This is a genomic window from Sphingobium sp. 15-1, from assembly GCF_013375535.1.
In the GTDB taxonomy this organism is placed as follows: Bacteria; Pseudomonadota; Alphaproteobacteria; order Sphingomonadales; family Sphingomonadaceae; genus Sphingobium; species Sphingobium aromaticivastans.
Window position 1 is genome coordinate 1 of sequence record NZ_JABXJG010000003.1, and the last position, 115343, is coordinate 115343.

Consider the following 115343-nt stretch of genomic DNA (forward strand, 5'->3'; position numbering starts at 1 on the left):
TTGAAATTGGGGTGGATACCGTCGGCCATGTCGATCTGGCGGCTGCCATACTCGCCCAGCATCGTGAAATATCGGTTATAGGGCGAATTTACGGTCCCGTTGCCGAAGTCGATCCCGATCGGTTCGATCGTATTGGAATCGATTTTCGTCGGGTTGTCGGCCGTGCCCGGGGTGCTCAGACGCGGAACCTGGAAGGGGACGTTCTGATTAAATTGCGTACGATCGTTGATGTAGTGCGCCTGCGCAAAGATTTTGAGGCTATCGTCGTCGCTTTTATAGAGGAGGTTGGCGCGGATCTGGCCTCCATCGTCAGCGGTATAGCCGACATCCCGGATACCCTTTGAGAAGCGATAGAATCCGCCGACAGCGAAGGTCAGATTCTGATTGATCGGCCCGGACAGGAAGGCTTCGTTGCGGACCAGGCCATATTCGGTCAGTTCAAGACGATAGCCGCCTTCAAATTCCTGCTTGCCGGTTCGCGTGATGTGATTGACCGTCGCGCCAAGGCCATTGGAATAGAGAATGCCGCCGGTGCCGCCCTTGATGACTTCGACGCGTTCGGTCATGAGGTCATCGCGCACGGCGACGTCGTTGTTCATGAACTGGACTTCAGGCTCTTCATACCAGGGCAGGCCATCGATCAACTGCGGCGCGTAGCGATAGCCACCTGTCACCGGCAAGCCGCGCACGGTGATATTGTTGCTGGCTTCGCCTGCAGTGCTGCCTTCGGCATAGATGCCCGGCACATTCTGGAGGAGGTCCGCAGTGCTCATGGGCGCGAGCCGCTTTATGTCCTCCTGGGTGATGGTGTTGATCGTGTTGGTCGAGTCAATCTTGCGGGTGGCCCGCGTTACACCCGTGACGATGATCTCGGCATTCCCGTTTTCGCCACCATTTTGTTGAGGCTGCGACGAACCGTCCTGGGCATGGGCGGCCTCTGCCATCGCAAGCATGACCGCGCCTGATCCGATCGCCGTAGCTAAGGCTACAGCAGATACGACCGTCGTACGAATTGAACCTTTCATGATCTTCTCCTCCCGATGGCGTGCATTTTGTTACGCGCTCATAATTTATCGGCAGGCACCCCACCCCGCTCGACGCGACTAAATCTAATAAAGTGATTTAATAGCGTCAAGTGCAATTCCGCTATTGGCAAAGCTTTGCCACTCTTAAAAAAATAGCATATATTACAATGTCTTATTATAGATTGTGTGGCGAGGAGAGTAGCAGCTCGCGCTTGTTGATAGCTCGCCACAGCGACGGCGAACGGCCTGATTCGACAATGTGCGCTCAGGCGTCGGTATTTTTCAGCAGCGTTGCCAGATTGGGAGAGAAAGTCGCATACATCGGCAGCAATCCAGCGCCGATGGCAGGGGCCATGGCCTGCATCGTGCCAGCCACCATGTCGGGGGCGAAGAAGTCCAGCGGGGTTGACCGTCCGATATGTTGGTTAACTTCGGATATGATTTTCGCGATCAGCGCTTGGGGTAGATCTCCATCGACGATGATTGCCTGAAGATCGAGCAGGCTGTTAGCGCCGATAATGACAAAAGCCAACGCCCTGGCGCATTCCTCGATCCAGTCGGCAACATGCAGTGGCAGGGCCGACACTTTGTCGTCGAAGGACGCTTCGTCATTTGTGGAAGCGCTGAGCGTCCTTTCGAGCATGTAACGCGAGGCCTTGTGAAGCAGAAATTCAGTCTCTCCCCCGTGGGCGGAAGGCACAGGCATCGACGCGATGGCGCCTGCATTGCCGTGGCGGCCTTCTTCCAACTGTCCCCGCAATACCAGGCCACCGCCGATGAAGGTCCCGATATGCAGATATAGATAGCTTTCAAGCTGAAGGCCGACGCCTGTCAGCAATTCCGCAAGAGCACCCGCATTGCCGTCATTCTCGAAAAACACGGGACAGGCAAATCTGGACCGAAACATCTGTTCGACATCGGCTCTTTGCCACTCGCTTGCCTGTGACTGCGAAATGCCGATTTCCTGCCGCCATTCGCCGATAAACCAGGGCATGGCTATGCCGACCCCCAGGAACGACGCGCGCTTTTCCGCTGAAAGACATGCAAGCTGACGATCGAGGAACGCCGCCGTTTGATCGAGAACAAAAGCCGGAACCGGGAAATCGACGGGCTGGACATGGCGGTCCAGCACTTCCCCGCGATAGTTGAGCAGGACGAACGTCAGCCGTTCGCGACCGATTTCGACGCCGACCGTAAAACCGCCATCGCCGTTCACCTCATATATTATGGAAGGCTGACCGATGCCGCCCGTCCGTTTGCCGGTGCGCACGACAAGCCGCGATGCTTCCAGCGCATCGACAATTCTGACGGCAGCTTGCGCAGAAAGGCCAGTCGCGTTGGCTATGTCCGTCTTTGATGCGCCGTTGCGCCGTCGGATTGTGGCGAGCGCCAAGCGCTCATTATAACGTCGAACACCATTCAGATTGCTGCTTCTTTGCATGGACCTCGCTTATGCCGCCAATCATGCGATCCGCAACCATACAAATGCGCTTGATCAGTTCAGAAGGAAACATTGTGGCTCGACCTCCGGCAGGCGGGTGTGGATCGGCCTGGAGACGGGACCCGCTTAGATTTCGGCCAAGCCGCTGGAAGTGAACTAAAAATACTACGGCGCTGGGGTCCCGATCGGCGCCGGTTCGAACCCCAGCACCATCTCAATTTCGCACGTTATTTCAGATAGTTGCGCTGCGCAAGGACAGGGTTACGCATCGGCGCCGATCCACACCTCACCGGAGCGATACGTAGTATCGGATGCGCAGGTGGCTCAGGTGATCGAGCGCACGCCGAACACCACGCCGAAGGATGCCACCCACTGGTCGATCCGCTCCATAGCAGCCGAGTCTGGGCTGTCGCACACTACCATCCGCCGAATCTGGGGTGCATTCGGTCTGCAGCCACACCGGTCAGAGACATTCAAGCTGTCAATCGATCCGCAGTTCATCGACAAGGTTCAGGACATAGTTGGCCTGTACATGTCGCCACCGAACCGGGCGGTGCTGCTGTGTGTGGATGAAAAGTCGCAGATCCAGGCGCTGGATCGTGAGCAGCCGGTCTTGCGCATTGCGCCCGGCATACTCGAGCGGCGCACCCATACTTACATCCGCAAAGGTACGACATCACTATTCGCGGCGCTCGACATCGCCACTGGCGCGGTGATCGGCAAGTGCTACAAACGACACCGGGCAACCGAGTTCCTCGATTTCCTCAAGCGGATCGACGCCTAGATGCCCAAGGGGCCAGACGTGCACCTCGTGATGGACAACTATGCCACTCACAAGACACCGAAGGTCAAGGCCTGGTTGGCGCGCCGTCCGCATTGGCATGTTCATTTCACACCGACATCAGACAATCTGCTGCTAGACTAACGCCATCAGGCTGGCGTTGCCGCCGGCAGCTGGGCGGGGTCACCGCCGGCGAAGACCCGGCCGAGGGGACACGCCGCGCCCGCAAGGAGATGACCGTTGCCGAACTGTGCGATTGGCATCTGAGCGAGGCGCGTGCCGACCGCATCCTGGGGCGGCGGAACCGGCCGATCAAGGATGCCTCGCTGGCGATGGACCAGAGCGGTATCAAGACGCATATCAAGCCGCTGCTCGGCAACATCTCCAACCGGACCACCCGGTAGGGGCCGATCACAGCGAGCGGTGGCCAAGCGAGCGGCTAGACCGATTTGATGATTTGGGCCGGAACGGCGGTGAGGAATGGCCTATCGCGCTTCGTTGATGACATGAATCTGGGTGAACTCGTGGAATCCTTCTTCCGCGAATTCGACGCCGATACCGGACTGCTTGGCGCCCCCAAACGGAATCGTCGGGCCGAAATCCAGATGCCTGTTGATCCAGACGGTGCCCGCTTCCATACGGCTGGCGAGATCATAGGCGGCGGAGCGATCGTCCGACCAGATCGAACCGCCGAGCCCCATCGCGGATGCATTGGCGCGAGCAAGCGCATCTTCCGGATCATCGAAACGGATAATCGGAAGAACGGGCCCGAACTGCTCTTCGTCGACCAACCGCGTACCATCCTCGATGTCGCGGACGATCGTTGGACGGATGAATAATCCGGGCCGATCCGGCATTACGCCGCCGGTCACAATGGTGCCGGCGTTTTCGGCATCGTCCAGGAAAGTTTTCACTTTCTCGTATTGTGCCCGGTTCTGAAGGGGGCCGATCTGGGTACCCTGCTTCAGTCCGTCATCAACGACAGTCTCCTCGGCGAGACGGGCAAGTTCGGCGCACAACGCATCGTATACATCCGAATGGGCATAGACCCGCTTGATGGCCAGGCAGACCTGGCCCGCGTTGAGAAATGCGCCCTGGAAGATGCCCGACGCTACCTTCACAGGGTCCGCATCCGGGAGCACGATCGCGGCGTCGTTGCCGCCAAGCTCAAGGGTTACGCGCTTAATCGAGGCGGCGGCGCCGGCCATGACCTTGCGGCCCGTTTCGGTTGACCCGGTGAAGCTGATCTTCGCGACGTCGGGATGGCTGGTCAGGCGCGCGCCGAGATCGTTTTGGTCCGTCACGACGTTGACCACGCCCGCGGGGAAAATGTCCGCCATCAATTCGCCAATGCGCAATGTCGCCAGCGGCGTCGTCGGCGCCGGCTTTACCACGAGTGTGTTGCCCGCGAGCAGCGCGAAGGGCAGCTTGAAGGCGAGGATCAGCACCGGGAAGTTCCACGGAATGATCGCACCGACCACGCCCAGCGGGCGGCGCTGCACTTCCACGCGCCGATTGTTGTTGTCCTCCAGCACCCGCACCGGGAGTTCATGCGTCGCCATCTGGCGGATGAAGGCCTCGCTGTAGGCGATTTCAGCCTCGGCTTCTGGCAGCGGCTTGCCCTGTTCCTCTGTCAGCAGGCGGGCCAGCGGGCCGGCATCGGCATGGATCGCGTCGGCAAGGCGCAGGATCGCCTGGCGGCGTTGCTCGATCGGCGTCCGCGCCCACGCGGGAAAGGCGGCCTTGGCGGCGGCGACCGCTTGGTCGAGCTGCGCTTCGGATGCGTGCGGGCAGGACGCCAGCACCTCCTCGGTGGCGGGGTTGATGACGTCCATAGCCCCGGCACCATCGACCAGGCGACCATTGATGAGTAGCTTGTATTCAGGCATGAAATCCTCCTGTGCGCTGGGGCCGAATTCTCGAGGCGGCCCTCTTTCATGTTAATCGCGAAACCCCGCAGAGGGCCACGCGGCGAAGCTTCACGGGGATACGGTCAGGTCGCGCCTGCCTCCATATCACGCCAGAATGGCCACGATCCGAACGTGCCGACAAGGGGGCATCAGTCTGACTCAGGTCGTCGTATACCCGCCGTCCACCGAGATCGCGGCACCGGTCACATAAGAGGCCTGGTTTGAAAGCATCCAGATGACGCTGCCCGCCATTTCCTCGGGCTGTGCCAGCCGACCCATCGGAATTCGCGACTCAAGGAAGGCCTTGGTTTCCGGTGCCGATTCGAAAAGCCCTTCGAGCATCGGGGTCAACACTGTCCCCGGCATGACGCAGTTCACCCGAATGTTGTGCTGTGCGTAGTCGAGCGCAGCGGCGCGCGTCAGCCCCAATACCGCGTGCTTGCTGCTGACGTAATCGGCGGCGCGCGGGAAGGCGACGACGCTGCTCCCCGAGGCGGTGTTTACGATCGACCCGCCACCTGTGCGTAGAAGCTCCCTGATCTCATATTTCATACACAGGAACACGCCCTTCACGTTGACGGCGTAGACCTGCTCAATTTCATCCCAGGTGAGGTCATGGAGATCTTTGCCTACACTGAGGCGGCCGGCGTTGTTGAGCGCGCCGTCCAGCTGTCCGTACCGGGACACCGCAGCGGCAAACGAGCGCCTCGACATCGTCTTCCTGCGCCACATCGCACCGCACGAATTGCGCCGTTCCCCCGGCAGCTTCGATCTCATCGACGACGCTGGCCCCGGCTTCTTCGGTGCGGTCCCCCAACGTCAAATTCGCGCCAAGGCTGGCGGCGAGTATCGCGGTCGCACGCCCTATGCCGCTGGCTGCGCCGGTTATAATTACGGACTTGCCGGTGAGATCGATCATCTTTGTCTTCCTTGATTGCCGAAGTCGCTAAGATCGTCGCGGGACACTACAGCTTTCATTTTCATCGCGGACACTCCGAAAAAGCGCCGCGCGGATCTAGCTAGAGCACGTCTGCCCCCGCGACCTAGGGCCATTTCGGGCATTTTTTGACGGAGCCAGATCAGCCTACCAAGCTTGCCCGAAGATTTCCGCTAAGCGACCTGTCGCCGCTCTGCGCTCGCCTTTCGACAGTCCCCTTGGGACGGTCACCTGGACGATCAACCGCACATCAACGGCAATGCAGATCTCGAACGCTAATACCATTCGCGATTGTTGCGCGCAAATCGCGATACGTCCGTTACCGCGCCTGTCCGACCTCGCCGTGAAAGACCTCGCCAGCATCCGGCCGAAGACGGCGCGGGTAGTCCAAGCAGGGCACCAGAGCGAAGCATGCCCCCGGATTCCTCGGGGTCCCATCTACTGGGAGACTAACGGGGCTAAGGTGCAACGCGCGCCGCGGCAGGCGAAATGGCACCATCGAAAACATAAATCATGGTTCTAGGGCATGGCCCGCTTTTGCATCAATATTGCAACATGGGCTGGCGCCTCTCGTAGCCGCACGGCACTTAAAATCAGTGAAGGCGCAATTCCCAGTGAAGGCGCAATCCAAGGAGGCGAGAATATGGCCACCGGTTCATTGCACGACGTTCAGTCCGGCCCGCGTTATACGGTACACCGCGGTGTCCAGAATCCACCGGCGGACCAATGGGCGCCATTCGACTGGATTGAACCGAGCCTCGGTCGGCAGATCCACGGTGAAGTGACGATAGCCCGACCGGAAGGCACGTCGGGATCGCTGCAGGCCGGCTTCTGGCGGACCGGGCCGACCGCTCCCGGCGCGAATGCGGACGGATCGCACAAGTTTCTCTGTTCCGCGCCGCTTGGCGACGAGCTTGCCTGCGTGATCGACGGCAGCGCGACGCTGACCGTGACCTCCACCGGCCAGAGCTATCGGGTCGGGCCCGGCTCCGTCATCAACCTGCCCAAGGGCCTCGAAGTGCAATGGGAGATCGAGGCGCCGGCCTTCAAGAAATACTGGTGTATCTGGAATGGCACCGAGCCGACCGCAAATCCGCCGCGGGATCTCATGATCAGGCATGTCAGCGACAATCCAGCCGACTGGGACGTGTTTCATTTCGTCGAGCCCAAGGAGGGCGCGCTGGTCGCAGGCGAGTACTACGTCATCAGAGGCGGAGGCTCGACGGGCTCCTTCATGAGCTGCGTATGGCGGTCGGGCAAGGGGATCGCCGGCAGCGTTGTCGATGAAAACGGCACGCTCGTCACGCCCTATACCTGCACGAACGGCGACGAGACCATCCTGCTCCTCGAGGGCGAGGTAGACGTGGTCGAGACCGACAGCGGAAGGACGCAGTCGTTCAAGGCGGGCGACGTGATCGGCCTTTCGTCCGGCCAGCATATCACGTGGACGTCCAAGGGGCCGTTCTGCAAGAAATTGTCGGTCGTCTCCCGCGACGCGCTTCCGGAATAATCATGGCCTTCTGCCGACCGCGGCAATTCGCACGCCGCCGTCAGCACGCAAGGACCTTGGGAAGCGACAAGTACAATGAGGGTGATGGCGACCATATCCTATCAAGAGGTCTTCAGCCGTCTCGAAAATTTATAACAGGGAGTGAGTGGAATGAACATCATTACAAGGTCCGGCCTGCTTGCTTCTGCGGCTGTCGTCTTCACGGTCAGCGCCCCACCAGCCTGGGCACAAGCCGCCGACGCATCGTCCGCCGAGGCAAGCGCGGAATCGACCAGCGACATCATCGTCACGGCCAACAAGCGCAACGAAAACATCAACAAGGTCGGCGCCAGCATCGCAGCGTTCGACACCTCGCTCCTTGAAAAGCGCAACATCGGCAAGGCCGAAGATCTGGTCAAATACGTCCCGGGCATGGCGCTGGCGCCGTCAACCCACGGCACCCCGGTCTACACCCTGCGAGGCATCGGCTACAATGCCGACGCGCTGGGCGTCTATCCGGCGGTCAGCATCTCGATGGATCAAGCGCCGCTGACCTTCCCGGTCCTCGCCGGCCACTCGCTCTACGACCTTGAGCGCGTCGAAGTCCTGAAGGGTCCGCAGGGCACCCTGTTCGGCCAGAATTCGACCGGAGGTGCGATCAACTACGTCGCCGCCAAGCCAACCAAGGATCTCCAGGCCGGCTTTAACCTCGATTATGGCCGCTTTAACGAAATACACGGCAGCGGCTATATCAGCGGGCCGATCAGCGACACCGTGCAGATGCGCCTAGCGTTCGATGCCAAGCATCGCGACGCCTGGCAGTATAATTTTCTCGATCCCTCGCAGAAGAATGGGACAGAGAATTACTTTGCCGGCCGCCTGATTACCGCCTGGCAGGCCAGCGACCGGCTGAAGTTCGCGCTGAATATCAACGGATCGGTCGATCGCTCGCAGCCGCAGGCGCTGCAGCTAATCGCCTCTCTCCCGTCCACTACTTCGGCGCCGACCTTTGCGGAGCTGAATGCGGCGCTCGCGCCGCAAAACCTCCGCGCCGCGAGCTGGTCGACGGTTGCCCGCACCCCCGGTCCGCTGACCGGCGGGCTGCCTTTTCCGCTCAATCCCGCCCCGGGCTACACGCCGGGCTTCCAGTCTATTACGAAGCCCGCCGTGCCGACGGGTGACCGCAACCTGTTCCAGGCCACGCTGCGCGCTGACCTGGACTTGAGTGACAGCATCGCCATCACTTCGATCACCGGCTTCAGCCGGCTGACCCAGAATATGTCGTTCGACCTGGACGGCTCTCCCTATCAATTTGTCGACAATCCCCGCGACGAGGGCAAGATCAGCGACTTTTCGCAAGAACTACGGATCTCCAATGCCGCGGCTCCCGGCCAGCAGTTTCGTTGGACCGTCGGAGGCAATTACAACCACAGCAAGGTGGTTGAATCCCAGGACATTCCCTTCGGTGACAACGGGGTGTCCAATGCGGCAGTCGCCTGGGCTCATATCTCTACCATCGACAGTCGGGGCAAGATGGACAATGTCGCCGCGTTCGCCAACGGTGAATTTGATTTGACCGATCAGATCACGCTGAAAGGGGGCATCCGCTACACCCACTCGGTCAACCACGAGCGGTTGTGCAACAGCGACACTACGCCCGATCAGCGCGCTTCGGTAGCGTTCGGTCTCGGCATAAACAATCCGGGTGCCTGCTTCACGCTCTTCCCGGATTTCTCGAATGGCAAGCCTTACCTGGACCGCCTTTCCGAGGATAACGTCTCGTGGAAGGTGGGTATTGACTTCAAGCCGACGCGTGACCTGCTGTTCTACGCCAACGTTTCGCGGGGCTTCAAGGCGGGCAGCTTCCCGGTACTCACCGCCACCACGACCGACACTTTCAGGCCTGCCAAACAGGAACAGGTCACCTCGTACGAAGGCGGCTTCAAGGCCAAGTTCCTGGGCAACGTGGTACAATGGACCGGAGCGATCTTCTATCAAGACTACCGGGACAAGCAGATCCAGGGCACGTTCGTGGACGTGAACTTCGGCCTGCTCCAGCGCCTCGACAACGTGCCGAAGTCGCATATCTTCGGCGTTGAAACCGACCTTGTGGTCCGGCCCGTGTCTGGCCTCACCCTGACGGGCTCGGCCAGCTACTTAAAGACCAAGGTGGACGAATACACAGCCACCACGGTGTTCGGGAACATCGGCGGTCCGAACCACAATCAGCCGTTCAACTTCGCCGGCAACCGTCTGCCCTTCGCCCCGAGCTGGAGCTTGACCGGAGACGTCGATTACCGGATCGCGACGGGCAATGGTGGATCAGTCTTCGTCGGCGGTTCGGTGAACTATCGCTCTGATGTTGATGCCTATATTGGCGGCAGCATCCTGCGCATTCCCGGCGCGCCCGCTCGGTCGATCAAGCCGTATCCGTTCCGGATCGATGGCTACACCCTGGTCGACGCCCGTATCGGCTACGATTTCCCCGGTGACCGGCTCACCATATCGGCCTGGGGCAAGAACATCTTCAACCAATTCAACGTCCAGAACGTCATCTCGTACAACGATATCATCACGCAGGCCACCGGCATGCCGACCACTTACGGTGTGTCGCTGAAGGTCCGCTTCAAGTAACCCCCGCCTCGGCGCTGGCGCGGACGGGCGAAAGCCTGCCGCGCCAGCGTCCTTTCTGGCCGTAAGTCTTACCTGAGCCGACCCTGGCTGGAATCCGCCCATCGTCCCGGCCAGCGAAGGGCATAGGCTTCGAACCATCGGGCAGACAGGCCCGGGCGTAAGCGGACAAAGTCCGTGGCCCTCTTAGTTGTAGCATATAAAAATGCCGGGTGACCACTCAGTGGGGGCCGGTCACGGAATGCATTCAAGCACTTGAGCTGTTGCGAGCGCTTCTCAAAGATTCGCTTTGAACGTCAACTATAATGTCCGCATTCCAGCACCTGAACAAGCTAGCACATCGCTTCGAGTTGATTCTATTGGACGGGTACGCCTATGACGTCGCAAGCAAAGATCGCAAGCCGCCCGCCTAATTTGGCCGACGGCTCACTCCTGCGCAGCGCCTGCTTTATCGCCGGCGCCTGGACGCTGGCTGACAGTGGTGCCACTTTAGCGGTCACAAACCCCGCAACCGGCGAACTGTTGGCGACCGTGCCCGACATGGGGGCGGCCGAAGCCAACCGTGCAATTGCCGCCGCCGACGCTGCTTGGCCAGCTTGGCGTGCGCTGACGGCAAAGGAGCGGGCCGCGCTGCTCCGCAAATGGTTCGATTTGATCGTCGCCAACCAAGAAGACCTTGCAACGATCATGACGGCCGAGCAAGGCAAGCCGCTGGCGGAAAGTCGCGGCGAAATCATGTATGCAGCTTCTTACGTCGAGTGGTTCGCCGAGGAAGGAAAGCGCATCTACGGCGATACCGTTCCCAGCTTCGCCTCCGACCGGCGTATCGTCGTCCTGAAGCAGCCGATTGGAGTCTGCGCTGCCATCACGCCGTGGAACTTCCCTGCGGCAATGATCACCCGGAAGGCTGGCCCGGCGCTGGCCGCCGGTTGCACGATGGTGGTCAAGCCGTCCGAAGAAACGCCGCTTTCGGCCTTGGCGCTTGCGGTGCTGGCCGAGCGGGCGGGCATTCCGGGCGGCGTCTTCTCGGTCTTGACCGGATCGGCGACAGAAATCGGCGGAGTAATAACCTCGAGCCCAATCGTACGAAAGGTGACTTTCACGGGATCGACGGCCGTGGGCAAGAAGATCATCGTGCAGGCGGCATCGACCGTGAAACGCACGTCGATGGAGTTGGGCGGCAACGCGCCTTTCATCGTATTCGACGACGCGGACATCGATGCGGCCGTGAAGGGAGCGCTCGCTTCCAAATACCGCAATGCCGGGCAGACCTGCGTTTGCGCCAATCGACTGTTTGCGCAAGACAAAATCTACGACGCCTTCGTCGCGAAATTGACCGAGGCTGTCAATGGCATGAAGGTGGGGAACGGATTTGAGGCTGGCGTGACCATCGGCCCGCTCATCAACGGCAAGGCGGTCGAGAAGGTCAGCGAGCACGTCTCCGACGCCGTGAGCAAAGGTGCGCGCGTTCTGACCGGCGGCGGACGCCATGCATTGGGACGGACATACTACCTGCCGACGGTTCTGGCCGATGCGACGCCGGACATGCTGATCTTCAGAGAAGAGACCTTCGGTCCCGTCGCGCCAGTTTTTCGCTTCAGCACCGAGAGGGAAGTCGTCAATCTCGCGAATGCCACCGAGTTCGGATTGGCTGCCTATTTCTACGGTCGCGATATCGGACGAATCTTCCGTGTGGCCGAGGCGCTCGAATACGGCATCATCGGCATCAACGAAGGCATCATTTCGAGCGAGGTCGCTCCCTTCGGAGGGATGAAGGAAAGCGGCAATGGGCGAGAGGGATCGAAGTACGGAATCGAGGACTACCTCGAGATCAAATATTTATGCCTGGGCGGAATAGAGTCGTAGTCAGACGAATTAAGGACAGACAGAAGATCTTATGTATTAACAGCATAATGCAATCCGCCCTCTATCGGGCGTATCTCGTTGTATCTGCAAGCATAGTTGCAGGACATATGGTATCGCAGCCATGGGAATTATTTGCGGCGACGATTTGAAGCACCGGAACCACTTTGGCTTGGGGGCTGGGTGGTGACTCATACTCACATGCTTCGCAGCCAGCAGGCTGGGTGAAAACACCGTCTGGCTCCAGAAAATTGTCGCCAATTGGACCTATTGGATCGGGATGCCGACGCATATGATGTTTGCCGAGGCCCACATTCGGGCTCGCATCACTTGCCGTGCTGCCTTGCCGTTCAGGTAAGCCAAGCCAGGACAAGGTACATTAGGTGTTCGACGCCCGCAGTGGCCGTTGATAGCTAACGAGGACGATAGCCATGAACAGACAGATGCATTGGCGCGGTCCAGAGGCCGGGGATTTCAGCGGTGTTCTCTCAGCCCTGCGATCATATTTCGATGGCTTCTACAATTCCGATGCCGACTTGCTGTCGAAGGCGTTTCACGCTTCCGCACACTTGTACTCGGTGGAAAAGGGTGGCCCACGACCTCTCGCGATTGCCTCATATCTCGATATGGTGCGGACCCGCAAGCCGATCGAGATATCCAATCGATTGGAAGAGGTAAGGTCGCTTTCTTTCATCGATCACAATCTGGCCATCGCTCGGGTCATCGTCGAGAACGCCGCCTCCTATTTTGAAGATACGCTTATCTTCGCCAAGGATGCGGCAACCTGGAAGATACTTTCGAAGACTTATGTCACACGGCTCAAGGATTAGCCGTCGCGCCTTCGCTGGCAGTCTTCAACCTGAGAGCCACGAAGGGCAAATCACCAGACTCGATTGGTCATGGGGTGACTGCAGCAGCTAGCTCACCTCCAAAGCGGATCGATGCGCGACCGAGGCGGCCGATGCGTTGTCGAAGCATTGTCGATCAACTGGGAGTGGAGGGCACCGATTTTGACGAAGTGGTTCTTACGTTCAACCGCAGGGCGGGATTAATCTAACGACAAACGCACACGACGTTATGCAGGTCGTGCCAACACTAGATAAACTTCATGGAAGGCGATCGCTATGCAAGACATCACAACTCCCCCGAAGACGGACCGTGTGCGGGCGCGTCGGATGCATGAGCGCGGGAAGTACGACAAGCAGTCGCTTTATGACGTCATCGACGCTGGCTTCCTTTGCCACGTTGGCTATGTGATCGACGGCGCCCCATTCGTTACGCCTACTCTGTATTGGCGCGAGGGGAATTACATCTATTGGCACGGCTCCGCAGCCAGTCGGATGCTGGAATCCGTGGAAGGCCGTCCGGTCTGCATAACGATTTCGCACTTTGATGGCTTCGTGATGGCCCGCTCGGCCTTCAATCACTCGGTAAATTACCGTTCGGTGATGTTGTTGGGCAATGCCGAACTGGTGGCCGAGCCCGATGAGAAGGCCGAAAGCTTGAAGCATTTCCTCGACAGCCTGTTCCCCGGGCGTTGGGATATGATGCGTCCGATGACCGCACAGGAGTTGAAGGCGACGTCCGTGCTGCGGATGGAGATCGACGAAGCGTCGGCCAAGTCGCGATCGGGGCCTCCTGGCGATCAGGAAGACGCCGGTGTTCCGGTCTGGGCCGGCGTCCTGCCGATGTCTTTGATGAGCGGAGTTCCACAACGCGACGTACTCGTTCCGGAAGGTGTGACGGCGCCTGAGCACGTCACGGGCTTTGACGCCAGCCGCCCCTACAAGGGCTCGGCTGACTGATTGGACACTCCCCGGGAAACCGGGGTCAATTTGCCAGCGACCGAGTGGCCCAATTCTGGCAAGCTGCGCGGTCGGCAAAGTCCCTAGAAGGGCTTGTCCGTTGGGTAGGGCGTCACCCATAAAGTGCCGTTGAAATCGTCCGGGGCCGTTGCTGAGCCTCATCGGATGGCCATATCCCTTTCGATCAGCCTGCGGCCGATGCCCTCTCTCAAAGTGTCTCGCGCGGAGATCTGAGAAATGCTCGATAGTCTCGAAGCCGTTATTGCAAAGGTCGAACCCATCTGGCTAGGAGTCGATCCGTTTGATCTTCCGGCTCCGTGCCGTGATAGACAAAGGCATAGCGACAGATCAAGCCGCTACGCAAGCATGTCAGGTCGCTTGTAAGAGCGGCACTCCATCGCGTTGGCCCTATAGGATTTCATCCCATTTGTTCTGTCATGGGTGTCAGAACTGAGTGGGAAGCTTGCGCTTCTCCCATGACTGTGCCAACCGGTTCCGGTCGTCCCTTCCCCTCTGCATGGCCGGAATGACGCGAAAACCGGCGCGGCCAGAGTAGCGGCGTCCGGCCTCAAAGCATTTCAGAGCGACGCGGGTCGCCAGTTCCGTTCGCCATCTTCCGACAAAGGTCAATCAGCGACGATCGTCGCTGATTGACCTTTAGCGTCGCACGACCAATAAGCGCATCCCACCAATCTCGGCAGCGGCGTCGCAGCCGCCGTCGGTGATATTGGGACAATGCCCCTTCAATATCCGGGTGGCACCGAAGCACCGTTGCGGCGCACAAGTGGTATGGAATTTTGTCCTTTGTAAGTCGCCGATTAGGGCCATTTTTGTTGACGACTATCCAAACGGCGTGCATTCTTCGTTGCTGTGGGAGGACCATGCTTCGTACCTAGGATCTTTGATGGGGCCATTTCGATGCTGCTGAAGACGGACGGAATCGGAGCGCGGTATCAGCAGATTTATCGAGCTCTTCGAGATCAAATTCTCACCGGCGTTCTTCCCGAAAAGGCTCGCCTCCCGTCTACGCGCGATCTGTCCCGAGAAGCTGGTGTCTCTCGCAATACGATTTTATTGGCATACGAGCAGTTGCTCGCCGAAGGATACATCGTAGGCGAGGTCGGAGCGGGAACATTCGTCAGCCCGCACTTGCCCGACACCCCCTTGGTCAGTTTGGTTGCCCCCGAAGAAAGCGAGAACAGTGGCCATTTCGGCTTGTCGGCCTATGCGATCCGAGCGCAAGTCATTCCGACCCCTTTGAACACGCAGCGAACCACTCGATTGGACTACAATTTCCGTTATGGATTGCCCAGCGTTGCTGATTTTCCTTTCGATCTGTGGCGGAAGTTGCTGACACGCCATGCGCGCAATTCGGCCATCGAGTCTCTGATATACGGCACGGCGGCGGGACAACCCCGGCTTCGTTCCGCTATTGCCGACTATCTCCGTCGATCGCGTGGCGTCAATTGCACCGATGAGCAAGTCGTGATCGTCAACGGGTCTCAACAGGCGCTCGACCTTATCGTTCGCGCACTGATAGACCCGAACGATATAGTCGTTGCCGAAGACCCGCACTACCCTGGTGCGAGAGAAGTCTTTCTTGCCGCCGGCGCGCGTCTCGTTCTCGGCCGTGTCGACGAGCACGGACTTTGCGTCCGCAATTTGCCGCACGCAGCGCGGCGCGCACGTCTCGCCTACGTTACGCCATCGCATCAGTTTCCAACGGGAGCGGTCATGCCACTGGCTCGGCGCCTCGAACTTCTCGCATGGGCGCGCGAGACAGGCGCCTATATCCTAGAGGACGATTACGACAGCGAGTACCGCTATGACAGTCGGCCGGTGGAAGCCGTTCAAGGCCTGGATCGACACGGGCACGTCATCTACGCAGGCACCATGTCGAAGACCTTCTTTCCCGGGCTTCGCGTGGGCTATCTCGTGCTTCCTCCCGCATTGATCGACGTCGTCAAGACTCTCAAGCATATCGCCGACAGGCACACCTCCAGCCTGCAACAAGATGCGCTTACCGACTTTATCGTCGAGGGGCATTTCGAACGGCACCTCCGGCGAGTCCGAAAGCGCAATGGGGAGCGCCGGAGTACGCTACTTCGATGCCTGACCGAGGAATTTGGCAAAGAAATCTCGGTTACGGGCGCCAACGCAGGACTTCACATGCTCGTCTGGTTCGCGAACCGGCGCAACGATGAAAGCCATATGATGGTCAAGCGTGCCGAAGACGTTGGCGTCGGCATCTATCCCGTTACGCCTTACTATTCGGCTCCGCCCATCCGGGCAGGATTCGTAATGGGATATTCGGCTTTGGAAGAGCCTCAAATTATCAAAGGCGTCAAGCTCTTGGCCGGCGCATTGAAATGATAGAGCAGGGCCGAATTCGGTCCATCCTTAAGATTTCCCGGCCGCCGTCTCGCAGCTTTGTAAAGCGGGCGGCGGATCGCGCAAGCCGCGACGCGCTTCATCGGGAATGCCGCCCCTCCGCGCTCACAGTTAACGATTGCAGGTCGGCTGGCCGTGGCGGGCGCGTGGTTTGCGCCCAACGATTGGCCAATGCAACCAAATTTATAGCAGTGGCCCTATCAACTGCGCGAAAACTGGACCTTTCTCTTTATCGGCACGAGGTCAGACTGCATCACAGGTTTTGGGCAGATCAACATTATCTGCGGAGAAGCGAGTGGTACGCGGCCAGACGAACGACGATATCCGGCTCGGTCGGGATAAAATGCCGTCAATGCATGGCCGGTGCATCGGGATGCTCCACCCATCCCGATCAGCGTCATGCTGGCGGCAACCTTGCAGAAAGTGTCCTTCGCGGGCAGCGCGTCCCGTACAAGTCGCCCGCGCTTATCGAACGGCGACATCATTGTGTTTCGACGCAACAGGGGTGATTCGAGCAGAAAGTCTCACGAACTGGAACGTAACATTTTCATCAATTCGATAGGCCCCAACGCAGTCGGCTCGTCTCTCTAGACTTCCATCGACGTTGGCTGGTTTCGCAAACACGGAGGCTTAATATGTGGCGAGTTGGCGTGGACGTTGGAGGTACTTTTACAGATTTGTTCGCTTGGAATGAAGCAACGCAGGAGTACCGGACGGGAAAGGTGCTAACGACCAAAGACGACAGGTCGCGCGGAGTGATCGAGGCTGTCGAGAAGGCAGGCGTGCCCTTTGGCGAGATCAATTTCTTCATGCACGGGACGACCACCGGCACCAATTCGCTGATTGAGCGAAACTATCCCGATGCGGCATTCATAACCACCGAAGGCTTCCGCGATACCATCGAGATCGCCAGGCAACATCGCAAGTCGCTCTACGATCCCTACCAGACCAAGCCCTTGCCCCTCATCAAGCGCCGCAATCGGTTCACCCTTGCCGAACGCGTTTCAGCGAAAGGCGAAATCCGCCGGCCGCTTGAGGCCGGGGACGTCAAGAAGATCGCGCGGATCATCGCCGAGCGTGAGATGCCGGCCGTCGGCGTCGCCCTCATCAATTCTTATGCGAATCCGGTCCACGAGGAGCGCGTGCGGGACATCCTTCTGAAGGAGAATCCAAACGTTCACGTCGCGATCTCCGCGGAAACCCGACCGGTTTTCCGAGAGCACGCCCGCTTCGTCACGACGGCCATCCGTGCCTGCCTCATGCCGGTCATGACGACCTACTTTGACCAGCTCGTAGAAGCGCTGCGCGCCAGGGGTTTTGCCGGATCTCTGCTGATCCTCAAGAGCAATGGCGGCGCCATGGGCATTGAAAACGCGAAGAAACGCCCGGAAGAACTGATCGAATCCGGTCCCGCCGGAGGCGTCGCCTACGCATCCTACCTCTCGCGTACGACCCAGATCGCGAACATCATTCATACCGACGTCGGTGGTACGAGCTTCGATGCTTCGATCGTCGAGCACGGGCAAGGGCTGATCACGCGGAACTACGAGATCGAATGGGAAACTCCGGTCAGCGTTCCCATGCTCGACATCCACAGTGTCGGCGCCGGCGGCGGTTCGATCGGTTGGGTCGACGAAGGCGGTTCGCTCCGCGTGGGGCCGGCGAGTGCGGGCTCCGAACCGGGGCCTGCCTGCTACGGACGCGGCGGAACGACGCCGACCATCACCGACGCCAATCTGATCCTGGGCCGTCTGCATCCTTCGCTGAGCGACAAGTTCACGCTGGATGTGGAGGCCGCGGAACGGGCGATCGATTCGGTTGCTGACCAGGTCGGCATGTCGCGGCTCGAGGTCGCCGAAGGCATGATCCGCATCAACTGCGAAAAGATGGGGCAGGCATTAAAAGGCGTCGTCGTTGCGCGAGCCCGGGACCCGAGAGACTTCACTCTCGCGAGCTTCGGCGGCGCAGGTCCGATGCACGCCTGTTTCGTCGCCCGCGCCATGAACATTCCCAAGGTCATCATCCCGGCGCAAGCCGGCGTGGCTTCGGCGCTGGGTGCAACCGCCATGAACCTGCGGCACGACCTGGAGGCGTTCATCTACGCGACGATCGAAGAGATCGATCTCGAACATCTCAACCAGATACTCAGCGATCTCGACACGAAAGCCCGCGAACGTCTCGCGGAAGATGGCATCAACGGCGAGGGGATAACGCTCAAGCGCACCGCACAAATGCGCTACGTCGGTCAGACCTACGAAGTCGACACCGATCTTCCGAACGGTGTCATCACAAAGTCGGATCTCCCGGCCATCGCGACTGCGTTTCATGCGGCCCACCAGCACGAATATGGCGTTAGCTCGACCGACTTCCAGATCGCCTTCGTGGCAGTCGGCGTCACGGCGGTGGGCGAGCTTAAGCAGCCGCCGGAGTTCAACTTCACCAAACCGAAGCCGGACGCCAATCCGGGCGCCCGTGCGGTCTACTTCGACGGCAAGTGGGTCGATACTGCGATCTATAGTTGGCGCGACCTTGCACCTTCATCTAAAGTCGAAGGTCCGGCGGTCGTCGAATACAGCGACTCGATCGCAATCGTACCCCCTCTTTGCGAGGGACTTGTTGACGCTTGTGGCAACCTGATCATTTCGATCAATTAAGATGTACCGGAGGTAATTATGACGGTTCAGTACGCAAGCGGCCAGATAGTCGCGAGCAAGGAAATCGACCTCGTGACATTCGAGGTGCTGCGCAACATGTTCGAATACGCCTGCTCGCGTATGACCACCGTGCTTCAGAGGACTTCCTTTTCGTCGATCCTCGCGGATATGATGGACTTCTCCAACGCAATCTATGATCCTGAGCTGCGGCTGCTGGCCCAGGCGGCCAACTGCCCGGTCCATCTTGCGGCGATGCAATACAGCGCCGATGCCTCGATGAAGCGCTTTCCGATTGAGACGCTCAAGCCGGGCGACATCATCGCGCTCAACGACCCGTATTGCGGCGGAACGCATATCAACGACGTCAATTTCACGATGCCCATCTTCTACGAGGATGAGCTGATCGGGTTCGCCGGCAGCCGCGGGCACTGGATGGACCTGGGCGGCGGCGCGGCGGGTGGACAATCGTTCAGCACGCACGTCGCGGCCGAAGGTCTGCGCCTCCCGCCGATCAAGATCTACGAGAACTACCAGGTCAACGAGGACTTCCTCGCGATCATCATGAACAACACCCGCACGCCGCACTTCATCAAGGGCGACCTGCAGGCCCATCTCGGCGCCTTGAAGGCGGCGGAAAGCGAGCTGCAACGGGCCGCCGCCCGCTACGGCACCAAGACCCTCAAGGCGGCGATGCGCGAACTGATCAGCTACACGGAGCGGATCACCCGCAAGGCGATCGAGGACATTCCGGACGGCGTCTACGAAGCCGAGGATTTCGCGGATACCGATGGCTTCTCCGACGATCCGGTCAAGGTCAAGGTCACGCTCACCGTCAAGGACTCCGACATCACGGTCGATTTCGCGGGGTCCGATCCAATCTGCAAAGGCGCGATCAACTCGCCCTTCGCCAACACCGCGTCTGCCGCATTCTACTCGGTGCAGTTCTTCCTCGCACCGCATGCCGCGTCGAATGCCGGCATGTTCGCGCCGATCAAAATCGTCCTGCCCGACGATTGCTGGCTCAACGCCAAATGGCCGGCACCGACGATCGGTTGTACGACCCTTACTTCGTCAAAGATCACGAGTGCCGTCTGGCAGGCTCTGGCCAAGGCGATTCCGGACCGCGTGACCGGATCAACTTGCTCCGAGTGCAACTGGTTCGTGGCTTCCGTGGTGGATCCGCAGGGGCGCTCGGACGTGTTCTCCGACCTGCCAGCCGGAGGTTGGGGTGGTACTCCGTTCAACGACGGCATGAACGTCACGATGGATCCACTCGGAAACTGCATGAACTTGCCGGCAGAGGCGGCCGAACTGCTATTTCCGATCGAATACGAGGCGTTCGAGTTGCGGCAGGATTCGGCTGGCGCGGGAAAAAACCGTGGAGGCCTGGGGGCGTTCTTCAAGGTGCGCTTCCTGTGCGACGCGGAACTCAGCATGGAAACGTCGCGTACGCGAGAGGGTAGCCCAGGCGTGAACGGAGGAGGTCGCAGCGCCGTTCAGCGATCGACACAGATCGACGCCGACGGGCGCGAGCTGGTCATCGGCGGCCTGTCCCCTAACGGCGCGTGGACCAGCCCGCTACTGGCCGGCCATCCGTTCGGCTATGACCAGGCCTTCAAGTTCGAGAGCACCGGCGGAGGCGGCTGGGGCAAGGCGACCGATCGTCCCGCGGCTCGCGTTCTCGACGACGTTCTCGACGAATACGTTTCGATTGAGGCGGCGAAGGAGCTCTATGGCGTCGTGATCGATCCCAAGCGCATGACGGTCGACGAGGCCGCAACAGCGCGCCTGCGGGAGATGAGGTAAGGACGATTGCCGCGCCGACCTGTGCCGGCGCGGCAATCACTGACGAAACGGGCTGCTTGGTGGCGTTGTCAGAGCAAATGCACCAGCTGGCACCCCGGACCGAGTAATAGTTGCCGCCGACGCTCACTATGCCTCGCAGCTGATGCGGCGATCGAGATTCAGAACCGCGTCGAACTGAATTAGAGACAACAGCAGCAGCATCGGCTTTCCTCGTCGAACGCGTCGTCGACGATCCGGGCCGTCGAGGCGTAACACGAGGGTTCATCGCGGGCATTACACAACAGCTTCAGGGTGAGCATTATGGGGACTTCGTCATCGCACGCAACTGGCCGATCTGTTTCTTACGCAGAGGCCGCCGCCACATTCGACACGTCGCGGGCTATGGCGATTCTGTCGATGGATTGTGGAGGGCATGGGAACGCGGCAGAAATCTGTAATGAACGGTTCGCCAGCGACCGGGAGCGCATTGCACTGCGGCACCGGGGCCTGTCCGGGGAGACGCGCGATTGGACTTTCGCCGATCTCAAACTCCGATCCTCACAATTTGCTCATGTTCTGGCGGACCTGGGGGTTGGTAAAGGTGACCGTGTTGCGGGCTTGCTGCCTCGCACGCCGGAACTGCTGATCACCATGCTTGCCGCCTGGAAATTGGGCGCCGTATACCAGCCGCTGTTTACCGCTTTCGGCCCCAAAGCCATTGAATACCGCTTGAAAACCGGCGAAACAAAGGCCCTCGTCACCGATACTGTTAATCGTCCCAAGCTGACCGGCCTCGCCGTCGATACGGCGATCGTAACCGTTGGTGCCGGCGAAGATGCGCAAGAACCAGATTTTTGGGACGCATTGAATGTAATGAGCGATGTATTCGCGCCGGTGCCCTGCGACTTCGAAGATCCATTTCTGCTGATGTTCACGTCAGGCACGACGGGTCTTCCGAAGCCCTTGTTCGTGCCGATTCGCGCGATTGCCGCTTTTGTCGGCTACATGCGCGATGCCGTGGGACTGCGCGAGGGCGACCGATTCTGGAACTTGGCGGACCCGGGATGGGCCTATGGTCTCTATTATGCAGTCGTCGGACCATTGGCCATGGGCATCACGACGGTGTTCCAGGAGGCCAGCTTCACTGTCGATTCCACATACGACGTGATCGCGGAATGCGGAATCACGAACCTGGCGGGATCGCCTACAGCCTATCGCCTGATGGTAGGCGACGGCCCCGAAAAGGCCAATCGCGTCAAGGGCCAGCTAAAGAGGGTCAGCAGCGCCGGCGAACCGCTGAATCCGGAAATTATTCGCTGGTTCGAGAAGCATCTCGAAGTAGCGATATATGATCATTACGGGCAAACCGAACTTGGCATGGTCCTTTGCAATCATCATGGCTTGAGACATTCCGTACATATGGGAGCAGCAGGCTATTCGGTGCCCGGGCACCGAGTCATTGTGCTGTCGCCAGAGGGATGCGAATTAGGGCGAAACGAACCCGGAGAGTTGGCTCTCGATGTGGCCAACTCTCCGCTTATGTGGTTCAAAGGCTATCACCAACTCGAGACTCCCGCCTTTCAGGGGAGTTACTTTCTGACCGGGGACACAGCGGAATTAAATGATGATGGCAGTATATCTTTCGTTGGTAGGGCTGATGACGTCATCACAACATCAGGCTATCGGGTCGGACCCTTCGATGTGGAAAGCGCACTGCTAGAGCATTCCGCCGTGCTGGAGTCGGCAGTAATTGGGAAACCCGACCCTGAGCGAACCGAAATCATTAAGGCCTTTGTGGTCCTGAAAGCGGGCTTGAAGGCTGATGAGGCACTGTCGGAAGAATTGCGGCAACATGTGAAGGGTCGACTGTCAGCTCATGCTTATCCGCGGGAAATCGAATTCGTCGATGCTTTACCCAAAACTCCGAGCGGCAAAGTACAGCGTTTTCTCCTGCGTAGTCAGGAACGGGCGAAAAGTAGCGGGCCTGCCTGATTACTCGCTGCAGACCATGCAATAAATGCAAACTCCAAAAAGGGACGAAACATGAATGTGAAGGACGTACCCGTGATCGTGACTGGAGCCACTTCAGGAATGGGTCACGCTTCAGCACGCGCACTTGCTGCGGCTTGAGCAGGTCGACCGACGGAGAAAGTACTCGGCAGCCATCTTGGTGCCGCGACAGGCTTGATCGCGCCCGTACCGCCCCTGTCGTCTGACCCAGGGCTCGCGACAGCATCAATGCGCGCAACTGACGACCCCAGGAGTCCAAGGTCTCGAGGGGACACTATTTGTCGTTTGCGTTTGCCGAAGCATCGCAAAAGCGGCGATGTAACGATCAGACTTTCAATTTCGAAATGCAGAGGAAATGACGATGTCCATCACCCCGCTCATGCCCGTCTATGGAAGGTGCGAGTTCCGGCCGGTGCGCGGCGATCACTGCCACCTGATCGGCGAGGACGGCCGGCGCTATCTCGATTTCGCCGCGGGCGTCGCGGTCAATGCGCTCGGCTACTCGCATGTCGGCTTGATCGGCGCGATCCAGCGCCAGGCGGGTGAGCTGATGCACGTCTCGAACCTCTATGGCAGTCCGCAGGGTGAGCGCCTGGCTCAGCGGCTGGTCGACCTGACTTTCGCCGACACCGTGTTCTTCACCAATTCGGGTGCCGAAGCTGTCGAATGCGCGATCAAGACAGCGCGCTCCTATCACCAGCACGGCGGCGACGACCGCAAGTTCGAGCTGATCACCTTCAACCAGGCCTTCCACGGAAGGACCCTGGCGACGATAAGCGCCTCGAGCCAGGAGAAGATGCACAAGGGCTTCCTGCCGCTAATGCCGGGCTTCAAATATGTCGAGTTCGACGATCTCGAAGCGGTGAAAGCGGCGATCGGGCCCAACACCGCCGGCTTCCTGATCGAGCCGATCCAGGGCGAAGGCGGCATCCGCGCGGCGTCCGATGCCTTCATGATGGGCCTACGCGCGCTGGCGGACGAGCACGACCTGATGCTCGTGCTCGACGAGGTCCAGTGCGGCTACGGCCGTAGCGGCACCTTCTTCGCCTATGAGCAGTATGGCATCACGCCTGACATCGTCGCCACGGCTAAGGGCATCGGCGGGGGCTTCCCGCTCGGCGCCTGCCTCGCCACCGAAGAGGCGGCGCGCGGCATGGTCGTGGGCGCGCATGGCTCCACCTATGGCGGCAATCCGCTGGCCATGGCCGCCGGCGAAGCGGTGCTCGACGCCTTCTGGTCCGAGGACATCCTTGCCAACGTCTGCGACAAAGGTGCCAAGATAGCGGGCCGGCTCGAGCAATTCATCGGTAATTATCCCGAACTTTTCGAGGAAGTCCGCGGCCGCGGGCTGCTGATCGGCATCAAGCTGAAGGTCGAACCACGCGGCTTCGTTGCTCATCTGCGCGACAACCACGGCCTGCTGACCGTCTCGGGCGGCAACAATACGATCCGAATCGTACCCCCGCTCGTCATCGACGACAGCCATGTTGACGAATTCATGGAAAAGCTTTCGGCCGGCGCCGCGAGCTATCGGGCAGAGCCTGCAGGAAAATGACCCGGCATTTCATCGATCTCACCGACGCGGGCGACGATGCTGGGCGACGCGCTCGACCGTAAGGCCGCGCGCCAGGACTCTGCCGGGATTTCCTGGACCAAGGGCCGGCCCGATGCCGACGCGCCTCTCACCGGCGATGTCTTGGCGATGGTAGTGATCTCGCCAGTGTTCGAGATTAATCCGTCCGGAGGACTCAACGGAGATGTGCTCGACGTTGAAACCATGTGAGACGAGCCACGCGGCTCACTCGAGAACTGCTTTGTGTTCGACAGCGGAGATAAGAATTGTTCGCCGTGCAGGCTGACGATCGCCCTGGCTGTTCGCGACACCGAGGAACGCGAGATTATTGGCTTCCGTGGCCCCCGAGGTGAAAAGAATCTCGGGCGCGGCTTCCCCGATCAGCGCGGCTACAGTGGCGCGTCCCTCCTCGACTAAGCGAGCTGCGCGCTCGCCGCTGCCATTCGGCTGGCCGATCCCACTCACTCACTTCGCAAACTCGAATGGCGATCCCGGGTTGAAGACGCGCAGCTGGTTCTCGGTCTCCGATCGGTCAATGCTCGCCTGGGCGGGCTTCTGCCGCAATGTCCCGGATTATGGACCCGTCTATGCCGGCATGACGATGACGGCCAATGCGGCGGTCGAGCCCTATAAGAAGGTTTCGTAACATATGCGCAAAAAGTGACGCTAAGCAAGCCATTGAATATGCGCGATAAATTCAGACTTTTGTGGCGTAACATACTGATATTGCGCAACATCCTGTTATTTTCACGTCGCTCCGGCGTTTTGGGCCCGAACGGTTGCCTGTGAGGGTCGATCGAGCAAGGCGGCGCGGTAAAGCTCGATACTGAACTGGACTGTCCCGCGCATGTTGATGTGGGCGTGTGCAATCGGCGCGATGCGCGCCAAATGCGCATGCGGATATTTGTCAGGGCCATCGGCGATGACAGAATCGATCTTTGCGGCATTCCAGAAAATAACCAGATTGGTGAGCAGCGTCAGCCCTCCGGAAATCGCGGTCAGCTCTTCGCCGGTTCGGCCATGCGTGCCATCGATCTGGCCGTCATGGATCGCGCGTTGCAACCGGTGCACGGCCTCGCCCTGAGCCAACAGCGCATAGATGCCGCCGGAATTCGGCGTTGGAAAGGTAGTCGGCGAGGTAGATCGTGCGCAGCAGCTTGCCGATTGTCTCGCCGGTCTGATGGATGGCCGCGCCAGTAGCGGCGACCCCAAATCGCTCGATCGCCCAGGTAGCGGGACACCAACCATGCCGGATCGAGGCCGCTACGTGCAGGAAGCCATCATAGCCCTTGGAGATTGTCCGGGCCGACACACAAGGGCAGGCAATTGGCGCAAGGATTTCGGGCACCGCAAAGCCGCGTGGGAGATAGAGCTTGCGCTCACCCAGATCGGCCAGGCGCGGGCACAGATCAAGACCGACCGCCTTGGCGATAGCCATCGCAAAATGGGTGAACCCGTGCGTGTCGACCGCGACGCGTTCGATTTCCGGACGGTGCAGTGCACCTTCGATTGCCGCACCAGCCTGGCGGTGGTTCACCAGGATTGGGCGATCGTAGAGGATCGGCCATTGATCGAGCACGTGGGTGTAGGTCCCGATCGAAGGCGTGCGGCGGCGGGGATCGTGGCGGGCGGCCCACAGGCGCCGGCTTGTCTCGACGCTCATCATGTCGGATGACGCCGAAAGCCCGTCTCCCCACAAGCGGGCGGCGGGGAGCCGGGAGAAGGCGCCGAGGATGACATCGTTGGCAACCCTGAATCGCTTCTGCGCGACGAGCCGGCGCATCATCACCCCGGTCGCCTCGGCGCTGAACGGCGGGACCATCCGCGCCATATCGGCGGCGGTCATGTCAGAGCCGAGCGCCAGAATGGGAGCATAGACGAGGGCAAGCTCGGTTTCGCCATGGGGCGGGCGGCCGAGCAGCGTCCGTGAGAACTGGGCCCTGCTGTCGGCTTCGACCATGAGGTCTGCCATCTGGACGCTGCCAATCTGTGCAAACAGCTGGCGGCGCGACGCCGCGAGTTCGGGCGGCTCCGGGTCGACCTTGATCCGGGGCACAACGAGACGGTTGTTGGTAATGCGCAGCTCGCCCGCCTTCACCGCTTCGGCGAGCGCTTCCAGGCTGATGCCAAGCTGCGCCCTGATCCGGGACAACATGCGTTCAGGGCCGCCGGGCAGGGACAGCGAGCGTGAGAGCAGTTTGTGACTGCGGCGCCACAGCTGCGCCGGGAGCAGGCGATCTTCAGGCGAGCGATGCTCGATGCTGGCGCCGCAGGACGCCTGCCCGTTGCGCAGCGAGCGTTTGACCAGCAGCAAAGTGGCGGCGTTGAACGCGCCGAGGGCGGCCTTGCGATCCTGCGATACCAGCAAATCCCGCCAGGTCGAGCCGAAGGGATTGCCGGTGCCGGCGGCCAGTTCGCTCGGCGCTTTTGCCAATGTGCCGATCGCCGCGGAGAGGTTCGGGTTTGCCGATGTATCAAGCTCGAACTCGGCCAGGGCCGCGAGTGTCTCGGTCACCTGCCGTTCCTGCGCGGCGAGCTCTGCCCGCACCGCGGCAACCCGGCTACGGGGTACAAACAGCACGTTCCCGACGAACGGCTCAAGCATCGCCAGCGCTGCGCTGCGGAACGCATCATCACCCGGGCTTTCGTCACGGCCGAGCGCCGCCAGGTCAATTGGCAGATGCCGCAACCGGCGCAGGGCCTGCGCGTCATTGGCCTCCGCGCGTCCACGCGCCTGACGCCACAGGTCCGCGAACCGGTGATCGAGCAACGTCAGGCCCTGATCATTGAGGCGCAAGAAGGTCAGCCGCCGGAAGCAGGCCAGTGCGAGCATATTGGCAGACCCGAGCCGGCCAAGCGTTGCGGCCTTCCGAGCTGATATCGGCATCGCAAGTGCAACCAGCACCGTCTCCGTCAGCCCCAGATCAAGCTGTTGCGCACCAAGCTCCTTGAGAAACCGGATCTTGGCGAGGTGGTCTTCAATCCCCTGCGGCCTCTTCGAGCGGAGCCCGGCACGCAGCCATTCGAGGCGTGTAATACCCTCCCGATTCTCCGCCAGGCGGCCACCCCATTCGCTGGCCGGAATGTTCGCGAGGAGCGGCGTGAGGCGGGCCTGCAGCCCTGCCTCGAACTCCCGCCGGATCTCGCGCGCCGCTTCCTGATGTTCATGGAGGGTGCGCCGACGGCGATAGAGCGCCCGGATCGACGTGAGCTGCGGAGGGGTTTGCAGTTCGCCGGCGACATGCACCAGCACCGCCGAAGGGATCATTTCCACTGAATTGAGCGCCATGCCGATCATGCGCATGTAACCAATCTGGATGGCTATCGCGAGGCGGTTCATGTCGCGGCGATGGCTCTGGATTGCCGCAGGTTCGTCGCCCACAAGCGTGAAGAAGGTGTCGATCTCCAGCGCCTCGAGCATGGCGGGAAAGTGATCCCAGCCAAGGTAGCGCTTCGCCCAGTCGCCCACGACTCGTCCTCTGCCGGCCCAATCAGCCTTCCAATCTAACCGCCGGGCATCGATTTGCATCAGCCACGCGAAAATAACAGGATGTTGTTTTATATCAGCATGTTACGGCGCTTATGACTGGAATTCATGCGCAATTTCAATAGCTTGCTTAGCGTCACTTTTTGCACAAATGTTACGAGGACCCCATCGTGGCGTTACGATGGACTGGTTCGGCCCGAAGAATCTTCGAAAATTTGAGCCGCAGATCGCAGCCATTGCGAAAAAATTTGTCGATCGCATGGATGATCTCGGCAATGCATGTGACTTTTCTTCCGATATCGCCTATTGGTTTCCCCTTCGCGTTGTGATGACCCTCATGGGTTCTGTCGCAAATTTTCGCTGAGTGTGAGAAGGTTGGCCTGACGAGGCTGTCAGGGATGGGATTGTTGTTCAAAGGCCGTCATTTCGAAGGGTCGCTGATCCTGCTGTGCGTACGCTGGTACCTGGGCTACGCCTTGAGCCTGCGGGATTTGGAGGAGATGATCGCCGAGCGGGGCGTTCGCGTCGATCATTCGACGATCCACCGCCGGATGGTGCGCTACACGCCGCAACTGCTCGATGCTTTCAACGCCCGCAAGCGCCCTGTGACTGGCAAGTGGTACGTCGACGAGACCTACATCAAGGTCAGGGGCGAGTGGACCTACCTGTATCGGGCGATCGATAAGAGCGGCGCCACGGTCGCCTTCCTGTTTTCGCCCACGCGCAACCTCAAGGACGCGAAGCGTTTCTTCCGCAGGGCCTATGCGCGCCATGGCCTGCCCGTGCAGGTAACCATCGACGGCAGCCAGACCAACCTGGAAGCGGCCCGGAAATGCCACGCTGAAGTGCGGATGCGGAACCGGCCGGACACAAAGCCGCTCAAGGTCCGGCAGAGCCGGTACATGAACAACCGGATCGAGCAGGACCATCGGCGCATCAAGCGCCGGATCCGCCCGATGCTCGGCTTCAAGTCCGAGCGCGCGGCCGCCATCATCCTCGGCGGCATCGAACTCGTCCACATGATCCGCAAGGGCCAGATGATCGCCGCCAACGACACCCGAAATCTGTCCCTCGCCGAGCAGTTCGACCACCTCGCGGCATAATCCACTATGTCAAAGAGCCAAACTGCGTCCCGCGCCAAAGTTTGCGACAGAGCCACTTTTTGAGGCTTCAGAAGCACTCCAGTGCGGGTGCACGTGCAGCTCTATTGGAGCTTCACGTTCAGGCTCTTCACGCCGGGAATCATTAGGTTGTTTTGGTATTTCAAATCACTTTGCCCGGGGGCCAACTGAAGGTTCGGGAAGCGGTCCATCAAGCATTCGAGTGCGACTTTCGCTTCGAGTCGGGCGAGTGAAGCACCCAAACAGGTATGGGCGCCGTGCCCGAATCCTATATGGCCGCGCACGTTTTTCCGGTCGATGAGGAACTTGTCCGGGTCAGAAATTACGGCGCCGTCTCTATTGGCAGAGGTGAGATTGAAAAGTACGAAATCGCCGGCAGGAATGTCGATGCCGCCAAGGGTCACTTCTCGAGTCACTTTGCGCACAAGCGATCGCACAACACCGCGATAGCGGAGCGACTCCTCCAGGGCTGCGGGGATAAGTGCCCGATTTTGAGCCACACGATCCCATTCGCGGTCGCCGGACAACAGGCAGTAAAGTGTTACCGTCAGCCACTGACCTGTCGTGTCGGCACCTGCTCCCGCGATGTTAAAAACATTGTGCAACAATTCTTGGTCGTCGAGCGCCGCTTCACCTTCATCGCCCTTGGCTTCGATTAGGTAGGAGACGACGTCTTCACCAAGATTATTGCGACGTAGAGCAACAAGCCCGCGCACATAGTCCTCGAACTCGCGGATACCTCTCCAGCAGGAAATGGTCTCTTCTTCGCTCAACTGCCAGGTACCGGCAAGAACGACGATGTTTCCAACCCATTTACCGAACTTCAGCGCGTCCTCGGCGGGCACCCCCATCAGCCTCCCGATGACGAGCGGGGGAAGCGCGGCGGTGAACCGTTCGATAATGTCACACTCTTCAACGCCGTCCAGTCCGTCGAGCAGGTCCTCGACGATCTCGCGGATCCACGGCTCGAACTTGAGGATGCGGCCTGGTGTGAACGCCTTCATCATAAGGCGCTTTAACCGGGTATGATCCGGCGGATCGGTCATCACGACCTCTTTGTCGAGCGGTGGACGCCAATCGCCAAATTCCGCTACAATCGTCGCAGGTAATTCCGTTCGCGATGTGAGCACCGCCGAATTGGAGAAAATTTCCGGATTTTCGTAGATATTCCGAACATCGGCATATCGTGTGACCACCCACATACCTAGTTCTTCAGAAAAGAAGACAGGAGCGTTTTCCCGCGCTTCGGCCAGGATCGGGAATGGGTCATCAATCTGGTCCGCTGAAAAAGGCGAATACTTTTCAAAAGTGGGTTGGCGGTGCATCTTTGGATCCTCTCGCTTAATGTTATGAAATGTTGGCCCGCAAGCGCCATCTTGATGCGAACTGCCTGTGCGCCGCGCAGATTCTGTCCCGGGCTGTTCCCAGGCTCGCCTTCTTGGCGGCACGCCATCACAAGGTGACGGCGAAGTTCTCGGCAGGCAAGCCTTGGTCCGACAACGCTCCAATTTCCGGCGGTTCACCCCACTCGGCATCAAGCGCGTCGTAAAGATTCTTCAATCGCCGGCTCCCGATGCGGGCCATCAGTTCTCGTTCGATTGCCTGGAAAATTCGCGAGCAAATCTCGTCTCCTTCGCCCAATCCCGACTTCAAAACTATGATTCGCACCCGCCGATCCTGCGGATCCTCGCGAACATCGATAAAGTCTCGCTCGACCAGTTCCGCGATAATCTGACTTACTGCCTGGCGAGAGATGCCCAGGTTGCGAGCGATGTCTGCAGCTCTCTTTTCTCCCGCAGCGACGTTCGCGATGACGAAAAGCTGTCCGCGTGTGAGCGACGACACGCCATTTGCATCCAGCGCACTCTGGATGGCGTCCTGAACCCAGTTGGTACGCTTGGTGAGCATGGAAATCAGATGCAACTGCCGGGATCCTTTTGGCCGATGTCTGCCCTATACAGGTTTACCGCCGGCTATCAGAAGGAGTGGAGAGATGCAAGAGTGCGGGTCACTATCTGTCAATTAATGAGATTATCTAGTCCCTCTTTGAAAAGAGCTGACAAACCGAAGGTAACAAACAAGCACTTGATATCAATGGATCTTACTACGGATTTGTAGGGGTGGCCCCGTCTTACGGCCTAATGTAAACTTCCATAAATGGAAAGCTGCTTGACAAGATAAATCGACCGGATTTATCTCTTGCATATTCGTTGGAGAGGCGTTTGACATGAATGATCAACAATCTGACGGTGCGGGTGAAAGCGACGCACTGGTGTCTCGTTCGGGCGGCCAAGCCGTAGTTGAGGCGCTGCATGCGTCCGGCGTGGACCTTGTGGTCGGGTACTCTGGTGGCGGTACTGGAGCCATCATCCACCATATTGCCACGAGCGGCATGGCAAACATGAATGCCCGCACAGAGTTGTCTGGCGCCTGGATTTCATATGGCTATAACCGGGTGAAGGGACGGGCTGCGTCAGCCTGCCTCTTCCACTGTGTCGGAGCGCTGCACGCTGCTCCGGTGGTCTATGCGTCGAAGGTCGACAGCACGCCCTTCTTCATGATGGACGTCAACCTCGACAGTTCGCTCGATTTTCGCGAAGGTCTGCAGGACTCGGCCGAATTGCTGTCTGCCCTGAAGCCCATCGCCAAGCATGCCCGCAAAGCTGTCCTGGCTGATGACCTCCCGCTTGCGGTTCGCCAAGCTGTGCTTGCAGCAAGTACTGGGCGGCCGGGCTCCAGCGTCCTTGACCTGACGCTCCAGTCTGTCACGCACGAGACGGCTTGCCTCGTGGAGCCCCTGGCGCTGCCCGAGCCACCGGCCGCTTCGGAGGCGACCATTGCCCGCGCTCTCAGCATGATCGCCAGTGCCAAGTCGCCGATCCTGTTCGTAGGTGGTGGCGTCCACCTGGCGCAGGCCACGGCGGAGCTGCAAGCGTTCGCCGAGTCGCTCGGGATACCTATGGTATCCACTTCCTGGGGCGGTCGCGGCGCGGTTTCCGACGATCACCCCCTGTTTGCTGGTGTCGTTGGGTCATTCGGTTGGGAAAGTGCCAACAGCATCATCCAGCAGTCCGACCTGTGGATTGCGGTCGGCACGACCTTCTCCCAGATGACAACCGGCGCTTGGAACATCGACAAGCCCAGCAACGTGATCCAGATCGACGTGGACCCGAATCAGCTCGGCAAGATTTTTCAGCCGACGCTTGGCATCACTGGCGACGCTAAGGTCGTCCTGCGGCAGCTTCTCGACGGTGCCAAGAAGAACAACGTGACACCGGCGTCGGGTGGTGCCGAGGTCAATGCGATCGCCGCGTCAAAGGAAGAGTGGTTCAAGTACCACGACGAGCTTTGCCGCGATCCAGGCTCGGACAAGAAGGTTAACCAATACTATCTGATCGACCAGATGGCCAAGGCGCTGCCGGAAGGGTCTATCGTTGTAGGGGACAGCGGCGGTCAAGCGTTCATGCTGTATCGGTCGTTCCACTACAAGCAAGTGACGCCGATGCCGCTCGGCTCGCGCTACATGTCGCTCGGCGCTGGTCTGCCTGTCGCAATGGGGGCGAAGCTGGCCGCGCCGGAGCGGACAGTCGTAAGCTACCATGGTGATGGTGGGTTCTACTATGACTGCATGGAGCTTTCGACGCTTGCCGAGCGTAACATGAAGGTCATCATCGTCATCGACAATAACCACTGCCTGTACGCCAACCGGCAAGGCATGAGCCTCTGGGGCATTCAAAACCCTTGGGTGGACCTGCCGGAGAGCACCGACTTCGTCGCCTTGGCAAAAGCACAGGGCGTCGACGGCGAGCGAGTGACGGATCCAGCCGACCTGCCGACCGCACTTGAGCGGGCCATGGCTGCTGAAGGTAGCTATCTGCTGGACGTTTGGACTGACCCTGACACGCGCATTCGTCGCGCGATCCGTGACGTTATCCCGATCTTGTCCGACCGGAAGCCGCAGCAAGGGGCAGGCGCCCATATGGGGCCGCCGTTAGAAGGTAGCTGGCCGGCTTGATCGAAATGCGGTTTTTCCGGCGGCGGGGGACTGCGTTTCAAACGGATCTGTGCCGCCGGTGAAACTGAAAAGTTGCTGTAGCGGGACTGGCGTCGATGTCAGAGGAACTCCAGGGCCGATGATGACGCGCCGATGGCGTAGATCGACAGTCTTTGCATGGCTGCGGTGAGAGGATCGGATGAAAACGGCACAACATGTCGAAGAGTGTGACTATCTGATTCTGGGAGGAGGGTCGGCTGGCTGTGTGATGGCCAGTCGCCTCAGCGAGGATCCGTCCGTCCGTGTAATCCTTGTCGAAGCCGGGAACTCGCCTTCAGAGGGGCCGGATGCCGACATCGTCCGAGACGCGCGGTTCCGCACTTACGGTAATCCTCGCCTTGTCTGGTCGACCGTCACTGCCAAATATACCGGATCGGGGCCCACTCTACCGTTCAGCCAGGCTAAGGTACTCGGAGGCGGGTCGGCCATCAACGGGATGCATTGCCAGCGAGGCCTTCCCACCGATTACGACGAATGGAGCCAACTGGGCGTCACTGGCTGGAACTGGGAGCAGGTCCTTCCCTATTTCAAAAAGGTCGAAGCGGATCAAGATTTCCCGGGTGGCGATCATGGCAGCGATGGCCCTTTGAAGATCGGTCGTATCGGTCCCGAAAAGTGGAGCGGTTTGACGCGCGGGATCGCCGAGGCCTTGAGGCAACAGGGCTTAAAAGAACTGCGTGACTTGAATATCGACGTAGGGGATGGATACGGCGCGGTCCCGCTCAATCTGAACAATGGCGCCCGCCACTCTACTGCCGACGCCTATTTGTCCGCGGCAGTAAGGGCGCGCCCTAATCTTTCGATTCGAACAGGCGTGACCGCGCAGCGGCTGATGATCGAAGCGTCGAGCGTCGCTGGGGCTGAAGTGGATGACCGAGGGCGCAACGTCGCAATTCGTGCCGGTGAGACGATCCTCTGCATGGGAGCGATCCATTCCCCGGCATTCCTGCTGCGATCTGGAATTGGGCCCGCGGCTGACCTGGCCGCTGCCGGTTTGCCCACGGTGGCCGATCGCCCAGGCGTCGGCGCGAACCTGGCCAACCATCCGCTCCTGACGTTGGGCGCTCATTTGAAACGGGCAGGCCGCCAGTCGCGGGCTGTGGCGCATCCGTGCCCGATGCTCGTTCGATACTCTTCGGGCGTTCCGGGCTGTCCTTCCACCGACATGACGATCGACGTGTGGGAGCGGACACCCAACCAGTTGAACTGGGATCCCATCGCGGCCCAGATTGCCAACCTGATGCTGATCCTGAACAAGGTGTACTCGACAGGTGTCATAAAGCTGCAGGCCTCCCGAGAACTCGATGTCAGCTTCAATCTTCTGAGCGACTACCGGGACCTGGAGCGCATGATGGGCGGGGTATTGTTTCTTGGGCAGTTCCTGTCGCAACCATCCGTAAGAAAGCTCGTCAACCGCGCCTTCTTCCCGGCATACTTCTCACCGCTCGTCTACAAGCTCATGCAGAACGATATGCAAGCGCAGCTGCTTAGCATTGCTGGTGCGATCGGACTGTCCACTCCTGCATTCGTGCGTGATCGTTTCCTCGATCGGGCGGGCCGGAACCTGAGCGATGTATTGGCCGATTCCGACGCGCTTCGGGAAGAGGTGCTGCGATCCGTATTGCCGGGCGGCCATGTCGCAGGAACCTGTCGGATGGGGAATCCCGCGCAGAAAGCCACTGTGGTGGATTCACGCTGCCGCGTGGTGGGGGTCGATGGACTGCGCGTCGTTGATGCGTCAATCTTCCCGACCCTCATGGCCGCGGGGACCAACCTGCCGGTGATGATGGCTGCGGAAAAGGTTTCAGACATGATGACGAAGGATCGGCGCTCGTGACCCACGGTGGCCCCATTCGCTTTGCGCCTCATTTGGGCTATCTGTCGCTGGAGCAGCCGTTGTTCCTGCGCAGCGTCGGGACTCCTGATCCAATAGCCCAGATCCGTTTCATCGCGGAACAGGGCTTCGCTGGGGTCTTCGATCCTTGGTTGATCAGCCGTCCTGCAACGCAGATCGAAAGCATCATCGCGGCGATGCGTGAACATGGGCTGGAGAGTGGCGGGATAGCCTATGCGTCCTTCCAGACCATGTTCACTCCGCTATTTGCCCGGACGGGCAGGACTGCTTGTGACGAGCTGAAGCAGCAATTCGACAGCGCCATCGATTTGGCTGGCAAGGTCGGGGCGAAGGTTCTGGCCGTCGTTCTGCAGGGCACGCCGGAGCTTTCCATCTCCAAACAGTTGGCTGCCGCCTCCGAGCATCTTCGCAGAGCCGGTGATCGGGCCGCGGCTGCGGGCCTCACCATCGGTATCGAGCCTATGATCGCATTGCCGGATCTGATGCTGACGTCCACTGGCAGTGCGCTTGAATTCTTGGCCGCGACTAATCACGCGGCTGTCCGCCTGATCTTTGACACAGGACACGTTCAGGCCATGGACGGCGACATTCATGCGGCCTGGGAAAAGTCTCGTGACCATATCTGCGTGGTCCAGTTAGCTGATATGCCTGGTCGCGTTCAGCCGGGCGGAGGCACCTTGGATCTCACGTGCTTTCTAGCCGAAGCGCTCAAGAGCGACACGTTCACTCACCTTGTCGAGCTTGAGCATGGGTGGACTGCAGATTCACGGGCCATCGAACAGGCTGCCATATTCGAACTTAACAACATCGCCCATGCGGTCGGAGCGATAAGGCAAGGGAGAGATCGGCATGACGCGCCTTGATGGCGAGGTAGCCTTCGTGACCCGTGGCAGTCGTGGTCGATGCGGCCATAGCCCGTTGGGGCCTTCTTCGCTCACAATGCCTGCCTTGATCACTCCCAAGGATACTCGCTTTGATCGACCTTAATGGCAAATCGGCCATCGTGCTTGGTGTCGGCGCTGGAAATATTGGCCTTGCAATCGCTCGGCGATTTCGGGATCTGGGAGCTGACGTCGTCATCGCTGGGCGCAATCGTCACGCGAATTCAAAGATCGGCTCCGAACTCGGCGTTCCAGCTGTTCGCTGCGATATCACCGAAAAGGACGACCTTGCCGCACTTATTGACAGCACGAAGGGCCGATACGGCAAGGTTGATATAGCGGTCAACGCTGTGGGCGTGAACTTGGTCGCACCCTTCCTGGAAGTGACGATAGAAGAGTTAAAAAGGGTTATCGACGTTCAGTTTACGGGAACCTTCCTATTTCTGCAGTCAATGCTTGGAGCGATGACCGCGGGCGGATCGATAATTCAAATCTCTTCGGTGACATCGCAAGCCCTACTCCCGGACCATGCGGCCTATATGGCAACAAAGGCGGCCGGCGACGTGCTCGTGAGATCGGCCGCCTTTGATTTCGGGCATCGCGGCATAAGGGTAAACAGCTTGTCTCCCGGCGCTACGTTGGATGCACCAATGGCTGGCGGCATAATGCGGGATTCGCTTGCTCGGGAAGAAGTCCGGAAGCTCATCCCAATGGGCCGGATTGGCACGGTGCAGGATGTCGCAGACGCAGCAGCCTGGCTGGCCAGCGATACCTGTTTCGTAACTGGCGAGAACATCCAGATAAATGGTGGAATCGCCCTCCAAGCCCTTAGCACACCACCTCGCTGATCTCTGAGAATGGGCATGTAGTTGGATTTCATGTCATCGTTTATAGGAGAGCCTAAAAAGAGTGGACGGTTGGCAGGTAAAGTCGCAGTCGTCACAGGTTTTGGTAGCGGAAGCGGTCGGTCGGGGCTGCGCGCTGATGTTCGCCCGCGAAGGGACTCAGGTGATTGGCTGTGAGATCAGTACTGCAGCTGCCGATGAGACGCTGGTGTAGAGGGCGGTGACAAACCAGGCCAATGGAACGCCAGCGATTTGCTGAGCGTGGCGGTTTAAAAACCAGCCATTGGATAGGTTGCTCCTTTTAAGGGGGGTGGCCGGGGATGTTTGCCGTGGAGAGCTACGCCGCCGTTCGGCACTTTGTTTTTGTTGAAGGTAACAGCCAGCGCGAGGCCGCGAAGGTCTTTGGACTGAGCCGCGAGACGATATCGAAGATGTGCCGGTTTTCTCTGCCGCCCGGCTACACGCGGACCAAGCCTGTGGCGAAGCCGAAGTTGGGGCCGCTGCTGCCAGTGATTGACGCGATCCTGGCAGCGGATCGCATTGCGCCTGTGAAGCAGCGGCACAGCGCCAAACGGATATTTGAACGTCTGCGCGACGAGCATGGCTTTGGCGGGGGCTACACTGTCGTAAAAGATTATGTCCGGCTGTGCCGGGCGCGTGGACGCGAGACGTTCGTGCCGCTGGCGCACCCGCCAGGACATGCACAGGTGGATTTTGGCGAAGCGGTGGGCGTGATCGATGGTGTCCGCCGGAAGATGCACTTCTTCTGCATGGACCTGCCGCAATCGGATGCCTGCTTTGTGAAGGCCTATCCAGCGGAGACAACCGAGGCCTTTCTAGACGGGCATGTATCGGCGTTCGCCTTCTTCGGCGGTGTGCCGCTGTCGATCTTTTATGATAACACGAAGATCGCGGTTGCCAGGATCTGCGGGGATGGGAAGCGCGAACGAACACGCGCGTTCACCGGGCTCGTCAGCCATTACCTTTTTACCGATCGCTTTGGTCGGCCTGGAAAGGGGAACGACAAGGGGAAGGTCGAAGGACTGGTCAAGCACGCCCGATCGCACTTCATGGTGCCGATCCCACATGCACCCAGCTTCGATGACTTCAATGATGAGCTGTTGGGTCGCTGCCGGGCCCGTCAGGAAGAGCGGGCTGGCCGGCACAGCGAGACGATCGGCACACGGCTTCTGACCGATCTGGCGACGATGCGGGCATTGCCAGCAGGGCAGTTCGAACCGTGCGAGACCAGGGCCGCTCGCGTATCATCGACCGCCCTGGTGCGCTACCGGACCAACGACTACTCGGTGCCGACCCGCTACGGCTTCCAAGATGTCATGGTGAAAGGTTTTGTCGACACGGTGGTCATCCTATGTGGCAATGAGGAGATCGCCAGACATCCGCGCTGTTATGGTGAGGCCATGTTTGTGGCGAACCCGCTGCATTATCTGGCGCTGATCGAGACCAAGCCCAATGCGCTCGATCAGGCCGCCGCGCTGCAGGACTGGGCTCTGCCGCAAGCGTTCCAGCATATGCGTCACCTCCTTGAGGCGCGCATGGGCAACAAGGGCAAGCGCGAGTTCATCCAGATCCTGCGCCTGTTGGAGGCGATACCGATGGAGATCGTCACCTTCGCGGTGAACGAGGCGATCTGTATCGGCGCAATCGGCTTCGATGCGGTCAAGCAGATCGCGCTGGCGCGCATCGAACGGCGGCCCGCCCGCCTGGACCTGGCAGCCTATCCCCATCTGCCGAAAATGGACGTGAAGACGACGCGTGCCGCCGACTATGCCGCGCTCGTGCCCCAAACATCTCAGGAGTTGGCGGCATGAACCAGGTTGCAGAGGACAAGATGCCCACCGGCACCATGGCGGGGACGCCGCAGGTCCTGCTCGCGCATCATCTCAAGCAACTCAAACTCCCCACTGTGCTGCGGGAATATGAGAAGCTGGCGCGTGAATGTGCACGCGACGGGGTCGATCATAGCCGATACCTGCTTCGCCTCATCGAACTTGAGCTGATCGATCGTGAGCGCCGCACTATGGAGCGCCGGATCCGGGCTGCGCGGTTCCCGGCGGTAAAAAGCTTCGACACGTTCGACTTCACGGCCATTCCAGGCCTCAACAAAATGCTCGTGCTGGAGCTGGCCCGCTGCGAATACATCCTGCGGCGGGAAAATATCATCGCGCTGGGCAATAGCGGCACCGGCAAAACACATGTAGCGCTCGCGCTGGGACTGGCGGCTTGCCAGAAAGGCTTCACGGTCGCGTTCACGACCGCCGCTGCCCTGGTCAACCAGCTGATGGAGGCGAGGGACGAAAAGCGACTGCTCAAGATGCAGCGCGATCTTGCGGCGGTGAAGCTGCTGATCGTCGATGAACTGGGCTATGTTCCCCTCTCGCCCACAGGCGCTGAACTGCTGTTCGAGACCTTCTCGCAGCGCTATGAGCGGGGATCAACGATCGTCACATCCAACCTGCCGTTCGAGGACTGGACGCAGGTCCTGGGATCCGAGCGGCTCACAGGCGCGCTGCTCGATCGGCTCACGCACCACGTCAGCATCCTGGCGATGAACGGCGATAGCTACCGCCTTAAGCAGTCCGCCCGCCGCCGTGCTGCCAGGGCGGAGCAAAACCAGGCCACTCCGGTCGTCGACCCGGACACTGGCGAGATCACCGCCACCTGATCAATGACGACAACGATATGAAGAGGGCCCCGATCGGGGCCCTCTTCATATCGTCAGGCCCGCATCACAGTGGCCTGCTTTTACTCCGCCCCGATGGCCTGGAATCTGACCGCCGTTGACACGCTGGAGCTGGCCAAGGCAGAAGGACTTTCCATTGACGGTCGCGTGCCGGTCGACCTGCTGGATGAAGCGCAGACGGCGGCATTTATGGAGGATGTCACCCAGGTCCATTGAACCGCCCCGGCATTGCCGGAGACCCCAACTCCTGAGAGGAAGGGTCAATGAGCAAGACGACGAACAAGTTTGCGCCCGAGGTTCGTGAGCGGGCCGTGAGGATGGTTCTCGATCACGAGAAGGAGCATCCGTCTCGCTGGGCGGCAGCGACAGCGATTGCCGAGAAGATCGGCTGTTCGGCCTACACGCTACTGGAGTGGGTGAAGAAGGCCGAGGTGAACAGCGGCGTTCGTGCCGGGGTTCCGACCGAAGATGTATCGCAACCAAACAGTTAGACATCGTCTTCCTCCCCGTACGGGCCGCTTGGCCCCACCTGGTTGCACGTGGCGGAGGATCGATCATCAACTTCGCATCAGTAGCCGCCAGGGGTGGCGTGAAAGTGCTGCCGCAGATTGCCCATGCCACAGGCAAGGGTGGTGTGCTGGCCATGACCCGGCGGATGGCCGTGGAAGGAGCGCCGCACAAGATCCGCGCCAACTCGCTCTCGCCGGGACTGATCGTCACCCCGGCGACAAGGATGGCCTTTGACGCCGTACCTGGATTTGAAGAGGCGATCCGCGAGAAGACCCTCCTGGATCGCTTCGGCGAGCCGGATGATGTCGCTTATGCGGCGCGGTATCTCGCGTCTGACGAGTCACAGTGGGTGACGGGCGTGGACATCCGGATCGACGGGGGGGCTACCGCTTGGTGATGACCTGGTTGCTCGTACTTGTACTAAGTTACATATGCAAACAGCGTTCAATCAGTCATCATTGTGTGGAAAATGGGCACGGGAGCGGAACCCCATCAGAATTGCGTCAAGTGTTACGAGACCGCTACAGCAACATTTTTTCTATGAGGGGCGGGATCAATCGCTAAGCTTAGCAAAGCCCCCCTTAAAATCGTCGAACAGCCGCCCCATGTCCGCCGCGCACCGCTTGAGCGCGCGCGCGGCGTTTTTTCCGAGTTCTTCGGTGTAACGGGCGGCGGGGATCGCAAAGTTGATCGATCCGATCGGGAAGTCGTCTGGACCGAGTACAGCGACCCCCACCCCCACGATTCCAGAAGTCCATTCCTCGAACGAATAAGCAACACCGGTTTTTCTAATTTCCTCGAGCTGTTTTTCCAGAGCGGCACGCTGAACGATCGTGGATTCCGTTGACCGTTCCAGCTGCACCCGCTTGTGATACTCGTTCCTGTAATCCTCTGGCATCATCGCGAGCATGGCCTTGCCACCCGACGTGGCATAAAGGGGCGCGACCTCGCCGACCTTCATATGGGTGGTCAGGCGATGACGGCCCGTGACCGTCGCTACGACTTCCTGCTGATCATCGTGGAGCTGGTTGAAAGCGCTGGTTTCTCCGATCTCGCGGGTCGCCTGCTGGAGAAACGATGTCGCTTCCTTCGCCAGATCGCTTGCGATGCGACCGATACGGACGAGCTTCAGTAGCTGCGGGCCGAGTTGATAGGAGCGTCCATCCGCGCCAAGGATAACATAACCGCGCAGGACCATGTTGCGGAGCAGGGGGGTAAGGCTGCTTTTTGGGATGCCAAGTCTGTCCGCGATGTTGCTGTGGGACACCCCCCGGCTGGACCTCGATAGAAGCTCGAAAAGGTCGAGCACTCGATCGGCCGACTTAACCTGAGTATTATGTTCTGCTGTCATTCTGTTCGTCTCGTCGTCTCGCATGAGTTCGCGACCCTTGTATATGAGGGGAAGGGCATCTCACAATCCCGGTCGTACAACAGCAGCCTGCATCTTTGACAAATTCTCGCGGCGGCTTGACAGCTCCTAAATGAAGTGTACATATGAGAACAAGTTTCTAAGAAGGAATTTGTGACCTCATGACTTCCAGTAATGTTCCGCAGGACGACGGGATCGTGTCGACCGTCAACCGGGAAGCCGAAGCGGGTCGGATGCCGTTTTACGAGAAGGCTATCGCGCAGAATCTCGCGCCCTTATGGCGCGTTCTTCACGGCCTCGTAACCGATCAACCCCGGCCGAACGCGCTTCCTGCGCATTGGAGCTATGCCGCCATCAAGCCCTATTTGATGGAGGCGTGTGACATCATTTCGACCGAGGAGGCCGAGCGCAGGGTGTTGGTCCTGGAGAATCCGGGATTGCGGGGCCAGTCGCGTATCACCCCCAGCCTGTTTGCCGGCCTGCAGATCATCCTGCCTGGCGAGATCGCGCCGGCGCATCGTCATGTCGCATCCGCACTACGTTTTATCGTTGAAGGAAGCGGGGCCTACACTGCGGTCGCTGGAGAAAAGACAATGATGGAGCCGGGCGATTTCGTCATTACGCCGTCGTGGACGTGGCATGATCATGGCAACCCGTCGCCAAATCCAATGGTGTGGCTCGACGGGCTGGACATGCACGTGGTCAACATTTTGAGCGCCAGTTTCCGTGAGTCCTATGACGGTAAGGAGCAGGCGATCACGCGGGAGCAGGGCGCATCCTTCGCCGAAGCGGGATGCAACCTTCTGCCTGTCGATTATAAGCAGGAAACGCTGACGTCGCCGCTTTTCAACTATCCCTATCGGATCAGCCGGGACGCGCTCGACCGTATGTCCCGCTCACGCGATCCCGACCTCCATCACGCGTATAAGATGCTGTATATCAATCCCGTTAACGGCGGTCCGGCGATGCCAACGCTCACGACGGCCATCCAGCTTGTTCCCAAGGGATTCACGACCTCCCCGTACAAATCCACCGCAGGAACTGTCTTCTCGGTCGTAGAAGGTGCGGGCAGCGTGGTGATCGGCGACGCGTGCTTCGATTTTGAACCAAGGGATCATTTTGTCGTGCCGAGCTGGGTTCCTTTCACCCTTTCGGCCGATCAGGATGCGGTGTTGTTCAGCTATTCTGATCGGGTCATTCAGGAAAAACTAGATATCTTTCGGGAGATGCGCGGCAATGCGTAATGACGAGTATATTTTTGACGCCCCGCCGGTGGTCAGCGTCGCCATTCAGGGTGAAGACAAACGTTTTCCCGTGCGTCGTATCTATTGCGTTGGCCGGAATTATGCCGAGCATATTCGCGAGATGGGGGCCGATGAACGCGAAAACCCTTTCTTCTTTCAGAAGCCTGCGGATGCGATTGTTGAGGATGGCGCTGCCGTTGCCTATCCGCCGTTTACGAAGGATTTCCAGTATGAGATCGAGCTGGTCCTGGCCATTGGCAAGGGCGGCGTAGAAATCGCAGTCGAGGATGCGGCGAACCATATCTTCGGCATCGCTGCCGGGATCGACCTGACCCGTCGCGACGTGCAGATCCAGGCCCGCAAGACCGGCCGCCCGTGGGAGATCGGAAAGTCGTTCGACGCATCGGCTCCGATCGGCGCAATTGTTCCGTTGAAGGAAGGGTTTTTGCCGGACAAGGGCGCCTTGTCGCTCCGCGTCAACGACGAAATCCGCCAGAAGGCTGACATCTCCGACATGATCTGGAACTCGGCCGAAATCGTTTCTCAGCTTTCGAGGCAATATGCCCTCGTTGCGGGTGACCTGATCTACACCGGCACTCCCGCTGGCGTCGGGCCGGTCGTTCCTGGCGACGAGGTCGTCGGGGAGATCAAGGGAGTCGGAACGATCCGCGTGACCATCACCGATCCGCGTTAAGGCGGGCTGAACGGAGGATCTGATCGTGAAGTCAGGATGCGTAGTGCGGGATATTCGACGCGCGGAGGCAGCCGTGATCGACGGGCTTGCTGCGGCCGGGGTCTCCACGGTTCATGAAGCGCAGGGCCGTACCGGCCTGTTGGCGAGCACCATCCGGCCCATCTACGCCGGGGCGCGGATCGCCGGGTCGGCCGTCACAATTTCGGCCCCGCCTGGCGATAACTGGATGCTTCATGTGGCGATCGAGCTATTGCAGCCAGGCGACATATTGGTTCTGCAGCCCACCAGCCCCTGCGATGATGGATATTTCGGCGACCTGCTGGCGACGTCGGCGTTGGCGCGGGGATGTCGCGGCCTGGTGATCAACGCCGGGGTCAGAGACGTTCGCGACCTTACCGCGATGGGATTCCCGGTCTGGTCTAAGACAATCTGCGCGCAAGGCACTGTCAAGGCCACATTGGGATCGGTCAATATTCCCATCGTCTGTGCCGGCGCAGCGATCGAGCCGGGCGATGTCATCGTCGCGGATGATGATGGCGTATGCGTTGTCAAGCGCGGGGAGGCCGCGTCGGTGCTAGTCGCCGCCCAAACTCGCGAGAAGAATGAGGAGACCAAGCGTGCCCGGCTGGCGGCCGGTGAACTGGGGCTCGACATCTATCAGATGCGGGAGACGCTGGCGGCAAAAGGACTCAGCTACGAATAGGGTGCGAGCCGATGATTGCGCGGGGGGCGGACGATATTGGCAACAGCAATTCTGGGATCTGGAGCCCATCATTCCGCCGACGTCGGGATAACCGCCGCGCCTCACCATTCCAGCGGCACTGATGTCGTGAACCGCAGCGGAAGGCCGGGCGCATAGGTGACTGGCTGAGACGGCGTCAGGCGGAAATCGGGCAGACGGATGAGCAGTTCGCTGAGCGCGACACGGGCCTGCATTCTCGCCAACTGGCTGCCGATGCAATTGTGACGACCAAAGCCGAAGGCGAGATGCTGACCGGCATTTGCCCGGGACAGATCGAACGTGCCTGGATTGTCGAACTGGTCGGCATCCATCCCTGCGCCGTTTAACATTGCGTAGACGATCGATCCGGCAGGGATGTCGATCCCCCTGATGACCACATCCTGTTTTACGCGGCGAAGCAGGCCCAGCGCGGAGCCCCTCATGCGAAGGGTTTCCTCGATCAACTGCGATATCAGCGACGGATCGTCCTGGAGCCGGCGCCGCTGCTCTGGATTATCATTCAGCAGAATGATCGCCTGACTGATGATGTTGGCGGTCGTATCATGCCCGGCCGCGATCAAATTCGGAATGTTGACAACGGCGGTGGCATCGGAAACCTGGTAGTCGCCGTTGGCATCCTTTAGTGCCAGCAGCGTCGAAAAAACGTCGGTTCCGGGCGCCTGCCGCAGCCTGGACACATATTCCTTGAAATAGCTTTTGGCCTTCAACAGGTTTGTCCAGTGCTTGCGCAGGTCTTCCGGCGACATTGGGTGCGCAGCCGCAGGCTCTTCTTGCGGAGAGCGGCGAACCGACAGCATAGTCATGAAGTCGTCGCTCCATCCACGAAACAGAGCACTATGCTCGTCTGGAACGCCGAAAGTCTTGACAATGATTGATAGTGCGAGCGGGTAGCTATACTCGCTCATCAGCTCACACCGACCATTGGCGATGAAGCCATCGATCAGCCGGCGCGCTTGCTCCCGGACTGCGGGTTCCAGATCCGACACCATTTTGTGCGTGAATACACTGGCAAGCGGCTGGCGCAGCACGTTATGTTCGGGCCGATCCATGCTCAAAAGCAGTTCGTGATCGGTAAAGTCTCGTACGTGCGGGGCGAGGTCAGCCGGGGGTGGCAAGAAGCCAAAAACCTTGCTCGAAAATGTGTCGGCGTCCTTCAGCACAGTCTTGACGTCGTTATATTTGCTGACGATCCAAAGCGCCAATGGCTCGTAGAAAAATACAGGCGCTGTGGCATGGATCCGCTTCACCGTCGGATAGGGATCGTGGATGTATGATGTATCGAACGGGTTGAACCAGCTAAAGTCGGTTGCTTCAAAACTTACGTCGTGCATCGCACATCCTCTTTACGATTTATCCCGATGCAAAGCATCGTCATTGCCGCCACTCATGCGGAGGCGAGCATTTTGCATTGTAAGAACCGATTGACCTATAAGCAAAACCGCCAGATATTTGTTATTTTGCGCCAGGCGAGGATTATATGCGGCGGGAGACCTATCACAAGATCAGCCTGTCCAATGTCAGCGTCAGGATCATGGCGGATATTCTCCGTAGCGCCGGCCTGGACAGCGCCGCCGCGTTTCGCGCGGCCGATCTTTCGCCGGAGGTTGCTGAAACTCTGGACGCCACTCTTTCCGGCGGTCAGGAGTTGCGATTCCAGCGTGCGTTCGCGACGATGACGGTAGACCGGCCCGAATTATGGATCGCCGCCGGATCGCGGTATAACCTCCTGACACTGGACAATATCGGGCTGGCGATGCTCAGCGCTCCCTGTCTGAAGGATATGCTCGATATCGTTCATCTGAGCGAATTGGAATTCACCTTCTCCACCTTTGCTTCGGTGCGAGTAGAGCGGGGGCAGGCGGGGATGGAAATGTCCCTGGACGAGGTGCCGGATGATCTGAAGCATTTCACCGTTTGCCGCGATGTAGCCCTCGCGACCCGGTCGCTTGATCACATTTGGGGCGGGGCATTCCCCTTGACGGCCGTCGAACTTGAATTTCCGCAAGCCTATTCAGGCTTATTCTCCTTCATCCGGGCACCACTTACGTTCGGTGCGCCAAAGACGCGCTGGCTCTGGGCTCCCGAGTTGTTGAATCGGCCCTTGCCCCACGCCAATGAACTTCTTTACCGGTCCTATCTGGCCAGAACCCGCGAAAGCATTGCACAATTGGAGCTGGACGAGGATATCGGAGGGCATGTTGCGCGCATTCTCGTTGCGTCCTTCCCCGATATGCTTGCTCTTCCCGCGGTCGCAAAACGTCTGGGCAAGTCACCCCGGGCTCTGCAACGGGCATTGCAAGAGCGCCATTTGCAATTTCGCGACCTCGCCAATGAGGCGCGGATTGATCGCGCGCGGCAGCTTTTGCGCACGACTGCGCTTCCGGTGTCGGAGGTATCGTTGCAGGTCGGCTATGGCGATGTGTCGAGCTTCAGCCATGCGTTCAGGCGCGTGACAGGCAGGACGCCCCGGGAGTATCGGATGCACATGCCTGGCGCATCCTGATGCTGTGCGGTCGTCACCAGGCGCTTGCGCCGCCGTCCACGGTCAGGTCGGTGCCAGTGACCCAACTTGCCTCGTCCGAGCAAAGATAGACGAGCGCCCAGGCGACGTCCTCGGCCGTTCCATGCCTCCGGATCATGGATTTGTTCAGGGCTGCATCCTTGAAGCCGGGCACATGATCGAAGGCCAGCTGCGCCGATGCGGTTTGAATGGCGCCGGGGGAGACGGTGTTGGCACGGATGCCATGCGGGGCTCCTTCAAGGGCGAGCTGTCGTGTGAAGGACAGGATGCCGCCCTTGCCCGCGGCGTGAGCGGCGGCCCCCAGGGAGGGCGTGGCGTTCCAGGCCGCCAACGAAGCGAAATTGACAATGGCACCGCCGCCCTGCGCCACCATGTGCGGCCAGGCTGCCGTCACCGGCAAGAAGACGATGTCCAGTTCGCCTTTCATCGTCCTTTGCCATTGGGAAAGGGACATGTCGCCGACTGGAGCGAATTCGACGAAGCCGGCCGCGGTGACGAGGCTGTCGATGCGCCCATGCCTGGCTATGACAGCGTCCATCAAGGCCTTTGCGCCTGCTTCACCGGTCAGATCGATGCTGACAGCCTCTATGGTCGTGCCATCGGCCTTTGCGCGCTTAACCGTCTCCCCCAGGCCCGCCTGGTCCAAGTCGGTGGCCACGACCGTCGCTCCTTCCCTGGCGAAGAGCAAGGCGGCGCCTTGTCCCAATCCTGTTGCCGCGCCGGTTATGACCGCAACTTTCCCTGCCAGCCGGTCCGCCATGTTCGTCCTCCCTTTTGCCTTGTTTGCGCGGGTTCAATGCAGCTCGGCGAGCGCTTCCCCCAAAGCAGCACCAATGACCTTCTGGCCATAGGCGCTGTCGAAATATTCCGCTATGCGCACGATCTTCGAGTCCGACAGGGCTATCCAGTGGGAGATGGTGTTCTTATATTCGTCGCCATTATGCAGCCTACAGTCGGTCAGGGACTCAACCGCGACATAATCGCCCTCACCGATCAAGCGCAGCGGCGTGATGACCATCCCGCGTCCGTCGAAGATCTTTTGAAAGGCGGCGCTCAAATGGGGGAGCTGCGGCGTTACGTCGCCCATGCCGCAGATCCACCAGCAAAAATCATCGCTTCCATATTCGCGGACAGCTTCCATCATGCCTTTGGCGGAAACAGCCGCCAGGAAGGCGGTGACGACCGCTTTGTTGTCGTTCATACTTGCCTCGCTCATTGCAGGAATGTGCCTTGGGGAATAATATCAGGCGCTGACCGCTTCCTGCCATTGCGCGGCGCATTCCGCGACATAGTCGACATGGCTGCGGGGAGGGCGGCCGAGCAATTGGGTGAGGATTTCCAGCTCCTCCGCATTGCCAAGCATACCGTGAATCTTGATTTCCTCGAACATGGCGCCCAGATCATCGACCACCCATGGCGCGAGATAGGGCTTTACGACCGCCTGCCACTGGCTGGTGTCGTCTTCATATCTTATGGGCCGGCCCAGCGCCCGCGCCCAGGTTTCGGCGCATTGCGGACCGTTGAGATTCTCAGGGCCGATGAGGGCGTAATTTTTTCCGCCATGGCCGTCCGATGTGAGGATCTTCGCCGCAGCATCTGCGATGTCGCGTACGTCGACGCGCCAGCAGCCCACATCGCCGATGGGGTTCAGGTAGATGCTGTGGTTCATCAGTGCATAGCGCGAATATTCGTCATTCTGAAAAAAGTGATTGGGACTGATGATGGTGTGGATCAATCCCGACGTTTTGACCGCCGCCTCAATCGCCAGCTTGGAACCCAGATGGGGAAGGTGGTGCAGATGTCCGATACTATGCGTCGATTGATAGACGAAACGCTGCACGCCGGCGGCTTTCGCCATGGCGACCACCAACAGGCCTTCGACAGTTTCATAAGTCGTCGCAGCGTTCAACATGAACACCGCTTCTATGCCGTTGAACACAGTGCGAGCGCCATCGGGATCGCCGACGACATCGGCCACCACCGCTTCGGCGTCAGCTGGCACAAGGCTGGCGCGATCCGCGTTGCGCACCAGTACCCGAACCGACTGTCCCTGATCGAGCAGATTCCTTACCAGATGACTGCCGACATTTCCGGTGCCGCCAAGAACGAGAATGGTCATAGGCTTGATTCCTGATGGTTGGATGGTTGGTCTAAAAGAAATTGCAGCATCAGCGCCGCAATCTCTTCGGGCTGCTCGATGTTCGGACAATGGCCTCCATCTTCCAAGAGGGCGAGTTGGGCGCCGGGGATCTGGTTGACAAGTTCATCGGCGTAGCCGGGCAGGCGCAGCTTGTCGCGCGCGCCGGCGATAATGAGCGTCGGCGCGGTGATGTTGCTGTAGGGAGTCGTGTCCACATTGCCGAAATCGCTGCGCGGAGGCGCGGCGGGCGACCGGAAACGGGCTGCGGCGACGCTTTCCCATGCGCCTGGCGCGATGCTGATCGCGTGACGCCGCTTGATATAGGCCGGATCGCGATACCAGACCGGATTTTCGAAAATGGCCTCCAGCACCTCCGCCATCGACGCTTCGCTGCCGTCATAGTCGAGCAGTCGCTGGCGATACGCATTGGCGGGCACGAAGCCGCCGCCGCTGATGGAAACCATGCGATCAATGGGAAGGCGGCATGGCTGTTCGCTTGCCATTTGCAGCAGGAATGTGCCGCCCATCGAGTTCCCCACAAAATGCGCCTTATCGAGCGCCATCACTTCGACGAAGCGAGCGATATGCCAGAACATCCGCGCGCGCTTGCTTTCAAAGTCGTGGACCTTCGCCGTTTCGCCGAATCCGAGCCAGTCTGGTGCGATGATTCGGAAATGCGGCGCAAGGAGCGGGATCAGATATTCCCAGCATAGTTCGGCGTTGCCGCCAAATTCCCCGCTGTGAAGCATCACCAATGGCGGACCGTCGCCAGCGTCCAGATAATGAGTGCGGATGCCATCGATCTCGATAAAGCGGCTATGATACTGACGCATGACCGCTGGCACGGTGTAGGAAGTCATCGCTTCAAGTCCCTGTTTCTGTAAAGCAGGGCACCGCCCCGCTACATTGATTTTTGAGGAAAGATATGCCCCGGAACCATAAGTTGTGCGTCAGATAGTCGAGGCGGCGTTCCCAGCCAACTCACCGGCCAAGTTGATTTTAAGCGTCGCTTTCATCTTGTGTGCTTGGTCGATTGCAAGCCATCTCCATCGGCCAGATTTTTGCTGGCTTCATCAATTTATATTGCGTGAGCGGTCAGGTCTCTTGCGGGTCAACGGCATCGACGGAAAGGTTGCAATTTGTCCCACTCATCACCCATTGCAAATGTTCCTAAGCTAGAATACAATCCCATATGTGTACAGAATAGTCTGTGAGCCTCAGTTGCGCAAGCTCAAAACATGCTGGCAGTCGCGGGCGGCATGCCATGCAAGTCTATAGCCCTGGTTACTATATGACGGTGCAACCGTCTGGAGATTTGAATCACTCACCACAGCGCCTTTAATTTAACCGCTTGTGCGATGGCGCTCGGCTGCAACACGCTGGGCCATATCGATGGCGCACAGGCGCGGGAGATTGTGTTTACTGCCCTCGATCGGGGCGTAACGCTGTTTGACACGGCTGCCAGCTATGCGGGTGGCCGTTCCGAGGAAGAGCTTGGACGTTGGCTGCCGCCCGACCCGAAGTCGAGCAGGATCATCACTAAATTCGGCCATCCGTCATTGGCAAACGCGGGAACCGGCGCCGCTTCAGCCGCGCTCGCCGACATCGTACTGGATCAGAGCCTGCGACGGCTGCGCCGGGAACAGATCGATATCTGGCTGATCCATTTTCCTGATGAAGCCACACCGCTAGCGGAGACGCTGGGCGTGATCGAACGGGCCATGCGGGCGGGAAAGGTCGGCGGCTACGGCGTATCGAACCACGCGCCATCGCAACTGCGCGCACTTCTGGCTACCGCTGCTTCAATGGCTGTTGCCGGCCCGATGCTGGTGCAAGCGGAATATAATCTGCTGGAGCGCGCCGTCGAGGAGGAGATGCTTCCAATGATCGCGCTGGAAAAGGGCATGGCCTTCGCGCCGTTCTTTCCGCTGGCCGGCGGCCTGCTTACGGGCAAATATACGGCCGAGCTGCCGGTCGCGGGCAGTTTGCGGAGCAAGGCCGTTAATCGCTTCGAACAGCGGTTCTTCACGGCGCGCAACTGGGCACGGCTGGAGCGACTGAAGATGCTTTGCGCGGAACATGATGTCTCGTTGCCGCATCTGGCGCTGCAATGGCTAGCCAGCCGGCCTGGTGTGACCTTGCCCATCGTGGGCGCATCGTCGGCATCGCAGGTCAACGAGAATTGCGACATGATGGCGGTGCCTTTGGCCGAGCAGCTGCTAAGGGCGGCTTCCGCAATCGTATCATCGGCGGAATGATGGCCGCGGAATGTTCCCATATGATTGCTTCGCGCGGAAACCAATTGGGCGGATTGGCCGCTAGACCGGACCAATTTTCGTCCTTCCACCCATCAAGAGAGGTGATCTAATGTCGAATGGCGCAGAGCTTCATCCCATCACTGAAAGTGACGCGTTCATCGCCGACGCATTGCGCGACGCGTCGATCCCCGCGCTCATGGCTTCCATGTCGCATTTGGTCGGGGATTTACGATTGTGGGACAGCGGAATTCGCCCTGCCGCTGCACCTTTTGGGCCGGTCGATAATGATGGCCTGACAGAGGAGCAGCGAGAAGCCGTGCGCGCCCAGGCGCTCGAGCTGCTCAAGGACTATCGTGACCGCGGGTCGCCGGCCTTGCCGCCGTTCGATAGCGACGCCCTCCTGAAGATGATGCGCCTGGTGGCGGGCGACGCGGTGCCCGATTCCTATCTACCGATGCTGCTGGCCGATGCCCGGATCGACGATCGCCCGATCGCGCTGCGCGAATGGCCCGCTGCGCTGAAGGAAAAGGCGGGGGATTTCCATGCCCTAGTTGTCGGTGCAGGCATGTCAGGGATGCTGATGGCGATCCGCCTGCAGGAAGCGGGCATTCCCTATGTTATCATCGAGAAGAACAGCGATGTCGGGGGGACTTGGCTGCTGAACAGCTATCCCGGCTGTCGGTGCGACGTGCCCAATTATTTCTACAGCTATTCCTTCGAAAGACGGTCTGACTGGCCGCACCATTTTTCCGAGCGCGACCGCATTTTGGAGTATTTTCAGGGCATCGCGCAGAAATACAACATCCTCAGCAAAGTTCAGTTCAACAGCGAAGTCACTGAAGCCGTCTGGTCGGAGGAGGAGTCGACCTGGCATGTCAGCGTGTGTCGGGAGGATGGATCGGTTGATATGATCGTCACCAAGGCGTTCATTCCTGCCGTTGGCCAACTCAGCCGGCCCAAAATCCCTGACTTGCCCGGTGCTGAGCGCTTCGGGGGCATCGCTTGCCATACCGGCGCCTACGACCGTTCCATTTCCTATGAAGGCAAGCGGGTCGCGGTCGTCGGCACTGCCGCGAGTGCGATCCAGGCCATCCCGGAAATTGCGGAAAAGGCGGATCAGCTTTTTGTAGTGCAGCGGACCGCCCATTGGCTGCTGCCATCGCCCAATCATCTGGCGGAAATCGCGCCGGGTATGAAGTGGCTGCTTGGACATGTACCTTTCTACTCGCATTGGTATCGCGCGCGCTATTCGTCCCGCTCGCTGTACGGTCTGAAGATCGCCGCCGCGATCGACCCCTCCTGGCCGCATCAGGAGCGATCAGTCAGCGCGCTAAACGACCAGGTACGCGAGCGGCTGACAGATTATCTGAAAGGCGAACTTGACGATCGCCCTGATCTGCTGGAAAAGCTCACGCCCAAATATCCGCCATTCGCCACGCGCATCATGCCCAATAATGGCAGCTATCTGCGTAGCCTGAAGAGGGATAACTCAGAGCTCGTGACCGGGAACCTCGCGGCGCTTGACGAAACGGGCATCGTCATGGCCGACGGGCGTCACCTCGATGTCGACATCATTATTTACGCGACGGGCTTCCAGGCGACGCGCTTCATGTACCCGATGCGGATCGTGGGCAAGGGCGGCGTGGTGCTGAGCGACTTCTGGGGTGAGGATGCGCGTGCCTATCTCGGCATAGCAGTACCCAATTTCCCTAATATGTTCATGGTCTTTGGACCAGGCACTGCCGTATTCAACGTCATATTTCTGGCTGAATGCAACAGCCGCTATATCATGGACGCGGTACAAGGCATGATCGAGAATGGCTGGGATACGATCGAGTGCCGTCCTGAAATCTATACCGAATATGTCGAGCGGTATCGCAGAGAGGCCGCCGGGTTAGCGATTGCCAGCCCGCATGTGACGAGCTGGTACAAGAGCGCCAGCGGGAACGTCGTATCGAATCTTCCATTTGAGGTGTCGGATTATTGGAACTGGACGCGAAAAGCGAACTTCGAAGATTACCTGACCAGCTGTGAGAACGAGCGCGGTGAGTCTTTGTCAGACCTGATCAACTGTTAAGAAGACCAACATGTCATTGCTTAACGACATTTTCGGACTGACGCATCAGGTCGCGGTCGTGACTGGCGCCGGCAGCGGACTGGGCCGGATCTCTTCCTACGCTCTAGCGGAGGCCGGGGCTGATGTCGTACTTGTCGATATCAATCCCACCGGAATGGAAGAAACAGCGGCGCATGTCCGCTCGCTCGGTCGCCAAGCCCATTCGTTCACTGCAGATGTTGCAGATGAGGGGCAAGTCGCCGCCATATTTGCAGAGATGGAAAGGACTGTCGGTCCCATCGATATCCTGGTGAATAATGCGGGTATTGGCGAGCCATTCCGGGGGATGATTCACGAGTATCCGACAGAGGATTGGCAGCGGATGCTTAATATCAATCTGAACAGCGTATTCTACTGCTCCCGTGAAGTACTGAAGGGAATGCATTCCCGACGCAAGGGTAAGATCATCAACATCTCGTCCATATGGGGACTGGTAGGTGGCGGCTTCCTGAATGCGGGCGGCTATACCACCACCAAGGGCGCCGTTGTCAATCTGACCCGCGAAATGGCGCTTGAATATGCTTCGCATAATGTTCAGATCAATGTGATCTGCCCAGGCTTTCACCGGACCGGATTGGGCACGAACGATCCCCATTTTGTGCGCCTGATGGAAAGCCACACGCCGGCTGGACGCATCGCCGAGCCCAGCGAACTGCAGGGCACGATACTCTATTTGGCCTCATCGGCGTCAGATTTTATGAACGGTTCGATCATCGCCGTCGACGGCGGGTTTGTGGCGCAGTAGCGCCGACTGGTGAAGAAACCGGTCAATGGCACAAGTACAAAATCTGACCTGGATGGTGGGCTATGTAGTCATCATCCTTATTGTCGACGGCGCGTGGAATATCACGAACGAGAAGGGATCGGTCGCACTTCATGGCTCATCGCCGTAAGCATGCGAGCCCAGTAGTCAGCGGTACCGCAAGCCTCCACCGCGATCAGCCAAGCCGTCAACTTCGAGAAGAAACGATATCTTTTACCCGGCTTGCGCTTCAGCCTCGCGAAGGGCTCGCTGCGGACCATGCGGCCAAGCGTAGTTGAAGCCGGGATTCTCCAGAGTCGAAAAATGTACAACCTGGAGAACATGGTCGAATGTATGAACAGATAATTGTTGTGCAGCAGGGCGATGTTGGGCTATCGGTCCCGATATCATGGGGGCGCTCACGCCGCGCGTCAACCTGCCGCCACAGCTGAAATATGGTGATGACACGTAATTGGGAGATAGCAGTGAGCTTTAGCAGCAAATTTGTGCACATCGACGGTATCCGCACGCATTATTACGATGAGGGTAAGGGGTCGCCCGTACTTTTGCTGCATAGCGGCGAGTTTGGGGCTTGTGCGGAGCTTAGCTGGGAATTCACAATTTCCAGGCTCGCGGAGCATTATAGGGTGATTGCGCCGGACTGGCTTGGTTATGGCGAAACGGACAAATTATATGATTTCTGCGGGGGGCAGGCACGAATGATGGCGCATATGCGCCGCTTCATGCAAATCATGGAACTGGAAGAAAGCCACGTCATTGGCAATTCAATGGGCGCAGGCCTCTTTTCCCGAACGGTAGCCAGCGATCCAGGCGCTTATCGCATATCTTCCTTGACCCTGATCGCAGGCGGGGGGTTCAATCCCGATAATGAACATCGCCGCGCAATGATGAGCTATGATGGCACGGCGGATAGCATGAAATTAATGCTTCGAGCGATGTTCAACGATCCCAAATGGAGTGAGGACTCTGAATATTTGAGGCGAAGGGTAGAATTGAGCCTCCGGCCTGGGGCTTGGGAAACCATTGCGGCAGCCCGCTTCAAAAATCCGACTGTCCCAGTACGGGAGTTTTTCGGTCGCGCTGATGACACCCCATACGAACGTCTCAATATGCCCACCCTGGTTATCGCCGGGGACGAGGACAGACTTCGTCTTCCGGGCTGGGAAAAGGAGCTTGCGGATAAAATCCCCGACTCAGAGCTCCACATAGTGCATGGGACCGGCCATTGCCCGCATATCGAGCGTCCAGATGAAGTGAATGAGGTGATACTGAATTTCCTGTCTAGGGTTTCCGCCTGACAAGGGATGTTCAGCGCGGACGGCGGATCAACGGCGCAGACCTCTGCTGGTTTCCAGAGGGCGCCGTCTGGCGACGCGATAAAGGTCGGCGGGTTCGCCGGACCTTCCGGACGAAATCGTCGCCGGGAGGACCGCTGGTACCCATAGTCACGCGCACATAGGCTTGGCGAGCATGCCCATTGCTCGCGTCGTCTTCGAACCGACCGGGCCATACCATCACCGCATCGGCGAGGCCGATCTACCGAGTGTAAAGGTCAACCTCGACAAGCGCGGCGTTTTGGCCAGGCCGCCGGCGCGCACGCAAGACCGATGCGATCGACGCCGCCATGCTCGCCCGCATGGGCGCGCTGCTGACCCTGCCAGTGCGAGCGATCATCAGCTAAGCCATCAACGAGATGAAGGAACTTCACATCGCCCGGCTCGCCCTGGTCAAGAATCGCACCGCCGCCAAGAACTGCCAATGCGCCTGCCGCGCCCCATTGCTCAAGCGTCACGCCGCCCAACGCTTCGCCCAATCGACCGACAGACCGCTGCCATGGATTCAGCCCTGAAAACCCGCCTGCATAACGATCCCGAACTGGTCGCACGCTTCGACATCCTCGTCTCGATCCCCGGTATCGGCGCACTCATCGCCATCAACATTCTTCGCAAAATGCCCGAACTCGGGCACCTTGACAGCAAGCAGGTCGCCGGCCTCGCCGGGCTCACCCCGCAGGCCAGCAACAGCGGCCAGCACCGTGGACGCGGACACATCCGCAGCGGACACGCGATCCTGTGCCCAAGCACGCTACATGCCAGCCATCGTCGCCACCCGCTTCGACGCCGATATGAACAATAATATCAAGCCCTCGTCACCGCCGGAAAACCCGCCAAAGTGGCCATCACGGCGGTCATGCGAAAACTTATCATCCTCGCCAACGCTCTCCTCAAAGCCAACCACAAGGGGGGTGTCAACACGGGCTTGGTCACAACGGATACTCTAAATGCGGTAGTCCAAAATGACGCCAAGTGCTGATGGCGCTTGCTCATCAAGGAGCTTATAGGCTTCGGGCGCTTCACTGAACGGAAAACGATGGGTGATAAGCGTCTCGATATCGATCTGCTTCAGGAAAAGATCGGCGACCGCCATTCGTCGCTCCCAGTTCCAGTCCAAGCCAGTATCAACGTGGAGAACCTGTATACTAATCAGCTTCTGGCTCCGCAGGTGAAATTCTGAAGAGAGTGATAGATTCACGCTTTCGGACCCGTACCAAGCGGGAACGGCGATTGTCCCAAGAACACATGTGTTCTCGATCGCCGTCTGTAAAGCTGCGGGTGCTCCGCTCGTTTCGACATATAGATCGGCACCACGGCCATCACTGCACTGGGCGATCGCCTCGGCGGCGTCCTCAGGATCGACGATCGCGTCAGCACCGATCCATTTGGCGATATCTGTCTTTACGCCAGGCGGTGCGACAAGAACCAGCTTGCCCGCCGATTTTCGTGCAATAAATGCGGCGAGCTGGCCTATGATGCCAAGACCCGACACAACCACGCATTCACCGGGCCGCACCGGACATTGTAGAAAACTGTGCATCGCTACCAGGAATAAACCATAGAAAGCTGCCCTTAATGGATCAGAGCCTCTTGGAATTCTGGTGACGAAAGGAGAGATAGCCTCGATATTGAACAGATCCTGATGCGGCTGCATGGTATAAACCAGATCTCCGACAGCGAAGTCCGTTGCAGCCCCTGCCTCGATAACTTCGCCGACAACCTGATAGCCAAATTTTATCGGGAAGGGCCGCGTCCCCTCGTTGGTGGGGATCATCTCAATCGGGAGGTCGCCTTTGCCCGTATAGAGACTAAGTTCGGTGCCCGCGCTCACGAGCGAGTGCAAGGCACGTACTTGTATCTGATTGGCGGTTGGCGCGAGCAGCGGCTCCGTCCGCAACGCCGCAACACGTTTAGCCTCGAACCAGAGCGCGCGCGCCGTGCGGGACGAGCCCGGAGGGCTGTTGGCAGCTTGCGAACTTGACATGGGCATTCCTTTTTATGTTGCTGGGCTTACTGGGCTTACTGGGCTTACTGGGCTTACTGGGCTTACTGGGCTTACTGGGCTTACTGGGCTTAGGGGCGATCTCTGCTGTTCGTCGCGCCTACCGGACTGAGCCCTAAAAAACGAGGCAATCTCCGCCGCCGCTCCGCGAACTTCGATCCGACAATATCGAATGGCGCGCTTAATTAATGTCTGGTGGCCGCATTAATCACGCGAACGCCCGGGAACGTTAGCAAATCCTCACCTAGAACCGCTGAATGATGCTTCTCAAAGATAAAATCGATGTAGCCACGCTCCGTCTGAAGTAGATCGCCGTCGAACTCGATTATGACGAAAAGCCGTGCGCGATGGTACTCGCCCGATTCGAGAGGGATCAGAAACTCGAATTCCGCCGCGCAACTGGTATCGTTGGTCCAGAAATCAAGCTGTTTCGCATTTGCGAGCAATTGAACATAGCCGGGCAACGCGGTACGATATAGTTCCCTCACAGCTTCGACCGTATCGAGAGTGATCCCGGCGGGATGGAACTCGTAAAATGGGTTGGGTGACACAGTTGCCATAACGGCATCCAGGTCTCCCCTTGCCTCAGCAGCGTCGTGCCGCAATAGAATGTCGAGCATCTGCTCTTTAGTCAGGTTTGCCATCTGTCACCTTCCCGAGTTCGCGCCTTGAAAGAAAGGCCAGGCTACGGATTCGGGCCCTTCTACTTGCCCAGTTTTTCAACGCCCGGCAGTGCCAGAACATCATTGCCAAGCGCTTCTCGCAGCAGATCCGAATAGGCCCCGTCCATGAACAATCGCTTCGATATGATGAGCCCGTCCAAAAACTCAAATATAGTTACTCGTTTGGCCCTGACCCGCGTCCCGGATGCTTGCGTCAGCGTGTATTCCCACTCTGCGCTAAGCCCTCCCTTCTTGTACCATTCGTGCGTTTTTCTTGGTTCGGACACCCTTTGGGAAAACAGCGCAAACATTCGGCGGTGCAGTTCCATGATCGTTTCCATGGAGGAAATGTGCAATGTAAAGGTCTGCAAAGCGAATGTGGCGCTCGGATGAAATGTCGATCCCACCCCCTCCAGATCCAGAGAATTTTCGGCTCTAAAATGCTGATCAGCCGCTTCAATGATAATCTCATGAGCCAAGGCACATACCTCTCGGATGCTCTTTTTATCTGTTCCGATACAGCTTCCCGCTCGGGCGATAGCTATCGCGCCAGCGAGCAGAAATATTCCGCACGTAGAACCTGTTCGTACTTATGGACTTCGAGCGGATGATGTGTCAAGTTATCAGCTAGCGAGGATCAGTGCGAAGGGGGCACAGCATAGCAAGCGTACGCACAGCCAGCGCCTCGCCACCATATAGTGCCTTATTGGCCCGATGGTGGAGTGCTCCGACCGTCGCCGCGCTAACATTCTTCACGACCGGCGTGAGCCGCCACTCCATTTGTCAAGCCGGCATCAGTTCGGCCCACGCCCCAAACGCATAGAAAGCTGGAGAAGATATGGAACAAAACCTCGCTGGAAAGATCGCTGTCGTCACGGGCGCGGCCAAGGGGATAGGCCGCGCAATTGCCGTTAAACTTTCGGCGCACGGAGCCACGGTCGTCTTGGCGGACTTGGAGCCGTCGACGGAAACGGCGGCATTGATTAGCGGCGATTCCTTGATACGCACATTGGACGTATCAAGCTATGATCAGTGGCGCGAACTCGCGAAGGTGATGGACACCACCTATGGGCGTGCGGATATTATCGTCAACAACGCGGGGATATATCCTTTCGCCGGAATTGATGAGGTTGACGACGTACTTTGGCGAAAGACGATGTCGGTCAACCTTGATTCCCACTTCTACAGCGCCAAAGCGTTCCTGCCGCTCATGCGTCGGCATAGTTGGGGTCGCTTCATCAATATCTCGTCCAACTCGATTGGCTTGGTCGCTCCGGGCCTAAGTCATTATATCGCGAGCAAGATGGGCGTGATCGGTTTTGTACGGGGACTGGCGAATGACGTCGCGGCTGACGGCATCACAGTGAACGCCGTTCTTCCGGCGCTGACCGAAACGCCGGGTACAGCCGGCATGCCCCTGGATCGGAAGACGGAGGGCTGGCAGATGCAGGCAATCAAGCGCTTTGCCCAGCCCAACGATATTGCCGCGCCGGTCGTCTTCCTTGCGGGAGAAGATGCCGGGTTCATCACGGGACAATCCATCGTGGTCGACGGCGGATTGTATAAAATATCCTGACGCAAGCAGTTATACATCGGCTTCCAGCCCAGGTAGAGGACGCTCGTTTGGCCGTGAAGATCCGATGACCGTTGCCATCCCGCCGAGGCTTGGGCGTACGCTTTCGCACCGACAAGATCACCCCGTCCATTGGACGCCGGCTGTGGAAGTCTGGGTCGTGCCCATCGTGCAACCGGTCATGTCTATGGTCCTGCGCCAGTCCTACGTAGCGCTCGACTAGGACCGAGTTCTTCGATTGGGCCACCAGAGGACCCTAGCCTTTGCCGACAACCGAATAGCCGAAGGAGGGAAAAAATCGATGCACACCACGCTGGAGAAAGCGAACCGCGCGATTGCCGCTGCATTGCAAACAGGGTCAGAACTTGGCGTTAAGCCTCTGACAGTAGCGATATTAGACCCAGGAGGCCATCTGATCTCCCTCCAACGACAGGATGGCTCCTCGACGCTGCGCCCACAAATTGCGATCGCCAAGGCAAGCGGGGCACTGGCAATGGGTGTTTCAAGCCGCTTAATCGGTGAAATGGCTGGGGAGCGCCCCACTTTCATTGCCTCGCTGGGGCCGATCTCCCCTCACGGCATTGTGCCTGCCGCAGGTGGGGTTATCATTGCCGCTGAAGACGGAACGGCATTGGGCGCGATCGGTGTGACGGGAGACACCAGCGACAATGACGAGATATGCGCGTTCGCAGGGATTGCCGCGATTAAATGAGCCAAATGCGCCAAGACTGACGATCGTCGTGCTGTCCTTGACAGCGAGCTCACGGTGAGTACATTTATGCGAACATGTTCCTATAAGGGAATAACGTCATTTTCTGAACGGAACCCAGTTTGCGCCAGCGCCAACTACCAATGCAAGGAGTGGGATTATGAAATTTCAGCACTGTTCGATGCCGGCCGATGATCCGAAGAAGGCGGCGGAAACACTGAGTCGCATCTTCGGCGGTCAACTGACGCGCTTTCCGCCCGGTGGGCCAGATGCCTGGATGGTTTGGTCGAAAGACGAGTCGATACAGCTCGAATGCACGCCCCGCGGGACTGTCCTGACCCCCGACGATGACCAAGTGATCCTTGGGGCGCGTGCGGAGCCCCCCACCCGGCACTCCGAGGTTCACATCGGCGTGTGTGTCGATATGCCGAAAGAAGAGATACTAGAGATTGCTAAGGAGGTGGGCTGGCCCGCATATCCCAGCGTCCGTATTCCAGGTGAAGAAGGGTTCAGCGTTATTGAACTTTGGGTAGAGGGTAAATTTCTCCTCGAACTTACCGATCCCTCCGACACTGCGCGACTTGAACGTAGCGTTACGGTTGAGGGTTGGAAGGCCGCGTTCGCCCTCTAATCTGGATGCGGAGAGCGGTAATCGGCGTGCGCTCCTCTTCAGGCCCTGCGCCGCCGATTTTTCCGCAACGATGTAGGCTCTAAGAGATTGCGACGGACTGTCACCGTCATTCTGTCGTCTGAACTTGGTTGAATAATGGCGAACAAGGTAGCGAAGCTTATGTTTGAACGCCTGTGCGGAGTTGTCGAGTGACAGTAACAAGGACAGCGATCATAGTTGGCGGCGCTAACGGCATCGGCAAAAGCGTTTCCGAGCGACTGGCAGCAGATGGTTACAGGATCATGCTGGCGGACCTGGACGATGTGAGCGCGCAGAATGTGGTCCGCGCGCTGCCGGGTGATGGCCATCAGGCGTTCGCCATCGATGTCACACAAGACACACAGGTCGAATCGCTCATGGACCGCGTTGAGCAAATCTCTCCCGCAGCCATTCTGGTAGTGGTTGCAGGCGCGATTTTCGTCGATCCTGCGAATGTTCCGAACATAGCACAGTTTCCGACGGCCATCTGGAACAAGACATTTGCGCTCAACATCACGGGTACGTTCTTTTGCGTACGCAAATTCGCTAGCCAGCGGCTGGTGAACCCTTTGTCGCATACACGGATCGTAACCTTTGCCTCTGGATCAGGCCAGCAGGCAGGCGACCCCACCGGCGTGGCCTATGCCGCTACCAAGGCAGCAGTTTTGGGGCTGACACGCGTGGCCGCCTATGAACTTGCAGCTCATAACATTACGGTGAACGCTTTGTCACCCGGCGCTGTAGGCACACCGATATTTTTTGAGAAGACGAGCGAGGAGGCGCGCGCGGCCCTGGCCGACGGTACGCCAATGGGACGATTTGCAGATCCGAAGGAAATCGCCGCCGGCGTCTCCTTCCTCGTTTCACAGGACGCATCCTATGTCACGGGGACTACGCTCGACATCAATGGCGGATTGCACATGCATTGACCTAGGTCGTTGCTAACGAAGGACTAAACAATGAAGATCGCTTATCAGGTTCCGGTCGATTATGATGTCGACGATCCTCATTTCAGCCAAGTAATGGCGCGAATTCGTAAAGTTATCACCGACGTCAAGCGGCCGGAGACGGAATTCGACATGTATCCGGCCGTGAAGGGCTTGCGAGACACCGATCTTATCGCGAACCTATCGGATCGGTTCAACAATGACGACGTGATCTTTGAGAATATGAAGACCGTTGTCGCTGGCGGAGTGGATGGATTGGTCAGCGCCTGCTTTTTCGACAGCGCGCTCTGGCCCGCCCGCCAGAAGCTCGATATTCCTGTTGTCGGACTGGCGGAAAGCTCACTGGCTCTTGCAAAATTTGTGGGACGCCGCATTGCCGTCATGACCATCGGGCAGCGCCATGTCCCGATCATTGAGGATATGATACGGTCCTACGGCTTCGAGGATAGTGTCATATCCTCGGCTCCGGCACGCGCCATCCCGACGACCGAGAATGAGGCCGTCAGCTGGTTTCTGGAAGGCCGGATCGAACGGCTGATGGAGGTCGTTGAGCCTGTCGCGCAGAGCTGCATCCGCGACGGCGCGGACGTCCTGATCATCAGTTGCGGGCTGGTTTCCGTATTGGTGGGTGAGGCCGCGGGGGTCAGAGAGATCGATGGGGTACCGTTGATCCTGCCCCTAGCCGCAGCGACGAAGGCGATTGAAACACTGATTGACCTCAAGGCGGCAGGACAGCCTGTCAAAACCACTCGCGGCCTCTGGGGCCGTCGTTAGGAAGCGGCGCCGGGGACTTGTCCCCGGCGTCGTGGTAGGGCGCGCGCCTCGGACTGCCGCTTATTCCGCATCCGGCTGATTTTCTGGGGCCGCGTTTCTGAATGCCGCCAGCGCAAGGCATGCCTTCTCTACCTCGGCCAGTCGCGGCCAACGGATGTCCACGCCGAAGCGTCGGGCGTTAACCAATTGTGGCACCAAGCAGATGTCGGCCAGCGTGACCTGATCGCCAAAGCAATAAGGACCGCTCTCCCCGGCGATTAGCTTATCGAAGGCGTCGAGGCCCTCCTCGATCAGCTCCCGCGCCCACTCGTTCACCTGTTCACCCGACAGTCCCAACCCGCGCAGCCGGTCAAGGATTTTGAGATTTTGCACCGGATGAATGTCACAGGCGATGACCAGCGCTGCCGCCCGAATCTTGGCTCGCCGCTGCGCATTGTCTGGCAACAGCTTAGGCCCTGCCACCGTTTCGTCGAGATATTCGCATATCGCGAGGCTCTGCGTCAGAACCGTGCCATCCACTTCAAGGGCGGGCAGCAGCCCCTGCGGATTTAGCGCCAGATATTCAGGCGCGCGTTGCTCGCCCTTGCGCAGATGGTGGAATGCGTCGGCATAGGTGACCTCCTTCAGGTTCAGCGTAATCCGTACGCGATAGGAAGCGGTCGACCGGAAATATCCGTGCAGTACTGGGTCAGCCATGAGAAACGCAATTCGCTTTAAGGGTGAAATTTGGTAGCATCGGCGCGGATCTTCCTACCCGGTCAGGCAGCGACGAGAAGTTCGCGATCCCCGTTCTGCTCGCTCGTGACCAGATCGCTCTTGATGAGGAGAGCGGTCAAGCGAGAGTAGAAGCGCGACATGGTGAAGGTGCCGCCCGCCACAAAAAACCCGGGCTGTCCAGTACGAGCCCACATCCCCATCATTTCATTGTCCTGGCCAAGTCCCCAGATCGGACCGACCTTTTGAGCGACTTTCGGGCCGAACATCGAACCTACTGCATCCTGGAGCGGGCGATAGCCTGTACCCAGGACCACCAGATCAGCCTCCAATTGCGTGCCGTCGGAGAGGATCGCGCTATTTGCGCCAAGGCTCGCGAGCCCAACTCCGGCCCTCAGCCCTATCTTGCCTTCGATGATCAGATCGGAGGCGCCGACGTTCAAATAGTAGCCGCTCAAGCTGCGTACCAGCTTCATGAAGAAGCCGGTATCGTCTTCGCCATTATCCAGCAGGAAACCGACATCTTCCAGATTCCGCAACAGTTCGGCGTCCCCCTCCGCCATGACTTTGCTCAAGACGCCATGCACCCGCCGGACCAGATCAAACGGGTTTGCGACCATCAGGTCGGTTTCCTCGATCGACTGCTGCCCTTCGAACCGACGGAATGCGCCATACGCCAGACCTGATTGCTCAACGCTCACGACCGTCACCGGCGAGCGCTGCACAAGCACCGGCTTGCCACCGCGAAGATATACATCCTGGGCGATGTCATGCGCGCTGGTGCCCGCACCCACGACCACGACCGCCTTGCCCGCGACGTCGACATCGCTGTTGAAGGCGCTGGAATGGAGTATCTGGCCGCGGAAGTCTTCCTGGCCGGGAATGGTCGGAATGTTAGGAATGCCGCTCACACCGATCGCCATGATGATATGGGAGGGATGCATGGTACGGACCGAGCCGTCCGGCATCTCAACACGCGCCGTCCAGCGGCTCGCGGCTTCGTCATAATCGCCGCTCAAGAATATTGTCCTGTTCCAGACATTCAATTCCATCGCTTCAGCATAATATTCCAGCCACCCTGCTAGTTTGTCCTTTGGAAGAAACACCGGCCAGCTTTCCGGGAACGGCATGTAGGGTAGGTGATTGCAGCAAATCTCGTTATGAAGTGTCAGCGAGTGATAGCGTGAACGCCAATTGTCGCCGACCCGCTCCGATCGATCGATGATCAGCGCGTCGACGCCAAGATGTTGCAGGCGCGCCGCCACCGTCAGACCGGCATGTCCGGCGCCGACAACCAGCACTTGGGGATCACGATCCTTGTAAGCCCGGTGCTCGATCCGCTTGTCCAGCCAGTTTTTAACGGCCTCCTCGCCCGACCGATGTGACGCTTTATCGCGGTGGGTAAGCGACTTTTCGGGAAATCCCTTCAACTCACGTACAGCGGTCACCAGCGTGAACGCATGCTGCAAACCTGGCTTCAGGCGAAGGTAGCCATGCCCACAAACAGTGTCCGTTTCGTACCGGATAAACTTGCCTTGGAAATCGCCGACACCGGGAACTGACTCCTTCTTGACATCGCCCACCGTCGAAAGACGTAGGGGCGTTGCAGACTTGTCGCGGTCGGCGAACATGGCGGCAATGGCAGCAGGACCGTGGGCTGTCTGGATGCGCTCGTTGAGCGTGAGCATGTCCCGCCAATAGCTGTCTTGGGCAAACAGCGCGCCAAGCGCGGCACTATCATCTGTGGCCACCGCCGCGTTGAAATCGGTGCACCATTTGTCGAACATGTCCGGTGCCTTATCCGTTGAAACGGCCTCGTTGATCATCTTCTACCTCAATCGTTCATCTGACCCGGCGACGAGCCGGCCATTGAAAGCCGCTCATCCTTGCGTCCATGCTCATGCGCGCCCTGCACCCTCGCGGCTCTCAGGCGGACAGGATGGCGCGCCCAAGGCTGCATCTCTTTTGGCCGCAGTACCGCTTTCAATCCGTATAGACGGTGTCCATCGGTTCGACGCCCGCCAATTGCAGCTTCTGAAGGCGGTTCTGCAGGGCCTCGTTGACGCTGCTCCATACATTGGTGTGGCGGTCATCGAGGATCTCTGGCATATGTTCGTTCACGTCCTCCAGCGTCAGGTTGGGGTTGGTGTAACCTTCCGTCGTCGAAAGAATGTGCCGGAACGTGTGGCCCGCGCCGGTGTCGAGCATGTCGCCGTTCAGATAACAGCTTTCATGGACCAGCCATGCCGCAACTGGCGCGACTTGCTCGCACCGAAGGTTTCGCTGCCACCAGCGCTCGCCCTCCATTTTTTCCAGCCCCGTGTCCTTGTCGGATTCCGGTTTGAAAAAGCCATCGATCAGTAATCGTGTATAGCCGAACACGCCAAGCGCGTTGGACTTGATGTCGGCCGAGCCGCCCTCGAATGAAAGCATGCGCGACAGGCCAGCCGCCGCCCATTTCGCCGATCCGTAGTGGGCGCCATGCGGCATTCCAGCAAGACCAACGTGCGAGGTGATGAACAGGATGCGGCCGTAATTCTGCTTCACCATGTGCGGCCAGGCCGCCTGCGTAATCAGCCACGGTCCGTCATAATGAACCTGCCTCATCTCCTGAAATTCGCTGTAAGATATCTCAGGAAACGGTGCCCAGTTACAGATGCCGGCATTGTTGATCAAAATGTCGACGCGACCATAGGTGTCGATCGCGGTCTGGACGATCGCTGCGGCGCCCTCGGGCGTGGCGACGCTGTCATTGGAGGCTACCGCGCTCCCTCCGGCCGCTATAATCTCCTGCACGACATCGTCCGCCGGTGAAGCGCTGCCCTCGTTTGCGGGGTGAGGCGAGCGGATGTCGTTGACCACGATGCGTGCGCCGCGCGAAGCAAGCAAAAGAGCATGCGCCCTGCCAAGACCACGCCCCGCGCCGGTGACGATCGCCACACGGCCGTCGAACCTTAGTTCTTCCATTCCTTCACCCTATCCTCTTGACCATTTAATCCATTTCCTGTTCTACAACAGGAACTAGTTCGTTATCTGGGACAAAGGTAGCCGCTAGGCTCGACCGGCGCAAGAGATTCTTGCGGGGCCTCATTGGCGGGTCCACCGGACAATTTAGAGTCGCGGCGGTTATGATCGCCCTGGTTGGCTGACCGGAGCGGAGCATAGGGCAGAGCAGCAGAGCGAGGCACTATGGTTTCCGGGGCCGGCGGGGGATACACGCTTGTCGCTGTTCACCTCCGCCTTCTTCACTCCAGCAACGTGTGCCCCGAGTAACCGATCTTCCCGGCAATGGAAGTGATCGCAGCCCAGCAAGATGGATAATCACCCTCATGGTCCAGCACCATGCCGACAGCCCGCTCACGAACCTCCAGTGCAATCTTGTGCGTCGCCTTGCTTTTCGTAGACCCTTCCTCTCAGGAGTTACGGTCTCCGGCAATACCGGGGCGGTTCAGTTACCAGACGCAGACAATATCATAGGATTGACGAAGCGGGGCGTAAGCACTTTCCGCCTATAAACTGCGCCACGCATTTATCTGATCCGCAGCCTTGGCCTCGACACATGTCGCGGGCCAAGGCTGTGCATCGAGCATTCCTGTCCTATCACGCATCGACAGTGGAGAGATCCATTCTCCCTAAATAGTCATTAATCACGTCATGGATACTTTTCTCAAGCGGAACCATTGGACCGCCGCGATAATTCGCCGACAGGGTGGCCGCCTGGAGGGATTCGACCGCCAGGATATCTTCGGCAGCAATGTCATGCACATACTTAATGTGAGTCTGCACATCAGCTTCGAAATTCGGCAGGTTGATAACCTCCTCCGGGAACAGAAGATATGCTGTCAGATGGCACTTATCCACTGAATCGGGCCAGATTGTGATGATCAGCACTTGGTCGATCCGGGCGAATAGATGCATGTTTGGAGGAATGCGGCAGGATGTCGCGAAATCGTCGCCTAAGCCCTCCAACCACGGCAATCGTGGGAAGCGGCTCTGGCCATCGGGGGTCAAAGGAGCTCCCCGGTAGCTTGCCTCAATCCATCCAGCTTCGGACTGGATATCGTCTCCATTGAAGTCGAACTTCTTGCCCAAAGTGTCCAAGTGCAGCACCTGCACATGATAGAAATCCAGTAGGTTCTCGACACCGAACTTCCAGTTGCAGCCCTGAGGAACAGTCTCCTTCCCCCCTATGCGGAGGCGGTCCAGATGAAGATGTCCGAAGCGCTTCTCGAGAGACGCGGCAAAATCCTCGAAGGGCGGCGGGTCTTTCGCAAAGTTGACGAATATATTGCCGGCCCAGATATTCATGTGAATGCTCGGCAATCGGCAAGTTTTCTTGTCGAAGCCCACATTTTCCGAAACAGTGGAAGCCCCGAGCAGGGTCCCGTCCAGGCGGTAAGTCCATCCGTGATAAGGGCAGGTGAACAACTTGGCGTTGCCAGTCCCGAAAGCAACTTCGACGCCACGATGGCGGCAGACGTTGGCGAAAGCACGGAGAACACCGTCCTTGTCGCGAGACAGCAACAATGGTTCATCGAAGATCCGGATCGCCTTATAATCCCCCGGATTGGCGAGTTCCTCCTCGCGTCCGACCATTAGCCATTCCGAATGGAATATCTTCTTCTGCTCTTCTTTGTAGTTTTCCGGACAGCTATAAATCCATCCAGGAGCATGAAAGGCGCTTGAAATCGGCTTTTGCACGGGGCGAAGATCGCCATCCGCAGAGTTAAGATCGGTCATCACTCTCTCCTACTGGACCGCGCAATGCAGTGGCTACGTCCGCGGAATCAGGTACTGTACTCTAGGGTACAGTATTCACAATGGCGGCCTTCCATATCCTTGTCAATAGTAAATGAACCTGATAGTACACCCTGATGAATGAGCAAAAAGGTGGCATCGACCCACGCGAGCAGCGTCGCCTCGATAAGCGGCAAGCGATAGTTGACGCCGCGCGCGATTCCTTCCTTCGGAATGGCTACGCCTCTACTTCGATGTCGGGCCTTCTGAAGACGGTGGGAGGTTCGAAGGCCACGCTGTGGGCCTATTTTCGCTCCAAAGAAGAGTTGTTCGAGGCCATATTGGAGCCTGCAATGGCTTTCATGCAGGTTGATGTGGAGCATTCGCTCCAAACGCGTGGCTCGATCGAGGCGGTTGTGACGAATTTCTGTCGGCGCTTTATGAAAGCGAACGAGCAACCCGAGTCTCTTGATCTGTGGCGACTCATTGCCGCGGAGAGCGGCCGTTTTCCGGAGGTAGCGCGAGTTTTCCGTGAACGCGTCGTATCGGTCACCGAAGATGCACTAGCGGCTTATTTCGAGAAGGGCGTTCAGAGTGGACTGCTGCGCCAGGAAGACTGCCTTAGCATGGCCCGGGTCCTGCTCTCGCTATGCATTAATAGGCTCGACCGCAAGCTCTGGAGTGACCCCGACGTCGAGTCCCAGGTCCCCGTCGAAGCCGAGGCCTCTTGGCTCGCATCAATTTTCCTGCGCGCCTTCGCTACTTAGAACGCCAGAACAGCATCTCCGCGCAGAGCTGGAACGCTTGTGAGTGAGGATTCGGTTCCGCCCGCCAAGCGGGGCGGCCAACGCTCATTTCTGATCCGCGCAGCCGCCACCGGCTGCTCTGTGTGATCGACAGTCGGTCCGTCAAGAGCACGGACATGTCCGTCCTTGAGGATTCGACGCGGACAAGACAGCGAGGCCCCCAAGCGTCATGTCATTGCCGACACATTGAGCCATCAAGATCAGCAAGCAATCAGAAGCGCCCAAGCTGGGCTCTTGGGTACGGCACTTGACGTAAACTCTTCAGTTGTCCATATAGGAGAACTAGTTTGCATAAGAGAAGTGGGGAGGAGAGTTGTCATGATTGCTAAGAAACATTTGGCTCTGCTGGCATCAGGCGTTGCGCTGTCATCGCTGTTACCGACGGCTGCGCTGGCCCAACAAACTGGTCCGGCAGGCGGCGGTAAGGCTGCGGCTGAACAAGAGGCCGGTCTCGAGGATATCGTTGTCACGGCGCAACGTCGGTCCGAGTCAGCACAGTCGGTTCCAATAGCCGTGGCTGCATTTACGGCAGAGGGGCTGTCCGCTTCGCGCACTCTGTCGTCGGACGACCTGCCTGGTCTGGTTTCCGGTCTGACACTTGCGCCTAATGGTCCGCGTACACCATTGTATCTGCGCGGTGTCGGCAACAACAACGCCGCGTCGTCACCTGCGGTGTTGACGTTCATTGACGGCGTCTACATGCCGTTCAACATCGGCGCGCAAGGGTTCAACGATGTCGCGTCGATGGAAATCGCCAAGGGACCGCAGGGCACGCTCTTTGGCCGCAATGCAACCGGCGGTGTGATTCAGATCACCACGAAGGATCCGACTTCTACCCCGTCGGCCGACTTGGAACTGGGCTATGCGAACTATGAAACTGTCTCGGCCAAAGCATATATCGCAACGGGCCTGGCCCCGAACTTGCGCGTCGGCATTTCTGCCTTTTATGAGAACCAGATGAAGGGTTGGGGCGAGAATGAATTCAACGGCGCCGATATCTACCGGACTAAGAAATATGGTGGGCGCGTCAAGTTCGTCTATGACGTTTCGGACGTCACGACAATCAAGTTGGCTGCAGATTATAGCTATGGCTACGGAAACAATGGATCGGGCATTACCCCACCCGCCGGCCAAAATTCCTTGTACAACTCCATCACCGGGACAAGGATGTTTTTTGCGAACGACTTTAACGTCAACGCTGATGTCTCGCCTTATTTCACAACGAAAGAAGGTGGCGCCAGCCTGACCGTTAATTCAGCGATTGGCGAGCTGAACTTGTTGAGTGTCACTTCTTGGAGAAAGAACAAGAACTTCCTCCAGATCGATTATGACGGAACTCCGACCAACTTCCTGAATATCAACCGCTTCGCCGAAGACGAAGCATATACTCAGGAATTCCAGATCAGTTCGCCGTCCGACGGGCCATTTAAATGGGTGGCCGGGCTTTTCTACTTCAGCGAGCGCCCGAAGGTGAATCCGTTTATCTTCTATGGCCCAGGCTTGCCGTTTGTGTTTGGAACGCCCCCCGGCCAGGCGCTGAGTTCGTGGGCGTTCGACAAGGTGAATGCCTATGCAGGCTACGGACAGGCTTCACTTGAGGTGCTCCCTGGCACTACGTTGACGCTGGGCGCCCGTTACACGATCGAAAAGCGTAAGCAGCGCGGCTTCAACGATGTGGGTGGTACTGTAATTCCCGGCAGCGCCGGCGAACAGTCCAAGACGTTTAAGAAACCTACCTTCCGTGTGTCGATCGACCATAAATTCTCGCCCGATCTGATGGTATATGCTTCGTTCAATCGCGGCTTTAATTCGGGCTGGTTCAACACCCTAGCTCTTGGCGGCTTTTCTGCTGCTGCCAATCCGGTCATTCTTCCCGAAACCATCGATGCCTATGAAGTGGGTTTCAAGAGCCAGCTGTTCGATCGGAAGCTGCGCATCAACGTGTCGGCATTCCAATATGATTATACGAATTTGCAGCAGCAGTTCTTCGAGTTCGGTGGGCTGGTGACGAAGAACGCAGCGGCGGCAAGGATCCGGGGCGTTGATGTGGATATACAGGCACGGCCGGTGCGCAATCTCGATCTCTCGGTTTCTGCTGAATATCTCGATCCTAAGTTTACAAGCTATCTGAATGCGCCATTTTATCAGACGCTGCCCAGCGGGGAATTGGTCGCAGGCGTGGCTGATGCCAGCGGATCCTCGACGCCTCAGGCGCCGCATTTCAGCATGAATGCGAACGCCACCTATTCACTGGAGACTGCAATCGGCACTTTCCAGTCGACTGCTGCGGTGAATTTCAGGGGTAAAACCTATGCCGACACTCTCGAACAGTTTCCACTCAAAAAGCGCACCCTCGTCAATCTGACCGAGCGTTGGGAGTCCATCGATCAGCAGCTTTCGGTGTCATTGTGGGTGAAGAACCTCTTGAACGAAAGATATGATGATTCGTTGAACCTTCTGGCTCCCGTCGGCCCCGCGGCACAAGTAGGTGCACCACGTACATACGGCATTACGCTGGGCTACAAATTCGGTAGTTAATTTTGATGAGCAGGCGGGGCAATGTTTCTCCGCCTGCCATTCTTCGAATTATTAGCAGCTGGTGCGAACACAGATATGTTGGTCATGCGTTATGCTTAACTGATGTAAATTTAGGCTTGGTGATCGGCGTGAATAACGGAACAGTGCAATCTGATATTTTCATTAAGTCGTAACTAAATATTCAACTTATCCTGGACGCAGCAAGAGGCCCGCAATGTCTTATTTCTTGACCGAAGAGCAGGAAGCAATCCGTGATGTCGCCCGGCGCTTCACTGAAAAAGAGGTGAGGCCGCGCGCACTAGAAATTTACGGGCCTAAAGGTCATGAGATCATCCGGGACTTGGGAAAGAAGATGGGTGACCTGGGCTTCTACAGGCTTTCCCTGCCCGAAAGCGAGGGGGGAATGGCTGCGCCCAAGACGACCGTCCTCCTGATATATGAGGAGCTTGCCAAGGAAAGCGCTGCGCTCGCTATCCATCTCGTGCTCAACGGCGCCTTTTCAAGCGTGCTGCTCGGCCTGCCGGCGGCCAAAGAAAAATGGTTCGAAAAGGTGATGTCTGGAGACGCCTCAATGTCGGCGTCGGGCACTGATCCGCGGGGTGCCGCAAACTACACCGAATGGAGCGATCTGGCAGTCAAGGACGGCAATCACTTCATACTGAACGGCTCCAAAAACTATTGTTCGGGCGCTCCTTACGCCGATCTAATCGTGGTATTCGGCTTGTATCAGGGGACAATGTGGGCGTTTCCGATAGAATGCGGCAGTCCCGGCTTTACGGTCGCAGAAGACAGAAAGATGGGGCTCGGTACGACCTTTGGCGCCCTGACATTATCGGATGTCAAAGTACCGGTTTCAGCATGCTTGGAAGTAGCCGACTGGGTTAGGGACCGCAAACTCGTCGGACCGACCGGGCAATCCGCCTACACTGTGCTTGACATATCCGCCATGGCCCTAGGATTAGCTGAAGGTGTCTTCGAAAAGGCACTGGAGTACGCGCGGGAGCGCACGAATGCCGGTAGCCCAATCTTGTCCCTCGGCGCCATCCAACTCAAGTTTGCGAAGATGAAGGCCCAGATCGAAGCTGTTCGCCACATGCTCTATAATGCCGTTCGCCTGCTCGACGAAGGACGCGTGGACAAAATGCTGAACCATATGGTCAAACCACTGGCCACTGAGATGGCCGTGGATGTCGCGCGCGATTGCATGCAGATCTATGGCGGCAGCGGATACTGCATCGATACGGGCATCGAACGCTATCTTCGCGACGCTATGGGCTTGACGATCGGCGAAGGCTCCAACGATATGCACTGGTCTACCGTTTCAGCCATGATGGACATGCCAGGAGCACGACCCGGCTCATTTTAACGCATGGGCGCACGCGATTGAAGCCATGCTCGACGATCAAACGCTTACGCTCGGCGTCGCTGAGCAGACGGTGTTCAAATGGCTGAAACGCGGTAAGCTTCAGGGCCGGCAAATCACGAAAGGCAGCCGTGGCAGGTGGACCTGACCGACCAGCAAATAAAGGCGCTCACAGCGCAAAAATACAGTATGATCCCATCCAGGAAAGCAGCATCATGAAACGTTCGGCGATCCGAACACCGATGTCCATTCATCGAACGGCAGATTGCTGGTAATCAACGCTCTGTTGTGGTCGTAGCGCTGGCCGAGCACCTCGAATAGCAGTTCGCCGCCGATGGCGGTGAACGGGACATACTGGGCGGCAGGTGGGCCGCCGCCCTTTTCACAACGCGTGCCGCCTTGCCGTCCGACTTAGGTGTAGCACGTCTGCCAGCGGCGGCGCGCTTTGGTAGTGATCAGGTCTGGGGTGTGTGCAACACCGAAAGTTTTTGGAAGGCGGCGAGATCGAAATAATCGCGCCATTCAGTAATCCTGCCGTCGGGGACACGAAAGCTTCCCATTATCGGAATGCCCTCGCGCCGCCCGTCTGACCGGTGGTAGAACATATCGATCCGCTCAGTTAGTACGATGTCACCCTCGACAGCGAGCGCGAGAATTTCCCATTCGGTCAGCAGCGAGTTTCCCAGATCGAACTTGACCATGAACGCCGGTGTTGCTTCGCGCCCAATAATGGGGTCGAGTGGGACATTGTGATAAAAGACATCCTTAGCCAGGTGGTCGAGGGCATCCTGCATCCGGTTGTCGTTGAAGCACTGGATGAACGATCTGATTATATCGGCCGGAGAGAACGGCTCTTGCACTTATAACGTCCTGTATATTGAAGGCGACCCAACGTCGCAGCCCGGTTAGGCCAGCCCGTGAATGGAAACGGCTCTAACTCGAATATGCCCAGTGCGGATCGAGGGCTACGACACGGGGCTCACCTTGCGCTGCGCTGCTCTCCAGACCAATTTTTTCAGGGCCGTGGAGCACCAACCCCATCAGATCGGCCTTTATATATAGAGCCGTAAACTTCGAATAGAATCTCGCCGTGGGGAAGCCGCCGCCGAGAACATAGAAGTTTTCCTGTGCTGTTGGCGCGTACATGTTCCGCATCTCGCCTCCTTCGTCGAGCCCCCAGATCGGCCCCACCTTGTCGGCCAGCTCGCTGCCGAACAACTTGCGCACTTGCTCCTGAAGCGACTGGTAGCCGGTCGCGAGCACGACGATGTCGGCATCCAAAGCGGTGCCGTCGTCCAGGATTACCCGTGTCGCGGTGAGACGCGCGACGCCCAGGCCGGACCGGACCTTGATCTTACCGTCGACGATCAAATCCGATGCGCCGACATTGAGGTAATAGCCGGCGTGATATCGCACCAGCTTCATGTAGAAGCCGCTATCGTCCTCGCCATTATCCAGCAGGAATCCAACCTTGCGCAAGCCGTCCAGCAATTCACGATCCTGCTCCTGGATCGACCGGCTCAATGGCTGATGAAGCTTGGCGAGTAGCGGGAAGGGTATCGCGGCCCCGGTCATGTCCGTATCATTGATAGGCCTGACGCCGTCATTGTCCCGATATAGCTGGTAAACCCGCTGCGCGCCGGGCTCCAGGCTCAGCACCGTGATCGACGAGCGCTGGATCATCGTCACATCGCCGCCACGCGTGCAGAAGTTCTGCGCGATGTCGTGTGCGCTCGTGCCGGCGCCGACGACGACCACCTTTTTCCCCTCGACATCAATGTCATCAAACGGCTGACTGGAATGAAGAAGGGTTCCGCGGAACCCGTCGAGTCCGGGAATCTGGGGTATGCGCGGCAGACCCGCCACGCCCATCGCGCTCACGATGTGTCGCGTCTTCAGCATTCGGGTGGCGCCGTTTGCCAGCGTCAGGTTCACCGTCCAAACCCGCTCCACGGGATCGAATTTCGCGTCCTCGAAAATGGTGCTGGTCCAGACGTCAAGATCCATTGCGTGGGCGTAGAACTCTAACCAGTCTGCGACCTTGTCCTTCGGCAAGTAGGTTGGCCAGTTTTCCGGAAATGGCAGATACGGGAAGTGGTTCATCGCTATATCGTTGTGAAGCTTCAGCGTGCGATATCGCTTCCGCCAAGTTTCGCCCACCTTGGCGCCACGCTCGACGATCAACGTCTTGACATCGAGTTGGCGCAAGCGTGCGCCGAGCATCAGGCCTGCTTGCCCGGCACCAACGATGATTACATCGGGATCGACGGCCTCGCTGGCGCTTGCCGCAAGCGTGCATTCCGGAAAATCCCGGAGCCGGGTGCGGCCGACGGATTCCGGGAAGTCTTTGAGTTCGTTCATCGTCGTGAGTACGGTGTAAGCCACCGATCGACCGGATGTGCCCTCATCGCGGATCAGCCGGACGTGACCGCGACCGAGCGCGATCTCGGTCTCGAAGGTGAAGAAGAAATCGAGCGTCTGTGCGATATTGCCCAGCATGCTCACATAGGGCGTGCCCTCGACACGGAAGCTTCGCGGCAAACTATGCTGCACAGCCCCGCTAAGCATGGCGCGTATCTCATCCGCCCCATGGGCGGTTGTGAATTCCCACTTGAAGGTCAGAAGATCTCGCCAGTAACCGTCTGGCTTCAGCAGGGTCGTTGCAAGACCTATATCGTTCTCGGCCAGTGCCTCTTCGATAGATCCCAACCAGCATTCAGCAACATGCTGAAGCGCCGACGGTGCCAATTCATCCCAACGTGCCAATGACTACTCCCTTATGCGATCTACGGCGGGCTGCTCCGCACCTAGAGCGATCGCCCAAGTTTGCCTCGGATGGCTGATCCAGACATCGCGTGCGACTAATCTGTTCACCGCCGCCCTCAAAAGTGGAGGGCATCTGCCTATTCGATACAAGAGTACGCAATGGTTGGCAACGCAATTCGTTAAGCAGCTTTCATAATACGGTTCGTGGCACCCGGATCGAGTAGCACGTGGTCCAAACAAAAATTTACAATTCGCTGGGTGTTATCGGCTTCTTGTAAAGCTTGGAAGAGACGGTTAAGTTAAGGAAGTTGACAGAAGTCTTAAGATTGTCGGGCCTCGCGAGCCAGACTGGTTGTTAGCTCCTGACCCGGTAGGACCTCGCTAGGACCACCTTTCAGACTCCCGTGCAATGCGTAGCCTCCAGATGGCACCAGATCGCCGAAAACCGTGGAGCACGGCATGGTCGTTCATTCTGCAGGCTCGCCCACGGTGATGGTCAGTGGCGAAAGTCCTTCGATTTCAACTACCATGATATCGCCCGGCGATACCGCGCCGACCCCGGCGGGTGTTCCGGTGTAGATAAGATCGCCTGGCTCAAGGCAATAGAGGCCAGAGAGGAATTCGATCAGCCGGTCGACAGGGTTGACTAGTGCCGACAGGTCGCCCTTTTGCCGCACTTCGCCGTTCATTGTCAGGGTGATGGCGCCTTTGCTGGCATCGCCCAGCGCGGCGGTAGGATGAATTAGGCCAAAAGGCGAAGATTGTTCGACGTTCTTACCGGCTCCAGGAAACCAGGACAATAGCTCCCTGTGCGTAGCTTAGGGATGCGCAGCTCGACCGTGCCCGCGCGCGTCTCCCAGTCCGATCGCGGTAGCCATTGCGCTGCGCCTGCCGCTCCGCGCTCTTCTCGCCATAGGCGGCACCGGTCAGTCCACCAACCTCCAGCTCCATCAGCCGTTGCGCGGCAAAGCCGATCATCTCACGCAGAAAATCGCTGTCGGCACTCTTTCCCAGCAGGGCCTGAACGTCCATCATCTCTTGGTCATCGGGATCTCCATAGATTGAGTCTCGCAACCCAAATCTATCCGAGATCTCCGATGGCCACCCGCGAAACTGACCGGCCGCTACTGCGCTTGATCGATGAGGGCGTCCGGTCAGCTCCGCTACCGTCGAGCTACACCGCGCCTCGGGGCACGACCCGTCAGGATACGGCGGCGCAGCTGGATGCGCTGCGCGCGGCCGGGTGCGCCGCCATTTTCGAGGATAAGGCCAGCGGCGCGAGCCGGGAGCGCCCACAGCTGGCGCGGGCGATCGCGAGCAGGGGAGGGCCATACGCTGCTGGTGGTCCGGATCGATCGCTTGGCCCGTTCGCCGAGTTCGAACGCGCTAAGATACGCGAGCGTACGCGGGCCGGACTCGAAGCGGCGGTTGCGCGAGGTGCCAAGCCGGGAAGCCCCAGAATGCGCGCCCGTGATGCCCACGCGATTGCGGATATCTGCTATGGCCACCGCGAGCGCTGGCGGATTGCCGCCGCGAAGGCGGCCACATCCTTGATCACATGATCGCTCGGCATGACGAGCAGCAGCGCGTCGGTCCTCAGCGCTTCGAGCGCGGCATGGCGATCGCCGCCGCCGTGTTCCGGCTGCCGGGTTCTAGGATCAGCTTGCCCGGCGCTTTCCGACCTGGTCGAGATCGTTCATGATAACCTCCAGATGCAAAACGTGGATAGGATAAGCCTGGCGTCCATTGGAACGACAGGTTCCGCGGAACTTGGAAGCCCCATTTTTTCCTTCAAGAGGGAAAACGAAAAAAATTGGCACTCAATGATGGTGAGCGCCAATACTCCCTTATCAGGGGCTTAGGCCGTAAAATTCCCTCTTGACGCGACTCGCCGTCGCACCAAAATCTGAAGGGCACGCGGTCATTTCCGCGCATGAAAAAGGAGCGACAAAAGGAAAGGAGGCAAGGCCATGTCGCAGCCATTTTCCCGTTTTCTTCATCCCTTCGACGTTGCACGTCATCCGAGCCTGGAGCCGGAGGTGAAACGCGCCATCCTCGCATCCTGGGCATCTGATCGATCTGCAGTGCGGGACCAGCCAGCCATGAAGAAGCCGCCCGGCGCCAAGCGTGTGGTCTCGATCGACGACGTACTGACGGCGATGCGCGACCTCGACGAAGGTTAGGGTCCCGCGCAGTCGCTGCAATGATCGAGCTATGCTTCAATGCACAGCTGCAGGGCTATGGCATTACGACGGCGGAAATCCATTTCTACCGGCCTGATGCGCCCTCGTTCCTGCAGTTGTTCGTGTGGCAGGAATACGATCTCGCGCCCGATTTTCCGGTGCTGTTCGAGTTTCTCGACCACTGGCGGCGTGAGATCGAGGCCGCTCTCCATTCCGTCCGGATCGTGCATGACTGGCTGATCCGTCCGACCGAGTGGCGCGCGGTCAATGGCGTGATCTCGATCCAGTGAAAAGCGACCTGTTCAGGCGATCGCATTCTCGCAAGGATGACGTGCGGCTGCGGCTGCCCTTTGATGACATCATGGAATTTGCCATTGCGCTTCTGTCGATCAGCCCGCACGGGCTTGAAGCGCTTGGCTGGAGCTTCGTCGATCGCAAGCGGTTCCTGGATCACTTTTTCGTATTGGGCCGTGCCGCGCAAGGCGTGGAGCCCGAGCGTCTCGGGAAGATGCCAATCGAGATCGTCGTTCCGAAGGCCGATCTCTCCCGTCTCCAGCAGTTCGCGGTTCGGGAATTGCCCAGGGCCGCTTACCGCTTGGACTTGTCGGCCGCTTCTGTGGCCGTTTCCACCCAATAAGGGGCCGCGGTGAGAAGATCTTGTAGGACTATCGATGGTTTCTAGCGCAGCAGTGAGAACGAAGTGGCCCCGCATGACGAACGCCAAGCAGCCAACGCCCACCACGCCCGTTTCGTTCGCGTAACCTTGTGTTCGCCGGAATAAATCCAAGACGGCCAATTGCGCGCGCACTGCAGAGCGAGGCGAGCGAAGTACCTCTTGAAAGCGGTGGATGACCTCCTAAATTCCTAGTCGCCGGACGCCGAACCGGGTCCGGTGGGACACATGAGAGCGCCGGCTCTCTCCGGCGTCGCTCATGCCCAGATCGCTTCGTAGGAGGATTTGGAAATGAGAAATAACTTCGACTTCACACCCTATCGGCGTTCGACCGTGGGCTTTGATCGACTCTTCAACCTGCTTGAAGCAGGTGCGCGGGAGGACGAAGGTTACCCACCCTTTGACATCCTCAAAGATGGCGAGGACAGTTATCGCATCACGCTGGCGGTCGCTGGTTTCCGCCCTAACGACATTGAGGTGGTGGCACAGCAGAATTTGCTCACCGTCACCGGCAGGCATGCCGAAGACGACGGCAAGGGCGAGTATCTCCATCGCGGGGTCGCCATGCGCCCATTTGAACGACGCTTCCAGCTTGCCGACTTCATCGAAGCAGGAGAAGCCAGCTTCGAGAACGGCTTGCTCAGCATCGCGCTCAAGCGCGTCGTGCCTGAGGCGATGAAGCCACGCCGGATCGCCATCAGCCCTGGCGTGGCCGCTAGTGATCGCATTGGCGGAGGCGATACAGTCGGCGAGGCTGCCTAACCCACTTCCCACCCGGCCTGCCGGCACCGCCGCCTGCAACCCAGCGGGCGGCGCCCGGCAGGTTATGCCCGTCTTCAAAGAAAGGAGATTACCTGTGGCCATTCGTGACTTCATTCCTTGGAACCGGCATGAGAACCGGCTTCCCGTCCCGGTCAGCGCTGAGCGCGACCGCGACAATGAGACCCACCCGCTGCTCTCGCTCCACCGCGACGTGAACCGGCTGTTCGACGACGTCTTTCGGGGTTTCGGTGTGCCGTCGCTTGCCGGGTTCGACTGCAGTCTGTCGTGGCCGAACCTCGAACTGGCTGAGACCGATAAGGATACGCCTACAGTCGGATCTTCAAACAGCCGCCCGCAGAAGCCGACATGCGGCGGCATTTCAATGTGACCGCCCCTCTGTTCACCAGGCGGTACTTACGCTCGGAAAAGCCGGCCTCATCAAGCGCGAACCCGGCTCCGCTAGAAGCATTCAACTCATCCTCCCTCCAGAGGACCCGCCCATCTTGCGATGAGCCAAACCGTCATAATTTCTGTGGCGCGACGCCGGCGGGCTTACCTGTAAAAACTCAGTGCACGAGTGCCCAGGATGGCGGCTCGCGGCCATCTTATCGCACCTGCCACTGGGAATGGGGCTTTCCGCACCTGAGGCGACCCGCCGATCGAGTCCGTCCACTCACGGCATGTCCATAATCAGCCTCGATGAGCGCAATGCCGAGCTTTTCGCCCAGTGGCGGATGCCTCCCTGTCGCCAGCATCGCCCGGACCTGACCGAGGCCATCAAGGGCCCGTGCTGCATCTTTGAACATGATGTTGGCTCTGAAGAAAGAGTGTCAGACGTCTCCGGGGATGACTTGCGGTTCCCAGCCGCCGCCCAGCGCGCGGAAGGATGCGATCGCGCCTCGGGTTGCTGCGGCGCGCGCCTGGATCGCCCCATCGCGGGTTTCAAGTAGGCGCCGGTCGGCATCGAGCACCTCGATCAGGCTCGCAACCCCGCCCTTGTAGGCGGCCATGGAGGCGTCTCGCGCACGCGATAGCGAAGCCTCACCCTGTAGGAGCGACGTCGCGCGTGCTTCTTGCTGCACCAACGTCGAGAAGGCGTCTTCGACATCTTGCGAGGCGCGCAGCACCGTCAGGCGATAGGCCGCCAGAGCTTCCGCATTGCGCCCCTTGGCAGCCTTGATTTCAGCATCAACCCGGCCGAAGTCGAACAGGCGCCAACGCAGACCGAGTATCCCGTTGGCTTGGGCCGCATTGCCCGTAAAAAGGCCTCCGGCAGCCGTTGTTGCCGTTCCCAGCAGGCCGCTGAACGAAAATTTCGGATAATATTCGGCAATCGCTACACCGATCCGGGCATTGGATGCGGCAAGGGTCCGCTCTGCCGCGATGACGTCAGGGCGACGGCGCAGCAAGGCGGCCGGTCCCCCGGCAGTCGAGATCGCCGGCGGCGCGGGGATCGGCGCTTGCGGAGCCAACTCCACCCGCGTGGTGCCGGGCTGAACGCTAATCAGCACGTCGAGTGCATTCATCGCCATGTCGAGTTCGTTTTGTAGCGCCGGCACGGAAGCACGGACCTGCGCCAGCGCGCCTTCCGCCTGCCTGAGTTGCAATTCTGCGGCCACGCCTTTTCGATATTGAAGCGACACGAGGTCGACGAGGCGCTGCTGGGTGTCGAGTTGCGAACGGGCGACATCGAGACGGGCCTGCAACATTCGGATGGCAACGTAGGTATCGGCGATCTGCGCCGCGACTGCGAGTCGCGCCGCAACCGCCCCAGCCCCCGATGCCTGCCAATCGGCGCGCGCAGCGTCACGTCCAGCATCGCGGCCGCCGAACAGGTCGAGTTCCCAACTGGCGCCGAGGTTCAGCTCATAGGTTTCGGTCGACCGCTCGAACTGCGGAAAGGCGCTGCCGATCCGGCCGATCGGGGTTTCCGTCGATTGATAGACCTCCCCCATCTGCCCACTAACCTGCCCCGACGGAAGCAGCGCGGCGTTGGCGCCCTTAAGCGCCGCGCGCGCCTGAACGACACGGGCGCTCGCCTGCTGCAGATCGAGATTTTGCGCCAACCCCCGCTCGACGAGGCTGGTAAGCATTGGGTCGTTGAACGAGCGCCACCAGGATATCAGATCGGCTGCTTCCGCCGAAGAGCTTCGCGCTTCCACCGCCGCCCCTGCATGGAAAGCTGGAGGCAACGACGATATAGGGGGCGCATACTCCGGGCCCACGGCACAGCCTGCGAGCAAAAGAGGCACGCCAAGGGTAGACATGATCAAAGGCAAGGGCCGCATCTTTATCCTCGAGGGTCATTGAAGGATAATATGACTAATAAGTAGTTTGGTCACTTGTTGTCAATGGCGGCAGTCGGAACTATGGTCGAAGGATGACCAATGCCAATTTGAATGCCCCGACGCGCGGCCCCGCCGAACATGCCGTGCGAGACCAGATTATCGCGGCGGCGCAAGAATGTTTTGCACGCTACGGCTATGGCAAGACGACTGTTTCCGACCTTGCCAAGGAGATCGGCTTCTCCAAGGCCTATATCTATCGGTTCTTCGAGTCGAAGCAGGAAATCGGCGAAGCGATCTGCAGCTCACGTCTGGAGCGAATCATATCCGAGGCGCGCGCAACAATCGACGAAGGAGGCAGCGCCACGGAACGATTTCGCCGCATGTTCAAGAGCCTGACGACACTCAGCGTCGAACTCTTTTTTCATGATCGGAAGATCTACGACATCACGGCTCATTCGGCCGCCGAGCAATGGGGCTCTTCCATCGCGTACAAGGAGACGCTCAGGGCGATGATCCTGGAAATTGTCAAAAGTGGGCGGGAAAGCGGCGAGTTCGAGCGCAAGACGCCGATCGATGAGACCTGTCGCGCGATATTCTACGCCATGATGCCATTCGTCGACCCGCTTCACCTTGAGCGCAACCTAGACCTGCTTCCCGATGCTCAGACCGAGGTCGCTAGCCTGATCCTGCGTAGCCTCGCCCCCTAAACGAGACTGTGACCTATTGACATATTAGTCACAAGGCAACACATGATCCTTCAAAGTTTGGAGGATCCAGCCTTGTCGATTCGATTTATCGGAGCGGGATTATCCGCCCTTGCATTCTCGCTTCCTTTGGCAGCCTGCCATCAGGCAGAGGCGGACCCGCGTACGCAGTCGCCGCTCGTCCGGGTTATGCAGCCTGCGGCCGAAGGGGAAGTGAACCGGGAATTTACCGGCGTGGTCGCCGCGCAGGTTAAGAGCGATCTTGGTTTCAGAGTCGGAGGCAAGGTTATCGAGCGCCTCGTCAACGCGGGTGATATAGTCCGACGGGGTCAGCCTTTGATGCGAATCGATCAGACGGACCTGGTACTCGCCACACGCGCCACGCTCGGTACCGTCGACGCGGCGCGCGCGCGCGCCCGGCAGACGGCTGCGGACGAAAGGCGGTTCCGCGATCTGGTTGGCGCGGGCGCGGTATCGGCGTCTGCCTATGATCAGGCGAAGGCCGCGGCTGACTCGGCCCGTGCCCAGTTGTCAGCGGCCGAGGCACAGGCGCGTGTGGCTCGCAATGAAGCAAATTACAGTGTCCTCGTGGCGGATGCCGACGGGACGGTCGTCGAAACTTTGGCCGAGCCGGGGCAAGTGGTGAGCGCGGGCCAGATTGTCGTGCGTGTGGCCCGATCAGGCCCGCGCGAGGCGCTGGTGCAACTGCCCGAGACGCTGCGTCCCGCCATCGGATCGGCCGCGCAGGCGCGCACCTACGAGGGTGCAAGCGGAACCGCCACCCTGAGACAGTTGTCCGATGCCGCCAACCCCGAATCCCGGACTTTCGAGGCGCGCTATGTCCTGAGCGGCACCCCCGCCCGCGCGCCGTTGGGATCGACTGTCACGGTGATGTTGGCGCTGCCCGGCGATGTCCGCGCAATCCAGGTGCCGCTCGGCGCGATCCGCGATGTCGGCAAGGGCCCGGGTGTGTGGGTCATTCGTAAGGGATCACAACCGACCGTGACATGGCGTCCGGTACGTATCGTATCCCTTGGCCAAGAAAGCGCGACACTCGCTGCCGGGCTGAACTCTGATGATCGCTTCGTGGCCATGGGTGCACACATGCTGCACGAAGGTCAGCAAGTCCGGGTGTCGGCACGATGAGTGGCGGTTCGGAAACACCCGGACCGTTCAACTTGTCCGCCCTTGCCGTTCGAGAACGGTCTGTCACCCTGTTCTTTCTGATCGCGATCATCCTCGCGGGCATCTTCGCCTTCCTGAAGCTGGGCCGCGCCGAGGATCCCAGTTTCACCATCAAGGTCATGACGGTGGTTACCGCCTGGCCGGGCGCAACCGCGCAGGAGATGCAGGATCAGGTCGCAGAGCCGCTCGAAAAGCGTCTTCAGGAACTGCGCTGGTACGATCGCAGCGAAACCTTCACGCGGCCGGGCCTCGCCTTCACCACCGTGACGTTGCGCGATCGGACGCCGCCCAAGGAAGTGCCGGAGCAATTCTACCAGGCACGCAAGAAGATGTCGGACGAGGCGCTAAAGCTACCGCGCGGCGTCGTCGGTCCTTTCGTCGATGATGAATATGGCGACGTCAGCTTCGCCCTCTATGCCTTGAAGGCCAAGGGTGAGCCTCAGCGCAACCTAGCTCGGGATGCCGAACGACTGCGCCAGCGGCTGCTCCATGTGCCGGGCGTCAACAAGATCAAGATCGTGGGCGAACGGCCCGAGCGTATCTATGTGGAATTTGCCCAGGAGCGGCTCGCTACGCTCGGCATCTCGCCACGTGCCATCTTCGATGCGCTCGCCAAGCAGAATCTCATCACGCCCGCCGGGTCGATCGAAACGAAAGGCCAGCAGGTCGTCGTCCGCCTCGATGGCGCCTTCGACGATCTGTCCACGATTCGCGACCTGCCTATCGCGATGAATGGCAATACGATCCGCTTGTCGGAAATCGCGAACGTTGAGCGCGGTTACGAGGATCCCGCGTCCTTCCTGATCCGCGGCGAGGGTGAGCCGGCACTGCTGCTGAGCGTCGTGATGCGTGATGGGTGGAACGGCCTCGATCTCGGTAAGGCGCTCAATGCCGAGATCGACAAGGTCCGGGCAGAACTGCCGCTCGGAATGACGCTTACGGCCGTCACTGACCAATCGGTGAACATCAGCGAGGCCGTCGACCAGTTCATGCATACCTTCATGGAAGCGCTCGCGATTGTGATGATCGTCAGCCTCATCAGCTTGGGATGGCGCGTGGGCATCGTCGTGGCCGCAGCCGTTCCGCTCACGCTGGCGGTCACTCTGGTCATCATGTGGGCAACGGACCGCGTGCTGGATCGCATCACGCTTGGCGCCCTGATCCTCGCCCTCGGGCTGCTGGTCGACGACGCCATCATCGCCATCGAGATGATGGTGGTGAAAATGGAGGAGGGCTATGATCGCATCCGCGCGTCGGCCTATGCCTGGAGCCATACGGCAGCCCCCATGCTGGCCGGCACCCTTGTCACCGTCATTGGCCTGATGCCGGTCGGCTTCGCGCAATCGACCGCCGGCGAATATGCCGGCAACATCTTCTGGGTGGTCGGATTCGCGCTGATCGCGTCCTGGTTCGTCGCTGTGATCTTCACCCCCTATATGGGCGTCAAGATGCTGCCCATGATTAAGCCCGTCGAAGGTGGTCATGAAGCCATCTACCAGACACCGCGTTACGAAAAGGTCCGTGGAATCATCGGCTGGGCGGTACAGCGCAAGAAGTTGGTCGTGCTGACGACAGTGGGCGCGTTCCTGATCGCTGGTGTCGGCATAGGGGCGGTGAAGAAGCAGTTCTTTCCCACGTCCGATCGGCCCGAACTGCTGGTCGAGGTGCAGATGCCCAAGGGCACGGCCATCGTGAACACCAGCGAGTCCGCCCGACAGGTGGAAGACTGGCTCCGTAAGCAACCCGAGGCGAAAATCGTCACCGCCTATATCGGCCAAGGCGCCCCCCGCTTCTTCATGGCCCTGTCGCCCGAACTACCCGATCCCTCCTTCGCCAAGATCGTCGTGCGCACCGACGAGGAAGAAGATCGCGACGCCCTTAAACAGCGTCTGCGGCAGGCCGTGGCCGACGGTCTCGCGCCGGCGGCACGCGTGCGGGCGACGCAGCTGGTCTTCGGACCGCCCTCGCCCTTCCCCGTCGCATTCCGTGTCAGTGGCCCCGATCTCGCCACCGTCCGTAGCATCGCTTTCCGCGTGCAGGATCTGATGCAGACCGACCCGATGATGCGCACGGTCAATATCGATTGGGGCGAGCGCGCACCGGCACTGCACTTCGTTCTCGACCAGGATCGTCTGCGTGCACTGGGACTGACCTCGAGCGATGCCGCCGAGCAGTTGCAGTTCCTGCTGACCGGCGTCACCGTCAGCCAGGCACGGGAAGACATCCGTACCGTCGATGTCGTTGCCCGTTCCGCCGGCAATGACCGGCTCGACCCGGCGCGCATCGGTGATTACACGCTGACGGGCGCCGACGGCGAGCGCGTGCCGGTCAGTCAGATCGGCAAGCTCGAGGTGCGGATGGAGGATCCGATCCTCCAACGCCGCGACCGCCTGCCGACCATCACCGTGCGGGGCGACATTGCCGACGGTCTTCAGCCACCCGATGTCTCGACCGCGATATTCGATAAGCTGCAGCCGATCATCAGGGAGCTGCCGAGCGAATATCATATCGACACGGCGGGCTCGATCGAGGAGGCCAGCAAGGCCAACGCCGCGCTCGCTCCAATCTTCCCGATCATGATCGGGCTGATGATGATCGTCATCATCCTCCAGGTCCGCAGTCTGTCCGCCATGGGAATCGTACTCTCGACCGCCCCGCTCGGCCTGATCGGCGTGGTACCCACCCTGCTGGTGACCGGTCAGCCATTCGGATTCAACGCGATTCTCGGCCTCATCGCATTGGCGGGCATCCTGATGCGCAACACGCTCATCCTGATCGGCCAGATCCACGACAATGAACGTGCCGGGCTGTCCCCCTTCGACGCGGTGGTCGAAGCGACGGTCCAGCGCTCCAGGCCGGTCATCCTGACAGCGTTAGCCGCGGTGCTGGCGTTTGTGCCCCTGATCAGCTCGGTGTTCTGGGGCTCGATGGCGATCACGCTGATCGGCGGCACGCTGGGCGGCACCGTTATCACGCTGTTGTTCCTGCCGGCCCTCTATGCGCTCTGGTTCCGCATCAGACCACCTTCGAGCGATGATCAACCCAAAACTCCGTTCGCCACAACGGCATTGGCCTCCTAGAAGCGCAGAGCTCGGCAAGGGGTTCTGTCGGGCGGCGGCGCGATCGTTGCGACCGGATCGGTCGCAAGCACGATCGGCGTCGCTGGACTGGCGGCCTACACCGCCAACAAGCATGCGATCGCCGGCCTGGTCAAGGACGCTGCCATCGAACTTGCTGCGGCCAATATTCGCGTCAACGCCGTCGCCCCAGCGCCCATCGACAACGAGATGATGCGATCAATCGAACGCCAGGCGATTCCCGACGCGGATCCAGCGGCTCCGAAGGCATATTTCGTCGCGCTCAACCCCATGCAACGCTACGGCCGCAACGAAGAAGTGGCGAGTGCGATCGCTTTCCTTGCGAGCGACGAGGCCAGCTTCATAGCGGGTGTCGTCCTGTCTGTGGATGGCGGCCTCGTCATTCAAGGAAGAGGGCCTTTCTGTAATCTTGATCTCGATGCGTGCCTGCTTGATCGGCCCCCGCCTTATGGATGGGGTCGCCGCAGTAGCCGCCTCTTATGCAAGAGGCCTGCCTGGAAAAACATGTGCGGTAAATCGATGCGAACTCAAATGGTTGATCAGTGATGTCGGGATTTTCTTTTGACTTGGCCGGACGGACGGCCCTCGTGACGGGAGCGTCGTCAGGTATTGGCCGGCGGTTCGCGCGGATTCTCGCTGCCTCTGGCGCGAACGTTGTCGTCGGCGCCCGCCGGGCGTCGCTTCTGGACGAGCTATGCGCCGAGATCCGGGGCGAGGGCGGCCAGGTCCTGGGTGTGGTGATGGACGTCGGTGACGAACAGTCGACGATCGCCGCCTTCGATGCGGCTGAAGCGGAATTTGGCCCTGTCGATACGGTTGTCGTAAATGCCGGGGTCAGTCTGGCGGGAAGTGCCCTCGGGCTGTCGGTCGACGATTTTGATGCGACCATGGCCATCAACCTGCGCGGCGCCTTCCTCAGCGCGCGGGAGGGCGCACGACGAATGGTTGCCGACGGTACCACGGAGACGGGCCGCGGCCGGATCGTTCTTATCGGTTCCGTGACCGGCCAGCACGGCTTTCCGGGGATCGTCGCCTATGGCGCCTCCAAGGCGGCGGTGGCGCAAATGGGCCGGCTATTGGCGAAGGACTGGGCCGGCAAGGGCATCAACGTGAATGTCCTTGCTCCTGGCTATATGGCGACGGACATGACGCATTCGCTTTGGGAGGTCGAGAAGGGTCGCAAGCTTCTCGAGGGATTTGCCCGTCAGCGCCTCATGGGTGTCGATGCGCTCGATCCCATGCTCCTTTACCTCTGCTCAGATGCCAGCGCGCCGGTCACCGGCGGCCTTTTCACTATCGACGACGGCCAGACGCTTTGATCGGCCTCTCAAGCAAGGACTTATAGTTATGGATTTAGCAGGCGTAGCCGCAATCGTTACAGGAGGGGCATCGGGCCTGGGCGGCGCAACGGCGACGCAACTGGCAAAAGCCGGAGCAAAGGTCACAATCTTCGACCTCAATGCCGAACTTGGTACGGCACATGCGAACGAGATTGGCGGCCTGTTCCTGCCGGTCAACGTCGCGGACGAAGACCAGGTGCGCGACGCTGTGGCAAGGGCGGAAGCGAGCCACGGCACCGCACGGGTGCTGGTGAACTGCGCCGGCATCGGAACCCCAGCCAAGGTGATTGATCGCGAGGGCAATGCTCTGGCGCTCACCGACTTCACCCGCACCGTGTCGGTGAACCTCATCGGGACGTTCAACGTGCTTTCCAAATTTGCCGAACGCCTCCATGCCGTCGATCCGATCGGCGAAGAGCGCGGTGTTATCATCAACACCGCGAGTGTAGCGGCATTTGACGGCCAGATCGCACAAGCGGCTTATTCTGCGTCGAAAGGCGGCATTGTCGGCATGACCTTGCCGATCGCGCGCGAGTTCGCGCGATATGGTATCCGGGTGATGACGATCGCTCCCGGCATCTTCTGGACGCCTCTGCTCGCCGCGCTGCCGCAGGAAGCACTGGATTCCCTGGGCAGGCAGGTTCCATTCCCGAGCCGACTCGGTCAGCCCGACGAATATGCCCAACTGGTCGAGAGCATCGTCACCAATCCGATGCTGAACGGTGAGACTATCCGCCTTGATGGCGCTATCCGGATGGCTCCGAAGTGACCGGCGTCGGCATCGAAAAGGCGCGCGAGATCGCCGCACGGGTAGAGGCGTTCGTCCGCGCCGAGATCATCCCTTACGAGAAAGACGAGCGGCGCGACCATCATGGCGCGCCGACCGACGAGCTTGTCGTCGAGATGCGGGCCAAGGCCAGGGCTGCGGGCGTGCTCACGCCCCATATCCTTGCCGATGGCGCCCATCTTTCGCAACGCGAGACTGCGCTGATTCTGATCAAGTCCGGTCTCTCACCACTCGGCCCGCTCGCGGTCAACACGATGGCGCCCGATGAGGGCAATATGTACCTGATCGGGCAGGTCGGAACGGCAGAACAGATGGCGCACTTCCTTGCGCCGATGATCGCTGGAGATGCCCGGTCGGCCTTCCTGATGACCGAGCCGTGGGAGGATGGCGGTGCTGGCTCCGACCCTTCGATGATGAAGACGTCGTGTCGCCTCGATGGCAATCACTGGGTCATCAATGGACGCAAGCGCTTCATCACGGGGGCTCAGGGGGCTTTGGTCGGGATCGTGATGGCAAAATCGGAGGACGGTGCGTGCATGTTCCTCGTCGACCTGCCGGATCCTGCGATCCGGATCGAGCGCGTGCCGAACACCATCGACACCTCCATGCCCGGCGGTCATGCCGAAATCGCGATTGAGGACCTGCGCGTTCCCTCTGACCAGATGCTGGGACAGTCAGGCGAAGGCTTCAAATATGCTCAGATCCGGCTGTCGCCAGCGCGTCTATCGCACTGCATGCGCTGGCTCGGGTCGTGCATCCGCGCGCACGAGATCGCCACCGACTATGCCTGTCGCCGCCAAGCCTTCGGCAAAACGCTGATCGATCATGAGGGCGTCGGCTTCATGCTCGCTGAAAACAGGATCGACCTCCAGCAGGCCGAACTCATGATCCTGTGGTGCGCCGACATTCTCGATAGCGGATCGCTCGGTACGGTCGAAAGCTCGATGGCGAAGGTGGCAGTGTCCGAGGCTCTCATGCGCGTGGCGGATCGGAGCGTCCAGGTCATGGGCGGCAGCGGCGTCAGCGGCGACACCATCGTCGAGCAGGTGTTTCGTGAAATCCGCGCTTTCCGGATCTATGACGGCCCGACGGAAGTCCATAAATGGTCGCTGGCCAAGACGATCAAGCGCGAATGGGGCAAGGGTCAGTCATGAGCGGGGCCGGGCAGGATGCCAATATCGGGACGACGGCGGTGCGCGCGGGCTACGCCTTCGATGAGCAGGCGCTCGCCAGTTGGATGGAAGCCAATATCGCGGGTTTCGCTGGCCCCATCAGCGTAGAGCAGTTCAAGGGCGGGCAATCCAACCCGACGTACAAGATACGGTCGAGTTCGGGGACCTATGTCCTGCGTCGCAAGCCCCCAGGTCAGCTTCTGAAGGGTGCGCACGCCATCGAGCGGGAAGCAAAGATACTCCAGGCTCTCGGTAAGGCGGGCTTTCCTGTAGCGCGAGTCCATGGCCTGTGCACCGATGATAGCGTCATCGGAACCTGGTTCTACGTGATGGCTATGGTCGAGGGCCGGATATTCTGGGACGCAACGATCCCGGAGGTCGGCGCGTCCGAACGTCCGCTCTATTTTGATGTGATGAACGCGACCATCGCGCAACTCCACAGCTTCGATCCCGTCGCTATCGGGCTTGGTGACTATGGGAGGCCCGGGAATTATTTTGCCCGACAGATTGCGCGCTGGTCGCAACAATATCTCGACGATACCGACGCGGGCCGGGATCCAAACATGGATCGCCTGCTGCACTGGCTCCCGGCCAACATTCCCATGGATGAGGGCGAGGAAAGCAGCGTCGTCCATGGCGACTTCCGCATCGATAACATGATCTTTCACCCGACGGAGCCCAAGGTGCTGGCGGTGCTCGACTGGGAGTTCTCGACCCTCGGGCATCCGCTCGCCGATTTTGCCTATCATGCGATGATGTACCACATGCCGTCGCATATTGTGGCTGGGCTGGCGGGCGCCGACGTCGAGGCGCTGAACATTCCGAGCGAAGCCGATTATGTGGCTGCTTATTGTCGTCGCACCGGCGGCGACTCCATCCCCGGCTATCGCTTCGCGCTGGCGTTCAACTTTTTCCGCCTTGCGGCGATTTTTCACGGCATCAAGGGGCGCGCGATCCGGGGTACGGCTGCATCGGCGCAGGCTCATGAGCGCGCTGCGGCATTTCCAGAACTCGCAGCTCTCGCGGTTGCTCAAATTCCTGAAGGATCATGACCATGGCACAAGCCTATATCGTCGATGCAGTGCGTACCGCTGGCGGGCGTCGCAACGGCCGCCTGTCCGGAGTTCACCCCGCTGATCTCGCCGGCGACGTCCTGTCCAGCCTCGTTGCACGTACGGGCATCGATCCGGCGTCGATCGAGGATGTTGTGCTGGGTTGCGTGACCCAGGCAGGAGAGCAATCCTTCGCTTTCGCACGCAATGCAGTTCTCGCCTCCAACTTGCCGACGTCGGTGCCGGCGGTAACGGTCGATCGGCAATGCGGCAGTTCGCAACAGGCTGTCCAGTTCGCCGCCCAGGCCATCATGTCAGGCACCCAGGACGTGGTGATCGCTGCAGGCGCTGAAAGCATGTCGCGCGTTCCGATGTTCTCGAACCAGGCAGGTGGAGGCGTTCCGGTCAGCGACAGGATCCGTCAGCGGTTCGGCGTCGAAGGCTTCAGCCAGTTTGAGGGCGCCGAGATGATGGCGCGCAAATATGGCTATTCCCGCGAAACGCTGGATCGCTTTGCGCTTCACAGTCATCAACGCGCCGCTGCCGCGATCGACGCCGGCGCTTTCGAGCAGGAGATCGTTCCGATCAGGATTAAGACCTCGGATGGCACCGCTGTCCATCAGATCGACGAGGGCGTGAGAGCCGATTCGACGCTTGAGAAGATCGGGTCTTTGAAAACCCTTGTTGAGGGCGGCGTCATCACCGCAGGCAATGCCAGCCAGATTTGCGATGGCGCTTCTGCCTTGCTCGTGGTGAGCGAACGCGCGCTCAGAGCGCACGGTCTCACGCCCATCGCGCGCATCCACGCGATGGCAGTCACCGCCGGGGATCCGGTCATCATGCTGGAGGAGCCTCTTGCGGCGACGCAGAAGCTACTCGAGCGTGCGGGCATGTCCATCGACGAGATCGATCTCTACGAGGTGAACGAGGCTTTCGCGCCGGTTCCACTCGCATGGCTGGAGGTGATCAAGGCCGACCCTGCTCGCCTGAACATTCATGGCGGGTCCATAGCACTTGGTCATCCGCTTGGCTCTTCGGGCACCAAGCTGATGGCGACCCTTGTCCACGCCCTTCGACGCCACGGCAAGCGCTATGGCCTGCAGACGATGTGCGAGGCAGGCGGCATCGCCAACGCCATGATCATCGAAGCACTTTAAGGCGCTGGGGGAGAGTCTGGAAATGCCCAAAATTGCTGTCATTTTCCGCGATGGAGACCGACAAGAGGTCGATGGGGCCGTGGGCATATCGGTCATGGAAGCCATTCGCGACGCCGGCATTGATGAAATGCTGGCGCTTTGCGGCGGCTGTTGTTCATGTGCAACATGCCACGTGATGGTGGAAAGTTCGGCAGACGTCTTTCCGCCGATCGGCGAGGATGAGAACGACCTGCTCGATTCCTCGGATCATCGTACCGGTTGCTCGCGCCTCTCCTGTCAATTGATCGTCGGGGCTTCGCACGACGGCGTCGTCGTGCGGATCGCCCCTGAAGACTAACAGCGGCCTGGCGCATTGTGCTGCCATCAAGAAGGGAAGGGGTCTCCAATGCATACCGTAAAGCCATTGGCCGGAAGCTGCCTTTGTGGACAGATACACTACGAATTGACGGCGCCGCCGCTGTTGACCGCGATTTGTCACTGCGCCCATTGCCAGAAGCAAAGCGGGAGCGCCTTTTCGGTCAATCTCGTGGTGCAGCGATCGGATCTGGCCGTCTCTGGAGACCTGGCGTCTTACACGGATCGCGGAGAGAGCGGTACGGTCATCTACAGGCGGTTCTGTGCAGCCTGCGGCTCGCCCATCATGACAGAACCCTCGGACAAGCCCGAGATCGCCTACCTCAAAGCCGGCACGCTGGACGACAAGGGCGGCATCGACCCGAAAGTGCAAATCTGGTGCAGCAGCGCGCAGCCCTGGTGGTCGTCACAGTTCGAGATCCCCGCGTTCGACAGAAACCTCTCCCAGTAAGTCCTTGCTAAACCCCATTGCCCGCAACGGGCAGGCATTCTGCTAGGGTCATCGTGTAATTTGTGGCTGCTTCCCTCGGACCTCGGTTGAGGCGCACACTTCTGGTTGTCGAAGCCTGAAGGAAGGAAGCAACCATGGAGCACTATGCCGGATTAGACCTGTCGATGGAAACGACGCATGTGTGTGTCGTCGATGCTGATGGACGCAAGATCGGCGCGCCGTGCGTCGACAGCACGCCGGAGGCGATCGCCACGGCGCTGGAGCAATATGAGCCGGTCGAACGCGCAGTGATCGAGACGGGCCGGATGACCCCATCGATCGCGCTGGGCCTGCGCGAGCTGGGCGTTACGATCGTCTGCATCGACGCCCGTCAGGCGCACCAGAGCCTGAAGGCGATGAAGGCCAACAAGACCGATCCGCACGACGCCGCTGGCTTAGCGCAGCTGGCGCGCACGGGGTTCTACAAGGAGGTGCACGTCAAGTCGCCGGCGGCACACGGCGTGCGCTCGGTCATTACTGCCCGCAGGCATCTGGTCGAGGCGCGCGTCCGGCTCGACAACACCATCCGTGGTCTCTGCGCCACCTTCGGAATCCGGCTCGGCATCGGCCAGGTCGTGCCCCCGGTGATGGTGTAGCTCGGCGGTTAGCGAAGCTGACCGGACGCGCGCTCATCGATCAAGCGCAGTAGCGGCCGGTCAGTTTCGCGGGTGGCCATCGGAGATCTCGGATAGATTTGGGTTGCGAGACTCAAGCTATGGAGATCCCGATGACCAAGGAGATGATGGACGTTCAGGCGCTGCTGGGAAAGAGCGCCGACAGCGATTTTCTACGCGAGATGATCGGCTTTGCGGCGCAGCGGCTGATGGAACTCGAGGTCGGTGGGCTGACGGGTGCCGCTTATGGCGAGAAGAGCGCGGAGCGGCAGGCCCAGCGCAATGGCTACCGCGATCGGGATTGGGAGACGCGCGCGGGCACGGTCGAGCTGCGCATCCCCAAGCTGCGCACCGGCAGCTATTTCCCTGGCTTCCTGGAGCCCCGCCGGCTGGCCGAGAAGGCGCTGACGGCGGTGATCCAAGAGGCGTATATCCAGGGCATCTCGACGCGCTCGGTCGATGATCTGGTCAAGGCGCTTGGCATGAGCGGCATCTCCAAGAGCCAAGTCAGCCGCCTTTGTCAGGAGATCGACCAGCGGGTGAAGGCGTTCCTCGATCGGCCCATCGAAGGCGACTGGCCCTATCTCTGGGTCGACGCCACCTACCTTAAGGTCCGGCAGGCGGGGCGGATCGTCTCGGTGGCGGTCACCATCGCGGTCGGCGTCAACAGCGATGGTCGCCGCGAGGTGCTGGGCATGGCGATCGGTGCATCGGAAGCCGAAACTTTCTGGACCGACTTCCTGCGCAATCTGGCGCGGCGAGGCCTGCGCGGCGTGAAGCTCGTCATCTCCGACGCGCATGAGGGTATCAAGGCGGCGGTGTCGCGCGTCTTCAACGCCACCTGGCAGCGCTGCCGCGTGCATTTTGCCCGCAATGCCATCGCTCATGCCGGGCGGAGCCGGAACCGTGTCGTCTCCGCGCTGATCGCCACCGCGTACGCCCAGGACACCGCCGAGGCCGCCAAGCTCCAGTGGCGCAAGGTCGCTGATCAACTCCGACCGGCGGTGCCCAAGCTGGCCAAACTGATGGACGACGCCGAACAGGACGTGCTGGCTTACATGTCCTTCCCGCCGCAGCATCGCACGAAGTTGCATTCGACCAACCCGCTCGAGCGCCTCAATGGCGAAATCAAGCGGCGCACAGAGGTGGTCGGCATCTTCCCCAACGAAGACGCCATCACCCGCTTAGTCGGGGCTATCCTGCTGGAACAAAATGACGAATGGGCGGTCCAGCGCGCCCGCTACATGACACTGGAAAGCGTCGCCCAAATCGGCGATGATCCGTACGTCACGCTGCCGCCCATGGGTGCGTGATCAACCCGGCTCTAGCCGGAGATCGCCATGGCTACGCCGGCGAACCTACACCATGCGTTGGGACACGATCATCGGCCAGGGCGAACGGTTCCTCGCGCGGATGCAAGTGGCCGCCTCTGTCCCGGGTCTCGGCGAAGCGGTCGCATCGCTGCTCCGTGCCCGCGAGCGCCTCGTCGTGGAGATCGGGCAGCTGGATCGTCACCTGAAGGCGATCAGTACCACATCGCCGGTCTGCCAGGCCTTGATGAGCATCCCCGGCGTCGGTGTGCAGACCTCGGCCGCGTTCGCCGCAGCGGTTGACGACGCGAGCCGGTTCAAGCGATCCAGAACGGCCGGTGCTTACTTCGGCTTGGTCCCGCGCCGACATCAGATCCGGCGAACTCGACTGGACAGGACGGATCACCAAACAGGACGACGGCACAGTCCGCAAGTTGCTCTATGAGGCGGCCAACTCGATCCTGACGCGCACCAAGCAGAGCTTCGCGCTGAAGACCTGGGCGCTGAAGATCGCGAAGCGGCGCGGCCTTCGAAAGGCCAGGGTCGCGCTCGCCCGCCGCCTCGCCGTCATCATGCACGCCATGCTGCGCGATGGTACTTTTTTCGAGGCCTAAGATACTGTAGAACCAGTTCGCCAGCGGTGATGCTCGCAAGCTGACCCGAGGGCGGTGTCCCGCGAGGGAACGCAGGGACGGACGATCTGCGAAGGTGATCAGATGGGCTGCCAAGCCCGCTTCGAGTCAATGCAACGTCCGGCCTTGTGAGACCCGATACAGCACCACCGATCTCCGGATCGGCGAGTGCGGACAGATCCTTGAAACCCTCAAGGGACAACCGCCAAGCAACTGCAAATTACAGATCCTGATCTTAGTCGACTGGCCGGCTTCGTTGGTGGCCGACCACGTTTTCCGATCAATTTTCCCAAGATATCGGGCGATCCTGTCATCGAAAGACGAAGGCAGTGGCGCCTTGAAGGCTTTAGCAGTATCCGGTCCGAATGCATCGGACCGGATTTATGGTTGGACGCGTTTTCGTCAGTCCGCAGGTGACTGGCTGTGTCGAACTACGTTTTTACCTGCTTCTAAAGCCTTCTAGAGAAGGTGGTTCGGCATCGTGAGAACCGCCTTTACGATCTTTCCGTCGTGCTGATCCTGCACCGCCTGATTGAGCTGGTCGAAGCGGTACAGGCTGATGAGCTTGTCGAAGGGAAACCGGCCCTCGAGATAGTAAGAGATGAGTTCGGGGATGAAGCTGTCCGGCTGGCTATCTCCCTCGATGATCCCCTTGATCGTGTAGCCGAACATGAGCACTGTTGAAGCGAGGCCAGGCAGGCGCTGCTCGGGGTTCGACGGCACGCCGAGCAGTCCGAGCGTACCGTGCGGACGCAGGCATCCAAGCGCGCTGTCCATCACAGGCCCTGCGCCGGTGGTATCCAGAGCGAAGTCTGAGCCAGCACCTGTGAGGCGTCGAACGACCTTGTTCACCTTCTCGACCGTCGGGTCGATGACATGCGTGGCGCCGAGCTCGCGCGCCAGCGCACGACGTTCCGCCTTGGGGTCAGAGACGATGATGGTTGTGCATCCGGCAATCACGGCACCGAGAACTGCGCTGAGCCCTACCGAGCCTCCCCCCAAGATGACGATCGAGGATCCTTTGGGGCAGGCCAGTGCCCGCAGCACGGCGCCGGCACCAGTTTGTACGCCGCAACCTAGCGGTCCTAAAAGTTCGAGCGGGACTGACGGATCGATCTTCACCACGTTGGATTCGTAAGCGAGCGCATAGGTCGCGAAAGACGATTGGCCAAAGAAGTTGCTCGACACGGGCGCGCCATGATTGTGGATCGCCGTCGAGCCATCCGGACGGCAGCCCGTGTAGTTCAGGGCCAGTGCCTGCTCGCAATAGGTCGGCTCTCCCGTGAGGCAGCGGGTGCAGACACCGCATGAGCGGAATGTCAGAACCACATGATCGCCTTGGGCGACTTTCGAGACGTTCGCACCAACCCGAGCGACGATACCGGCCCCTTCATGCCCCAAAATGGCCGGTAGCGGTACAGGAAGGATCTGATCCCGCGCGACAAGATCGGTGTGGCAGAGCCCCACAGCAGCGATACGCACCAATATCTCGTCGTCACGTGGTTCCTCCAGTTCGAGTTCGGCGAATTCGAAATCGGCTTTCGGGAATTTGGCGACTGCCGCAGTTATCTTCATCGATCGCATACCTTAAAAGTGGCCCTCCTGTTGCTTGCCATGTGGGCCCCTTCGTCGCCCTAGCCAAAAGGAGGGTGAAATCACTTGCCAGAGTTTATCTATACGCATAAATAAACACATGGAGAGAGGATTCGTATGGCTAGGATAGGCGTCCGCGTCGATGAGAATGGCCGCGTAGCAGCGCGGGAGCGTTTGCTGGACGCAACCAGCGCATTGCTGAGCGAGCGTGATACGCTGGACATTTCTCTCAGCGAGATCGCCGTTCGGTCTGGGCTCAATCACGGGCTGGTGAATTATTATTTCCGGGGTAAGGAGGGGCTATTGCTGGCTCTCCTCGAGCGCGACGCTGCCAAAGCCCTGCACAACCTCGAATATCTTGTTGTCCAGGATGTGGCGCCGCTTAAAAAGCTCGAGCTGCACATCCGTGGTGTCATCAACGTCTACTTCCGTTATCCCTATATCAACCGACTGATCAATGTTCTTCAGTCCGGCAATGCCGAAACCGCTCGCGAATTAGCCAGGATTTTCATAGCGCCACTTCAACAGTATCAGGCACGCATCCTCGACGAATGTCGCCAGGCCGGCGATATAACCTCTGTCGACACCAACCTTTTCTATTATACCGTGATCGGCGCGTGCGAGTTTCTGTTCCATTCGCGCAGCACCCTGCCATTTCTATCGGGCCCCCCGGAAATTACACCAGCCCTCAAGGACGCCTACGCCGATCATCTGGTGCGCTTCCTTCTCGACGGGCTGAAGACCAGAAGCGAGCGTCTCGGCTAGAGAACGCCCAAGGAGTAGGATCAATGCTCAGGACCCACGCACGAAGTGCAGAGACGGTTTCCTCTGCAGTCCAGTCTCAGGCCGTGCCCGAGGCACGCAATGTGGCGAGCAGGGCTGTCCCCACAAGGGCGTTCGAGCGATTGCGCCAGAGCAAGTCCAGCGTGATCCTCATCTCCGCGCCGCCAGGCTATGGCAAGACGACCCTTTTGCGGGGCTATTCCGACGCGATTGAATATGCTGGCGGACAAGTCGCGTGGTGCCAACTGGATCGCATCGTCAGCGACGGGCAACCCGGCGGAAACGCTGACGTCATCTTCATCGACGATGCCCACGATGCCGATTCGCGCAAATTTGCCCGGCTGATCCGAACCATCACCTCCAATGATGCGACACAGTGTTTTGTGATCGCTACGCGGATGCTTCCCGACATGGACTGGATCAGTCTCGTGGCAAGGGGGCGGGTTGAAATACTAGATGTGGAACTCCTCGCCCTTGATGAAAATGAAGTCGGTGCGCTCCTTGGTTTCTATGCCGGCCAGATGCCGAGCGCGGGACAGACTCGGAAAGTATCGCAATGGATCGAAGGCTGGCCGATCGCCGCGCAATGCTATGGCATGCTGGCAAGGCGACGTGGAGGATGGTCAAAGGTAGATATTCGTGAAGTCTATCCCCGCGATGATCTCGGTCAGTATCTCAACGAAAGCATATATTCAGAGCTTGATGACGCAATGCGTCGCTTTCTGTTTGATCTGGCGGATTTGGAGCGTTTTTCGCCGGCAATGCTGCGAGAGGTGATCAATCCCTCGTCCGAGCTCCTTCTCCAGCGCGCCCGACTTGAAAATGTCATGATCGTTCCTGCCACAGGCGGCGGCGATTGGCTGCGACTTCACGGGATATTTCAGCAGTTTCTGGACGCGAAAAAGCGACAGGCTGGCGCGACAAAAAGTATTGAGCTTCTGCGCGCTGCCAGTGATTGGTGCGAGTGGCGGGAGGCCTATTGCGATGCTGTCGACTACGCCCTTGGGGCAGGTGACCTCCAACGTGCGCAAGACCTTATCGTCACAAATGCGGCCAATATCGCCCATGGTCTAGGCGAATTGCCGCGAATGCTGGCTTGGACCGAACAGCTCGAGCAAGCCGGTCAACCAATCTCCATTCCACTCAGGCTCTGGAAGACATGGGCACTGGTGCTGGCCCTGCAAGTTGATCCGGCGCTGGCCGAGCTCGACATTCTCGACCGTGAGATGCCCGAAGACGCGCCCAGGCTCTGGCTGGCGCATCGCGACAGGCTGAGGGTTAGCGTCGCCGCGCGGGGCGATGACATGCTGGCACTGGTCGATCTGGCGGACAACTGGATGACGCGCTGGGAACAGCTCGATTCGTTTCACACCGCCGCAATCTGTGTCACGCGATCTCTGGGGCATTATCAGTTGGGAGACAGGCATGCGGCCCGACGTGACCTGCTGGTTGCCCGTCAACGGGCTGGAGAAGGGGGCGGAAAATACGGCCAGCTTTGGGTCGCGAAGGCGGAAGCCTATCTCGAGCTTCAATCTGGTCGTGCGACCCGGGCTCGAGAAATCATTCTTTCCGCGCTCGAACGCGCCCACGCATCCGACGAGATCGCGGCATCGATGATCGGAACCATCCACCTGCTCGCCGCGAGAATTCTTGTCGAGACGGGCGAGGTTGCCCTCGCTCGCGAACATCTCTCCGCAGGGCATCTCCATGTCGGCGATAATGGGCTGATCGAAGCGCACATTGCTGCGCTCGAAGCCGCAACACTGCTTGCCGAGGAATCTGATGGTGTCGATGCGGCGCTGTGTGAGACCCAGCATCGGTTGGTCAGGGGGCTGCGCTACGGCGTAAGCGCCGACCTGCTGGCGGTGGCCCTTCAACTTAGGCACGGTCGCGCCGCGGATGCATCGGACAATTTCAATGCAGCATTTGTCGGCCTTGCCGAAGGGTGGCGGCATGTTGCGACGGGGCAGTTGATCCCTCAATATATGGCCCATGATGTCGAACAGACCCATGCCTGGGTGGCGCTCAGCGAGGGAAAGGTCACTGAGGCATCGGCAATTGCCACCAGGTTGCTACCGGCTGCCGAGAAGGCAGGGCGTGCGCGCGATCATGTCCAGCTCCTGATGCTTTCGGCGACCTGCTCGGCGGGCGCTGGAAAAATGGGGGACGCCAAACGCAGCTTCGAACGCGCCATCCGCATGGCCAGCGAGCGAGGATTTCACCGCACGATCTTGGACTTTGGATGGGGCTTGACCTCGTTGCTCGCGGAGACCGACCTGTCTTCGACTGTGACAGGAGCGAGCGGAGTTCTCATCGAAGCGCTGCGTTCGCGCTATCGTATACAGGCTGAAGGAAGTAACGAGCAGGCCCCGGTCGACCGGCTGACGGCGCGCGAGCATGAGGTGTTGGTTCTGCTGGATACCGGCCTAACCAGCCAGGCCATCGCTGACCATATCGACCTGGGCCTTTCCACGACGAAGTGGCACATTCAGAATATCTACAACAAGCTTGGAGTGCGTAATCGGTCGGGCGCCCTCGCGCGCGCCCGCCGATTGGCCATGCTGTAGGGATCAGGCAGCCTTGGCAGCCTTTACGGTGATCGTTTGGGGCATGGTATATTCGAGCAGGCCGCCCAAGCTATTCTCGACACCGAGGCCTGACTGCTTGTGACCGGCAAATGCCTGGAATGGCGAAAGATGTTGAACTTCATTGACCCAGACGGTTCCGGTCTCTAGCCGCGCGGCGATTGCCAGCGCTGCGTCGGTGTCCGACGACCAGACTGAACCTGCCAGCCCAAATTCAGAGGCATTGGCGCGAGAAATCACATCCTCGAGTTCGCTGAACTTTATGAGGGGCAAGATGGGGCCGAAAGCCTCTTCCTGAACAACGCGCGAATCTTCAGGCGGGTTGTCGATGATGGTCACGGGAATGAAATAGCCTGAGCCATCCTGCGGGACGTTACCGCCAGTGAGAAAGCGAAGCCCCTTGTCCTTGCAATCGTCGATGATCTCCACGACCCGGTCGAACTGTTGCTTATTCTGCACAGGGCCAAGTTCGGTGCCTTGTTCGGAACCGTCACCCATTTTCACCGATTGCGCATAGTCTGTCAGGGCCGCGGCAAGCCGATCATAAATCGCTTCATGGACGTACATCCGCTTGGTTGCGATGCAGATCTGGGCCGAGTTCCGGAAAGCAGCCCAGAACAGGTCCTTGGCAACAGCATCGACATCGACATCGGGCATGATGATCGCCGCATCATTGCCCCCAAGCTCGAGCGTCACGCGCTTGAGGTCGGCGGCAGCCGACGCCATCACGCGCTTGCCCGTGGCGGTCGAGCCGGTAAAGCTGACCTTGTCGATTCCCGGGTGAGCCGTCACTTTCGGGCCGAGCGCGTCACCTCCGGTGATGATGTTGAGTACGCCATCGGGGATGACGCCGCGCAGCAGTTCGCCGATCCGTAGCATCGTCAGCGGTGTGAAGGGAGACGGCTTCAGGATCATGGTGTTGCCCGCTCGCAACGCCGGGGCGATCTTCCAGAAGGACAGCAGGACCGGGAAGTTCCAGGGCGAGATACCGGCGACGACGCCTATAGGAACGTGCCGTGTCTCGGACCGCCGCTCGACGCTATCCTCGTTCACTTCGACGGGTATCTCCATCCCCGCCAGCGACGATAGCCAATAAGCTGCGCCCATTATCTCGAAACGGGCTTCGTCATGAGGCTTGCCCTGTTCGCTCGTCAGCAGGCGCATGAGTTCGTCTGCATTCGCGGCCAGCACAGCGGCGGCGGCCTTGAGGACACGACCACGGTCCATATCCGACGTGGCCCGCCAGGCCGGAAAGGCTGCACGTGCGCTTGCGACGGCCTGTTCGAGTTGCTCGGTCGAGCAATCGGGAGCGGTTGCGAGCGGCTTCCCGGTTGCCGGATTTATGACAGTGATCACGTCGGTACTCTCGACTGCCTTGCCGGCGATTGTCATCGTAAAATTTTTCATTGTCAGTTTCCCTTAGCGACCTGTCCAACGCGGTGCGCGTTTCTCGATGAAAGCGCGCGGACCTTCCTTATAATCGTCGGTGAGCGCGAGCCTCTTGCCCATGGCAGCGGCTGCGGCTTCAAGATCTTCTTCGGGCCGATTATACGCGTCACGCGCTATTACCAAGCTTTCTCTGACGGCTATCGGCGCATTCGCCGCGATGAGTTCGGCCAGCGCGAGAGCCTCTGCGGCAACATCGGTTTTCGCGACGACCCTGTTCACCAGACCGAAGGCGTGTGCGCGAGCGGCGGAGATCGGCTCGCCCGTTGCGATAAGTTCAAGGGCGATTGCACGGGGCAGTGCCCTGGGGAGCCGGAAGAGGCCGCTCGCTAACGCGGCCAGGCCTCGCTTGACCTCCGGTAGCCCAAGCTTCGCGTCATCTGAGACGACCGACATGTCGCAAGAAAGAACAATCTCCGTACCACCGGCCAGGGCGACGCCGTTTACTGCCGCGATCCAGGGCTTCTGGCGCGGCGCTCGGACGAACCCCGCAAACCCGCCGTTACGGGTAACGAGGTCGCCAATTCTGCCTGCTGAAATCTCTTTCAAGTCCGCGCCGGCGCAGAATGCACGATCTCCGGCGCCAGTGAGGATGACACAGCGAATCTCGTCGTCGGCCTCGGTTTCGATGACCGCCTGTTCCAGCGCGCGCGCTACCGCTCCATTGATCGCGTTCCGCGCATCAGGGCGGTTGATGGTGACCCGCGCGACGTGAGGGACGGGGCGGTCAACGAGGATTTCGGTCATTAAAGTCTCCATTCCAGCAGGCCGTCATCCCCGGTCGTCACGGTTCCGTTCTCGCCGATCGGCGAACGCGACATGTCGGTCAGACGCGCAATTGTATGTGTATCGGCAGGAGGGACGCGCGCCATGGTGCGCCGACCGTCGAGCGTCCGCAGAATCACGATCCCGCGATCGATAGCGTTGTCACGACCGTACAGGACGGTGAAACTCTCAATGGCCGCGCGTCCCTCGTAGCAGTCTATTACAAGTGGCACAGCGCCCCGTATCGCATCGGCTTTGTTGTCGACGCGGTAGTCCATGGCCGGACGCATCTGCGGCCTATAACTCGAGAGCACGACGGCGTGATGCTTGGTCACGAAATCACCCTGGCCGTAAAGCAGGCCGTTGCCCGCTTGCGCCCTGAGCTGGCGTGTCATCGCACATGTCGCGTGCAGCATATAATCGTTGAACGGTCCGCCGAAGAAAGTGAGCCCGCCCGTAACGGTTGGTACGACATCTTCGCCCAGACCAAGCGTGCGCCGCGCCATCTTGGGCACGCAGGGGAAGCAGCTGTAAAGTTCGAGATGGTCGAACGGAGCCTCATTCAGGGCGCCGACCGCTTCGAGTACCGCCTGCTGAGAGGGGGACGTGTGATAACAGTCCCGATCAAGATAATCCTCGGGCTCCTTCGATGCGGCGCCGCCAATGAGATAGATCATGCGGGCTGGATCGACGCCCAGGTCACGTGCCGTTTCTTCCGCCATGATGATAGCGGCCGCGCCCTGATTCACCGTTGGATTGGCCACCATAAGCTTGGGATAGGGCCACGCGACCAGCGGGTTTTGCGGTGTGACCGTCGCAATTTCCGAGGGCGCAACGGCGCGTTGCAGCCAGGCGGTAGGGTTGATCGAGGCGACGGCGGCGTAGCGCGACCACAGGTCCGCCGATTCGGCCTGCGCTTCGGCCGGGGTCATGCCCCATGCCTGCAGCGTGGCATTCTCGAACAAGGGATAGATGTAGGTCGGTTGCGCGATGCCATGGGCGCGGCCCATCGGGGAAATCATTTCCTCGACCCGCCACGGTTGCTCCATGACCTTCGCTTTGGCGACCCATGGTAGATCAACGCCCGCCTTGCGCGCCTTCTGTATGGTACTGCGCGCCTCTCCACCGCAGATAAGCGCGATCCTGGACTGCCCGTCGATGATACGCAGGGCAGCGTCGTGCAACACCCTCAGTGGACTTTCGCCGCCGCCAGCATGATAGGTGGCGCGCGCGGGCGCAAGCCCCAGCCGCTCGCATAATTTGCGTGCGGTATCCTCGTAACGCCATGAGATCTGATGTATCACCTCGACAGCGTCGATCCTGTCCAACAGGGCGACGCCGCTATCGACCTCTGCATTCCTCGCAGCGGCTGCCATAAGATCCAGGGGATCGAGGCCCAGGAAAGGCTCCGGCGGCCGATCCTTGATTTCGCCAACACCGACAATGACCACATTGGTCATGCGGCGGCATCCGGTGCTCTACCCAGTCCGACGTCTGCGAGGATTTCCTGGGTGTGCTCGCCAAGACGGGGCGGATCACGGCGGACAGAAGCCGGCGTTGCACTGAATCGAACCGGATGCCGCAACGAGATATACGTACCTTCGGATGGGTGCTCGCGCTTCTCGAAAAAGCCGATGGCGTTCAGATGCTCGTCGTTGAGAACTTCGTCCAGACGGTTGACCTTCATGCAGGGCACGTTGCGTTGGGTCAGGGCATTGACCCACTCGCGCGTTGTCTTCGTCTTGGCGACTTCCTCGATCATCGCATAGATTTCGCTGATATTCTCGGTCCGGAGCGCATAGGTCGCGTAGCGGGGATTCTTCGTGAACGTACCCGGCGGCAGCCCGCCGATCTCGAAGAAATCGTCCCACTGCGAATCTGAGTAGGGGAGGATCGCGAGGTAGCCGTCCTTGGTCGGATAGGGCTTGCGGTTGGGATTGAACACGCGACTGTAACCAAAACTGCCAGTCGGGGGCTCAAAAGTATGGCCGTAAAGATTCTCCGTCATGTTGAAATAGCTGAAGCATTCGAACATCGGCACTTCGACAAACTGACCCTGGCCGCTACGCTGCCGATGGAACAGCGCTGCCATCGTCGCATAAGCGCCGAACAGGCCAGATGACTTGTCGGCAATCAGCGATGGCTGGTATCGCGGAGCCGGGTTTCCATCGACCCGGCTCATCAGGTCCGTGCCGCCCGCAGCAGCCTGGATCAGGTCGTCATAAGCCTGCTTCTTGGCATAGGGACCCTCCGAGCCGTATCCCGAGCAATGGACATAGACGATATCGTTCTTCAGCGCTTTTACCGCCTCATAACCAAAGCCGAGCTTTTCGAGCCCCCCCATTCGGACATTGGTGATGAAGATATCGGCGCCCGCGATCAGCCGCCGCAGTGCCTCGCGGGCGTCTTCCTGCTTGAGATCCAGCAGCACGGACCGCTTGTTGCGGTTGTAGTGCATGAAGATCGGCCCCATCGCCTGGGTCCTGGCGGACTTGCCCGTATAACGGAAGATATCGCCCCCATTGTCGGCGCGGGTTCCCGGCGCCTCGACCTTGATGACATCGGCGCCCAGGTCGCCGAGGATCTGCGAGGTATAGGCACCGAAAAGGACGCTGGTCATGTCGACGACTTTTATGCCGTCGAGTGCACCGGGCGAAGCAATGGGGACGTTCACGTTGACCTCTATTCGGTTAATATTTGAAGGAAGCGACCAAACCGTAGGTCCGCACCATTCCGGGAACCCGGATGGACGTGTCGGTCAGAATATCGGTCGCGGTATAATAATTCTCGTTGAAGAGGTTGCGGGCATAGAGGCCGATGCTCCAGCGATCGTCCTGCCGATGCAACGCGATGTTCGCGTTGACGATCGTATAGGCCTTCACGTCAAACACCGGATCCTCGTCGAGCGAACCGACGGTCTTGCCCTGGTAGTTGCCGTTGGCGCCGAACTGGATCGCAAGATCGTCATTGATCGGTAGATCGTAGGAGACCAGCGCGTTGAGCTGATACTTCGGCGTGAACGGGAATGCCGAACCGGCAAAGTCCTGCGCTTGGCCGAAGCGGTTGAAGCCGGTGAACTCTGTGACCTTGGTGTGGGTGTATGACGCGCCGAATTTGAGCAGCAGCTCGCGTGTTGGCGAGATGGTGATGTCGGTCTCCGCGCCGTACACTTCGGACTTGGGGATATTCACGATGCGGGTCAGCGAAACGAAGATCGGATCGAGTATTTCGCCGAACACCTGCTTGTCGCGATAGTCATAGAAGAAACCGGCGGCGTTGAACTGCACCAGGCGGTCAAGCAGTCCCAGCTTCACACCCGCCTCATAGGCGGTAACCTTCTCCTGGCGCGCTGGAACGAGCTGGGTGGCTACGTTGGCGGCGACCACCGGGAAGGCGCCCGACTTGTAGCCGCGGCTGACCGATGCATAGGCCAGGGTGCGGTTGTTGGGAGTCCAGGTGAGGGCGAGGCGCCCTGACACATTATCCTGCTTGAGCTGGCTGCTGACAAGGCCGGCCGGACCTGAAAAATCGGCCTTATAGGTCAGGCACTGATTGGGGCCGATTCCGGGGTTGGCAAACGGACGGCCTGTCCTTGCGGCAACGATTGCCGCCACGCCCGTATTCCATACCGGCGCGGTGTTGTTGTCATGGTCGGCCGAGCAACCTTTGAAGTCGAGCTTGTCGTCCGAATAGCGTACGCCCCCGCTGATCTTCAGCTGGTCGGAGATCGCCCAGTCCGCGTTTGCAAATGCGGACAGCGAGCGGCTGACTTGGCTGGACAGATTTCGGAACGTGTTGAAACCGTTTGCGATCTGCGTGGGAGTGTAGGTCGTTTGCGGAACCGTCTGGCCCAGGAAGGCCAATGTATTGAGGATCGAGGAGTCGCGATAATAGCCGATCTGGTCGTCGCGAATTTTGTCGCGCGAAAAATAGCCACCCACGATCCAGTTTACGGGGCCAGTCTCGCCCGTCAGGCGCAACTCTTGCGAAAAGGATCGGATGCGGCCGTCCGAGAGATATTCCGATGGTTCGAAGGTCGTGCCATCCACGTCGTTCATGTCATGACGCTTGACGTCGGAATAGCCTGAAAGCGATGTAAAAGTCAGGGCGTCATTCAGTTCATAATCTATCCGGCCAGTGGCAGACCAGAAGCTGGAGTCTGCCTTGTAGGCTGGCTTGCCCGCATAGCTCGGACCCCAACTCGCCTCGCCGGCCTTCCAGTTCGTACGGATCTGCGATGCAAGCCCTGGCGCGACAAATGGCGCAGAGTCGGGATTGAAGGCGACCGCCTGGACCGCGATCGTGTCGGAATTATCTTTCCAGAAGGAACCGCCGAGCGTGACGGTCAGGCGATCTGTGGGTTCCCACAGCAGGGTGACGCGCCCACCCATCCGGTCTTTTTCACCGAGACGCTGTCCGGGCACATTGACGTTCCGCTGCCAGCCCTTGTCGGAGGTGTCCCAGCGTCCCGCGACGCGGATGCTCAGCGTGTCCGTCAACGGCCCGCTGACGAAACCTTCGAAGTTGATCGTCTCGTAATTGCCCAACTCTGTCGTCAGACCGGTATGGAAATCCCTGGTGGGCTTCGCGGTGATGAAATTCACCAGGCCACCAGTGGTGTTCCGGCCATAGAGCGTGCCTTGTGGCCCCTTGAGTACCTCCACCCGCTCGATGTCGTAGGAGGGACCGTTGCTCATATAGGGATAGGCGTAGGCGACCTCGTCGATATAGATGCCGACGGGCGAAGTTGCCGACAGATTGGGCGTGTTGAAGCCGATGCCGCGCACCGTATAAATGGGCGTATTGGCGCTCGAACGGCTGAAGTTGAACGCGGGAACCAGTTGCGAGATACCCGCTGCGTCGGTCACGCCGGCCTTCACGAGGGTGTCGCCACCAAATGCCTGTATCGAGAGAGGCACCTTGTTGATGCTTTCCGATCGGCGCTGCGCCGTCACCACGATATCACCGACCCCGCCATCAGCATCCTGATCGGCGGTTGGGGCCTGCTGTGCAGACGAGGCAGCTTGTTCCTGCGCCTGCGCTACAGTCGACAGAGCTGCTATTGCGATCGCCACGCACGACACCGTCATCAGATACTTAGTTCCAGGCATGTCCATCCCTCCCTCTTATTGAATTGGCCCGAGCGGCCTTGCTTCATCTTGACTAAGTGCATCCCAAGCGTCGCAACCCCGTAAAAAGGACGGGCACTCATCATTCGGGCTCGAGGCTCGATCAGGACGGCCCCTCCTTTCGAGTGGGCACGCCCATGATGAGATCGCGCCATACCGCGTTCAGAGAATTGCGATCGGAGAGCGATGAATGGCGGGAGCCTCTACAGCGGAAGAAATCAGAGCGGCGTTCGCAGAGATTGGGACTGCCGATTTGCCGGGTGTCAGCGTTTATGATGCGATCCGAAGGAAAGCGGAGCTCTATCCCGACAAGCAGGCTGTCATCGACCTTCCCAGCGCACAGCTCCATGCGATGGCGGTTACGGTCACCTACAGAGAACTGCATAGTTCAATCGTACGAGCGGCGAACTATCTGCTCGGGCGAGGCCTGCTGCAGGGCGACAGAATCTTGTATATCGCACCCAACGGGCTTGCGGGTCTGACGGGGTTTTGGACTGCCCAGCTTCTGGGCGCGGTCGTGCCGGTCAATCCCTTCCTCGATCTGAGTGCCATCGCCGAAATCGCACGAGCTGTTGGCGCGCGCGCTATCATGTCCGCGGGACACGGCAGCCCGTGTGGCAGTTATCAACTGGCCCGCACTTTGATGGCAATCAATCCTGATCTCGTTTTGCACCTGACGCTGGGCAGCGGCGGCGATGGTGATGCCATTGACCTCTTTCGCGCATCGGCATCTGCTCCAGCCGAAAAATATCTTGGACGCGAACCGGGCCTTGACGATATCGCGGCATATTTCCCGACAGGCGGAACGACGGGCACCCCTAAAGTGGCGCGATTGTCGAATTGCAATCTGTTGGTGGGAGCCTATAGCAGCGCTCTGGCAAGCAGCGCCGATGCCGAGCATGTGGTGCCGTTGGGCTTGCCCATGTTTCATGTCGGTGGTGGCGTTATTGCCTCGACCCGGACTTTGATACTCGGGCAAACGCTGGTGATATTGACGCCTGCCGGGTTCAGAACGGCAGACCTGGCAGTGAATTTCTGGGCGCTGGCCGAGAAATACGGACTCACCCAGTTCATATCGGTGCCCACTGTGTTCTCCGACCTGCTCGCGACCTACACGGGCGGGGAGACCAGCATTCGCTATTTTATCGCGGGTGCCAGCAAGCTGCCATCCAGTCTGTGCCGCGCCTATGAGAGAATTTTCGGCCATGGCATCTACGAAGGCTATGGCATGACCGAGACAGCGGGTTTCTGCTGCGTCAACCCAACCGCGTTGCCGCCGAGACCCGGGAGCGGCGGGATCGTAGCGCCATTATATGATGTGAAGGTCGTAATGCTCGACGAAGCCGGTCGCTTCGTGCGGGAATGCGAAGCGGGCGAAACGGGCAACATCGCGGTCTCCGGGCCAGCGGTATTTCAAGGCTATGTCGATTCCGCGCAGGACGCAGGTAAGTTCATCTCTGGAATCTCGGGCGCGCGATGGATCGATGCAGGCGATCTTGGGCACTTCGACACCGACGGGTATCTTTGGATCACGGGACGCGAAAAGGACCTGATCATTCGCGGCGGCCACAATATCGATCCTGCCCCGATTGAAGAGACACTTCTGGACCATCCCGATATCGTCGACGCCGCTGCGGTTGGAATGCCAGATGCGCGGGTTGGAGAATTGCCGGTGGCGTTCGTTCAACTTGCCGAGGGCGCACGGCTTGACGAGGCTGGGCTACGTGCCTTTTGCCAGGAGCGCCTTCCCGAACGCGCTGGAACACCGGTGCGCATCTTCGCTTTGGAAGCACTCCCTCGAACCGCGATGCGCAAGGTCTTCAAACCGGAATTACGCCGTCTTGCGGCCAGCGCTGCGGTCGAAAGCCGGTTAGCCGAGGTCGCTGTCCCCGATCGTCTGACGTGGCAGGTCGTCTGCGACGACAAGGGCTGCCTTGCTGTGGAAATTTGCGGTGACGCGGAGGATCGCGCGCTTTGCGATCCTATCGACGAACAGCTCAGCTACCTCAATTTACACGTCACATTCTGCGAGACACATTCATGATCGAGCCTCTCACCCCCGAATCATTGGCGCGCGCCTCGACCTTCTCAAAGCCGGATGAGGTCTATGATCTTTACGCCCGGCTGAGGCGGGATGCACCGGTGGTGAAGGCAGAGCCGCGCGGCTATCGTCCATTTTGGGTTATGACTCGCCATGACGACATCATGGCGGTCGAGCGCGATCCCGCGACCTACGCAGCCGGAGACCGCACTGTCCTGCTGCCCGAGAAGGTCGAAGCGATTTATGAAGCCAAATATGGAGACCGCAACGGCGTCAAGCCGTTGACCCATATGGATGGCCCTTATCACCGCGCACATCGCGGCGTCACGATGGACTGGTTTGGTCCGAAAAATCTTCGGAAGTTTGAACCGCAGATCGCGGCGATCGCGAAAGAGTTCGTCGATCGCATGGAGGATCTCGGCGATGCGTGCGACTTCTCGGCCGACATCGCTTATTGGTTTCCCCTTCGGGTGGTCATGACCCTCATGGGGGTGCCAAAAGAGGATGAAGCCCAGGTTCTTCGTTTGACGCAGCGCCTGTTCAGCCCCGCCGACAAGGATCTTAAGACGCAGAACGGCGAAAGGCCCGCCTCCGCACCTGGCGGCGTGCGCGACGTTTTTGCTGAATTTGGCGATTATTATCGGACCCTGACTGAGGATCGACGCAAGAATCCGAAGGATGACATCATTTCCACGATCGCTAATGGCGTGATCAACGGCTGTCCCATGGCTGAACGCGAGATGACGTCCTACTATGTCATTGCATCGACAGCGGGCCATGACACGACGGCTGCATCCATCGGAGGAGGCTTGCTGGGGCTCCTGCAATTCCCCGATCAGCTCGGTATGCTTCGAGCCGATCTGGGGCTTCTGAACTCCGCGGCTGAAGAGTTTGTCCGATGGACGGCGCCGGTGAAGCACTTCATGCGCACTCCACAGCAGGACGTCACCTGGCACGGCACGACCATCGCGGCCGGCGAGGCCATCATGCTGTGCTACGCTTCAGCGTGCCGAGACGAATCCGTTTTCCCGGACGGTGATCAGTTTCGCGTCGACCGCAAGAGCAACCCCGCGCACCTCGCCTTCGGCTATGGCCCGCATTTCTGTCTCGGGAAATTCCTGGCTACCATGGAAATCCGCGCATTTTATGCCGAATTGCTTCCTCGCCTGAAACATGTCGAACTGGCGGGTGACCCCACCTATATCGAGTCTACCTTTGTCAGCGGGCTGAAAAGCCTTCCTATCCGGTTCAGCTTTTGATGAGGGACAGGCCAAAACTCTACCATAGCGCGAATTCCCGCTCCTTCCGCGTTCTTTGGGCGCTGGAGGAGGTAGGGATTCCGTATGACCTCGAGCTTCTGGAGTTTCCACCGCGAACGGCCAAGCCAGCCTATTTACGCGAAAACCCGCTCGGGACAGTCCCGCTATTTATCGACGCGGATGTGCGAATGACCGAGTCCGCCGCTATTTGCCATTATCTAGGGGCAAAATATCCGTCCATGGGCTTGGTGCCTGGTCCCCAGGCCTCAAATTTTGGCGCGTTCCTCAACTATCTTCATTTCGGGGAAGCGACCCTCACTTTTCCACAAGCGATCGTCCTCCGCTATGGCAACCTCGAGCCCGAAGAACGCCGCAGCAAGCAAATGGTGGAAGACTATTCCCGCTGGTTTCTAGCGCGCGCGCGGGGGGTTGATGCATTCCTGAAGCTTGGAGATTATGCTGCTGGCCCCGCGTTCACCATGGCTGATATATCCGTAGGATATGCGATCATGTTGTCCCAGTTCACCGGCCTGTTTGATCAGCTGAGCGAGCCCATCCACCAATATTGGCTGCGCTTGCAAGCGAGGCAAGCTTTCCTGCGGGCCGTAGCAGTGCAAACGCAAGGTTGAGGTCCATTGAACGGGGGAGGGCGCAGGAGCCGGTGCGGATAAGGCATATCACTCGAAGCCGCGGGAAGGCTATAGTACCGCAATGATCGATCAGCGCGCGATTGAAGAGCGACTCGCCCGAGGCCATAACGCCACGATCGGCTTGCGGTATGCGGCCCATGGTGGTGACTGGGCGGAGCTCGTCCTTGATTACGACATCGGGCTGACAGCGGACTGGGACGAAGGCACTCTGGCTTCGGGGCCGATTATCACGATGATGGACCTTGCGACGAGTTTTGCCGTCTGGATACGGAAAGGTCATTTTACCAATCAGGCCACACTCGATCTGCGGGTCGACTATATGCGTCCAGCCTTTCCAAGACAGCTCGTTTTCGGGCGAGGGGAATGTTACCGTCTCACCCGCAGCATCGCATTTGTGAGAGGGGTTGCGCATCAGGGCGACGTTGCCGATCCTGTAGCGCACGTCGCGGGCACATTCATGCTCCTCGACGGAGCAACGCTGTGAGGCTTCCCCCCTATGCCGAACGATTGCAGGCTGTTCTCGAGCTAGAACAAGGACGGCATCGTGTGATCATGGCTGCCGGCCCCCATGTAACTGGTCGGCCGGGCTTTCTTCATGGTGGAGCGATTTCTGGTTTGCTCGAGCTGGCTGCGTTTGTCGCACTGTACGAAGCGATCGGTGAACCCGGCACGATCCGGGTAAAACCTATCAACTGTCCGCCGTCAGCGCCGATGGCACAGATTTGAGGTTGTGAATTAAGGAGGGTTGGGGCTTCGTCGTAGTGACGAAGGAACGAAGATGAAGCCCCAACCCTCCTTGAAAAAATCGCCGCCGAAGGCCCCTGCTGATCGGGTGGTGAAGGACATCCGGCGGGCGACCCGGCGGCACTTCTCCGCCGAGGACAAAATCCGCATCGTGCTTGAAGGCCTGCGCGGCGATGACAGCATTGCCGAGTTGTGCCGCAAGGAAGGCATCGCGCAGAGCCTGTATTACACTTGGTCGAAGGAGTTCATGGAAGCGGGCAAGCGCCGGTTGGCCGGTGACACCACCCGGGCCGCGACCACTGGCGAGGTGCAGGACCTGCGCCGCGAAGCCCGCGCCCTGAAAGAATGCGTTGCCGACCTGACGCTCGAAAACCGTCTGCTGAAAAAAAGCATGATCGCGGATGGGGGCGACGACGAATGAGGTATCCCGCATCCGAAAAGCTGGAGATCATCCGGATCGTCGAGCAGTCGCACCTGCCCGCCAAGCGGACGCTGGACCAGCTCGGTATCCCGCGCCGGACCTTCTACCGCTGGTATGATCGCTATCTCGAAGGCGGACCGGAGGCGTTGGAGGATCGACTATCGGCGCCGAGCCGGGTGTGGAACCGCATTGGCGACGATATCCAGGACCAGATCGTCGAGATGGCGTGGATTACAGCGAGCTGTCACCGCGCGAACTGGCGGTGCGCTTCACCGACGAGAAGCGCTACTTCGTGTCGGAGGCCACGGTTTACCGCCTGTTGAGGGACTGTCAGGAATTTCGTGTGCGGCGAGGCGGTTGACCATCAGGCCGTCATGGCCCTGATGAAGCGTTCGCCGAAGAGAACGGCAAATTGAGCCTTCGCCATGTTCCACTCGCGCGGCGGCATTTTCCACTCTTTTTCCGATCGGTTCAAGATCAGATAGAGCAGCTTGGTGGCCGCCTCATCATTGGGGAAATGGCCCCGCGCACGAACAGCGCGACGAAGCTTGGAGTTCAAGGCCTCGATGGCATTGGTGGTGTAGACGATCCGCCTGACTTCGTCGGGGAAGGCGAAAAATGGGATGACCTCGGGCCATGCCCGACGCCAGCTCTGGCCGATGGCAGGATAGCGCTGCCCCCAGAAGCTCGCTTCGAAGGCCGTCAGCGCTTCCTCGGCGGCCGCGGCATCGACAGCACGGTAGATGGCCTTCAGGGCCGTTCCGAGCGCCTTACGGTCTTTCCACGCCACGAAATCCATCGAGTTCCGCAGCAGATGGACGATGCATATGTGGACGGCCCCCGCCTGACAATAGATTTAGCAGAGTATGACCGATCGCTTGCGTTCATATGTCCGGCCTCAAAGGTGCAGCCGCAAATGACCGCGGGCCAAGATGGTTTCCGCCACATGAGTTCCAAACAAGTTTCCGGCATGTAGTAGCCATTGCATCGTACGGAGTGTCTCACGCCCGGAATGATCGATCCCATCTGCGCATTCTATTGCAAGTTCAGGCCTCAGCTCAACACGAGTGCTTGCACATCAGCACCCCCTGTTCGCCAAGCTCTATGCCGCTACCTCGCGTAGCGGAATACTGTTTGCCCGGTAGCGCTCGCCGGTCACCATGAGCTTCCAGGCAATGCGCGCAATCTTGTTCGCAACCGCCACGGCAACGAGCTTTGGCGGCTTGCGCTTGAGCAGTTCAAGTAGCCAGGCGTTTGCATTGTTGCCCTTTCCTGCTCGAACATGCCGTAGAAGCGCGGTGGCACCGGCCACCAGCACACTTCGCAGCAGTTCGTCACCGGCGCGTGTTATAATGCCAAGCCGGACCTTGCCGCCGGTAGAATGGTCCTTTGGTGTCAGGCCCATCCAGGCGGCAAATTGTCGCCCTGAGGCAAACAGCTCGGGCGCTGGCGTTTTCATCATGAGGAGTGACGCTCCGATTGGACCGACACCGGGGATTTCCGCCAGGCGTCGGCTGCATTCGTTGGCGCGGTGCCATGCCGCCAACTCCGCTTCGACCTCTTCGATTTGGTCCTGAAGCCGAGAATATTCCTTCGCCTGCGCGGCAAACAGGGTTCGCGCAAGCGCCGGCACAGTAGGGTCGACCGCGATACGGTCGAGCAGCGGAACGATCCGGCACTTGCCCTGGGCAGCAATCAGCCCGAACTCTGCAGCATAACCACGGATCGCGTTGACCAACTGCGTACGGGTGCGGATCAACCGATCGCGTACGCCGACCAGCATGAGCGCTGCCTGCTGCTCAGAAGTCTTGATGGGCACAAAGCGCATCGTGGGTCGGCTCATTGCTTCGCACAGGGCTTCGGCATCAGCCGCATCGTTCTTCCCGCGCTTTACATAGGGCTTCACCAACTGCGGCGCGATCAGCTTCACTTCATGGCCGTACGACGTCAGGAGCCGCGCCAAATGGTGAGACGCCCCACACGCCTCGATAGCAATCACCGTTGGCGGCAGCTTCTCGAAAAACGCCATCATCTCGGTACGGCGCAGCTTTTTGCGCAGGATGGGCTTCTCGGCGGCGTTGACGCCATGAAGCTGGTAAACGTGCTTTGACGTGTCGATGCCAACTCGGATAAGATGTTCCACGGACGGTCTCCTCCTTGAGATTTGCAACAACCTCAACCTGGCACATTGTGATGCCGTTTGGAGGCCGTCCACACCAACATGTTTGAACCATCGCTTCGGGGAAGACGGCGGTGATGGCGTCGGGAAAACCCTTCAGGCCATCGACGACGGCCAGCATGATATCCTCGACACCGCGGTTGCGCAGTTCGTTCATGACGCGCAGCCAGAATTTGGCGCCTTCATTCTGCTCCAGCCACAAGCCAAGGACCACCTTGGTGCCGTCGGCCATGACGCCCAGGGCAATATGGATCGCCTTGTTGCGAACCATGCCCTCGTCGCGGATCTTAACCCGGATCGCATCGAAGAAAACCAGCGGATAGGCTGGGTCCAGCGGGCGTTGTTGCCAGGCCGTGACCTCCTCCAGCACAGCGTCCGTGATCGTGCTGATCAGGTCGGGTGAGGCCTCGATGCCGTACAGTTCGCGCAGATGCCCGGTGATCTCACGGGTACTCATGCCGCGCGCGTACATCGAGATGATCTTGTCGTCGAAGCCAGGGAAGCGTCGCTGGTATTTGGCGATCAGCTGCGGATCGAAACTGCCCGCTCGATCGCGCGGCACCTCGATCTCGATCCGTCCCCCATCGGTCGTCACCGTCTTGCGGCCATAGCCGTTCCGGCTGTTGGTCCCTTGCTCCTCCTGGCCAAGATGGTGATCCATCTCCGCATTGAGCGCCCGTTCGGCAAATGCCTTCTTCAATGTATCGAGCAGGCCGCCCTGGCTGAGCGCTGCTGCTGCGTCAGTGCCGGCCAGCAGTTGGTCGAGAATGTCGT

100 protein-coding genes and 11 pseudogenes (1 of these 111 running past the window's edge) are annotated in these 115343 nt (G+C 59.5%); 71 read left to right on the forward strand and 40 right to left on the reverse strand.

Annotated features, from left to right (window positions below):
* The coding region (locus HUK72_RS23040) for a TonB-dependent receptor plug domain-containing protein (RefSeq protein ID WP_218036260.1) at positions 1-1025 on the reverse strand (1025 nt) is incomplete at its 3' end.
* Between the two features lie 265 nt (positions 1026-1290).
* On the reverse strand, positions 1291-2466 hold the full coding sequence (locus HUK72_RS23045) for an ROK family transcriptional regulator (protein ID WP_176598936.1): 1176 nt from the start codon (positions 2464-2466) through the stop codon (positions 1291-1293).
* A 304-nt stretch (positions 2467-2770) separates the two neighbouring features.
* On the opposite strand from HUK72_RS23045, the pseudogene HUK72_RS23050 reads away from it, so the two are divergent.
* Positions 2771-3370: pseudogene (locus tag HUK72_RS23050) on the forward strand (IS630 family transposase); the annotation flags it as partial.
* A gap of 47 nt (positions 3371-3417) precedes the next feature.
* Positions 3418-3624 (forward strand): annotated as a pseudogene (locus tag HUK72_RS23055) (integrase); the annotation flags it as partial.
* 108 nt (positions 3625-3732) lie between these two features.
* Here the strand turns inward: HUK72_RS23055 and HUK72_RS23060 are convergent.
* The 3 genes from HUK72_RS23060 to HUK72_RS27700 form a co-directional block, all read right to left on the reverse strand.
* Complete coding sequence (locus HUK72_RS23060; RefSeq protein ID WP_176598937.1) at positions 3733-5136, reverse strand: aldehyde dehydrogenase family protein; 1404 nt, start codon at positions 5134-5136, stop codon at positions 3733-3735.
* 180 nt (positions 5137-5316) lie between these two features.
* Positions 5317-5871 carry an SDR family NAD(P)-dependent oxidoreductase gene (locus HUK72_RS23065; RefSeq protein WP_176598938.1) on the reverse strand — a complete coding sequence of 185 codons (555 nt, stop codon included), beginning with the start codon at positions 5869-5871 and terminating at the stop codon, positions 5317-5319.
* On the reverse strand, positions 5771-6076 hold the full coding sequence (locus HUK72_RS27700; protein ID WP_176598939.1) for an SDR family NAD(P)-dependent oxidoreductase: 306 nt from the start codon (positions 6074-6076) through the stop codon (positions 5771-5773). Before HUK72_RS27700 ends, HUK72_RS23065 begins: the two co-directional genes overlap by 101 nt.
* A gap of 661 nt (positions 6077-6737) precedes the next feature.
* Between HUK72_RS27700 and HUK72_RS23075 the strand changes: the two genes are divergently transcribed.
* From HUK72_RS23075 to HUK72_RS27705, 11 genes are all read left to right on the forward strand, one after another.
* Positions 6738-7604 (forward strand): cupin domain-containing protein, encoded by an 867-nt coding sequence (locus HUK72_RS23075; protein WP_176593215.1) that lies wholly within the window; start codon positions 6738-6740, stop codon positions 7602-7604.
* Between the two features lie 150 nt (positions 7605-7754).
* Complete coding sequence (locus HUK72_RS23080) at positions 7755-10217, forward strand: TonB-dependent receptor (protein WP_176593216.1); 2463 nt, start codon at positions 7755-7757, stop codon at positions 10215-10217.
* Between the two features lie 372 nt (positions 10218-10589).
* Entirely contained in the window at positions 10590-12080 is a 1491-nt protein-coding gene (locus tag HUK72_RS23085; RefSeq protein ID WP_176593217.1) for a succinate-semialdehyde dehydrogenase, read from the forward strand.
* A 428-nt stretch (positions 12081-12508) separates the two neighbouring features.
* Positions 12509-12907, forward strand: coding sequence for a nuclear transport factor 2 family protein (locus tag HUK72_RS23090; protein ID WP_176593218.1), 399 nt, complete (start codon positions 12509-12511; stop codon positions 12905-12907).
* Positions 12908-13201: 294 nt separating this feature from the next.
* Positions 13202-13882 (forward strand): pyridoxamine 5'-phosphate oxidase family protein, encoded by a 681-nt coding sequence (locus HUK72_RS23095; protein ID WP_176593219.1) that lies wholly within the window; start codon positions 13202-13204, stop codon positions 13880-13882.
* Between the two features lie 918 nt (positions 13883-14800).
* On the forward strand, positions 14801-16255 hold the full coding sequence (locus tag HUK72_RS23100) for a PLP-dependent aminotransferase family protein (protein WP_176593220.1): 1455 nt from the start codon (positions 14801-14803) through the stop codon (positions 16253-16255).
* Between the two features lie 653 nt (positions 16256-16908).
* The gene (locus HUK72_RS23105) at positions 16909-18927 is read left to right on the forward strand and encodes a hydantoinase/oxoprolinase family protein (protein WP_176593221.1); all 2019 of its coding nucleotides are present in this window, start codon (positions 16909-16911) and stop codon (positions 18925-18927) included.
* An 18-nt stretch (positions 18928-18945) separates the two neighbouring features.
* Entirely contained in the window at positions 18946-20733 is a 1788-nt protein-coding gene (locus tag HUK72_RS23110) for a hydantoinase B/oxoprolinase family protein (protein ID WP_176593222.1), read from the forward strand.
* 381 nt (positions 20734-21114) lie between these two features.
* On the forward strand, positions 21115-22704 hold the full coding sequence (locus HUK72_RS23115; protein ID WP_218036262.1) for an AMP-binding protein: 1590 nt from the start codon (positions 21115-21117) through the stop codon (positions 22702-22704).
* Between the two features lie 379 nt (positions 22705-23083).
* Positions 23084-24277: an aspartate aminotransferase family protein gene (locus tag HUK72_RS23120; protein ID WP_176598941.1), complete on the forward strand. Its 1194-nt coding sequence runs from the start codon at positions 23084-23086 to the stop codon at positions 24275-24277.
* Between the two features lie 36 nt (positions 24278-24313).
* Positions 24314-24505: a hypothetical protein gene (locus HUK72_RS27705; protein WP_369806049.1), complete on the forward strand. Its 192-nt coding sequence runs from the start codon at positions 24314-24316 to the stop codon at positions 24503-24505.
* A 15-nt stretch (positions 24506-24520) separates the two neighbouring features.
* On the opposite strand, the gene HUK72_RS27055 is transcribed toward HUK72_RS27705, so the two are convergent.
* Positions 24521-24760 carry an aminotransferase class V-fold PLP-dependent enzyme gene (locus HUK72_RS27055; RefSeq protein ID WP_176598942.1) on the reverse strand — a complete coding sequence of 80 codons (240 nt, stop codon included), beginning with the start codon at positions 24758-24760 and terminating at the stop codon, positions 24521-24523.
* A 31-nt stretch (positions 24761-24791) separates the two neighbouring features.
* Between HUK72_RS27055 and HUK72_RS23135 the strand changes: the two genes are divergently transcribed.
* Complete coding sequence (locus tag HUK72_RS23135; RefSeq protein WP_176598943.1) at positions 24792-24941, forward strand: hypothetical protein; 150 nt, start codon at positions 24792-24794, stop codon at positions 24939-24941.
* A gap of 101 nt (positions 24942-25042) precedes the next feature.
* On the opposite strand, the gene HUK72_RS23140 is transcribed toward HUK72_RS23135, so the two are convergent.
* Complete coding sequence (locus HUK72_RS23140) at positions 25043-25366, reverse strand: Tn3 family transposase (RefSeq protein ID WP_176598944.1); 324 nt, start codon at positions 25364-25366, stop codon at positions 25043-25045.
* Positions 25338-27764, reverse strand: a complete 2427-nt coding sequence (locus HUK72_RS23145; RefSeq protein ID WP_176598945.1) for a Tn3 family transposase — start codon at positions 27762-27764, stop codon at positions 25338-25340. Before HUK72_RS23145 ends, HUK72_RS23140 begins: the two co-directional genes overlap by 29 nt.
* 199 nt (positions 27765-27963) lie before the next feature.
* On the opposite strand from HUK72_RS23145, the gene HUK72_RS23150 reads away from it, so the two are divergent.
* Together HUK72_RS23150 and HUK72_RS23155 are read left to right on the forward strand one after the other, a co-directional pair.
* A complete protein-coding gene (locus HUK72_RS23150; protein WP_176598946.1) occupies positions 27964-28146 on the forward strand; it encodes a hypothetical protein in 183 nt (60 codons plus the stop codon).
* Between the two features lie 34 nt (positions 28147-28180).
* Entirely contained in the window at positions 28181-28885 is a 705-nt protein-coding gene (locus HUK72_RS23155; protein ID WP_176598947.1) for an IS6 family transposase, read from the forward strand.
* A 101-nt stretch (positions 28886-28986) separates the two neighbouring features.
* Here the strand turns inward: HUK72_RS23155 and HUK72_RS23160 are convergent, their stop codons facing one another.
* Positions 28987-30228 carry a cytochrome P450 gene (locus tag HUK72_RS23160; RefSeq protein ID WP_176598948.1) on the reverse strand — a complete coding sequence of 414 codons (1242 nt, stop codon included), beginning with the start codon at positions 30226-30228 and terminating at the stop codon, positions 28987-28989.
* Between the two features lie 127 nt (positions 30229-30355).
* On the reverse strand, positions 30356-30826 hold the full coding sequence (locus tag HUK72_RS23165) for a MarR family winged helix-turn-helix transcriptional regulator (RefSeq protein WP_176598949.1): 471 nt from the start codon (positions 30824-30826) through the stop codon (positions 30356-30358).
* A 304-nt stretch (positions 30827-31130) separates the two neighbouring features.
* On the opposite strand from HUK72_RS23165, the gene HUK72_RS23170 reads away from it, so the two are divergent.
* The 9 genes and pseudogenes from HUK72_RS23170 to HUK72_RS23210 all read left to right on the forward strand — a co-directional run bounded on the left by HUK72_RS23170 (position 31131) and on the right by HUK72_RS23210 (position 40149).
* Positions 31131-32918 (forward strand): thiamine pyrophosphate-binding protein, encoded by a 1788-nt coding sequence (locus tag HUK72_RS23170; protein WP_176598950.1) that lies wholly within the window; start codon positions 31131-31133, stop codon positions 32916-32918.
* A 178-nt stretch (positions 32919-33096) separates the two neighbouring features.
* Positions 33097-34794: a GMC family oxidoreductase gene (locus HUK72_RS23175; protein WP_176598951.1), complete on the forward strand. Its 1698-nt coding sequence runs from the start codon at positions 33097-33099 to the stop codon at positions 34792-34794.
* Positions 34791-35675 carry a TIM barrel protein gene (locus tag HUK72_RS23180; protein ID WP_176598952.1) on the forward strand — a complete coding sequence of 295 codons (885 nt, stop codon included), beginning with the start codon at positions 34791-34793 and terminating at the stop codon, positions 35673-35675. The genes HUK72_RS23175 and HUK72_RS23180 overlap by 4 nt, the downstream gene beginning before the upstream one ends.
* Before the next feature lie 110 nt (positions 35676-35785).
* On the forward strand, positions 35786-36541 hold the full coding sequence (locus tag HUK72_RS23185; RefSeq protein WP_176598953.1) for an SDR family oxidoreductase: 756 nt from the start codon (positions 35786-35788) through the stop codon (positions 36539-36541).
* Positions 36542-36858: 317 nt separating this feature from the next.
* Complete coding sequence (gene istA, locus HUK72_RS23190) at positions 36859-38370, forward strand: IS21 family transposase (protein ID WP_176598954.1); 1512 nt, start codon at positions 36859-36861, stop codon at positions 38368-38370.
* Between the two features lie 20 nt (positions 38371-38390).
* On the forward strand, positions 38391-39224 hold the full coding sequence (gene istB / locus HUK72_RS23195) for an IS21-like element helper ATPase IstB (protein WP_304413936.1): 834 nt from the start codon (positions 38391-38393) through the stop codon (positions 39222-39224).
* 93 nt (positions 39225-39317) lie between these two features.
* Positions 39318-39458, forward strand: coding sequence for a hypothetical protein (locus tag HUK72_RS23200; protein ID WP_176598956.1), 141 nt, complete (start codon positions 39318-39320; stop codon positions 39456-39458).
* A gap of 47 nt (positions 39459-39505) precedes the next feature.
* Positions 39506-39712: pseudogene (locus HUK72_RS23205) on the forward strand (IS3 family transposase); the annotation flags it as partial.
* The gene (locus tag HUK72_RS23210) at positions 39655-40149 is read left to right on the forward strand and encodes an SDR family oxidoreductase (RefSeq protein ID WP_336952311.1); all 495 of its coding nucleotides are present in this window, start codon (positions 39655-39657) and stop codon (positions 40147-40149) included. The pseudogene HUK72_RS23205 and the gene HUK72_RS23210, both read left to right, overlap by 58 nt.
* 156 nt (positions 40150-40305) lie before the next feature.
* Here the strand turns inward: HUK72_RS23210 and HUK72_RS23215 are convergent, their stop codons facing one another.
* Positions 40306-41127: an IclR family transcriptional regulator gene (locus HUK72_RS23215; RefSeq protein WP_176593234.1), complete on the reverse strand. Its 822-nt coding sequence runs from the start codon at positions 41125-41127 to the stop codon at positions 40306-40308.
* A 155-nt stretch (positions 41128-41282) separates the two neighbouring features.
* Here HUK72_RS23215 and gtdA point away from each other — a divergent pair, with 155 nt between their 5' ends.
* From gtdA to HUK72_RS23230, 3 genes are read left to right on the forward strand one after another with little or no spacing between them, the layout of a single operon-like run.
* Entirely contained in the window at positions 41283-42365 is a 1083-nt protein-coding gene (gene gtdA / locus HUK72_RS23220) for a gentisate 1,2-dioxygenase (RefSeq protein WP_255325971.1), read from the forward strand.
* A gap of 28 nt (positions 42366-42393) precedes the next feature.
* Positions 42394-43059, forward strand: coding sequence for a fumarylacetoacetate hydrolase family protein (locus tag HUK72_RS23225; RefSeq protein ID WP_369806050.1), 666 nt, complete (start codon positions 42394-42396; stop codon positions 43057-43059).
* Positions 43060-43084: 25 nt separating this feature from the next.
* Positions 43085-43762, forward strand: a complete 678-nt coding sequence (locus HUK72_RS23230) for a 4-carboxy-4-hydroxy-2-oxoadipate aldolase/oxaloacetate decarboxylase (protein WP_369806051.1) — start codon at positions 43085-43087, stop codon at positions 43760-43762.
* A gap of 101 nt (positions 43763-43863) precedes the next feature.
* Here the strand turns inward: HUK72_RS23230 and HUK72_RS23235 are convergent, their stop codons facing one another.
* Positions 43864-45132 (reverse strand): cytochrome P450, encoded by a 1269-nt coding sequence (locus HUK72_RS23235; RefSeq protein WP_176598958.1) that lies wholly within the window; start codon positions 45130-45132, stop codon positions 43864-43866.
* A 146-nt stretch (positions 45133-45278) separates the two neighbouring features.
* On the opposite strand from HUK72_RS23235, the gene HUK72_RS23240 reads away from it, so the two are divergent.
* A complete protein-coding gene (locus tag HUK72_RS23240; protein ID WP_176598959.1) occupies positions 45279-46304 on the forward strand; it encodes an AraC family transcriptional regulator in 1026 nt (341 codons plus the stop codon).
* A gap of 13 nt (positions 46305-46317) precedes the next feature.
* Here HUK72_RS23240 and HUK72_RS23245 read toward each other — a convergent pair whose 3' ends face one another.
* Genes HUK72_RS23245 through HUK72_RS23260 form a run of 4 tightly spaced genes read right to left on the reverse strand, consistent with a single transcriptional unit; the run spans position 46318 to position 49322 of the window.
* Positions 46318-47082 (reverse strand): SDR family NAD(P)-dependent oxidoreductase, encoded by a 765-nt coding sequence (locus HUK72_RS23245; RefSeq protein WP_176598960.1) that lies wholly within the window; start codon positions 47080-47082, stop codon positions 46318-46320.
* Between the two features lie 33 nt (positions 47083-47115).
* Positions 47116-47523 carry a nuclear transport factor 2 family protein gene (locus HUK72_RS23250; RefSeq protein ID WP_176598961.1) on the reverse strand — a complete coding sequence of 136 codons (408 nt, stop codon included), beginning with the start codon at positions 47521-47523 and terminating at the stop codon, positions 47116-47118.
* A 42-nt stretch (positions 47524-47565) separates the two neighbouring features.
* Positions 47566-48441, reverse strand: coding sequence for an SDR family oxidoreductase (locus tag HUK72_RS23255; RefSeq protein WP_176598962.1), 876 nt, complete (start codon positions 48439-48441; stop codon positions 47566-47568).
* Positions 48438-49322 carry an alpha/beta fold hydrolase gene (locus HUK72_RS23260; protein WP_176593241.1) on the reverse strand — a complete coding sequence of 295 codons (885 nt, stop codon included), beginning with the start codon at positions 49320-49322 and terminating at the stop codon, positions 48438-48440. Before HUK72_RS23260 ends, HUK72_RS23255 begins: the two co-directional genes overlap by 4 nt.
* Before the next feature lie 498 nt (positions 49323-49820).
* Here HUK72_RS23260 and HUK72_RS23265 point away from each other — a divergent pair, with 498 nt between their 5' ends.
* The 5 genes from HUK72_RS23265 to HUK72_RS23280 all read left to right on the forward strand — a co-directional run bounded on the left by HUK72_RS23265 (position 49821) and on the right by HUK72_RS23280 (position 54897).
* Positions 49821-50720, forward strand: coding sequence for an aldo/keto reductase (locus tag HUK72_RS23265; RefSeq protein ID WP_176598963.1), 900 nt, complete (start codon positions 49821-49823; stop codon positions 50718-50720).
* Positions 50721-50829: 109 nt separating this feature from the next.
* A complete protein-coding gene (locus tag HUK72_RS23270; RefSeq protein WP_176598964.1) occupies positions 50830-52797 on the forward strand; it encodes an NAD(P)/FAD-dependent oxidoreductase in 1968 nt (655 codons plus the stop codon).
* Between the two features lie 10 nt (positions 52798-52807).
* Complete coding sequence (locus HUK72_RS23275; protein ID WP_176593244.1) at positions 52808-53581, forward strand: SDR family NAD(P)-dependent oxidoreductase; 774 nt, start codon at positions 52808-52810, stop codon at positions 53579-53581.
* Positions 53582-53606: 25 nt separating this feature from the next.
* Positions 53607-53729, forward strand: a complete 123-nt coding sequence (locus tag HUK72_RS27425; protein ID WP_255325972.1) for a hypothetical protein — start codon at positions 53607-53609, stop codon at positions 53727-53729.
* Between the two features lie 334 nt (positions 53730-54063).
* Positions 54064-54897: an alpha/beta fold hydrolase gene (locus tag HUK72_RS23280; RefSeq protein ID WP_176593245.1), complete on the forward strand. Its 834-nt coding sequence runs from the start codon at positions 54064-54066 to the stop codon at positions 54895-54897.
* Positions 54898-55151: 254 nt separating this feature from the next.
* Here HUK72_RS23280 and HUK72_RS23285 read toward each other — a convergent pair whose 3' ends face one another.
* Positions 55152-55412, reverse strand: a complete 261-nt coding sequence (locus HUK72_RS23285; protein ID WP_218036263.1) for a hypothetical protein — start codon at positions 55410-55412, stop codon at positions 55152-55154.
* Positions 55413-55432: 20 nt separating this feature from the next.
* On the opposite strand from HUK72_RS23285, the gene HUK72_RS23290 reads away from it, so the two are divergent.
* Positions 55433-55735 carry a transposase gene (locus HUK72_RS23290; protein WP_176598966.1) on the forward strand — a complete coding sequence of 101 codons (303 nt, stop codon included), beginning with the start codon at positions 55433-55435 and terminating at the stop codon, positions 55733-55735.
* A gap of 141 nt (positions 55736-55876) precedes the next feature.
* Here HUK72_RS23290 and HUK72_RS23295 read toward each other — a convergent pair whose 3' ends face one another.
* The 3 genes from HUK72_RS23295 to HUK72_RS23305 form a co-directional block, all read right to left on the reverse strand.
* Complete coding sequence (locus HUK72_RS23295; RefSeq protein ID WP_176598967.1) at positions 55877-56917, reverse strand: zinc-binding alcohol dehydrogenase; 1041 nt, start codon at positions 56915-56917, stop codon at positions 55877-55879.
* A 203-nt stretch (positions 56918-57120) separates the two neighbouring features.
* Positions 57121-57579 (reverse strand): hypothetical protein, encoded by a 459-nt coding sequence (locus HUK72_RS23300; protein ID WP_176593249.1) that lies wholly within the window; start codon positions 57577-57579, stop codon positions 57121-57123.
* A gap of 59 nt (positions 57580-57638) precedes the next feature.
* The gene (locus HUK72_RS23305; RefSeq protein WP_176598968.1) at positions 57639-58076 is read right to left on the reverse strand and encodes a nuclear transport factor 2 family protein; all 438 of its coding nucleotides are present in this window, start codon (positions 58074-58076) and stop codon (positions 57639-57641) included.
* 359 nt (positions 58077-58435) lie between these two features.
* Between HUK72_RS23305 and HUK72_RS23310 the strand changes: the two genes are divergently transcribed.
* From HUK72_RS23310 to HUK72_RS23330, 5 genes are all read left to right on the forward strand, one after another.
* Entirely contained in the window at positions 58436-59173 is a 738-nt protein-coding gene (locus HUK72_RS23310; protein ID WP_176598969.1) for an SDR family NAD(P)-dependent oxidoreductase, read from the forward strand.
* A gap of 298 nt (positions 59174-59471) precedes the next feature.
* Positions 59472-59882, forward strand: coding sequence for a heme-binding protein (locus HUK72_RS23315; protein WP_176598970.1), 411 nt, complete (start codon positions 59472-59474; stop codon positions 59880-59882).
* Between the two features lie 157 nt (positions 59883-60039).
* A complete protein-coding gene (locus HUK72_RS23320) occupies positions 60040-60510 on the forward strand; it encodes a hypothetical protein (protein ID WP_176593253.1) in 471 nt (156 codons plus the stop codon).
* A gap of 188 nt (positions 60511-60698) precedes the next feature.
* Entirely contained in the window at positions 60699-61457 is a 759-nt protein-coding gene (locus HUK72_RS23325; protein WP_336952326.1) for an SDR family NAD(P)-dependent oxidoreductase, read from the forward strand.
* Positions 61458-61487: 30 nt separating this feature from the next.
* Positions 61488-62249 carry an aspartate/glutamate racemase family protein gene (locus tag HUK72_RS23330; protein ID WP_176593255.1) on the forward strand — a complete coding sequence of 254 codons (762 nt, stop codon included), beginning with the start codon at positions 61488-61490 and terminating at the stop codon, positions 62247-62249.
* Between the two features lie 60 nt (positions 62250-62309).
* Here HUK72_RS23330 and maiA read toward each other — a convergent pair whose 3' ends face one another.
* From maiA to HUK72_RS23350, 4 genes are all read right to left on the reverse strand, one after another.
* Positions 62310-62945 (reverse strand): maleylacetoacetate isomerase, encoded by a 636-nt coding sequence (maiA, locus tag HUK72_RS23335; RefSeq protein ID WP_176598971.1) that lies wholly within the window; start codon positions 62943-62945, stop codon positions 62310-62312.
* A gap of 62 nt (positions 62946-63007) precedes the next feature.
* Positions 63008-64789: an NAD(P)/FAD-dependent oxidoreductase gene (locus tag HUK72_RS23340; protein WP_176598972.1), complete on the reverse strand. Its 1782-nt coding sequence runs from the start codon at positions 64787-64789 to the stop codon at positions 63008-63010.
* Positions 64790-64946: 157 nt separating this feature from the next.
* Positions 64947-65903: an SDR family NAD(P)-dependent oxidoreductase gene (locus HUK72_RS23345; RefSeq protein ID WP_176598973.1), complete on the reverse strand. Its 957-nt coding sequence runs from the start codon at positions 65901-65903 to the stop codon at positions 64947-64949.
* A 660-nt stretch (positions 65904-66563) separates the two neighbouring features.
* Complete coding sequence (locus tag HUK72_RS23350; protein ID WP_176598974.1) at positions 66564-67703, reverse strand: aromatic ring-hydroxylating dioxygenase subunit alpha; 1140 nt, start codon at positions 67701-67703, stop codon at positions 66564-66566.
* 134 nt (positions 67704-67837) lie between these two features.
* Here HUK72_RS23350 and HUK72_RS23355 point away from each other — a divergent pair, with 134 nt between their 5' ends.
* From HUK72_RS23355 to HUK72_RS23365, 3 genes are all read left to right on the forward strand, one after another.
* Positions 67838-68467, forward strand: a complete 630-nt coding sequence (locus tag HUK72_RS23355) for a TetR/AcrR family transcriptional regulator (RefSeq protein WP_176593260.1) — start codon at positions 67838-67840, stop codon at positions 68465-68467.
* A gap of 357 nt (positions 68468-68824) precedes the next feature.
* The gene (locus tag HUK72_RS23360; RefSeq protein WP_176598975.1) at positions 68825-71044 is read left to right on the forward strand and encodes a TonB-dependent receptor; all 2220 of its coding nucleotides are present in this window, start codon (positions 68825-68827) and stop codon (positions 71042-71044) included.
* A gap of 214 nt (positions 71045-71258) precedes the next feature.
* On the forward strand, positions 71259-72410 hold the full coding sequence (locus HUK72_RS23365) for an acyl-CoA dehydrogenase family protein (RefSeq protein ID WP_176593084.1): 1152 nt from the start codon (positions 71259-71261) through the stop codon (positions 72408-72410).
* Between the two features lie 210 nt (positions 72411-72620).
* Here the strand turns inward: HUK72_RS23365 and HUK72_RS23370 are convergent.
* The 5 genes and pseudogenes from HUK72_RS23370 to HUK72_RS23390 all read right to left on the reverse strand — a co-directional run.
* A pseudogene (locus tag HUK72_RS23370) lies at positions 72621-72749 on the reverse strand (ATP-binding protein); the annotation flags it as partial.
* A gap of 113 nt (positions 72750-72862) precedes the next feature.
* Positions 72863-73267, reverse strand: a complete 405-nt coding sequence (locus tag HUK72_RS23375; RefSeq protein ID WP_176593085.1) for a limonene-1,2-epoxide hydrolase family protein — start codon at positions 73265-73267, stop codon at positions 72863-72865.
* Positions 73268-73340: 73 nt separating this feature from the next.
* Positions 73341-75173, reverse strand: coding sequence for an NAD(P)-binding domain-containing protein (locus tag HUK72_RS23380; RefSeq protein WP_176598976.1), 1833 nt, complete (start codon positions 75171-75173; stop codon positions 73341-73343).
* A gap of 467 nt (positions 75174-75640) precedes the next feature.
* Positions 75641-75973 carry a fumarylacetoacetate hydrolase family protein gene (locus HUK72_RS23385; RefSeq protein ID WP_255325974.1) on the reverse strand — a complete coding sequence of 111 codons (333 nt, stop codon included), beginning with the start codon at positions 75971-75973 and terminating at the stop codon, positions 75641-75643.
* A pseudogene (locus HUK72_RS23390) lies at positions 75943-76208 on the reverse strand (transposase); the annotation flags it as partial. The pseudogene HUK72_RS23390 and the gene HUK72_RS23385, both read right to left, overlap by 31 nt.
* Before the next feature lie 62 nt (positions 76209-76270).
* On the opposite strand from HUK72_RS23390, the gene HUK72_RS23395 reads away from it, so the two are divergent.
* A complete protein-coding gene (locus HUK72_RS23395; protein ID WP_176598977.1) occupies positions 76271-76735 on the forward strand; it encodes a recombinase family protein in 465 nt (154 codons plus the stop codon).
* Here the strand turns inward: HUK72_RS23395 and HUK72_RS27430 are convergent.
* Positions 76696-76844, reverse strand: a pseudogene (locus HUK72_RS27430) (sugar phosphate nucleotidyltransferase); the annotation flags it as partial. The gene HUK72_RS23395 and the pseudogene HUK72_RS27430 overlap by 40 nt on opposite strands.
* A gap of 299 nt (positions 76845-77143) precedes the next feature.
* Here HUK72_RS27430 and HUK72_RS23400 point away from each other — a divergent pair.
* The 5 genes from HUK72_RS23400 (at position 77144) to HUK72_RS23420 (ending at position 79179) form a co-directional block, all read left to right on the forward strand.
* Positions 77144-77356 carry a hypothetical protein gene (locus HUK72_RS23400; protein WP_176593087.1) on the forward strand — a complete coding sequence of 71 codons (213 nt, stop codon included), beginning with the start codon at positions 77144-77146 and terminating at the stop codon, positions 77354-77356.
* Between the two features lie 20 nt (positions 77357-77376).
* Complete coding sequence (locus HUK72_RS23405; RefSeq protein WP_176593088.1) at positions 77377-77646, forward strand: usg protein; 270 nt, start codon at positions 77377-77379, stop codon at positions 77644-77646.
* A complete protein-coding gene (locus tag HUK72_RS23410; protein WP_176598978.1) occupies positions 77643-77993 on the forward strand; it encodes a hypothetical protein in 351 nt (116 codons plus the stop codon). Before HUK72_RS23405 ends, HUK72_RS23410 begins: the two co-directional genes overlap by 4 nt.
* Positions 77994-78320: 327 nt before the next feature.
* Positions 78321-78791, forward strand: coding sequence for an Hsp20 family protein (locus tag HUK72_RS23415; protein WP_176598979.1), 471 nt, complete (start codon positions 78321-78323; stop codon positions 78789-78791).
* A gap of 94 nt (positions 78792-78885) precedes the next feature.
* The gene (locus HUK72_RS23420) at positions 78886-79179 is read left to right on the forward strand and encodes a hypothetical protein (RefSeq protein WP_255325975.1); all 294 of its coding nucleotides are present in this window, start codon (positions 78886-78888) and stop codon (positions 79177-79179) included.
* Positions 79180-79621: 442 nt separating this feature from the next.
* Here the strand turns inward: HUK72_RS23420 and HUK72_RS23425 are convergent, their stop codons facing one another.
* Positions 79622-81079 carry an efflux transporter outer membrane subunit gene (locus tag HUK72_RS23425; protein WP_176593091.1) on the reverse strand — a complete coding sequence of 486 codons (1458 nt, stop codon included), beginning with the start codon at positions 81077-81079 and terminating at the stop codon, positions 79622-79624.
* A gap of 92 nt (positions 81080-81171) precedes the next feature.
* On the opposite strand from HUK72_RS23425, the gene HUK72_RS23430 reads away from it, so the two are divergent.
* The 14 genes and pseudogenes from HUK72_RS23430 to HUK72_RS23495 all read left to right on the forward strand — a co-directional run.
* Positions 81172-81786, forward strand: a complete 615-nt coding sequence (locus tag HUK72_RS23430; protein WP_176593092.1) for a TetR/AcrR family transcriptional regulator — start codon at positions 81172-81174, stop codon at positions 81784-81786.
* 42 nt (positions 81787-81828) lie between these two features.
* A complete protein-coding gene (locus HUK72_RS23435) occupies positions 81829-82929 on the forward strand; it encodes an efflux RND transporter periplasmic adaptor subunit (RefSeq protein WP_176598980.1) in 1101 nt (366 codons plus the stop codon).
* Positions 82926-86048 carry an efflux RND transporter permease subunit gene (locus tag HUK72_RS23440; protein WP_176598981.1) on the forward strand — a complete coding sequence of 1041 codons (3123 nt, stop codon included), beginning with the start codon at positions 82926-82928 and terminating at the stop codon, positions 86046-86048. Before HUK72_RS23435 ends, HUK72_RS23440 begins: the two co-directional genes overlap by 4 nt.
* A 21-nt stretch (positions 86049-86069) precedes the next feature.
* Positions 86070-86612 (forward strand): annotated as a pseudogene (locus tag HUK72_RS23445) (SDR family NAD(P)-dependent oxidoreductase); the annotation flags it as partial.
* The gene (locus HUK72_RS23450; RefSeq protein ID WP_176598982.1) at positions 86612-87385 is read left to right on the forward strand and encodes an SDR family NAD(P)-dependent oxidoreductase; all 774 of its coding nucleotides are present in this window, start codon (positions 86612-86614) and stop codon (positions 87383-87385) included. The pseudogene HUK72_RS23445 and the gene HUK72_RS23450, both read left to right, overlap by 1 nt.
* 28 nt (positions 87386-87413) lie before the next feature.
* Positions 87414-88175 carry an SDR family NAD(P)-dependent oxidoreductase gene (locus HUK72_RS23455; RefSeq protein WP_176598983.1) on the forward strand — a complete coding sequence of 254 codons (762 nt, stop codon included), beginning with the start codon at positions 87414-87416 and terminating at the stop codon, positions 88173-88175.
* On the forward strand, positions 88172-89347 hold the full coding sequence (locus HUK72_RS23460; protein WP_336952340.1) for an acyl-CoA dehydrogenase family protein: 1176 nt from the start codon (positions 88172-88174) through the stop codon (positions 89345-89347). Before HUK72_RS23455 ends, HUK72_RS23460 begins: the two co-directional genes overlap by 4 nt.
* Complete coding sequence (locus HUK72_RS23465; protein ID WP_176598984.1) at positions 89344-90417, forward strand: phosphotransferase; 1074 nt, start codon at positions 89344-89346, stop codon at positions 90415-90417. The genes HUK72_RS23460 and HUK72_RS23465 overlap by 4 nt, the downstream gene beginning before the upstream one ends.
* 2 nt (positions 90418-90419) lie before the next feature.
* The gene (locus HUK72_RS23470) at positions 90420-91574 is read left to right on the forward strand and encodes an acetyl-CoA C-acetyltransferase (RefSeq protein WP_176598985.1); all 1155 of its coding nucleotides are present in this window, start codon (positions 90420-90422) and stop codon (positions 91572-91574) included.
* Between the two features lie 22 nt (positions 91575-91596).
* A complete protein-coding gene (locus HUK72_RS23475) occupies positions 91597-91911 on the forward strand; it encodes a 2Fe-2S iron-sulfur cluster-binding protein (RefSeq protein WP_176598986.1) in 315 nt (104 codons plus the stop codon).
* A 48-nt stretch (positions 91912-91959) separates the two neighbouring features.
* Positions 91960-92379, forward strand: coding sequence for a GFA family protein (locus HUK72_RS23480; RefSeq protein ID WP_176598987.1), 420 nt, complete (start codon positions 91960-91962; stop codon positions 92377-92379).
* A 134-nt stretch (positions 92380-92513) separates the two neighbouring features.
* Entirely contained in the window at positions 92514-93014 is a 501-nt protein-coding gene (locus HUK72_RS23485; RefSeq protein ID WP_255325976.1) for a transposase, read from the forward strand.
* Between the two features lie 131 nt (positions 93015-93145).
* Positions 93146-94345, forward strand: a complete 1200-nt coding sequence (locus HUK72_RS23490; RefSeq protein WP_176598988.1) for an IS256 family transposase — start codon at positions 93146-93148, stop codon at positions 94343-94345.
* Between the two features lie 232 nt (positions 94346-94577).
* Positions 94578-94956: pseudogene (locus HUK72_RS23495) on the forward strand (transposase); the annotation flags it as partial.
* Positions 94957-95433: 477 nt separating this feature from the next.
* On the opposite strand, the gene HUK72_RS23500 reads toward HUK72_RS23495, so the two are convergent.
* Positions 95434-96549: an NAD(P)-dependent alcohol dehydrogenase gene (locus HUK72_RS23500; protein ID WP_176598989.1), complete on the reverse strand. Its 1116-nt coding sequence runs from the start codon at positions 96547-96549 to the stop codon at positions 95434-95436.
* Positions 96550-96684: 135 nt separating this feature from the next.
* Here HUK72_RS23500 and HUK72_RS23505 point away from each other — a divergent pair, with 135 nt between their 5' ends.
* Both HUK72_RS23505 and HUK72_RS23510 read left to right on the forward strand, forming a co-directional pair.
* Positions 96685-97332: a TetR family transcriptional regulator gene (locus HUK72_RS23505; protein ID WP_176593098.1), complete on the forward strand. Its 648-nt coding sequence runs from the start codon at positions 96685-96687 to the stop codon at positions 97330-97332.
* Between the two features lie 23 nt (positions 97333-97355).
* Positions 97356-99917 carry a LuxR C-terminal-related transcriptional regulator gene (locus tag HUK72_RS23510; protein WP_176598990.1) on the forward strand — a complete coding sequence of 854 codons (2562 nt, stop codon included), beginning with the start codon at positions 97356-97358 and terminating at the stop codon, positions 99915-99917.
* Between the two features lie 3 nt (positions 99918-99920).
* Here HUK72_RS23510 and HUK72_RS23515 read toward each other — a convergent pair whose 3' ends face one another.
* Genes HUK72_RS23515 through HUK72_RS23535 form a run of 5 tightly spaced genes read right to left on the reverse strand, consistent with a single transcriptional unit; the run spans position 99921 to position 107257 of the window.
* Positions 99921-101342 carry an aldehyde dehydrogenase family protein gene (locus HUK72_RS23515; protein WP_176598991.1) on the reverse strand — a complete coding sequence of 474 codons (1422 nt, stop codon included), beginning with the start codon at positions 101340-101342 and terminating at the stop codon, positions 99921-99923.
* 12 nt (positions 101343-101354) lie between these two features.
* Complete coding sequence (locus HUK72_RS23520) at positions 101355-102128, reverse strand: enoyl-CoA hydratase-related protein (RefSeq protein ID WP_176598992.1); 774 nt, start codon at positions 102126-102128, stop codon at positions 101355-101357.
* On the reverse strand, positions 102128-103606 hold the full coding sequence (locus HUK72_RS23525) for an acetyl-CoA acetyltransferase (RefSeq protein ID WP_176598993.1): 1479 nt from the start codon (positions 103604-103606) through the stop codon (positions 102128-102130). The genes HUK72_RS23520 and HUK72_RS23525 overlap by 1 nt, the downstream gene beginning before the upstream one ends.
* Positions 103603-104820 carry a CoA transferase gene (locus HUK72_RS23530; RefSeq protein ID WP_176598994.1) on the reverse strand — a complete coding sequence of 406 codons (1218 nt, stop codon included), beginning with the start codon at positions 104818-104820 and terminating at the stop codon, positions 103603-103605. Before HUK72_RS23530 ends, HUK72_RS23525 begins: the two co-directional genes overlap by 4 nt.
* 16 nt (positions 104821-104836) lie before the next feature.
* A complete protein-coding gene (locus HUK72_RS23535; RefSeq protein ID WP_176598995.1) occupies positions 104837-107257 on the reverse strand; it encodes a TonB-dependent receptor in 2421 nt (806 codons plus the stop codon).
* A 208-nt stretch (positions 107258-107465) separates the two neighbouring features.
* On the opposite strand from HUK72_RS23535, the gene HUK72_RS23540 reads away from it, so the two are divergent.
* From HUK72_RS23540 to HUK72_RS23560, 6 genes and pseudogenes are all read left to right on the forward strand, one after another.
* A complete protein-coding gene (locus HUK72_RS23540) occupies positions 107466-109319 on the forward strand; it encodes an AMP-binding protein (protein WP_176598996.1) in 1854 nt (617 codons plus the stop codon).
* Positions 109316-110575 carry a cytochrome P450 gene (locus HUK72_RS23545; RefSeq protein ID WP_176598997.1) on the forward strand — a complete coding sequence of 420 codons (1260 nt, stop codon included), beginning with the start codon at positions 109316-109318 and terminating at the stop codon, positions 110573-110575. Before HUK72_RS23540 ends, HUK72_RS23545 begins: the two co-directional genes overlap by 4 nt.
* Positions 110575-111204 (forward strand): glutathione S-transferase family protein, encoded by a 630-nt coding sequence (locus tag HUK72_RS23550; protein ID WP_176598998.1) that lies wholly within the window; start codon positions 110575-110577, stop codon positions 111202-111204. The genes HUK72_RS23545 and HUK72_RS23550 overlap by 1 nt, the downstream gene beginning before the upstream one ends.
* 82 nt (positions 111205-111286) lie before the next feature.
* Entirely contained in the window at positions 111287-111709 is a 423-nt protein-coding gene (locus tag HUK72_RS23555) for a PaaI family thioesterase (protein ID WP_176598999.1), read from the forward strand.
* Complete coding sequence (locus HUK72_RS27065; protein WP_218036265.1) at positions 111706-111951, forward strand: hypothetical protein; 246 nt, start codon at positions 111706-111708, stop codon at positions 111949-111951. The genes HUK72_RS23555 and HUK72_RS27065 overlap by 4 nt, the downstream gene beginning before the upstream one ends.
* Before the next feature lie 52 nt (positions 111952-112003).
* Positions 112004-112715 (forward strand): annotated as a pseudogene (locus tag HUK72_RS23560) (transposase); the annotation flags it as partial.
* A gap of 39 nt (positions 112716-112754) precedes the next feature.
* On the opposite strand, the pseudogene HUK72_RS23565 reads toward HUK72_RS23560, so the two are convergent.
* The 3 genes and pseudogenes from HUK72_RS23565 to HUK72_RS23575 all read right to left on the reverse strand — a co-directional run.
* Positions 112755-113225: pseudogene (locus tag HUK72_RS23565) on the reverse strand (transposase); the annotation flags it as partial.
* A 267-nt stretch (positions 113226-113492) separates the two neighbouring features.
* Entirely contained in the window at positions 113493-114533 is a 1041-nt protein-coding gene (locus tag HUK72_RS23570; protein WP_176598614.1) for an IS110 family transposase, read from the reverse strand.
* 76 nt (positions 114534-114609) lie between these two features.
* A pseudogene (locus HUK72_RS23575) lies at positions 114610-115343 on the reverse strand (IS256 family transposase) (its annotated part continues 31 nt past the right edge of the window); the annotation flags it as partial.

Bases quoted from the DNA above. Each gene is read 5' to 3' on its own strand.
- HUK72_RS23045 (WP_176598936.1), bottom strand. From the start codon at position 2,466: ATGCAAAGAAGCAGCAATCTGAATGGTGTTCGACGTTATAATGAGCGC.
- HUK72_RS23060 (WP_176598937.1), bottom strand. From the start codon at position 5,136: ATGCCTGAATACAAGCTACTCATCAATGGTCGCCTGGTCGATGGTGCC.
- HUK72_RS23065 (WP_176598938.1), bottom strand. From the start codon at position 5,871: ATGTCGAGGCGCTCGTTTGCCGCTGCGGTGTCCCGGTACGGACAGCTG.
- HUK72_RS27700 (WP_176598939.1), bottom strand. From the start codon at position 6,076: ATGATCGATCTCACCGGCAAGTCCGTAATTATAACCGGCGCAGCCAGC.
- HUK72_RS23075 (WP_176593215.1), top strand. From the start codon at position 6,738: ATGGCCACCGGTTCATTGCACGACGTTCAGTCCGGCCCGCGTTATACG.
- HUK72_RS23080 (WP_176593216.1), top strand. From the start codon at position 7,755: ATGAACATCATTACAAGGTCCGGCCTGCTTGCTTCTGCGGCTGTCGTC.
- HUK72_RS23085 (WP_176593217.1), top strand. From the start codon at position 10,590: ATGACGTCGCAAGCAAAGATCGCAAGCCGCCCGCCTAATTTGGCCGAC.
- HUK72_RS23090 (WP_176593218.1), top strand. From the start codon at position 12,509: ATGAACAGACAGATGCATTGGCGCGGTCCAGAGGCCGGGGATTTCAGC.
- HUK72_RS23095 (WP_176593219.1), top strand. From the start codon at position 13,202: ATGCAAGACATCACAACTCCCCCGAAGACGGACCGTGTGCGGGCGCGT.
- HUK72_RS23100 (WP_176593220.1), top strand. From the start codon at position 14,801: ATGCTGCTGAAGACGGACGGAATCGGAGCGCGGTATCAGCAGATTTAT.
- HUK72_RS23105 (WP_176593221.1), top strand. From the start codon at position 16,909: ATGTGGCGAGTTGGCGTGGACGTTGGAGGTACTTTTACAGATTTGTTC.
- HUK72_RS23110 (WP_176593222.1), top strand. From the start codon at position 18,946: ATGACGGTTCAGTACGCAAGCGGCCAGATAGTCGCGAGCAAGGAAATC.
- HUK72_RS23115 (WP_218036262.1), top strand. From the start codon at position 21,115: ATGGCGATTCTGTCGATGGATTGTGGAGGGCATGGGAACGCGGCAGAA.
- HUK72_RS23120 (WP_176598941.1), top strand. From the start codon at position 23,084: ATGTCCATCACCCCGCTCATGCCCGTCTATGGAAGGTGCGAGTTCCGG.
- HUK72_RS27705 (WP_369806049.1), top strand. From the start codon at position 24,314: ATGCTGGGCGACGCGCTCGACCGTAAGGCCGCGCGCCAGGACTCTGCC.
- HUK72_RS23150 (WP_176598946.1), top strand. From the start codon at position 27,964: ATGGACTGGTTCGGCCCGAAGAATCTTCGAAAATTTGAGCCGCAGATC.
- HUK72_RS23155 (WP_176598947.1), top strand. From the start codon at position 28,181: ATGGGATTGTTGTTCAAAGGCCGTCATTTCGAAGGGTCGCTGATCCTG.
- HUK72_RS23160 (WP_176598948.1), bottom strand. From the start codon at position 30,228: ATGCACCGCCAACCCACTTTTGAAAAGTATTCGCCTTTTTCAGCGGAC.
- HUK72_RS23170 (WP_176598950.1), top strand. From the start codon at position 31,131: ATGAATGATCAACAATCTGACGGTGCGGGTGAAAGCGACGCACTGGTG.
- HUK72_RS23175 (WP_176598951.1), top strand. From the start codon at position 33,097: ATGAAAACGGCACAACATGTCGAAGAGTGTGACTATCTGATTCTGGGA.
- istA (WP_176598954.1), top strand. From the start codon at position 36,859: ATGTTTGCCGTGGAGAGCTACGCCGCCGTTCGGCACTTTGTTTTTGTT.
- istB (WP_304413936.1), top strand. From the start codon at position 38,391: ATGCCCACCGGCACCATGGCGGGGACGCCGCAGGTCCTGCTCGCGCAT.
- HUK72_RS23200 (WP_176598956.1), top strand. From the start codon at position 39,318: ATGGCCTGGAATCTGACCGCCGTTGACACGCTGGAGCTGGCCAAGGCA.
- HUK72_RS23215 (WP_176593234.1), bottom strand. From the start codon at position 41,127: ATGCGAGACGACGAGACGAACAGAATGACAGCAGAACATAATACTCAG.
- gtdA (WP_255325971.1), top strand. From the start codon at position 41,283: ATGACTTCCAGTAATGTTCCGCAGGACGACGGGATCGTGTCGACCGTC.
- HUK72_RS23235 (WP_176598958.1), bottom strand. From the start codon at position 45,132: ATGCACGACGTAAGTTTTGAAGCAACCGACTTTAGCTGGTTCAACCCG.
- HUK72_RS23240 (WP_176598959.1), top strand. From the start codon at position 45,279: ATGCGGCGGGAGACCTATCACAAGATCAGCCTGTCCAATGTCAGCGTC.
- HUK72_RS23245 (WP_176598960.1), bottom strand. From the start codon at position 47,082: ATGGCGGACCGGCTGGCAGGGAAAGTTGCGGTCATAACCGGCGCGGCA.
- HUK72_RS23250 (WP_176598961.1), bottom strand. From the start codon at position 47,523: ATGAACGACAACAAAGCGGTCGTCACCGCCTTCCTGGCGGCTGTTTCC.
- HUK72_RS23255 (WP_176598962.1), bottom strand. From the start codon at position 48,441: ATGACCATTCTCGTTCTTGGCGGCACCGGAAATGTCGGCAGTCATCTG.
- HUK72_RS23260 (WP_176593241.1), bottom strand. From the start codon at position 49,322: ATGACTTCCTACACCGTGCCAGCGGTCATGCGTCAGTATCATAGCCGC.
- HUK72_RS23265 (WP_176598963.1), top strand. From the start codon at position 49,821: ATGGCGCTCGGCTGCAACACGCTGGGCCATATCGATGGCGCACAGGCG.
- HUK72_RS23270 (WP_176598964.1), top strand. From the start codon at position 50,830: ATGTCGAATGGCGCAGAGCTTCATCCCATCACTGAAAGTGACGCGTTC.
- HUK72_RS23275 (WP_176593244.1), top strand. From the start codon at position 52,808: ATGTCATTGCTTAACGACATTTTCGGACTGACGCATCAGGTCGCGGTC.
- HUK72_RS27425 (WP_255325972.1), top strand. From the start codon at position 53,607: ATGGCACAAGTACAAAATCTGACCTGGATGGTGGGCTATGTAGTCATC.
- HUK72_RS23290 (WP_176598966.1), top strand. From the start codon at position 55,433: ATGGATTCAGCCCTGAAAACCCGCCTGCATAACGATCCCGAACTGGTC.
- HUK72_RS23295 (WP_176598967.1), bottom strand. From the start codon at position 56,917: ATGTCAAGTTCGCAAGCTGCCAACAGCCCTCCGGGCTCGTCCCGCACG.
- HUK72_RS23300 (WP_176593249.1), bottom strand. From the start codon at position 57,579: ATGGCAAACCTGACTAAAGAGCAGATGCTCGACATTCTATTGCGGCAC.
- HUK72_RS23310 (WP_176598969.1), top strand. From the start codon at position 58,436: ATGGAACAAAACCTCGCTGGAAAGATCGCTGTCGTCACGGGCGCGGCC.
- HUK72_RS23315 (WP_176598970.1), top strand. From the start codon at position 59,472: ATGCACACCACGCTGGAGAAAGCGAACCGCGCGATTGCCGCTGCATTG.
- HUK72_RS23320 (WP_176593253.1), top strand. From the start codon at position 60,040: ATGAAATTTCAGCACTGTTCGATGCCGGCCGATGATCCGAAGAAGGCG.
- HUK72_RS23330 (WP_176593255.1), top strand. From the start codon at position 61,488: ATGAAGATCGCTTATCAGGTTCCGGTCGATTATGATGTCGACGATCCT.
- maiA (WP_176598971.1), bottom strand. From the start codon at position 62,945: ATGGCTGACCCAGTACTGCACGGATATTTCCGGTCGACCGCTTCCTAT.
- HUK72_RS23340 (WP_176598972.1), bottom strand. From the start codon at position 64,789: ATGATCAACGAGGCCGTTTCAACGGATAAGGCACCGGACATGTTCGAC.
- HUK72_RS23350 (WP_176598974.1), bottom strand. From the start codon at position 67,703: ATGACCGATCTTAACTCTGCGGATGGCGATCTTCGCCCCGTGCAAAAG.
- HUK72_RS23355 (WP_176593260.1), top strand. From the start codon at position 67,838: ATGAATGAGCAAAAAGGTGGCATCGACCCACGCGAGCAGCGTCGCCTC.
- HUK72_RS23360 (WP_176598975.1), top strand. From the start codon at position 68,825: ATGATTGCTAAGAAACATTTGGCTCTGCTGGCATCAGGCGTTGCGCTG.
- HUK72_RS23365 (WP_176593084.1), top strand. From the start codon at position 71,259: ATGTCTTATTTCTTGACCGAAGAGCAGGAAGCAATCCGTGATGTCGCC.
- HUK72_RS23395 (WP_176598977.1), top strand. From the start codon at position 76,271: ATGGCCACCCGCGAAACTGACCGGCCGCTACTGCGCTTGATCGATGAG.
- HUK72_RS23400 (WP_176593087.1), top strand. From the start codon at position 77,144: ATGTCGCAGCCATTTTCCCGTTTTCTTCATCCCTTCGACGTTGCACGT.
- HUK72_RS23405 (WP_176593088.1), top strand. From the start codon at position 77,377: ATGATCGAGCTATGCTTCAATGCACAGCTGCAGGGCTATGGCATTACG.
- HUK72_RS23415 (WP_176598979.1), top strand. From the start codon at position 78,321: ATGAGAAATAACTTCGACTTCACACCCTATCGGCGTTCGACCGTGGGC.
- HUK72_RS23425 (WP_176593091.1), bottom strand. From the start codon at position 81,079: ATGCGGCCCTTGCCTTTGATCATGTCTACCCTTGGCGTGCCTCTTTTG.
- HUK72_RS23430 (WP_176593092.1), top strand. From the start codon at position 81,172: ATGACCAATGCCAATTTGAATGCCCCGACGCGCGGCCCCGCCGAACAT.
- HUK72_RS23435 (WP_176598980.1), top strand. From the start codon at position 81,829: ATGATCCTTCAAAGTTTGGAGGATCCAGCCTTGTCGATTCGATTTATC.
- HUK72_RS23440 (WP_176598981.1), top strand. From the start codon at position 82,926: ATGAGTGGCGGTTCGGAAACACCCGGACCGTTCAACTTGTCCGCCCTT.
- HUK72_RS23450 (WP_176598982.1), top strand. From the start codon at position 86,612: ATGTCGGGATTTTCTTTTGACTTGGCCGGACGGACGGCCCTCGTGACG.
- HUK72_RS23455 (WP_176598983.1), top strand. From the start codon at position 87,414: ATGGATTTAGCAGGCGTAGCCGCAATCGTTACAGGAGGGGCATCGGGC.
- HUK72_RS23465 (WP_176598984.1), top strand. From the start codon at position 89,344: ATGAGCGGGGCCGGGCAGGATGCCAATATCGGGACGACGGCGGTGCGC.
- HUK72_RS23470 (WP_176598985.1), top strand. From the start codon at position 90,420: ATGGCACAAGCCTATATCGTCGATGCAGTGCGTACCGCTGGCGGGCGT.
- HUK72_RS23475 (WP_176598986.1), top strand. From the start codon at position 91,597: ATGCCCAAAATTGCTGTCATTTTCCGCGATGGAGACCGACAAGAGGTC.
- HUK72_RS23480 (WP_176598987.1), top strand. From the start codon at position 91,960: ATGCATACCGTAAAGCCATTGGCCGGAAGCTGCCTTTGTGGACAGATA.
- HUK72_RS23485 (WP_255325976.1), top strand. From the start codon at position 92,514: ATGGAGCACTATGCCGGATTAGACCTGTCGATGGAAACGACGCATGTG.
- HUK72_RS23490 (WP_176598988.1), top strand. From the start codon at position 93,146: ATGACCAAGGAGATGATGGACGTTCAGGCGCTGCTGGGAAAGAGCGCC.
- HUK72_RS23500 (WP_176598989.1), bottom strand. From the start codon at position 96,549: ATGAAGATAACTGCGGCAGTCGCCAAATTCCCGAAAGCCGATTTCGAA.
- HUK72_RS23505 (WP_176593098.1), top strand. From the start codon at position 96,685: ATGGCTAGGATAGGCGTCCGCGTCGATGAGAATGGCCGCGTAGCAGCG.
- HUK72_RS23510 (WP_176598990.1), top strand. From the start codon at position 97,356: ATGCTCAGGACCCACGCACGAAGTGCAGAGACGGTTTCCTCTGCAGTC.
- HUK72_RS23515 (WP_176598991.1), bottom strand. From the start codon at position 101,342: ATGAAAAATTTTACGATGACAATCGCCGGCAAGGCAGTCGAGAGTACC.
- HUK72_RS23520 (WP_176598992.1), bottom strand. From the start codon at position 102,128: ATGACCGAAATCCTCGTTGACCGCCCCGTCCCTCACGTCGCGCGGGTC.
- HUK72_RS23525 (WP_176598993.1), bottom strand. From the start codon at position 103,606: ATGACCAATGTGGTCATTGTCGGTGTTGGCGAAATCAAGGATCGGCCG.
- HUK72_RS23535 (WP_176598995.1), bottom strand. From the start codon at position 107,257: ATGCCTGGAACTAAGTATCTGATGACGGTGTCGTGCGTGGCGATCGCA.
- HUK72_RS23540 (WP_176598996.1), top strand. From the start codon at position 107,466: ATGGCGGGAGCCTCTACAGCGGAAGAAATCAGAGCGGCGTTCGCAGAG.
- HUK72_RS23545 (WP_176598997.1), top strand. From the start codon at position 109,316: ATGATCGAGCCTCTCACCCCCGAATCATTGGCGCGCGCCTCGACCTTC.
- HUK72_RS23550 (WP_176598998.1), top strand. From the start codon at position 110,575: ATGAGGGACAGGCCAAAACTCTACCATAGCGCGAATTCCCGCTCCTTC.
- HUK72_RS23555 (WP_176598999.1), top strand. From the start codon at position 111,287: ATGATCGATCAGCGCGCGATTGAAGAGCGACTCGCCCGAGGCCATAAC.